101 protein-coding genes, 1 tRNA gene, 3 rRNA genes, 1 pseudogene and 3 riboswitches (1 of these 109 running past the window's edge) are annotated in these 115,343 nt (G+C 54.6%); of the genes and pseudogenes, 18 read left to right on the top strand and 88 right to left on the bottom strand.

Features of this window, described 5'->3' with window-relative positions; all coding sequences use genetic code 11:
- Positions 1-372 carry the 5' portion of a DNA-directed RNA polymerase subunit delta gene (gene rpoE, locus NYE69_RS03670; protein ID WP_328269554.1) on the bottom strand. It extends 204 nt beyond the left edge of the window, so the window shows 372 of its 576 coding nt (coding positions 1-372); it begins with the start codon at positions 370-372; its stop codon lies beyond the left edge, outside the window.
- A gap of 465 nt (positions 373-837) precedes the next feature.
- On the opposite strand from rpoE, the gene NYE69_RS03665 reads away from it, so the two are divergent.
- Positions 838-1,983: a S8 family peptidase gene (locus NYE69_RS03665; protein WP_124333526.1), complete on the top strand. Its 1,146-nt coding sequence runs from the start codon at positions 838-840 to the stop codon at positions 1,981-1,983.
- Between the two features lie 148 nt (positions 1,984-2,131).
- Here the strand turns inward: NYE69_RS03665 and argS are convergent, their stop codons facing one another.
- The 4 genes from argS to speE form a co-directional block, all read right to left on the bottom strand.
- Positions 2,132-3,811, bottom strand: coding sequence for an arginine--tRNA ligase (argS, locus tag NYE69_RS03660; protein ID WP_340924062.1), 1,680 nt, complete (start codon positions 3,809-3,811; stop codon positions 2,132-2,134).
- Between the two features lies 1 nt (position 3,812).
- Positions 3,813-4,232, bottom strand: a complete 420-nt coding sequence (locus NYE69_RS03655; protein ID WP_340924059.1) for a DUF1934 domain-containing protein — start codon at positions 4,230-4,232, stop codon at positions 3,813-3,815.
- A 161-nt stretch (positions 4,233-4,393) separates the two neighbouring features.
- Entirely contained in the window at positions 4,394-5,365 is a 972-nt protein-coding gene (locus tag NYE69_RS03650; RefSeq protein ID WP_340924056.1) for a hypothetical protein, read from the bottom strand.
- A 247-nt stretch (positions 5,366-5,612) separates the two neighbouring features.
- Positions 5,613-6,440, bottom strand: coding sequence for a polyamine aminopropyltransferase (gene speE / locus NYE69_RS03645; protein ID WP_340924053.1), 828 nt, complete (start codon positions 6,438-6,440; stop codon positions 5,613-5,615).
- Between the two features lie 285 nt (positions 6,441-6,725).
- Between speE and NYE69_RS03640 the strand changes: the two genes are divergently transcribed.
- The 3 genes and pseudogenes from NYE69_RS03640 to NYE69_RS03630 all read left to right on the top strand — a co-directional run.
- Positions 6,726-8,798, top strand: a complete 2,073-nt coding sequence (locus NYE69_RS03640; RefSeq protein WP_445744744.1) for a transglycosylase domain-containing protein — start codon at positions 6,726-6,728, stop codon at positions 8,796-8,798.
- A 133-nt stretch (positions 8,799-8,931) separates the two neighbouring features.
- Positions 8,932-9,597: a DNA-3-methyladenine glycosylase gene (locus NYE69_RS03635; protein WP_340924051.1), complete on the top strand. Its 666-nt coding sequence runs from the start codon at positions 8,932-8,934 to the stop codon at positions 9,595-9,597.
- A gap of 789 nt (positions 9,598-10,386) precedes the next feature.
- Positions 10,387-10,737: pseudogene (locus NYE69_RS03630) on the top strand (transposase); the annotation flags it as partial.
- 677 nt (positions 10,738-11,414) lie between these two features.
- Here the strand turns inward: NYE69_RS03630 and NYE69_RS03625 are convergent.
- A complete protein-coding gene (locus NYE69_RS03625) occupies positions 11,415-11,927 on the bottom strand; it encodes a YwhD family protein (RefSeq protein WP_340924044.1) in 513 nt (170 codons plus the stop codon).
- Positions 11,928-12,046: 119 nt separating this feature from the next.
- Between NYE69_RS03625 and NYE69_RS03620 the strand changes: the two genes are divergently transcribed.
- The 6 genes from NYE69_RS03620 (at position 12,047) to NYE69_RS03595 (ending at position 17,940) form a co-directional block, all read left to right on the top strand.
- Positions 12,047-14,047, top strand: a complete 2,001-nt coding sequence (locus NYE69_RS03620; protein ID WP_340924041.1) for a M1 family metallopeptidase — start codon at positions 12,047-12,049, stop codon at positions 14,045-14,047.
- A gap of 93 nt (positions 14,048-14,140) precedes the next feature.
- Positions 14,141-14,971: a hypothetical protein gene (locus tag NYE69_RS03615; RefSeq protein ID WP_340924038.1), complete on the top strand. Its 831-nt coding sequence runs from the start codon at positions 14,141-14,143 to the stop codon at positions 14,969-14,971.
- 221 nt (positions 14,972-15,192) lie between these two features.
- Positions 15,193-15,329, top strand: a riboswitch (cyclic di-AMP (ydaO/yuaA leader).
- 3 nt (positions 15,330-15,332) lie between these two features.
- Positions 15,333-15,803 (top strand): C40 family peptidase, encoded by a 471-nt coding sequence (locus tag NYE69_RS03610; RefSeq protein ID WP_036618032.1) that lies wholly within the window; start codon positions 15,333-15,335, stop codon positions 15,801-15,803.
- 244 nt (positions 15,804-16,047) lie between these two features.
- Positions 16,048-16,189, top strand: a riboswitch (cyclic di-AMP (ydaO/yuaA leader).
- A 4-nt stretch (positions 16,190-16,193) separates the two neighbouring features.
- The gene (locus NYE69_RS03605; RefSeq protein WP_340924035.1) at positions 16,194-16,676 is read left to right on the top strand and encodes a C40 family peptidase; all 483 of its coding nucleotides are present in this window, start codon (positions 16,194-16,196) and stop codon (positions 16,674-16,676) included.
- 242 nt (positions 16,677-16,918) lie between these two features.
- The gene (locus tag NYE69_RS03600) at positions 16,919-17,422 is read left to right on the top strand and encodes a GNAT family N-acetyltransferase (protein WP_326045270.1); all 504 of its coding nucleotides are present in this window, start codon (positions 16,919-16,921) and stop codon (positions 17,420-17,422) included.
- Positions 17,423-17,580: 158 nt separating this feature from the next.
- Positions 17,581-17,940: a c-type cytochrome gene (locus NYE69_RS03595; RefSeq protein ID WP_036618037.1), complete on the top strand. Its 360-nt coding sequence runs from the start codon at positions 17,581-17,583 to the stop codon at positions 17,938-17,940.
- A gap of 75 nt (positions 17,941-18,015) precedes the next feature.
- Here NYE69_RS03595 and NYE69_RS03590 read toward each other — a convergent pair whose 3' ends face one another.
- Both NYE69_RS03590 and NYE69_RS03585 read right to left on the bottom strand, forming a co-directional pair.
- The gene (locus tag NYE69_RS03590; RefSeq protein WP_036618039.1) at positions 18,016-18,315 is read right to left on the bottom strand and encodes a 4a-hydroxytetrahydrobiopterin dehydratase; all 300 of its coding nucleotides are present in this window, start codon (positions 18,313-18,315) and stop codon (positions 18,016-18,018) included.
- A gap of 176 nt (positions 18,316-18,491) precedes the next feature.
- The gene (locus NYE69_RS03585; RefSeq protein WP_036618040.1) at positions 18,492-18,785 is read right to left on the bottom strand and encodes a hypothetical protein; all 294 of its coding nucleotides are present in this window, start codon (positions 18,783-18,785) and stop codon (positions 18,492-18,494) included.
- Positions 18,786-18,974: 189 nt separating this feature from the next.
- Here NYE69_RS03585 and motA point away from each other — a divergent pair, with 189 nt between their 5' ends.
- Positions 18,975-19,778 carry a flagellar motor stator protein MotA gene (gene motA / locus NYE69_RS03580; protein ID WP_036618041.1) on the top strand — a complete coding sequence of 268 codons (804 nt, stop codon included), beginning with the start codon at positions 18,975-18,977 and terminating at the stop codon, positions 19,776-19,778.
- Positions 19,756-20,559: a flagellar motor protein MotB gene (motB, locus tag NYE69_RS03575; RefSeq protein WP_155621386.1), complete on the top strand. Its 804-nt coding sequence runs from the start codon at positions 19,756-19,758 to the stop codon at positions 20,557-20,559. The genes motA and motB overlap by 23 nt, the downstream gene beginning before the upstream one ends.
- Before the next feature lie 77 nt (positions 20,560-20,636).
- Here motB and rluF read toward each other — a convergent pair whose 3' ends face one another.
- Together rluF and NYE69_RS03565 are read right to left on the bottom strand one after the other, a co-directional pair.
- The gene (gene rluF / locus NYE69_RS03570) at positions 20,637-21,341 is read right to left on the bottom strand and encodes a 23S rRNA pseudouridine(2604) synthase RluF (RefSeq protein ID WP_328271957.1); all 705 of its coding nucleotides are present in this window, start codon (positions 21,339-21,341) and stop codon (positions 20,637-20,639) included.
- 51 nt (positions 21,342-21,392) lie between these two features.
- Complete coding sequence (locus NYE69_RS03565) at positions 21,393-23,297, bottom strand: ATP-binding protein (RefSeq protein ID WP_328271956.1); 1,905 nt, start codon at positions 23,295-23,297, stop codon at positions 21,393-21,395.
- Positions 23,298-23,668: 371 nt separating this feature from the next.
- Here NYE69_RS03565 and tadA point away from each other — a divergent pair, with 371 nt between their 5' ends.
- A complete protein-coding gene (tadA, locus tag NYE69_RS03560) occupies positions 23,669-24,130 on the top strand; it encodes a tRNA adenosine(34) deaminase TadA (protein ID WP_082207595.1) in 462 nt (153 codons plus the stop codon).
- An 81-nt stretch (positions 24,131-24,211) separates the two neighbouring features.
- On the opposite strand, the gene NYE69_RS03555 is transcribed toward tadA, so the two are convergent.
- From NYE69_RS03555 to spoIIE, 42 genes are all read right to left on the bottom strand, one after another.
- Positions 24,212-25,174: a hypothetical protein gene (locus NYE69_RS03555; protein WP_340924016.1), complete on the bottom strand. Its 963-nt coding sequence runs from the start codon at positions 25,172-25,174 to the stop codon at positions 24,212-24,214.
- 82 nt (positions 25,175-25,256) lie between these two features.
- Complete coding sequence (locus tag NYE69_RS03550; protein ID WP_412761722.1) at positions 25,257-26,072, bottom strand: YitT family protein; 816 nt, start codon at positions 26,070-26,072, stop codon at positions 25,257-25,259.
- Between the two features lie 607 nt (positions 26,073-26,679).
- Positions 26,680-26,832 (bottom strand): small acid-soluble spore protein P, encoded by a 153-nt coding sequence (locus NYE69_RS03545; RefSeq protein ID WP_340924013.1) that lies wholly within the window; start codon positions 26,830-26,832, stop codon positions 26,680-26,682.
- Between the two features lie 108 nt (positions 26,833-26,940).
- Positions 26,941-27,029, bottom strand: a tRNA-Ser gene (locus NYE69_RS03540).
- Positions 27,030-27,095: 66 nt separating this feature from the next.
- Positions 27,096-28,379: a serine--tRNA ligase gene (serS, locus tag NYE69_RS03535; RefSeq protein WP_340924010.1), complete on the bottom strand. Its 1,284-nt coding sequence runs from the start codon at positions 28,377-28,379 to the stop codon at positions 27,096-27,098.
- 158 nt (positions 28,380-28,537) lie between these two features.
- Positions 28,538-29,116: a pyridoxal 5'-phosphate synthase glutaminase subunit PdxT gene (gene pdxT, locus NYE69_RS03530; RefSeq protein WP_340924005.1), complete on the bottom strand. Its 579-nt coding sequence runs from the start codon at positions 29,114-29,116 to the stop codon at positions 28,538-28,540.
- 105 nt (positions 29,117-29,221) lie between these two features.
- Complete coding sequence (gene pdxS / locus NYE69_RS03525) at positions 29,222-30,103, bottom strand: pyridoxal 5'-phosphate synthase lyase subunit PdxS (protein ID WP_340924002.1); 882 nt, start codon at positions 30,101-30,103, stop codon at positions 29,222-29,224.
- Between the two features lie 83 nt (positions 30,104-30,186).
- Positions 30,187-31,614, bottom strand: a complete 1,428-nt coding sequence (locus NYE69_RS03520; RefSeq protein WP_340930257.1) for a D-alanyl-D-alanine carboxypeptidase family protein — start codon at positions 31,612-31,614, stop codon at positions 30,187-30,189.
- 119 nt (positions 31,615-31,733) lie between these two features.
- Positions 31,734-33,191, bottom strand: a complete 1,458-nt coding sequence (guaB, locus tag NYE69_RS03515) for an IMP dehydrogenase (RefSeq protein WP_036618052.1) — start codon at positions 33,189-33,191, stop codon at positions 31,734-31,736.
- A gap of 441 nt (positions 33,192-33,632) precedes the next feature.
- Positions 33,633-34,229 (bottom strand): ATP-dependent Clp endopeptidase proteolytic subunit ClpP, encoded by a 597-nt coding sequence (gene clpP / locus NYE69_RS03510; protein WP_036618054.1) that lies wholly within the window; start codon positions 34,227-34,229, stop codon positions 33,633-33,635.
- A gap of 21 nt (positions 34,230-34,250) precedes the next feature.
- Positions 34,251-35,078 carry an RNA polymerase sigma factor gene (locus tag NYE69_RS03505; protein WP_328272958.1) on the bottom strand — a complete coding sequence of 276 codons (828 nt, stop codon included), beginning with the start codon at positions 35,076-35,078 and terminating at the stop codon, positions 34,251-34,253.
- A 969-nt stretch (positions 35,079-36,047) separates the two neighbouring features.
- Positions 36,048-36,164: ribosomal RNA gene (gene rrf, locus NYE69_RS03500) — 5S ribosomal RNA — on the bottom strand.
- An 81-nt stretch (positions 36,165-36,245) separates the two neighbouring features.
- Positions 36,246-39,177, bottom strand: a 23S ribosomal RNA gene (locus NYE69_RS03495).
- A 222-nt stretch (positions 39,178-39,399) separates the two neighbouring features.
- Positions 39,400-40,953, bottom strand: a 16S ribosomal RNA gene (locus NYE69_RS03490).
- The 16S, 23S and 5S rRNA genes sit together here, the layout of an rRNA operon.
- A 348-nt stretch (positions 40,954-41,301) precedes the next feature.
- Complete coding sequence (gene lysS / locus NYE69_RS03485) at positions 41,302-42,810, bottom strand: lysine--tRNA ligase (protein ID WP_328269720.1); 1,509 nt, start codon at positions 42,808-42,810, stop codon at positions 41,302-41,304.
- A 105-nt stretch (positions 42,811-42,915) separates the two neighbouring features.
- Positions 42,916-43,392 carry a transcription elongation factor GreA gene (greA, locus tag NYE69_RS03480; RefSeq protein ID WP_036618060.1) on the bottom strand — a complete coding sequence of 159 codons (477 nt, stop codon included), beginning with the start codon at positions 43,390-43,392 and terminating at the stop codon, positions 42,916-42,918.
- A gap of 302 nt (positions 43,393-43,694) precedes the next feature.
- Positions 43,695-44,696, bottom strand: a complete 1,002-nt coding sequence (dusB, locus tag NYE69_RS03475) for a tRNA dihydrouridine synthase DusB (protein WP_328269722.1) — start codon at positions 44,694-44,696, stop codon at positions 43,695-43,697.
- A 42-nt stretch (positions 44,697-44,738) separates the two neighbouring features.
- Positions 44,739-44,945 carry a helix-turn-helix domain-containing protein gene (locus tag NYE69_RS03470; protein WP_082207598.1) on the bottom strand — a complete coding sequence of 69 codons (207 nt, stop codon included), beginning with the start codon at positions 44,943-44,945 and terminating at the stop codon, positions 44,739-44,741.
- On the bottom strand, positions 44,897-45,445 hold the full coding sequence (gene folK, locus NYE69_RS03465) for a 2-amino-4-hydroxy-6-hydroxymethyldihydropteridine diphosphokinase (RefSeq protein WP_036618067.1): 549 nt from the start codon (positions 45,443-45,445) through the stop codon (positions 44,897-44,899). The genes NYE69_RS03470 and folK overlap by 49 nt, the downstream gene beginning before the upstream one ends.
- Before the next feature lie 10 nt (positions 45,446-45,455).
- The gene (gene folB / locus NYE69_RS03460) at positions 45,456-45,818 is read right to left on the bottom strand and encodes a dihydroneopterin aldolase (protein WP_328269723.1); all 363 of its coding nucleotides are present in this window, start codon (positions 45,816-45,818) and stop codon (positions 45,456-45,458) included.
- A 61-nt stretch (positions 45,819-45,879) separates the two neighbouring features.
- Positions 45,880-46,716 (bottom strand): dihydropteroate synthase, encoded by an 837-nt coding sequence (gene folP / locus NYE69_RS03455; RefSeq protein ID WP_328269724.1) that lies wholly within the window; start codon positions 46,714-46,716, stop codon positions 45,880-45,882.
- Positions 46,713-47,642: an aminotransferase class IV gene (locus tag NYE69_RS03450; protein ID WP_340923985.1), complete on the bottom strand. Its 930-nt coding sequence runs from the start codon at positions 47,640-47,642 to the stop codon at positions 46,713-46,715. Before NYE69_RS03450 ends, folP begins: the two co-directional genes overlap by 4 nt.
- Positions 47,639-48,220, bottom strand: a complete 582-nt coding sequence (gene pabA / locus NYE69_RS03445) for an aminodeoxychorismate/anthranilate synthase component II (protein WP_328273698.1) — start codon at positions 48,218-48,220, stop codon at positions 47,639-47,641. The genes NYE69_RS03450 and pabA overlap by 4 nt, the downstream gene beginning before the upstream one ends.
- Positions 48,221-48,228: 8 nt before the next feature.
- On the bottom strand, positions 48,229-50,292 hold the full coding sequence (locus tag NYE69_RS03440; protein WP_340923979.1) for a chorismate-binding protein: 2,064 nt from the start codon (positions 50,290-50,292) through the stop codon (positions 48,229-48,231).
- 533 nt (positions 50,293-50,825) lie between these two features.
- On the bottom strand, positions 50,826-51,764 hold the full coding sequence (gene cysK, locus NYE69_RS03435) for a cysteine synthase A (protein WP_340923976.1): 939 nt from the start codon (positions 51,762-51,764) through the stop codon (positions 50,826-50,828).
- Positions 51,765-52,112: 348 nt separating this feature from the next.
- The gene (gene hslO / locus NYE69_RS03430) at positions 52,113-53,003 is read right to left on the bottom strand and encodes an Hsp33 family molecular chaperone HslO (protein WP_124333521.1); all 891 of its coding nucleotides are present in this window, start codon (positions 53,001-53,003) and stop codon (positions 52,113-52,115) included.
- A 42-nt stretch (positions 53,004-53,045) separates the two neighbouring features.
- Positions 53,046-53,810 (bottom strand): type III pantothenate kinase, encoded by a 765-nt coding sequence (locus NYE69_RS03425; protein WP_326045481.1) that lies wholly within the window; start codon positions 53,808-53,810, stop codon positions 53,046-53,048.
- A 4-nt stretch (positions 53,811-53,814) separates the two neighbouring features.
- Positions 53,815-54,681, bottom strand: coding sequence for a carboxylating nicotinate-nucleotide diphosphorylase (gene nadC, locus NYE69_RS03420; RefSeq protein WP_340923967.1), 867 nt, complete (start codon positions 54,679-54,681; stop codon positions 53,815-53,817).
- Entirely contained in the window at positions 54,671-56,287 is a 1,617-nt protein-coding gene (nadB, locus tag NYE69_RS03415; protein WP_340923965.1) for an L-aspartate oxidase, read from the bottom strand. Before nadB ends, nadC begins: the two co-directional genes overlap by 11 nt.
- Before the next feature lie 36 nt (positions 56,288-56,323).
- Positions 56,324-57,262, bottom strand: coding sequence for a quinolinate synthase NadA (gene nadA, locus NYE69_RS03410; RefSeq protein ID WP_340923962.1), 939 nt, complete (start codon positions 57,260-57,262; stop codon positions 56,324-56,326).
- Between the two features lie 319 nt (positions 57,263-57,581).
- A complete protein-coding gene (gene ftsH, locus NYE69_RS03405; protein ID WP_340923959.1) occupies positions 57,582-59,711 on the bottom strand; it encodes an ATP-dependent zinc metalloprotease FtsH in 2,130 nt (709 codons plus the stop codon).
- 101 nt (positions 59,712-59,812) lie between these two features.
- Positions 59,813-60,352, bottom strand: a complete 540-nt coding sequence (gene hpt / locus NYE69_RS03400) for a hypoxanthine phosphoribosyltransferase (protein WP_036618088.1) — start codon at positions 60,350-60,352, stop codon at positions 59,813-59,815.
- A 76-nt stretch (positions 60,353-60,428) separates the two neighbouring features.
- A complete protein-coding gene (gene tilS / locus NYE69_RS03395; RefSeq protein ID WP_340923951.1) occupies positions 60,429-61,856 on the bottom strand; it encodes a tRNA lysidine(34) synthetase TilS in 1,428 nt (475 codons plus the stop codon).
- Positions 61,857-61,873: 17 nt separating this feature from the next.
- Positions 61,874-62,827, bottom strand: coding sequence for a serine/threonine protein kinase (locus NYE69_RS03390; protein ID WP_340923949.1), 954 nt, complete (start codon positions 62,825-62,827; stop codon positions 61,874-61,876).
- Positions 62,799-63,542 carry a hypothetical protein gene (locus NYE69_RS03385; protein WP_340923947.1) on the bottom strand — a complete coding sequence of 248 codons (744 nt, stop codon included), beginning with the start codon at positions 63,540-63,542 and terminating at the stop codon, positions 62,799-62,801. The genes NYE69_RS03390 and NYE69_RS03385 overlap by 29 nt, the downstream gene beginning before the upstream one ends.
- An 816-nt stretch (positions 63,543-64,358) precedes the next feature.
- Positions 64,359-65,324 (bottom strand): ABC transporter ATP-binding protein, encoded by a 966-nt coding sequence (locus tag NYE69_RS03380; RefSeq protein ID WP_340923944.1) that lies wholly within the window; start codon positions 65,322-65,324, stop codon positions 64,359-64,361.
- Complete coding sequence (locus NYE69_RS03375) at positions 65,317-66,297, bottom strand: ABC transporter ATP-binding protein (protein ID WP_340923941.1); 981 nt, start codon at positions 66,295-66,297, stop codon at positions 65,317-65,319. The genes NYE69_RS03380 and NYE69_RS03375 overlap by 8 nt, the downstream gene beginning before the upstream one ends.
- A gap of 11 nt (positions 66,298-66,308) precedes the next feature.
- A complete protein-coding gene (gene opp4C / locus NYE69_RS03370) occupies positions 66,309-67,244 on the bottom strand; it encodes an oligopeptide ABC transporter permease (RefSeq protein ID WP_340923939.1) in 936 nt (311 codons plus the stop codon).
- 15 nt (positions 67,245-67,259) lie between these two features.
- Positions 67,260-68,216 carry an ABC transporter permease gene (locus NYE69_RS03365; protein ID WP_340923936.1) on the bottom strand — a complete coding sequence of 319 codons (957 nt, stop codon included), beginning with the start codon at positions 68,214-68,216 and terminating at the stop codon, positions 67,260-67,262.
- Positions 68,217-68,221: 5 nt separating this feature from the next.
- Complete coding sequence (locus tag NYE69_RS03360) at positions 68,222-69,973, bottom strand: ABC transporter substrate-binding protein (RefSeq protein ID WP_445744816.1); 1,752 nt, start codon at positions 69,971-69,973, stop codon at positions 68,222-68,224.
- Between the two features lie 880 nt (positions 69,974-70,853).
- Positions 70,854-71,774: an ArsR/SmtB family transcription factor gene (locus NYE69_RS03355; protein WP_340923933.1), complete on the bottom strand. Its 921-nt coding sequence runs from the start codon at positions 71,772-71,774 to the stop codon at positions 70,854-70,856.
- Positions 71,775-71,893: 119 nt separating this feature from the next.
- Positions 71,894-74,401, bottom strand: a complete 2,508-nt coding sequence (gene spoIIE / locus NYE69_RS03350) for a stage II sporulation protein E (protein ID WP_082207599.1) — start codon at positions 74,399-74,401, stop codon at positions 71,894-71,896.
- A gap of 64 nt (positions 74,402-74,465) precedes the next feature.
- Between spoIIE and NYE69_RS03345 the strand changes: the two genes are divergently transcribed.
- Positions 74,466-74,621 carry a hypothetical protein gene (locus NYE69_RS03345; RefSeq protein WP_155621562.1) on the top strand — a complete coding sequence of 52 codons (156 nt, stop codon included), beginning with the start codon at positions 74,466-74,468 and terminating at the stop codon, positions 74,619-74,621.
- 171 nt (positions 74,622-74,792) lie between these two features.
- On the opposite strand, the gene NYE69_RS03340 is transcribed toward NYE69_RS03345, so the two are convergent.
- The 4 genes from NYE69_RS03340 to yabP form a co-directional block, all read right to left on the bottom strand.
- Positions 74,793-75,269 carry a S1 domain-containing RNA-binding protein gene (locus NYE69_RS03340; protein WP_340923923.1) on the bottom strand — a complete coding sequence of 159 codons (477 nt, stop codon included), beginning with the start codon at positions 75,267-75,269 and terminating at the stop codon, positions 74,793-74,795.
- A 117-nt stretch (positions 75,270-75,386) separates the two neighbouring features.
- Positions 75,387-75,746, bottom strand: a complete 360-nt coding sequence (locus tag NYE69_RS03335) for an FtsB family cell division protein (RefSeq protein WP_340923920.1) — start codon at positions 75,744-75,746, stop codon at positions 75,387-75,389.
- A 21-nt stretch (positions 75,747-75,767) separates the two neighbouring features.
- A complete protein-coding gene (gene yabQ, locus NYE69_RS03330) occupies positions 75,768-76,355 on the bottom strand; it encodes a spore cortex biosynthesis protein YabQ (RefSeq protein ID WP_340923917.1) in 588 nt (195 codons plus the stop codon).
- On the bottom strand, positions 76,352-76,633 hold the full coding sequence (yabP, locus tag NYE69_RS03325; protein WP_128630918.1) for a sporulation protein YabP: 282 nt from the start codon (positions 76,631-76,633) through the stop codon (positions 76,352-76,354). Before yabP ends, yabQ begins: the two co-directional genes overlap by 4 nt.
- Before the next feature lie 182 nt (positions 76,634-76,815).
- On the opposite strand from yabP, the gene NYE69_RS03320 reads away from it, so the two are divergent.
- Together NYE69_RS03320 and hydF are read left to right on the top strand one after the other, a co-directional pair.
- Positions 76,816-78,270 (top strand): aspartate ammonia-lyase, encoded by a 1,455-nt coding sequence (locus NYE69_RS03320; protein ID WP_340923912.1) that lies wholly within the window; start codon positions 76,816-76,818, stop codon positions 78,268-78,270.
- Positions 78,267-79,520, top strand: a complete 1,254-nt coding sequence (hydF, locus tag NYE69_RS03315) for a [FeFe] hydrogenase H-cluster maturation GTPase HydF (RefSeq protein ID WP_340923909.1) — start codon at positions 78,267-78,269, stop codon at positions 79,518-79,520. The genes NYE69_RS03320 and hydF overlap by 4 nt, the downstream gene beginning before the upstream one ends.
- Positions 79,521-80,322: 802 nt before the next feature.
- On the opposite strand, the gene NYE69_RS03310 is transcribed toward hydF, so the two are convergent.
- The 22 genes from NYE69_RS03310 to NYE69_RS03205 form a co-directional block, all read right to left on the bottom strand.
- Positions 80,323-80,604, bottom strand: a complete 282-nt coding sequence (locus NYE69_RS03310; protein WP_128630914.1) for an RNA-binding S4 domain-containing protein — start codon at positions 80,602-80,604, stop codon at positions 80,323-80,325.
- The gene (locus NYE69_RS03305) at positions 80,604-80,876 is read right to left on the bottom strand and encodes an HU family DNA-binding protein (protein ID WP_036618112.1); all 273 of its coding nucleotides are present in this window, start codon (positions 80,874-80,876) and stop codon (positions 80,604-80,606) included. Before NYE69_RS03305 ends, NYE69_RS03310 begins: the two co-directional genes overlap by 1 nt.
- A gap of 184 nt (positions 80,877-81,060) precedes the next feature.
- Positions 81,061-82,557 (bottom strand): nucleoside triphosphate pyrophosphohydrolase, encoded by a 1,497-nt coding sequence (gene mazG / locus NYE69_RS03300; protein ID WP_340923901.1) that lies wholly within the window; start codon positions 82,555-82,557, stop codon positions 81,061-81,063.
- Positions 82,558-83,692: 1,135 nt separating this feature from the next.
- Positions 83,693-85,327 (bottom strand): polysaccharide biosynthesis protein, encoded by a 1,635-nt coding sequence (locus NYE69_RS03295; protein ID WP_124333641.1) that lies wholly within the window; start codon positions 85,325-85,327, stop codon positions 83,693-83,695.
- 195 nt (positions 85,328-85,522) lie between these two features.
- Positions 85,523-86,065, bottom strand: a complete 543-nt coding sequence (gene spoVT, locus NYE69_RS03290) for a stage V sporulation protein T (RefSeq protein ID WP_326047818.1) — start codon at positions 86,063-86,065, stop codon at positions 85,523-85,525.
- 611 nt (positions 86,066-86,676) lie between these two features.
- The gene (locus NYE69_RS03285; protein WP_124333642.1) at positions 86,677-87,828 is read right to left on the bottom strand and encodes a peptidylprolyl isomerase; all 1,152 of its coding nucleotides are present in this window, start codon (positions 87,826-87,828) and stop codon (positions 86,677-86,679) included.
- The gene (mfd, locus tag NYE69_RS03280; protein WP_340923893.1) at positions 87,815-91,342 is read right to left on the bottom strand and encodes a transcription-repair coupling factor; all 3,528 of its coding nucleotides are present in this window, start codon (positions 91,340-91,342) and stop codon (positions 87,815-87,817) included. The genes NYE69_RS03285 and mfd overlap by 14 nt, the downstream gene beginning before the upstream one ends.
- A gap of 156 nt (positions 91,343-91,498) precedes the next feature.
- Positions 91,499-91,729 (bottom strand): anti-sigma-F factor Fin family protein, encoded by a 231-nt coding sequence (locus NYE69_RS03275; RefSeq protein ID WP_036618126.1) that lies wholly within the window; start codon positions 91,727-91,729, stop codon positions 91,499-91,501.
- A 140-nt stretch (positions 91,730-91,869) separates the two neighbouring features.
- A complete protein-coding gene (gene pth, locus NYE69_RS03270) occupies positions 91,870-92,430 on the bottom strand; it encodes an aminoacyl-tRNA hydrolase (RefSeq protein ID WP_340923890.1) in 561 nt (186 codons plus the stop codon).
- Positions 92,431-92,857: 427 nt separating this feature from the next.
- Positions 92,858-93,811, bottom strand: coding sequence for a ribose-phosphate diphosphokinase (locus tag NYE69_RS03265; protein WP_036618130.1), 954 nt, complete (start codon positions 93,809-93,811; stop codon positions 92,858-92,860).
- A gap of 152 nt (positions 93,812-93,963) precedes the next feature.
- Positions 93,964-95,364, bottom strand: coding sequence for a bifunctional UDP-N-acetylglucosamine diphosphorylase/glucosamine-1-phosphate N-acetyltransferase GlmU (glmU, locus tag NYE69_RS03260; RefSeq protein ID WP_036618133.1), 1,401 nt, complete (start codon positions 95,362-95,364; stop codon positions 93,964-93,966).
- A gap of 170 nt (positions 95,365-95,534) precedes the next feature.
- The gene (spoVG, locus tag NYE69_RS03255) at positions 95,535-95,819 is read right to left on the bottom strand and encodes a septation regulator SpoVG (protein ID WP_036618134.1); all 285 of its coding nucleotides are present in this window, start codon (positions 95,817-95,819) and stop codon (positions 95,535-95,537) included.
- A 179-nt stretch (positions 95,820-95,998) separates the two neighbouring features.
- The gene (gene purR / locus NYE69_RS03250; protein WP_036618135.1) at positions 95,999-96,832 is read right to left on the bottom strand and encodes a pur operon repressor; all 834 of its coding nucleotides are present in this window, start codon (positions 96,830-96,832) and stop codon (positions 95,999-96,001) included.
- Between the two features lie 130 nt (positions 96,833-96,962).
- Positions 96,963-97,817 carry a 4-(cytidine 5'-diphospho)-2-C-methyl-D-erythritol kinase gene (ispE, locus tag NYE69_RS03245; RefSeq protein ID WP_340923882.1) on the bottom strand — a complete coding sequence of 285 codons (855 nt, stop codon included), beginning with the start codon at positions 97,815-97,817 and terminating at the stop codon, positions 96,963-96,965.
- Positions 97,818-97,983: 166 nt separating this feature from the next.
- The gene (locus tag NYE69_RS03240) at positions 97,984-98,166 is read right to left on the bottom strand and encodes a small, acid-soluble spore protein, alpha/beta type (protein ID WP_036618137.1); all 183 of its coding nucleotides are present in this window, start codon (positions 98,164-98,166) and stop codon (positions 97,984-97,986) included.
- A 245-nt stretch (positions 98,167-98,411) separates the two neighbouring features.
- Complete coding sequence (gene veg / locus NYE69_RS03235; RefSeq protein WP_036618138.1) at positions 98,412-98,687, bottom strand: biofilm formation stimulator Veg; 276 nt, start codon at positions 98,685-98,687, stop codon at positions 98,412-98,414.
- A gap of 408 nt (positions 98,688-99,095) precedes the next feature.
- The gene (gene yabG, locus NYE69_RS03230) at positions 99,096-99,992 is read right to left on the bottom strand and encodes a sporulation peptidase YabG (RefSeq protein ID WP_036618140.1); all 897 of its coding nucleotides are present in this window, start codon (positions 99,990-99,992) and stop codon (positions 99,096-99,098) included.
- 61 nt (positions 99,993-100,053) lie between these two features.
- Entirely contained in the window at positions 100,054-100,944 is an 891-nt protein-coding gene (rsmA, locus tag NYE69_RS03225) for a 16S rRNA (adenine(1518)-N(6)/adenine(1519)-N(6))-dimethyltransferase RsmA (RefSeq protein ID WP_316561660.1), read from the bottom strand.
- Positions 100,941-101,495 (bottom strand): ribonuclease M5, encoded by a 555-nt coding sequence (rnmV, locus tag NYE69_RS03220; protein WP_036618143.1) that lies wholly within the window; start codon positions 101,493-101,495, stop codon positions 100,941-100,943. Before rnmV ends, rsmA begins: the two co-directional genes overlap by 4 nt.
- A gap of 178 nt (positions 101,496-101,673) precedes the next feature.
- Positions 101,674-102,810 (bottom strand): 3D domain-containing protein, encoded by a 1,137-nt coding sequence (locus NYE69_RS03215; protein ID WP_340923870.1) that lies wholly within the window; start codon positions 102,808-102,810, stop codon positions 101,674-101,676.
- A 511-nt stretch (positions 102,811-103,321) separates the two neighbouring features.
- A riboswitch (cyclic di-AMP (ydaO/yuaA leader) is annotated at positions 103,322-103,532 on the bottom strand.
- Positions 103,533-103,726: 194 nt separating this feature from the next.
- Complete coding sequence (locus NYE69_RS03210; protein WP_340923867.1) at positions 103,727-104,515, bottom strand: TatD family hydrolase; 789 nt, start codon at positions 104,513-104,515, stop codon at positions 103,727-103,729.
- A gap of 16 nt (positions 104,516-104,531) precedes the next feature.
- Positions 104,532-105,821, bottom strand: coding sequence for an HD domain-containing protein (locus NYE69_RS03205; protein ID WP_036618146.1), 1,290 nt, complete (start codon positions 105,819-105,821; stop codon positions 104,532-104,534).
- A 321-nt stretch (positions 105,822-106,142) separates the two neighbouring features.
- On the opposite strand from NYE69_RS03205, the gene NYE69_RS03200 reads away from it, so the two are divergent.
- Positions 106,143-106,397, top strand: coding sequence for an AbrB/MazE/SpoVT family DNA-binding domain-containing protein (locus NYE69_RS03200; protein ID WP_009226360.1), 255 nt, complete (start codon positions 106,143-106,145; stop codon positions 106,395-106,397).
- A gap of 153 nt (positions 106,398-106,550) precedes the next feature.
- Here NYE69_RS03200 and rsmI read toward each other — a convergent pair whose 3' ends face one another.
- The 10 genes from rsmI to NYE69_RS03150 form a co-directional block, all read right to left on the bottom strand.
- Positions 106,551-107,444: a 16S rRNA (cytidine(1402)-2'-O)-methyltransferase gene (rsmI, locus tag NYE69_RS03195; protein WP_340923848.1), complete on the bottom strand. Its 894-nt coding sequence runs from the start codon at positions 107,442-107,444 to the stop codon at positions 106,551-106,553.
- A complete protein-coding gene (locus NYE69_RS03190) occupies positions 107,441-108,196 on the bottom strand; it encodes a tRNA1(Val) (adenine(37)-N6)-methyltransferase (RefSeq protein WP_340923845.1) in 756 nt (251 codons plus the stop codon). Before NYE69_RS03190 ends, rsmI begins: the two co-directional genes overlap by 4 nt.
- A gap of 67 nt (positions 108,197-108,263) precedes the next feature.
- Positions 108,264-108,635: an initiation-control protein YabA gene (locus tag NYE69_RS03185; RefSeq protein ID WP_340923842.1), complete on the bottom strand. Its 372-nt coding sequence runs from the start codon at positions 108,633-108,635 to the stop codon at positions 108,264-108,266.
- A gap of 45 nt (positions 108,636-108,680) precedes the next feature.
- A complete protein-coding gene (locus tag NYE69_RS03180) occupies positions 108,681-109,481 on the bottom strand; it encodes a PSP1 domain-containing protein (RefSeq protein WP_036618153.1) in 801 nt (266 codons plus the stop codon).
- A 154-nt stretch (positions 109,482-109,635) separates the two neighbouring features.
- Positions 109,636-110,616: a DNA polymerase III subunit delta' gene (gene holB, locus NYE69_RS03175; RefSeq protein ID WP_340923839.1), complete on the bottom strand. Its 981-nt coding sequence runs from the start codon at positions 110,614-110,616 to the stop codon at positions 109,636-109,638.
- A gap of 29 nt (positions 110,617-110,645) precedes the next feature.
- Entirely contained in the window at positions 110,646-111,089 is a 444-nt protein-coding gene (locus tag NYE69_RS03170) for a YaaR family protein (RefSeq protein WP_036618156.1), read from the bottom strand.
- Between the two features lie 76 nt (positions 111,090-111,165).
- Positions 111,166-111,495, bottom strand: a complete 330-nt coding sequence (locus NYE69_RS03165; protein WP_036618158.1) for a cyclic-di-AMP receptor — start codon at positions 111,493-111,495, stop codon at positions 111,166-111,168.
- 67 nt (positions 111,496-111,562) lie between these two features.
- Positions 111,563-112,213 (bottom strand): dTMP kinase, encoded by a 651-nt coding sequence (gene tmk / locus NYE69_RS03160; protein ID WP_340923836.1) that lies wholly within the window; start codon positions 112,211-112,213, stop codon positions 111,563-111,565.
- Positions 112,203-113,987 carry an aminotransferase class I/II-fold pyridoxal phosphate-dependent enzyme gene (locus NYE69_RS03155; RefSeq protein ID WP_340923833.1) on the bottom strand — a complete coding sequence of 595 codons (1,785 nt, stop codon included), beginning with the start codon at positions 113,985-113,987 and terminating at the stop codon, positions 112,203-112,205. Before NYE69_RS03155 ends, tmk begins: the two co-directional genes overlap by 11 nt.
- 152 nt (positions 113,988-114,139) lie before the next feature.
- Positions 114,140-114,325 carry a sigma factor G inhibitor Gin gene (locus NYE69_RS03150; protein ID WP_036618164.1) on the bottom strand — a complete coding sequence of 62 codons (186 nt, stop codon included), beginning with the start codon at positions 114,323-114,325 and terminating at the stop codon, positions 114,140-114,142.
- 367 nt (positions 114,326-114,692) lie between these two features.
- Here NYE69_RS03150 and NYE69_RS03145 point away from each other — a divergent pair, with 367 nt between their 5' ends.
- Entirely contained in the window at positions 114,693-115,217 is a 525-nt protein-coding gene (locus tag NYE69_RS03145) for a hypothetical protein (protein WP_445744815.1), read from the top strand.
- The last annotated feature ends 126 nt before the right edge of the window (positions 115,218-115,343 follow it).

Raw genomic sequence — 115,343 nt, 5'->3', positions numbered from 1 at the left:
GGAGATGTATCCGTCTTCTTCCTCCACGAAATCCTCGTCTTCCAGATCGTCGTCGTCATCGTTAATGATGCGCGGACGTTTGGAGCTGGCCACCGGATCCTCCGAGCGGTCGATCGGGTACCAGCGCTTAAGGCCCCACAGATTGGTGCCTACGCAAGCAAACCGTCCGTCGATATTAATTTCCGTATAGAGTTGAGCAATCGCTTCGTTGATTTGTTCCTCGGTCATACCGCGGAGCTTGGCAACCTCGTTCATCAGGTCGCGGTAGTAATACGGCGTGTTCGCCGCTTTCAGAATCATAAAGGCCAAGTCGACCATAGGGATTTCCTGAACCTTCTCCGGGTCGATGTTCAAATTGAGCGGGGTACTCACGTTACGGACACTTCCTCTCACGCAAATAGTTCACTATAAAGCAAAGGCGAAACCGTCCCTCGCGGATCGTTTTCCTTCACTAACATATCCATATCACACATTAGTAAAACCTATTTGCCACTAAATTGCAAGTTTTAAAAACAGGACCGGAAGCACGTCCGCCATGTTGCCCGCCCCCCGGGGCGTCTTGGCCCCAAAATGGAAGGAGGCGAAGAACCCGCGGTTCTTCGCCCCTTGACTGTACCCTCCCCTAAAGAAGGCTTGGCGGCCCTCCCAAGGTTGGCGAAAGCCGCCAAAACGGCCTTCCCTTCATCCTATGTCCAGATTCCCGCTTTGACACGCCATGTTGCAGCCTAACTTCCGTCAGAGGCCCATTTCCCGCAAAACAGGACTCTTCCCCACTCGCTGGAGAGAGGATTGTCATACTATACTGCAACACGCTTCGTCAGGAGGGGCTACTTGAATATGGACTATTCCGGATTTCTGCGTTATTTGAACGAACATGTCGACACCTCCGGAAAAAGCGGACGCTACATCATCCGCTTCCCGCATCCGGCCGAATACGCCGAATGCGTACGTCAGTTGTTTCAGCATAAGCGAAAGCATCCGGCGCTGCGGCAAATCCGAACCTCGCCGCTGCTGCAGGCCCTGATTTGTCCCCTTGGCTTGCGAGGGGAAGCGGCCCGCTCCCGATTCGGCCTTTCCGTCGAGGAGGATTCCCGAGTCAGCGTTCATAGTCCCGCTCCCTCCGGCAAAGGGCAAAATTCCGGGATTCCCTGGGGAGTAAAGCGCATCGGCGCGCCGGAAACGTGGTCCGTCTCGACCGGATACCGGATTCGCATCGGCGTGATCGACACGGGGGCCGACTTCGCCCATCCCGACCTGCGCCACTCTTTGGCAAGGGGGATCAATTTGCTGAATCGGATTAGCCTTCCTTACGACGACAACGGCCACGGCACGCATATTGCCGGCACCATCGCCGCTTCGGGCGGATCGCAAGGCATGATGGGCGTGGCCCCCCGCTCGCTGATTTTTCCTGTTAAAGCGTTTGATCATAACGGATCCGCGTACGTTTCCGATATTATTTTGGGGATCGACTGGTGCGTCCGCAACCGGATGCACATTGTGAATATGAGTTTCGGAATGAAAAGCAACAGCGAAGCCCTGCAGAACATCATTCGCAAAGCCCATAACGCAGGGATCGTTGTCGTGGCCTCCTCCGGAAACGACAAAAAAGGCCGGAGCGCCGATTACCCCGCCCGGTATCCTCTGACCATTTCGGTCGGGGCTACCGGGCGGGACGGCCGCATCGCCTCCTTCAGCAATTACGGCCCGTACATCGACATTTACGCCCCCGGCGAAAAAATAACGTCCTCGTGGCTGGGCGGAGGGTACCGCGAGATGAGCGGCACTTCCATGGCCACCTCCCACGTCAGCGGAGCCGTGGCCCTGCTGCTGGCGCTGAAGCCCGACCTGAAGCCGGGCGAGATCAAGCGCCGCCTGCGCCGTACCGCGCGCCCGCTCCCTTCCGCCAGCAGCGCCAAGGCAAAGGGCGCCGGCGAGGTCAGCGCGGCCCGCCTGCTGCGCGCCAAGCCCCGGCGGCGGAGCTAGGCCCGGCGCCGGGAGGCCGGCGCAGCGGCACGGGCATGGCCCGGCAGAGCGGACAGGCGCGGCCGCGCGCCAAAAAGCCGCCTCCCCCGTATCCGCGGGGAGGCGGCTTGTTTGTTCCGTCCGGGCCTTAGGGCACGGCCGGCAACGGCTACATCTTTTCCGGCGCGGACACGCCGATCAAGCCAAGCACGTTGGCGAGCGCCGTCCGCACGCCGCCAAGCAGCACGAGCCGCGCCGCGGTCTGCTCCGCGTCGTCGGTGATGACGCGCTCTGCCCGGTAGTAGCTGTGGAACAGCGAAGCCAGGTCATACACGTAGCGCACCAGCCGGTGCGGCGCGTAGTTGGCGGCCGCGACGCCGATTTCCTCCGGCAGCTCGCCGATTTTCCGCAGCAGATCGAATTCATGCTCCGCCGTCAGCTTGGTCAGGTCGGCGTTTTCCGGCGCCGGTACGCTGATGCCCTGCTCTTCGGCCTGGCGGAAAATGCTGCAGATCCGCGCATACGCATACTGCACGTAGTAGACCGGATTTTCGTTCGAAGTCGAAACGGCCAGATCCATATCGAAATCAAGATGCGAGTCCATGCTGCGCATCGTAAAGAAATAGCGAATCGGGTCGACGCCCACTTCGTCCATCAGGTCCACCATCGTAACCGCTTTGCCGGTCCGTTTGGACATTTTCACCTTCTCGCCGTCCTGGAACAGGCTGACCATCTGGGCGATCAGCACGATCAGCTTCTCCGGATCCTTGCCGATCGCCTGCATCGCCGCCTTGACGCGCGGAATATAGCCGTGGTGGTCGGCGCCCCAAATGTTGATGATGCGGTCGAACCCGCGGTCGTATTTGTTCCGGTGATAAGCGATATCCGGGGTCAAATAAGTGTAGGTGCCGTCGTTTTTCACCAGCACGCGGTCTTTGTCGTCGCCGTAATCCGTCGTTTTGAGCCAAGTTGCCCCTTCTTGCTCGTAGGTTTGGCCTTTCTCGCGCAGTTCGGCGAGCGAAGCTTCCACCTGCCCGTCCTCGTAAAGGGAAGTTTCGCTGAACCATACGTCAAAGCGGACCCGGAAACGTTCAAGGTCGCGTTTGATTTTCGCCAGTTCCTTCTCCAGCCCGTATTTGCGCAGAAAAGCCGCACGCGCCTCCGGCTCCATCGACAGCAGCTTATCGCCTTGTTCCGCCACCAGTTCCCGGGCGAAGCCTTTAATGTCTTCGCCGTGATACCCGTCCTCCGGCATTTCCGCGTCCTGTCCAAGCTCCTGCAGGTATCTGGCTTCGATCGATTTGCTCAGGTTGGCGATCTGGTTCCCGGCGTCGTTGATGTAATATTCCCGCGTTACCTCGTATCCGGCGAAATCCAGCAAGTTGCAAAGCGCGTCGCCGACCGCCGCGCCGCGCGCATGGCCCAAATGCAGGCTGCCCGTCGGATTGGCGCTGACGAATTCGACCTGGGCCTTTTGCCCATTGCCTTGCTGGATGCGGCCGTAGTTTTCCCCCGCGCGGTAAACCTCCAGCAGGATCGGGTACAGATACCCTTTGCCCAGCGTAAAATTGATGAACCCGGGACCGGCGATTTCCGCCTTTTCGATCCCGGCTTTCGAATAATCCAGCTTGGCCAAAATTTCTTCGGCGATTTGACGCGGGTTTTTCTTCGCGATGCGCGTCAGCTGCATGGCCGCATTGGTGGCGAAGTCGCCGTGCGCCTTGTCCTTCGGCACTTCCAGCACGATGGCCGGGATTTCCTCAGGCTGCGCCAGCCCGGCGGCGGCGATCGCCTCCAGAATCGCTTCCTTTAACGCCTGGTTCATTAGTTCCAACGGATTGTGTGGCATATCAAACTTCCTCCTGTATATGTAAACTGATTGCAAAATGTCCCGATAACTCCTCATATACGTACAAATCGTATTCCCAGGTGACCAGGCCGGCCACGCCATTCAGACGGGAATCCATTTTTACGGTATCGGTAGACAAGTTAAAACGGGTAAATGGGGAGCGGTAAAAACCCGGCAGCCGTTGTCCGGCGCGGAACGTTTGCTCCGCCTCCACGTCCCCGTGCCGCATGATCTTCAGTTCTCCACCGGTAATTTTAACCATCGTTCGCGTTATCCCGCCGGCCGGCTCCGTCACCGGCTCATTATAACGGATGTAGACCGCTCCGTCCCGAATCATCGCATTTCCTGTCAGGGACTGCACCGTCTCGTCTTGTCCCTGCCGGCTCGTCAACACAAGCTTGACCGGGCTCATCTCCGGCATACGCATCAAACCCTCATTCCGTACTCTATATATTACATCGTTTCTTACTGTACTACTATATCCAGTTCGTCCCGGCAATTCAATATGCACAGTATGCCCGCGTTTGGCGCCCGTCCTTCTTACAACTAAAAAAAGCCGCTTCATCAGCGGCTCGTCCTGCCTTACAAAGGCTGGCTTAACACGACGTATTTTACTTTTCGGTCCTGGAAGTACACATGGAACCGATAATAATCCCCGACCTTGTAACTCCAGCGGCTTGCCAGCTTAAGCGCCTGGGGCCCCAGCTTGTCCATCACGTCGTCCTCTCCGATGCCGGCTTTGACTCCGTCCGCGGTTTGATGGTCCGCCGCCGTGAAAACGATGATCCGGTTCAGCGCCAGCACGCCATCCTTATACAGTCTGGCCTGTTTTACCCGCCCCGCGCTGTCATCGTAAAACGGCTTTTCCCACAGGACATTCTCCGCCGGTTCCTCCGCAAGCCGCCGCTCCCAGCCATCGAAGTCCAGCCCGTCCACTTCGGCCCGGGTGGCTTCCAGCGCCTGAGGCTCCGCGGCGCCGGCCTGTTCCTGCTCTACTCGCGCCTGCTCCAGCAGCGCATCGAGCGAAGCCAGTTGCCCGTTTTCGCGGAAAAGCCCCTGCATCAGCAGCAGCACTTGATCATCGGCGTAATAGGCGTGTCCGTCATATTGAAAAGCATTCAGCGCCAGGTCATAGGTTAGCTCGTAGCTTGAATTTTTTAACGCAAATTGCAAGACTACCGGCTTCCGCTCGGCCTCCGGGCTCTCCTTCACCGCTGCCCCCTGCATATCGGTAAGCCGCAGCGATTGCAGCAGCGCCGCCTGCCGCTCCGCGGGAACCTGGACGCTGCCGCTGTCCGACTTGGCCGTAACCGCGGTGACATCCTCTTCCTTAAAAGGAAGATGATCCAGCAAATAAGGAGATTCGGCCGCGGCCGGCTGCTTCACCGCGGAATCCGCCGGGTCGGCCGGCATTTCCGCCGCCTGATCCCCCCTTTGTCCGTTGTCGGAGGAGTGCGATTTATTCCCAGGCAGTCCGTAAAATAACCATCCGGCAACGAGAACCACCAATATCATCATCGCGTATGCCATTGCGTTTCGTGGAGTTCTGTTCATTTGATTACCATCCCGCCTTAATTCAACAAATAATGACATAATTCATACTATCATACTCAGGTTGCATTGCTCATGGTCCGAATGGCATGTTTTCCCAACCCCCGACCTATTCAAAAAGTCCCACGCCAACAAAAAAAGCATCCGCCGCCCAAGGCAGGAGGAACGGATGCTTTCATTGTCCGCTTCACAAAAGCTGCAAATGAACACGTTGCCGAGATTGGCAAGAGATCGGTTTCATGCGGCGTCCCTATTTCACAAGGTCTTCCACGAATTTCGGCAGCACAAACGCGGCCTTGTGAATCCGCGGCGTGTAGTATTTGGTATCCAGCTCGGGGATTTTCGATTCTTTCGCTTCCAGAGGGTCATGCACCTTACTGCCCATTGTGAACGTCCATAATCCGCTCGGGTAGGTGGGAATGTTGGCTCCATATACGCGGACGATCGGAAAAATCTCCTTGACGTTCTTGTTCACTTTTTGGATCAAATCCGCCTTAAACCAAGGGTTGTCCGTCTGGGCAACGAAGATGCCGTCGTCCTTCAACGCTTCGTAAATACCTTGGTAGAATCCTCGCTCGAACAAAGGCGCCGCAGGTCCCACCGGTTCGGTAGAATCAACCATGATGACGTCGTACTTATTTTTGCTTTCTATAATATGCATGTAGCCGTCGGCCACCTGAACTTCAACCCGGGGGTTGTCCAGCGCGCCGGCGATTTCCGGCAAATATTTTTTCGAATATTCGATGACCTTGCCATCGATCTCCACCAGCACCGCCTTTTCTACTTCCGGATGCTTGATCGTTTCGCGGATCACTCCGCCGTCGCCGCCGCCAACCACAAGCACATGCTTCGGGTTTGGATGGGTGCAGAGCGCCGGATGGGCCATCATTTCATGGTAAACGAACTCGTCTTTGACCGTCGTCATCACCATGCCGTCCAGCACCAGCATCCGCCCGAATTCCTCGGTATCGATCATCGCCAGGTCCTGAAATTCCGTTTTTTCCGTGACCAGCGTTTCGCGTATTTTCGCCGTTATGCCAAAGACCGGCGTCTGCTTCTCCGTAAACCACAATTCCATCGTACCAACCTTCTTTCCGCCAGAATAGTGTTCGGCCGGGGCCGTTTTCCAGTTCGCGCTGCAGTAAAGCTCACTTCCTATATTGTACCAAACAAAAAGATAATAACACACGATCCGCCTAAGCGCTTCAAGCCAACTCGGATATTAGCCCGTTTGGCATTGACTAGCGTATTGGATCGGCTCCCATGAATGATCTCTCCCAAACTTTCCCATACTAAAAAGAAACGGTTCGGGAACACCGCAGCAACGGTTCAGTATAGAGCTTTGAAAGGAGAGAGCCCTTCCGTGCAGAAACTCGCTCGCAGTGACAAATACCACCAGCGCAAGCCCCGCCGGGCTTGGCGGCTGCTGTTCAAGCTTACGCTCGGCGCCGGACTGCTGGGCGTATGCGCCGCCGGCATCCTGCTGCTATACCTGTATCAGGCCGATCTGCCCCTGGCGGATTCCGACCGGAACTCGCAGTTGATCGACAGCAAGGGGAACGCGATCGCCGTTTTTTCGGACGGCGGCAAAAACCGCGAAAGCGTGGATCTCCCGGAGATTTCACCTTGGCTGATCAAGGCGACGCTGGCAACCGAAGACCGGCATTTTTACGATCATTTCGGTTTTGACTTGAAAGGCATGGCCCGTGCGGCCCTTGTAAATCTAAAGGAGATGGGCAATGTTCAAGGGGCCAGCACGTTGACGCAGCAGCTCGCCCGCAATCTGTTTCTCAGCCATGAACGGACCTGGTCGCGAAAAATTAAAGAGGCTTTATACACGGCCCAGTTGGAAATGAAATACGACAAGGACGACATCCTCCGCATGTATTTGAACGAAATTTACTACGGCCACGGCGCTTACGGAATCGAGGCCGCCGCGCGAATGTACTTCGGCAAGCCCGCCAAAGACCTGAGCCTGGCCGAAAGCGCCATGCTGGCCGGAGTGCCCAAGGGGCCCACGTATTATTCGCCTTTTAATCATATGAAAAACGCCAAAGACCGGCAGCGTACCGTACTCTCGGCCATGGTCGCCACCGGGGACATTTCCCGGGAGGAGGCGGATCGCGCCTATGACGAGATGCTGGCCTTTCAGTCGCCGAAGCAGCAAAATCCCGTAGACAAAGCTCCTTACTTCCGCGATTACATCCGCAGCGTCGTGGTGGATGAACTGGGGTTCGATGAAACGCTGCTGGAGCATGGCGGGCTGAACATTTACACGACGCTCGATCCGGACGCCCAGCAGGCGGCGGAGGCAGCCGTGGCCTCGGAGCTGGGCAACACGCCGGAGCTGGAAGCCGCCCTGATTTCCATCGATCCGCGCAACGGATACGTCAAGGCGCTCGTCGGCGGGGCCAACTACAAGCAGAGCCAATACAACCATGTCTTTGCCACGACCCGCCAGCCGGGTTCCAGCTTTAAGCCGATCATGTACTTGTCCGCGCTGGCCTCCGGCAAAATGACGAGCGCCAGCAAGTTCAGCAGCCAGCCCACGCTGTTTCATTATGACGACAACCGCAAAACCTACAGTCCGAAAAATTTTGGGGACAAATATTTGGGAGAAATCGACATGCGCCAGGCGATCGCCCACTCGGACAACATTTACGCCGTCAACACGATTTTGACCGTCGGCGCCGAACAGGTGATCGAGCTGGGCCGGAAAATGGGTATCACCAGCCCGCTGCAGCCGGTGCCGTCGCTAGCGCTGGGCACTTCCCCGGTCAGCCCGTTCGAAATGGCCACCGCTTTTGCGGTGATCGGCAATCAGGGCCGGAGCGTCAAACCGGTGGCCGTGCTGAAAATCACCGACTCCAGCGGGCGCGTACTGTACGAGGCCAAAACGCCCAAGCCGGAGCAAATCGTCGATCCGGCGGCGGCTTACGTGCTAACCAGCCTAATGGAGAGCGTATTTGAAACCGGGGGCACCGGGAACCGGGTGGCGGGCGAAATCAAGCGCCCGGTGGCGGGCAAAACCGGCACGACCGGCACGGACGCCTGGCTCGTCGGCTTTACGCCGGAGCTGTCCACCGCCGTCTGGGTCGGGTACGACAAGGGCAAAACGCTCGGCACCGCGGAATCGCGCAAGGCTGCGCCGATTTTTGCCAAATATACGGAAAAAGCGTTGGAGAAAGTGCCGCCGAAAATTTTTCCGATTCCCGACGGCGTCGTCAGCGTCTATATCGACCCGGAGACCGGCAAGCTGGCGACGACGGACTGCCCCGACAAGAAGCTGGAGGTGTTCATCCAGGGAACCGAACCGACGGAATACTGCGAAGCGCACGGGGAAGGAAAGCCGGAGCCGCTCCCGGAACCGGCCCAGACGGAGAAGCGGAAAACCCATTCCTGGTGGAACGATTTGAAGCGCTGGTGGATGGACTGAAGCGGGTAGGCGGAACTCTCATGATGTGTGGACGAAACGCGCCCGGTTCTATACCATAAAAAGGAGTTTAGTTTGTAACTGCAAAGCTTAAAATGCAACTTCAAACACCTCTTTAAAGGAGACTCCCTTGGATATGAACCAAATCGCGAAAAAAATCATCCCCGGCCGCCCGCTGCCTCCGGAGTTTTACCGGCTCACCGCCCTGAAAGCCGGCCCTCTGCTTCTGGGGCACACGCTGGTCCGCCGGACGGAGGATGGCGACATCCGCTGCCGCATCGTGGAAACCGAGAGCTACGGAGGCGTGGAGGATAAAGGCAGCCACGCCTTCGGCGGGCGCCGCACCACACGCACCGAGGTGATGTTCGGCGAGGGGGGCATCGCCTATATTTACCTGATTTACGGCATGTACAACTGCCTAAACGTGGTTACCGGCGTGCCGGACGATCCGCAGGCGGTGCTGATCCGCGCCGTGGAACCGCTGTCCCCGGCCGATGAAGCGCTGATGCGCCAGCGCCGCGGCACGAACGCACGCCGTCCGGTCGACTTGTCGGGAGGACCGGGCAGGCTGTGCCGTGCCCTGGACATCGACAAGTCGCTGAACGGCGTGCCGCTCCGCGAGCCCGGGACGGCGCTGTGGCTGGAAGCCGGAGACGGCGCGCCCGGCGGCGCCGTTATGCAGGCGCCGCGGATCAATATCGCTTACGCCGCGGAATATGCCGAAAAGCCATGGCGATTTTATCTCCGCGGTAACCCGTACGTTTCGGTCGTTGATAAGCAGGCCGTTGTTTGGACGAATTAGGATTAGGACTAGGATTCCATTTTATCCCACAACTTTGGCATGTTTCATCCGTTTAATTCTACGTATCTACTTATTCAGTAGGAGGATCTACTGGACCTTATTTGGCTCTAAATTAGTTCATCCAGGACGATTTGAGTTAAATAAGGTCTTCTGTGTCCGTGCATTTTGCAAACCTCCGTTTTTCCTCAGATAGCGGCTCTGGTGTCCCATAGCCCCCAGTTTCCTCTTCTCTTCCCCTCTCTACCTGCCCATCGCCCCCTACTATGCCCGAAATTTTATAATTCAACTTTCGCAGCAAAAAAACGGCAGACAAGCCTTGATGTAGCTGGGTAAAGCAGCAATCCATTGCCGGAGTTGACGTTGAATCATTGGCGGACAGTGTCTTCACAGCTTTTTGGGCTACTTCGTTGAGGAAGCGTCAACGATGTAGGGGCGTCACGATCCAGCGGGGTCAGCGTATCAATCTTTTGCACCATGGCTGTTTTCGAGCAGTGTCACAAATCGACGCCAGGGGAGGGGGATGTCTAAAGGGACTGTTTAAGGCGTTCGTGTCGTGGTGTTGTCCCTGCCTGCTGCCTGCCTTTGCACGATTATCCCTTTCGTTCATGGAGCAAGGGGTTGGGGGGAGAGAGCAAGGGTTCCGAAAAAGAGAGGAGAAAAAACAAAAAAGATGAGGAAAAAATGAGGCGGTTCAGGTGAGATTTTCGGCTTGATAAAGGAACGTGTGTTTTATATAATGAAATAAATGGAACTTGCGTTCGTGAATTTTTGATTCGGGGGCGGGCAAACATGGAGATCAATGCGGGAACGGAACTTCAGCCATTCAGCAGCCGTTTTAACAGCGAGCAGGACTGCATGGAGGCGCTAATCGCGATGAAGTGGCCAAACGGCTTCGTCTGCCCGCGCTGCGCTTACGCCCGGTGCAGCCGCCTGACTTCCAGGCATATCCCCTTGTTCGAGTGCGGAAATTGCAAGCATCAAACATCGCCTTTGGTCGGTACGATTTTTGAAGGAACGCATCTACCCTTGCTCAAGTGGTTCAAGGCCCTGGATTTATTCCTGCCCCCGGGCGGCATCTCGGCGCTGCGGCTGAGTAAGGTGGTCCGGGTCACCTACAAAACCACCTGGTCGATGCTGCACAGTGCGCCACGAGGCGCTTTATGTTGATACATTTCAATTTAACCGGCTACCTCAACCCGGTTAGGCTAGGAAGGCATGCGTCGGCTTCGAGCAAAGCCGGGGTCTGAAGCCCTTCCGACAATGTAGCCGTAAGGGAAATCCATCTTCCCAAGAGGCGGCGCTAGCCTCGATGACCTGCTATGGTCAGCGCAAGCAAAGTCACGTCTGAAGCGCGGTCATTCGAAATATCCGAAACCGATGGACGACACGGGTTCACGGAGTCGGTCTTGTCTTGATCTCCTGTCTTGATTCCTCTCTTGATTCCTCTCTTGATCTCCTGTCTTGATCTCTTGTCCGGTCTGTTTCACCCCTCTAAACCTGATTTCTTCTCCTAAGCCCGTCTAAATTATCTCGAACCTATCTGCTTCTCCACCAAATATTTCTTCTCCCGAGCTTGTCTGTTTCTCTCCTACCTGATAAAACGGGATAATCGTGCAAAGTCTCGGGACAGGGAGTGTTGATCTGCCGTCCCCACCCCCACTTCCCTATCCTCAAGCTTTCAACGCAGGGACTCAAGTTGATTTTTGCTCGGCGAAAGTTGAGGTCATAGGTTCTATAATGCCGAAAAAAACAGTGAACCCTTGCCGCAGCCTGGACGGCAAGGGTTCACTGTTTTTTTATTTGCATCTCACGGACTTTTAAGCTTCCAATGCGCTCTTCAGCTCTTCCGGCGTGCGCTCCCACCACTCGGCGTTGGTATCGATCAGCAGGTTTTTAAGCGCCGCTTTTTGCACCGCCGTCAATCCCTCCAGGATGACCCGCCGCTTCAGGGCGTAGTCCATTTTATTGACGTGGTCGGCAAGGATTTTCCAGCCGCGCCGCGCCTCTGTATCGATCCACATCTCGCAGGCGGTCATCCCGCCGTAAAATTGCCCTTCCGGTCCGCGATCGACCGCGACCCAGACGATCCAAACCTGCCGGCCGTTCGGGACATCCTCCCGGTTCATCGAAAATTTGATGCCTTTTTCCACCTTACTTTTGGCGTGCATCGCCCCGACATCGATGTACGCTTCATCGCCGTCGATGATGACCGGCGACATACTGTTCAAATCGATGGAGCCTGCGCCAAAACCTTTATGCTTGCTTTTCTCGTCGTTGCTGATGATATTCAGGGCGAAAATTTTTTTACCCGTTTTTGGTGATTGATCCATAATGTCCTCCATTATTCGCGAATCTGGGGCCTTATTGATTAATTCAATTTTAGCTAATAATCTGCCAAAAGCAAACATATACATGCTGTAGATGCTTGTCAACGGGAGGTATCCATTGTATGACCCGACGTACTAAGATCTATGGCATTTCCATCCTTGCATTGTGTTTAATTTTCGGAACGGCTGGGTATGCCCTCCACGCGGGCCCGGAAATTGCGGCTTCGTTCGCCCCGGAAAAGGGCAAGCCCAAGGTCGTCCAAAAAACCGGACAAACCCCGGCCGCACCGCAGGCCGAAAGCATTCAACAGCCGAAGGCGGAGGTGCTCAGCAACCGGGTCGCCGAATACCACATCGACGTTGCGCTTAATGAACGGGACGGAACGCTTACCGGCACAGAGACGTTGACATGGACCCATCCCGGCAAAAAAACGGTCAACGAAATTTATCTGCACTTGTACCCTAACGCCTTCTCCTCACCGGACACCACGTTTATGAAAGAATCGGGCGGCAAGCTGCGCGGAGATATCATGCCTAAGGACGGCTGGGGCTCCATGGAAATCACCGAGCTGCGGACGACGGACGGCATTTCCCTGCTCCACCGGCTGCAGTATGTGCAGCCGGATGACGGCAACGCGAAAGACAAAACTTTGGCCAAAGTCCGTCTGCCCGTAGCGGTTCAAGGCGGGGAAAGCCTTACGTTGAAGATGAAGTTCACCGTCAAGCTGCCGAAGGTTTTTGCGCGGATGGGGACGGCGGGGAATTTCGTGATGGCCGGGCAGTGGTTTCCGAAAATCAGCGTGTATGAGCCTGCGGGCACCCGGGGGCGCGCGGCGGAAGGTTGGAATCTCCATCAATACCACGGAAATTCCGAATTTTATGCCGATTTTGGCATATACAGCGTGAGAATTAATGTGCCTGAAGCCTATACCGTTGCCGCTACCGGATTTCAGACGAAAAAAGCCGCCGTCAAAGGCGGACGGAAAACGGTGCAGTTTTACGCCGACGATGTTCATGACTTCGCCTGGGCGGCTTCCCCCGATTTCATTTACGCGGAAGAGCCGTTTTCCTCCTCCGAGGTGCCGGGCGTGCGGATCAAGCTTTACCTGGACCCCGCCCATCAGGATTTGAAAGAGCGCTACTTCTATGCAGCCAAATCGGCTTTGTCCAATTTCAGCAGGTGGTACGGACGGTATCCTTATTCCACCCTGTCCATCGTGGTCCCCCCCGCGGACGGAAACGGGGCCGGCGGGATGGAATACCCGACGCTTGTGACCGCTTTTGGCGCTAGCGGCGACTCTCCCGGTTACGATGAGCTGGAGCGGACGGTCATTCATGAAATCGCGCACCAGTTTTTTTACGGCATGATCGCAAGCAATGAATTTGAAGAGGCTTGGCTGGATGAAGGCTTCGCTTCCTATGCGGAGGATAAATTAATGGAGCAGGAGTTCGGCATCACCCCGGCGCTTCCGATCCAGGCCGCCCTGATTTCCTCACCGGCTCCGCTGACCCTGAACGCCTGGAAGTACGGATCCAGCGACGGCTATACCAAAAATGTCTATTACCGCGGCAAGCTTATTTTGCTCGATATTGAACGCCAGGTGGGAAGCAAAACGATGAAGCGCATTTTGACGGTATATGCCCACAAGTACCGCTTTAAACATCCAACGACGGCCGATTTCCAGCGGGTGGTCGAACAGGTCACCGGGCGCAGCTGGAAAAACTATTTTTCGCAGTATGTATACGATGGAAAAATGGCCGACTTCTCCGTCGACAAGATCACGGTGAATCCGCTCCTCCAGGACGGGACCGCCGTTTACGAATCCACCGTCGTCATCTCCCGCAAAGGGGCGACCTATCCGAAGGTTCCTCTGCAGTTCACGTTCAAGGACGGCCATACGGTGCGAAAACAATGGAGAGGCGAGGACAGCCGCGTCGAGCTTAAACTGCAATACAAGGAACCGCTTGCTTGGGTGCAAATCGATCCCGACTATTCGCTGGTGGTCGAAAACAAACACATCAACAATTATTTGAAGACGGAAGTACCCGAGCCCCTCCTTTCGCGCTCCAATATGAGCGTGACCAAGCTGCTGGAAGCCCTGCTCGGAACACTTATATGGTAAACGCCGGCAGAACTCAGTTTATGCTTCTGAAGTAGTTTTGCTCGAAGCATATCGAGTAAAGCAACGCTCGCAAAACTTTTAGGAGGTGAAAATATGACTTATGTGCGTCAGGGGTGGAGCCTGCTGAAAAGCCAGTTTCCCTCCGTCATCATTTTGTTCCTGTATCAGCTGCTGTGGGGGTTGTTTTTGTACCGCCTGGTCGATACCGCCGTTACCGCGCTACTGCAAAGGTATCCGGATCCGCCGCCCACGCAACTCAGCCGAATTCTGTTCCTGCTGGAAGGGCGTATCCATTTGGGGAGCAATCCGGACGTCCGCCTCTATTTAGGATTGCTGATCGGCATGGCGGTCCTGCGCCTCCTGCTCACGCCTCTTATTCAAGCGGGAATTCTATACGGGCTTGTCCCCTCCGAGAGCCGTGGACACGGGCTGCCGCTGTTCCGCGGAATGAAAGAATTCTGGAAGCCGGTTGTCCTGTTTTATGCCATTGAACTTATTTTAATCATTATCCCGGCCTTCTGGGTTATTCCCAAGCTCCTTGTTTTATGGCCGCATCTGCTGGGGGCCGGAGGACAGATGGCCCCGCTGCTGAAGGGTCTCATCTACATCCTGGGCTGGTTCGTTTACGGCTGGCTGGTAAGACAATGCATTCTCTACGTACAATTTGGGTACTTGTTCAAATCAAGCGTCTGGGGTTCCCTCCTCGTCTGCTTCCGGCACCTTCTGCAGGGCATCGGGATCTCCTGCATACTGGGCGCATTCGGGCTGGGCATGTTCCTGCTGTTCGGAACGGTCTCCTGGATCTGGACCGGAATGCTGGCGTTGATCCTCCAGCAAACCTATCCTCTCTGTCGCAGCGCTTTTAAAATTTGGCAGGTCACCTCGCAATATCGCCTCTGGCAGACAAAAACCGAGAAAAGTTAAAATTTTTTCATCTCTCCGAAACCTTTACGGCACAAGGCCTCCGCGACTTTGCGAAGGCCTTGTGTCAGGTTTTCCCCTCTTAGTCTCGCGAATTAACCATTGCCAAATGGTCCCTGTCTTTGTTAAAATAACAGCAACACAATTTCAGTAACAGTTTTGTAATTATTTTTGTCATCTTTGGCAGGAAAATAGCAAGTTACGTCGAATAAGTCTTATCAGGTGAGAAATCAAAGCCGAATTCCCTGCGCCGGGGAAACGGGGGAACCACTTTGGGTGAATTGATCTCGTAAGCGAGGGATCATAGGGAACCTTCAACCGAATCCTTAAGCTAACCTCGTAGGCATTGGAAGGAGCATAATTCTTGAAAAAGCGTTTGACCGTAACAGCAGTAAGTTTTGCATTGCTTTTCACGATCGGAACCGGCAGCGTTTTCGCGGATTCCAAACTGGACAGCGCCATTGAAGAAGGCCTCGGATCTCCTTACTCCGCAGGCGGAACAACAACGTCCGGTTTTGATTGCTCCGGATTTACGATGTATGTATTTAACAAGCTCGGCATCGATCTTCCTCATCAATCGGGCTCCCAATTTGAGATGGGAACAAGCGTTTCCAAGGATGAATTAATCGCAGGCGATCTGGTGTTCTTCAACACTTCCGGCGATGGCATATCTCATGTTGGTATTTATGTCGGCGACGGCAAATTTGCGCATGCCTCTTCTTCCAAAGGAGTTGTCATCAGCAAACTGAGCGAAAGTTACTACGAGAAGCGGTATGTTGGAGCTAAGCGCATTATGAGCTCCGAGAAATTTGAAGCTGTGACAGCCGAACAGTAAGTCGCAATCCATAACGAATTCGACAAACCCGCAGGGATGATTGGGATATCACGTCTCCTGCGGGTTTTTCCTGTCTACCGATCCCCCTTAGGAATCAATACCCAGATCACTCCGCTCCTCACACAGGCCAAAAGCATCCTTTTTGGCGGGAAACTTGCCAATGTTGGCCCACTTTGGTAAAATGACCAACAGAAATAGTAACAACTTTGTAATTTTTGTTGTGACGTCGTTTTTGGGTGCATACTACATGAAGCTGCCGAATTCCCCGCACCCGGGAAACGGGGGAACCACATCAGTCAGGGTGAATTGATCCCGCTTCAAAAGGATCATAGGGAACCTTCAACCGAATCCTTAAGCTAACCTCGCAGGCCTTGGAAGGAGTTAGACATCTTGAGAAAGACTTTAGCAGCAGCGGTAACGAGTTTGGCTCTATGTTTCAGTCTGGGAACGGGAAGCGCCTTTGCGGACGAGCAGGAAACGTCGCTCTCCAACATCGTCAATTCCGTGTACGGCACGCCCTACAAATACGGCGGCACCAGTACGGCCGGATTTGATTGCTCCGGGTTTACGCGGTATGTGTTCGAACAAATGGGCGTTACGCTTCCTCGCGTATCCACGGCCCAATACAAGGTAGGAACACCGGTATCAAAAAGCGAACTGCAAGCCGGCGATCTTGTCTTCTTTAATACCCTGGGTGGCGGAAAAGTATCGCATGTGGGCGTCTACGTTGGCGACGGAGAATTTGCCCATGCCTCTTCATCCAAAGGAATCCGGATCGACAAATTGAGCAACAGTTATTACCAAAACCGCTTCGTTGGCGCGAAGCGGGTGCTCAGCAAATACGGTTATTCCGTATACGCCGCGGAATCCTGAACCTCCGCCGGCGCTTAATTTCGCTCCGCATGACCTGCCCGCCGTAAGCTTATTCTTTGGGAATTGGCTTGCGGTTTTTTTCATCCCTATCTATATAACGAAGCGACCCGCCAAAAGGTTACCGAATTTTTGTTGATTTCCATAAATCCACAGGTGTCCGAGAGACGGCAGAACCTTTACAAGTCAAGTAAATCCCGTTAGAGTGAGGGTAATAGGAATGCCGTTTTTAAAGGAGGATCCCAATGGATAAACCGATTGTTCAGTTTCGCATCGTCCCCATGGAAGAGAGCCACGGCGCAGAAATTTGCACCTGGCGGTACGATTCTCCCTATGACGTTTACAGCTGGCTTCCTTGGGAACAAATGAAAGCGCTCGATGTCGAATTCGGCAACCCGGCGATCAGAGCGGAGCAATACGTGTCCGTGCTGGACGAGAACGGAGAACTCGCCGGATTTGCCCAATATTTCCCGTTGGAAAGGGTTACGCGGCTCGGTATCGGCATGAAACCGGAATTGTGCGGACAAGGGCTCGGCAAACGGTTTGTAACGGCGATCGTCGAGGAGGCGCTGCGGCGGAAACCGGGCCATGAGATCGATTTGGAAGTGCTGACGTGGAACACCCGGGCGATTCGCGCTTATCAAAAGGCCGGCTTCACCATCACGGACCTTTACGACAAAATGACCCCTGGCGGCATCTCCAAGCCTTTTTATTGCATGGTGTATCGAGGGCCTCACCCCTCATCCTGAAATGCTCCTGATCCATTAGAACGGACTTGCTATGAAGTTTGTTACAAATTTTACCGCAATCACGACGGAATTGTTCCTATTTTTGACACAAAGACTATGATCGAGCGGCATGTTCCGTTATAATGGAAAAGGTAGCTTACATAGGAGGGGCGATTGGAATGCAAAAGTGGATCATGAGCGGATTGTTCTTCGTGGCTTGCGCTATGGCCATCGTATTGATGTTCACCCTGCCGAGCCGGGAGCAGGCCGCCAAGGAAGCCAAACCGCAATTGCCTGAAATTACGATGAATGCGGCACAAGCCGAAGCCACCGTAAAAGCAAACTGCATCACCTGCCACGGCGATCAGTTGCAAGGGGGCGCGGGACCGAATCTGCAAAAGATCGGCGCCGAACTAACGGCTGACCAGCTTTACGGCATTATCACCAAAGGCAAAGGCGGAATGATGCCTTCCTTCAAGGATCGGCTCAAGGATGAGGAAATTGCCAACGTCGCGATGTGGCTCGCGGAGAAAAAATAACGGCAAAAATAACGGCATATGAAAAGCACGCCCGCCGGAAACTTAAGCGTTTCCGGCGGGCGTTTTTTGCCTGGCCTAATCCGCGGCGCGCATTTTCTCGAACGCCTCGTTATATTGCTGCGCTTCTTTAATATCCACTGCCGTAATTCCGCCTTCTTCCCATGAGGTCAGCCGAAGGGTCACGGTTTTATAGTCGATCGTAATAAACGGATGATGATTAAACGCTTCCGAAATCGCAGCTACCTCATCCACGAAAGCAATGCCTTTCATAAAATTGGAGAACGTATATTTGCGGAAGATCCATCGTCCTTCCTCAAGTTCCCAGCCTTCCAGCTTTTCCAAATGCGCTTGTACTTCTTGCGGTGTAAACGGCATCATTTATCCTCCCCGTTCTCTTCAAGAACTCCTAGTTATGTAAGTATCCTCTGGCGCATCGGGACCTAAGCTTCCGGCCCCGTCCTCAACTATTTTATTCCACATACAACCTGAACATGCGTAATGCTTCCTGACTAACTATTTTACCACGGAATCCCGCGCCAAACCAAATCTCTCTAGATCAAAGCCACGGAAGTAAGCTCTTCGTCCCCGATCAGAAAATTGATGCGGTGCCCCTCAGGATCATAAATAACGATCGCGCTCCCCACCTCAAGAACGGGCTCCGCTCCTAACGCAAAAAACAGGTCTTCAGCCAGCGCTTCCTGCACTTCGGCCCGCTCCTCGTCCGCCAATCCCGCCCACTCCGACGATTCCATATCAAAGAAAAGGTAGCTATCGGAAATCCGGCCCACCGCTTTCGTCAGGTCGGCCAAAATATATTCATAATCTCTTCCGTGCTTTACTCCCACCGTGATATCCTCCCTTGATAGCCCTGGTATTCAGGCTATGATCTTATTATACCTGAAAAAACCACTTAAAAAAAAAGGGAAAACTGTCGATAAAATAGATAAATCTTTTTTTAGGCAGCAGTAACGTCTTTTCCGCAAGGATGCGGAAAGAAAGAAAGGATTCAATTTAACTCAAGGACGAGGTGTACAATGGAAATTTCATCGATTATCGGACTTATTCTTGGATTCGTTGCGCTCATTGTAGGGATGTTTCTAAAAGGTGCGCCTATTGGAAGCTTGGTCTCCAACCCAGCGGCCTTCGTCATCATATTCGTCGGAACCGCGGCGTCGCTGTTCATGGCCTTCCCTATGGCGGATATGAAAAAATTCCCCAAGCTGCTTAAATTGATCGTCTCTCAACCGAAGATGATCACCAAAGCTGAATTGATTACGTTGTTTACGGAGTGGGCCACGATTACCCGGCGCGAAGGACTCCTGGCCTTGGAAGCGAAAGTCGAAGAAATCGATGACGACTTCCTGCGCGGAGGCATGCGCATGATCATCGACGGCAACGACCAGGAATTCGTTCAGGACGTGCTTACGGAAGACATTGCGGCTACCGAAGAACGGCATAAAGTCGGGGCGCAGATCTTTGCCCAGGCTGGGATGTATGCGCCGACCCTCGGCGTTCTCGGCGCCGTCGTCGGTTTGATTGCGGCCCTTTCGGATATGAGTGATATCGAAAAATTGTCCCACGCGATTTCCGGCGCTTTTATCGCCACCGTATTTGGTATTTTTACCGGTTATGTGCTGTGGCATCCGATCGCCAATAAATTGAAACGTCTCTCCAAAAAAGAGATGGAAGTGAAATTAATGATGGTGGAGGGACTGCTGTCGATTCAATCCGGCGTATCCACCATCGCTATTCAACAGAAGCTGGCCGTGTTCTTAACCCCTGCCGAACGTGCGGAAATTTTAGAAAAGGGGGTAAATGAAGGTGAGCAAAAAGAATAAACACCAGGATCACGAGGAACATGCCGACGAAAGCTGGCTGCTTCCTTATTCCGACTTAATGACGCTGCTGCTGGCGCTGTTCATCGTCTTGTTCGGCATGAGTACGATCGACGCCAAGAAATTTGAAGAAATGAGCCAGGCGTTCAATAGTATCCTTACCGGAAGCGTCAGCATTTTGGACCAAACGTCCATGACCGAAAAACAGGATTCGTCCAACGGACTGGACAAGCAGCCGGAATCCTCTTCCATGATCAAGAACAACAGCGAGCTGATGCGCAAGGAACAGGAAAGCCTGGAGGCCCTGAAGCGGCAGCTGGACAATTATATTAAACAAAACGGGCTGACCGACGATCTCGATACAAAGCTCAACCAATCGCAGTTAATGATCACCATTAGCGACAAAGCGTTGTTCGCTTCGGGTAAAGCCGAAGTCAAGCCGGAATCCCGTCAGCTCGCCAAAGCGATCTCGACGATGCTGCAGGAGTTTCCGGACTATGAGGTGATCGTTTCCGGGCATACGGACAACGTCCCGATCTCCACCTATGAATTCCCGTCCAACTGGGATTTGAGCGCGGAGCGCGCCTTGAACTTCATGAAGATCCTGTTGTTGAACTCCAACCTGGATCCGAAGAAATTCAGCGCGATCGGCTACGGCGAATATCACCCCGTCGCCGGCAACGATACGGCAGCAGGAAGAGCCCAGAACCGCCGGGTCGAGGTCTCGATCATCCGCAAATATGTGGACAGGAATCAACAGCTTGGCGTTACTGCGGCGCATTAAGCGGCGGCATACGCGCAAACCACGAAGGCAGACCCTCACGTCAGAGGGTCTGCCTTCGTTCGCTCTTGATTGGTTTTTTAGGTCAGCGTATAGTTCAGCGCTTCGCCGAGCTCCCGCTTCTCCCGCTCGGTCAGGTCCCGCCAAGTGCCGGTCTTTTGCCCGCCCAGGTGGATATTCATAATCCGGATCCGCTGCAGCTTGCGCACCTCATAACCTAGCGCGCTGCACATCCTGCGGATTTGCCGGTTTTTCCCCTCCGTTAAAATAATCCGAAACATCCTGTCCGAAACCCGGGTCACTTTACAGGGCAAGGTCATCTGGCCTAAAATCTTCACGCCTTCGCTCATCGCCTTCAAGAAGCCGGGTGTCATCGGACGGTCCACCGTCACAATATATTCCTTCTCATGTTTGCCTTCGGCCCGCAAAATTTTGTTAACGATATCCCCGTCGTTCGTCAGCAAAATCAGCCCCTCAGAGTCTTTATCGAGGCGGCCGATCGGGAAGATCCGCTCCGGATGTCCGACAAAATCGACGATATTGCCTTTAACATGACTCTCCGTCGTACTCGTAATCCCTACCGGCTTATTCAACGCGATATAGACGTGTTTGGTCGGCTTAGGCGCAACCGGCCTTCCCTCGACTCGTACATCGTCTCCCGCTTCGGCCTGGCTGCCCAGCACGGCGGTGACGCCGTTAATCGTCACTTTCCCCGACTCCACCAGCTTGTCCGCTTCGCGCCGGGAGCAATATCCTGTCTCACTGATAAATTTGTTGATTCTCATGTTGTTATCTTATCCACCCGCCTCTGTAAATTCAAGCCGCCTTGCCTGCGGCTAATCGGCCAAATCCGTCATTTCTCCGGAGTCCGCAGCTTCCTCCGCGGAAGCCAGCGGCAGCGTAATCGTGACGACCGTCCCCTTGCCCAACTCGCTTTCGATCAGCATTGTTCCGCGATGGCTCTCGATAATCCGCTGGCTTACCATCAGACCGAGACCGGTTCCTTTCTCCTTGTTCGTGTAGAAGGGTTCACCCAGCTTGTGCAGCCGCTCCTTCGCGATGCCTTCGCCCTCGTCAATCACCCGCAGCACCGCTTGGCCGCCTTGGCCCGCCTCCAGCTGAAGGGCGATTTTCCCGCCTTTCGGCATGGCTTCCATGGCATTTTTCAGCACATTGATAAACACTTGTTTAAGCTGATTTTCCTCACAATGGACAAAAACGGGCTGCTGCGAGAAAAGAACCTGAAATTCGATATTATGTAAATGTGCCTCACTGTCCAATAAAGAGACGACGTCCCCCACTGTAAAACGGACATCCTTCGTTTGAAATTGCACGGCTTGCGGCTTCGCCAGGATCAAAAATTCACTGACGATCAGATTAATCCGGTCCAGCTCGGCCAGCATGACATCCGTATGCATCGTATTGATCGTTTTGGTCTGCTGCTGCATTTGCAGAAACCCCCGCAGCGTTGTCAGCGGGTTCCGGATTTCATGGGCGACCCCTGCCGCCAACTGGCCGACCGTGGTCAGCTTTTCCGATCGGCGCAGCAGTTCATCCATCTTATTGTGTTCCGTCATGTCCCGGGAAATGCTGATAAACGCCGTGATTTTTCCTTCCTGATCATAAATCGGCGATACGCTGATGCCGACCTCGACACAGCTGCCATCCTTCCGCAGCCGTACCGTTTCCGTTACGACGGAGACCGTTTTGCCGTAGGCCTCTTCTTCCTGGCGCCAGGCCAACCTGTTGTCCTCTTCCTCAAAGGGAGGAATAAAATCAAGGTGCGAACCGATGATCTCTTCGCTCTTCCACCCATACAAGCTCTCAAAAGCGGGGTTTACCAGCAGCACCCGCCCCTCGATATCCGTAATATGAATCGCGTCGGCGGTCTGGCTGATGATCGATTCCAAATATTCTTTCATGGAGCGGTTTTCTTCGTTTTTCTGCGTTAATTCCCTGGTGTAGTTGCCCAAGCTGTCGGCCATCGCGTTGATTTTGTTAGCCAGCAGGCCCAGCTCATCCTTCCGGTCGACCTGCAGCCGGGCTTCAAACTGCCCGACGGACAGCTCATTGACCTGGTCGAGAATATTCCGCAGCGGCTGGATCAATCGCCCCGCCATCCAATAGCTTGCCAAAATCATTAAAAGGAGTAAACTAAAGGAAACCGTGAACTGGCCGATCACCTGCCTCGAAATAGCGTTCGCGATCGGTTCATAGCTGGAGATGATCCGAATCACGTAAGGCGCCTGTTTGTTCGGGAGAATCGGAACATAGCTCACCAGAACATGCTTGTTATTGATCACCGTGTCGTACAACAGGCTTTTCTTTTGGCTGATCGTTTCCCGGACGGCCCTTTCCACCATGTCGTCATTTTTGTATTCATAGGTTCCGAATAACAGATGATCCTGATTGATTTGCTCTGGATTAAAGCCGCTGATTTCCAGCAGGCTTTGATTGGTGCCGAGAGATTCCCGCACGATCCTTTCCGGGCTGGTCATATAAAGAATCCCGTCCACCATTCCGCTGCTCATTTTGTCCCCGAGGGACATCTTTACATAGTTATACATCGAGCGACTTTGTTCGACAGCTAGGGCGATATGCTTAGCCGTCAGCATCATGTTCGCTTCCCGGTCTCTGCGCAGATTGTCCCGGGTCGAGAAGTAGCTTAGCACGATATTCAAGGACAAGATAATCATGGCAAAACATGAGATGATCAAAGCAAGTTTGGTTTTTATAGTCAAAGTTTCACCCCACTTCTGAAGCCATAGTATGGGTTTTTATGGTAATCGTTAATTTCTACTTTCATCATACCTTTTACGACAAGTTTTGCAAAGACGTTGAAATTCCCAGATCGTTTCCCTACAATAAGTAAAAATGCCTACACAGTTGGTTCTTTGGTTGTATCGAGCTATTAGCAGTGGACAAAACACCAACTTATCCACATCCTATTAACATATCAACAGGACCAAAGTATAATATGTGTATAATAATGGGGATATTACCCTACTTATACACAGTGTTATGCACAATATGTTAACAACGAATGCTTGTTCGTTGGACAAACCTTGGACAAACCTGGGGATGAACACCTTAGAAGGAGTTGAACGGATTATTGATATCTTATCCGCATGAACACTGGATGAAGGAGGCGATTCGCGAAGCGAAAAAGGCGGAAGCGATCGGAGAGGTCCCTATCGGAGCGGTAATCGTGCTGGGTGACGAAATTGTCGGCCGCGGCCACAACTTGCGGGAAAGTTCACGGGACGGGACAGCCCATGCCGAAATGATTGCGATCCGGGAGGCCAGCGTACATTTGGACGCTTGGAGGCTGCTCGATTGCCGGCTCTACGTCACGCTAGAGCCTTGCCCGATGTGCGCGGGCGCGATCGTGCAGTGCCGGGTTCCCCACGTCGTTTACGGGGCCCCCGATCCAAAGGCCGGCTGCGCGGGAACGCTGATGAACCTGCTGCAGGAGCCCCGTTTCAATCACCGGACCGAAGTTACCGCCGGAGTGCTGCAAGAGGAATGCGCTTCTTTGCTGACTTCGTTTTTTCGCCGATTGCGCCAAAAATAAAGGTCCCTAAAGTAAAACCTCCAGCCCTGTGAATAAATAAGGGGTTCTGGAGGTTTCTTCGTTTATATGATTCCATCAATATCAATAGCCGAAGCTTCGCATCTCTTCCTTAAACTTATCCAGCGTCATCGTCTCGGCCGGGATGCCGATTTCGAACTCCGGCTTTTCATTGATATGGCTATAGGTGCTGGTCGACTGTAGCGCCATTTTTACGTTGTCATTCGTTTGTGCATCGTTGAATTCCACGTCGGCAATAAGCGTCTGATAAACGGGAAAGTTATTCCCATCGATCGCCGTATCCACGGTAAACCGGTGAATTTGCAGATGATCGAAGACTTTAGGCAGCACATTGTGGATAACTTTTGCGGCCGCCTCCGCATCCGTATCGTTCGTTGCTTCAAACCGAACGACCTGTTTTGCTTTGATGCCTTCCGGCAGCTCCGCTTCCTCGGGCTTCATCGTTTTAAAATATTTGTCCGGCTCAAACTGCCCAAGTACCGCCGTCATCAAATCCGCGCCAAGCTTCTGCGTCTTCTCCGGATCGAGCAGATCCGGGCCGAACCCATCGCCGCTCTGCTTCGCCAGCTCTTTCCAATCCAGCTCGACGAATTGCCCCGTAACGGACTTCGGCATCGGCAAAAACGGAACGCTTGGAACTTGCAAATACAGCTTCTCCTTCGTCATCACGAACGGAACGGTAATGGTTGCGGCCGCTTTACCGGCCAGTTTGATTTCCAGCTGTCCTTCGGTTTGCATCGGGTCTTTGCGGTAAATCTGCCGTATGTTGATTTCAGCGTCGGAAAGCGCCGAGAGGATCGCAACGAGATTCGGATTCAAAGATGGGGCGTTAACGGACAGACCCGAAATTTTAATGCGGTTCTCCAGGACGAAAGAATCCATGCCGAGCGCCTGCAGAGCCGCCCTGCTTAACGCTTCCTTCGGCTCCTTCTCCGCGGTGGCGGTGCATCCGGACAATATGGCAACTACCGGCAGTATGACCAGCAGTACAGACAGTACAGACACGTAAAACCGTTTTTGAAACATACAATCTCCCCGTCCAACCTTATTCTCAATTCCTCACACATCATATCCCATTTGGACCCGAATCGGAAGTTTTTTTGCCAAATTAATGGATGGCCTTTTTCTTGAAACGTCCGCCCTTCACGTCATGGATATTCCCGACCGCCAAAAAGGCGTTTTCATCGTAATGATTTACGATTTCCTTCAACTTGGCTTCCTCCAAGCGGGTAATCACGCAAAAGATGACCTTTTTCGGATCCCCGGAAAATCCGCCTTCGCCCGATAAATACGTCACGCCCCGGCCCAGGCGGCTCAAAATGGCGTCCCCGATTTCGTCAATCTGGTCGCTGATGATCCAAACCGATTTCGATTCGTTTAAGCCGTCCACGACGATATCGATCGTTTTATAAGCAATATAATAGGCCAGCAATGAGAATAAAGCCCGTTCCCAGCCGAATACAAATCCGGCGCTTAGCAAAATGAAGAAGTTGAAAAACATGATGACTTCGCCTACGGAAAAAGGAGTTTTGCGGGAGATTAATATAGCGACAATTTCGGTTCCGTCCAAGGATCCGCCAAAACGGATCACGATCCCGGTTCCGAGGCCGAGCAAAATGCCGCCGAACACGAATGCCAGCAGAGTATCGCTCACAAATGCTTGAACGGGATGCAGCAGCGCCGTTCCGGCCGACATGACGGAGATCCCGATCAGCGTGGATATGGCGAACGTTTTGCCGATCTGCTTATAGCCGATAATGAGAAAGGGGAGGTTAAAGAGGAATAGAAAAATACCCAGCGGGAAACCCGATAAATATGAAGACATGACGGAGATGCCCGTAATTCCGCCGTCCGTGATCTTGTTGGGCACCAGGAACAGCTCAAGCGCTACGGAAACGATAATCGCTCCGATCACAATGAACATGGTCCGGAACAGTATACTTTTGACCGTTCTCTGTTTATGCTGCCGCATTTGCTGCGGCAAGCCCGAGGAAGTCATATTGCTTGGGTTTATGGCGTTCAATCGCATCACGATCCTTTCGGTAAAAATATCTTTTCTTTCATCTCCACTCCTAATTGATCCATTTCTTGAAACCGGACGGACACCCTATCTTTATTATTGCATGTTTTTATGCTTCATGTCTTGCTTTTCATGCAATTTTAAATTTGAAAAACCTCACCGCTGGCGAGGTCCTTTGCCGTGCAAACCCATACGCTCAGTGCAAAGGGAGGGGTGGGTATGGGGTGGCTCAAGACCAAAATCAGTGCTTGACAAAATAAATGATGACGTAGATGGGGGAGGGTGTCTCTCCAAGCCACTTTGCACAATCATCCCTTTGGTTCAGGAAGCCAAGTCACCTGGTCAAACGGGATAATCGTGCAAAGCCTCCGGATAGCGAGTCTCGCTCCAGGCCACGGTCTGTTGTAGGCTTGACTATCAAGCACTGATGATTAGGTTGAACCAATATAATGTTTAAAAAACCTCAGCCTTGGGCTGAGGTCGTGATGTTTCCGGGTCAGGCTTATCCTACTTATCCTTCAGGATTGTTATGGCTGACGTGGTTCTGTGTCTTTACTTTCTTGGACCCGGACAGCGGCTCCGGTCCCCCCGTTTTCCGCTCGCGGCGCGGGTTGTCTTCCGGTCCGTTGCCGGCCGAAGTTTGATACGTTTGCGGTTTTGTCATCGCAAGTCCTTCCCTTCATTATCGATGTAGGGTTAATTTGTGATGAAACCCTCTGCATTATGCAAAAAAGAGAGCATCGCTGCTCTCTTGCAAACCGCATGGTATGTATGGCGGAGAGGATGGGATTCGAACCCATGTGAGCTTGCACTCTAACGGTTTTCAAGACCGCCCCGTTATGACCGCTTCGGTACCTCTCCGTAAAGGTGAATCCGATTTGGGTAACAAATCAGATTCTACCACATTGCCTGCCGATTCGCAAGCCGTTAACGCTTGGTAATCTTCTCAATGTTACCCATGTAAGGCCGCAGCACTTCCGGGATTTCCACGCTGCCGTCCGCTTGCTGGTAGTTTTCCAGAATCGCGGCAACGGTGCGTCCTACCGCCAGCCCCGAGCCGTTCAGGGTATGCACGAATTCGGGTTTGGCCTTCGGCTCCGGGCGGAACCGGATATTGGCGCGGCGAGCCTGAAAATCCTCGACATTGGAGCAGGAGGAAATTTCGCGGTACATGCCGCTCTCCGGCAGCCACACTTCGAGATCGTACGTTTTGGCGGCCGTAAAGCCAAGATCGCCCGTACACAGCGCCAGCACGCGATAAGGTAATTTAAGCAGCTGCAGCACGCGCTCCGCGTTGGCGGTCATCTTCTCCAACTCATCGTAGGACGTATCCGGATGCACGATTTTGATCATTTCCACTTTGTTGAACTGGTGCTGGCGAATCAATCCGCGCGTATCCCGGCCCGCCGCGCCTGCCTCCGAACGAAAACAGGAACTGTAGGCCACATAGTTGCGCGGAAGGTCTTCCGCATTCAAAATCTCATCGCGATGATAGTTTGTCACAGGCACTTCCGCCGTAGGGATAAGATAGTAATCGCTGGTCCCCTGCAGCTTGAACAGGTCCTCTTCGAACTTCGGAAGCTGCCCCGTTCCGTACAAACTGTCGCGGTTTACGATGTACGGCGGCAGCATTTCCTCATAGCCATGTTCATTGCTGTGCAAATCCATCATGAAGCTGATCAGCGCCCGCTCCAGGCGCGCCCCGAGGCCCTTGTAAAAAGCAAACCGCGATCCAGTGACCTTGGCCGCCGCTTCAAAATCGAGAATGCCGAGCCCGGCCGCCACGTCCCAATGGGCTTTCGGAGCAAAATCAAAAACCCGCGGCTCGCTCCAACGGCGAACCTCGACGTTTTCCTCCTCCGAAGCGCCTACGGGCACGCTCGCGTGCGGAATGTTCGGAATCGCCAACATCAATTCATCGATCTGCGCCTCGAGCGTCCGAATCTCCTCGTCCAGCTCCTTGATCCGGTCCCCGACCTCGCGCATTTCCGCGATCAACTCGTCGGCATTCTCCTTGTTCTTCTTCCGCTGCGCCACTTCGGCGGACACCGTATTGCGGCGGTTCTTCAGCGATTCGCTCTCCTGAAGCAGCTCCCGGCGTTTCTCGTCCAGCGGCTGAAAACCGGAGATGAGCTCCAGCGATTTCCCCCGGTTTTTCAAGGCTTCTGCAACCCGTGCATAATCGTTTCGCATTATTTTTACATCCAACATGAGTAGTCCCTCCTAGATTCATCCCTTTGCAGGCCTGCCTACCTCAAGAATCATCCGTCGAAGGGAGGCTGCTATGGATAGATGGAAACGCCGGCCGGCGGTTTTTGTGATCCCAAACAGATAAAACCTCGACCCATCAAAGGAGTCAAGGTCCCTGTCTACGGCCGCTTCGTCTGCTTGATCATTTCAACAAAATAAGCATGGAGCGAGAAATCATCGGTCAGCTCCGGGTGAAAGGACGAAACGAGCAAATGCCCCTGACGGGCCGTGACGATCTCGTCCTTGTACGTCGACAATACTTCAACGCCCGGTCCTGCTGCGGTGATCAGCGGTGCGCGAATAAATACGGCCCGCAGCGGAGCATCAAGACCCTTAACCTCCAAATCCGTCTCAAAGCTCTCCCGCTGGCGTCCGAAAGCGTTCCGCGATACCTTGATATCCATTAAACCGAGGTGGGATTCTTCCCCGCCTTCGATTTCCTTGGCCATCACGATCAGACCGGCGCAGGTGCCAAACAGAGGTTTGCCTTCCCGGGAAAAGTCTTGGATCGCTTCAATAAATCCGTATTTCCGCATCAGTTTGCCGATCGTCGTGCTTTCGCCCCCCGGAATGATGAGTCCGTCCAGTTCGCTCAGCTGCTCAGTCCGCTTCACGGCCGTCCCGCTGGCCCCGGCGCTTTCCAAGCTCCGAATATGCTCCGCTACGGCGCCCTGCAGCGCCAACACTCCTACCTTCATGGCAATCCTTCTTTCTTTCCGCAGCCAAAACTATGTACACCCCGGCCATCAAATGGATTGGCCGGGGTAGGTGAGGACCGCTTCCTTCGCTATTTCCGGACCCTATTACCAGCCGCGTTCCGACATCCGTTCCGCAGCGGACAATTTGGAAATCTCAATTCCTTTCATCGGCGTACCCAAGTTTTTGGATACTTCGGCAATCAACTTATAATCCGTGTAATGCGTCGTCGCCTCGACGATCGCGCGGGCGAACTTCTCCGGGTTGTCCGATTTGAAAATACCCGAACCGACGAACACCCCGTCCGCGCCCAGATGCATCATCAGCGCGGCGTCGGCCGGGGTCGCCACGCCGCCGGCGGCGAAGTTCACGACCGGCAGCCTGCCGTTTTCATGAACCTCCAGGAGCAAATCGTACGATACGCCCAGGTTTTTGGCCTCCGCGTACAGTTCGTCTTTGGACATGTTTTGAACTTTACGGATTTGGCTGTTGATCAGACGCATATGACGAACCGCTTCCACGATATTTCCGGTTCCGGGTTCACCTTTCGTACGGATCATCGACGCGCCTTCACTGATTCGGCGCAGCGCTTCGCCAAGGTCTTTCGCGCCGCAAACGAACGGTACGGTGAAATCCCGTTTATCGATATGAAACACTTCGTCCGCCGGGGTCAACACTTCGCTCTCGTCCAGATAGTCTACCCCCAGCGATTCAAGAACTTTCGCTTCTACGTAGTGGCCGATCCGGGCTTTCGCCATGACCGGAATGGAAACGACCTTCATTACTTCTTCGATAATCGTCGGGTCCGCCATCCGGGCGACGCCGCCGGCTGCCCGAATATCCGAAGGAACCCGCTCCAGCGCCATGACGGCGGTAGCCCCGGCCGCTTCGGCGATCTTGGCTTGCTCGGCGTTCATAACGTCCATGATGACGCCGCCTTTTTGCATCTCGGCCATGCCTCTCTTAACACGCGATGTTCCTGTTTCCATGTCCAACCCTCCGATAATAATCTAACTTGATATTTTACAATATTCCCTTTAAATATACAACTCGCTTACTCGGAATTTCGGGTCTAGAACAGATTCTTGATCCCATTGAACAGATCGCTGAAGAAATCGCCGATCGCCCGCATCATCAAGGTGAACCAGCCGGCCTTCTCCGTGTCCTGGGCCGTAATCAGGTTGACGGTTTTTTCCAACGTTTGCTCCATCCCCGGAGCTTTAAAGGAATAAGTAACCGTCCCCACCTTTGTCCCCTGCTTCAGCGGAGCGGTCAGGCTGGCGGCATCGTCCAGCGTCACTTTCGCTTGAACGGCGCTTGTATCCGCCCCTTTCGGCACTACAAAGCTGACGGCTTGATCGGTTACCACAGGTACTTTCGTGTTTTTCGCTTTGTTTATGGTTACCGTCTCCGTACCGGCCACAGTCGCTTTCGGAGGAACGATCTGTTTGGTCTCGAAGTTATTGAAACCGTAATCCAGCACTTTGCGGGTTTCGACGAAACGCGCGGACTCCGATTTGGCGTCTGCGCCCATGACGACGCTGATTAACCGCATGCCGTTCCGCACAGCTGTTCCCGTAAAGCAATTGCCGGCTTTGGAGGTATGGCCGGTTTTCAGGCCGTCCATACCCTCATAAGCATATTTTCTTAAGTACACGTTATCTTTGTTCGCTTCCAGCATCCAGTTCAGGTTCACCATCGGCGCGGTGTCGCGGGCCCGGAACTTTTTGCTTTGAATGGTGGTAAAACGGTTGAAATCCGGGTGGTCGGTCACGATATACTTGGCCAGGATCGCCGCATCCATAGCGGACATGACGGTTTCCTTGCCGTCGGTCGGCTGAAACTCCTCGGGCATATCTTTAATGTCAAGGCCGGTGGCGTTGGCGAAATGGGTATGGGTCATGCCCATCCGTTTGGCTTCGTCGTTCATCATTTTAACGAATGCCTGCTCGGAACCGGCAACGTGCTCGGCGAGCGCCACCGTAGCGTCATTCGCCGATGCGATGGCCATGGCGGTATACAGCTCTTCTATCGTATGCTGATCTCCCTCGGCCAGGAAAATCCGCGAACCGATCGTGTTTGCGGCATTTTTTCTTACCGTTACCACTTCGTCCCATTTGAATTTGCCCTGTTTTACGAGGTCAGCAACAATGTATTCGGTCATCATTTTGGTCATGCTGGCCGGCGGCAACGCCTCATCGCCGTTGACACTCAGCAGCACTTGCCCGGATACGGGCTCCAATAAAACGGCAGATCTTACTTTAAGGTCTAAGGATTCCACGGAAGGAATTGAGGTGGTCGCAGATGGCACTGCCGCAGGTTTGGTAGAAGTTGCTTCCGTTTGTTCTCCTTCCGCCAGCGCCATGGCCGGCACCAAAGAGAAGCACAGTGCGTTCAGCAGCAATACAGACGCTACGCTTTTGCGCAGGAAACGCCGTTTGGATGATGTTGTCTTACGTTTTGATTGTTTGTGTTTCAATGCCCTTAAAGCTCCCCTCATATTCTCTTTCATTTACTTTTTCTATTCTATCACAGGGGATATCGCAAAAAAAGACAAGCCCCGGCGAAATTGCCTGGCTTGCCTTGGTAGATTGTGGAATAGTGATAGAGCCGATAGATTTATAGCGAGTAGTTCGGCGCTTCCTTCGTGATTTGCACATCGTGCGGATGGCTTTCGCGGAGGCCGGCTCCCGTAATCCGGATAAATTGCGTATCGTTCCGCAGCTCGTCCAGATTTTTAGTGCCGCAGTAGCCCATGCCGGAACGCAGCCCGCCGATCAGCTGATGGATCGTGTCGGACAGCGGACCTTTGTAGGCAACCCGTCCCTCGATGCCTTCCGGAACAAGCTTCTTGTCGTCATCCTGGAAGTAGCGGTCTTTGCTGCCCTGCTTCATCGCGCCCATCGAACCCATGCCTCTGTACACCTTATAGCGGCGCCCTTGATAAATTTCCGAATCGCCGGGGCTCTCTTCCGTTCCCGCAAACAAGCTGCCCAGCATCACGGCATGCGCGCCCGCGGCGATCGCCTTCGTGATTTCGCCGGAATATTTGATGCCGCCGTCAGCGATGATCGGCACACCGTACTCGCGGGCTACCGTTGCGCAATCGTATACGGCCGTGATCTGCGGCACGCCGATGCCGGCGATGACCCGGGTCGTACAGATGGACCCCGGACCGATCCCGACTTTCACCACCGATGCCCCCGCTTCAATCAGGGCTCTGGTGGCATCTCCGGTCGCAACGTTCCCGGCGATGATCGTCAGGTCCGGATAACGTTTGCGGAGCTCTTTGACCGCATCGATGATGTTGATATGGTGGCCGTGCGCCGAATCGACCGTAATGACGTCAACGCCGGCATTGACCAACGCATCGGTCCGCTCGAACGTATCTTTGGAAATGCCCACCGCCGCGCCGACAAGCAGGCGCCCCTGAGCGTCTTTGGCCGCGTTCGGGAACTGGATCGCTTTTTCGATATCCTTAATGGTAATGAGGCCTTTCAGTACATTGTTCTCATCGACCAAAGGCAGCTTCTCAATCTTATGCTTCTGCAGGATCACTTCAGCCTCCTGCAGCGTTGTTCCGACCGGAGCGGTAACCAGATTTTCGCGGGTCATAACCTCGCTGATTTTGATATTGTAATCATGCACAAACCGCAAGTCCCGGTTCGTCAAAATCCCGATCAGCTTATGCTCATCATCGACGATCGGCACCCCGGAAATCCGGAATTTCCCCATAACCGCTTCCGCATCGGATACAAGATGGTTTGCCGTAAGCGAAAAAGGATTGGTGATTACGCCGCTTTCGGAGCGTTTAACCCGATCCACTTCCTCTGCCTGCTGCTCGATCGGCATATTTTTGTGAATGATCCCGATGCCGCCTTCCCGCGCGATCGCAATCGCCAGCGCACTTTCCGTCACCGTGTCCATCCCTGCGCTGATCAGCGGAATGTTCAGCTTCACCTTGTCGCTCAGCTTCGTGGATACGTCGACCTCTTTAGGCAGTACCTCCGATTTGCGCGGAACCAAAAGCACATCGTCGAACGTTAAGCCTTCCTTATCAAATTTACTTTCCCACACCTTAAAGATCCTCCTTTAATGATTTTGTATGATGGCCGATTTCCTAAGTAAGCCCGGTTAAAGACGGCTGCGTGTACCCTTACCTAAAACAAGAACCGCCTGAAGCGGTATCTCGTGCTTGGGATCACCCTTATATATCAAGACCGGAAAGCCCCTTACGAAAATATATTATTGCAATCTTAGCAAAGGCCCTATAGGCTGTCAAGGAAAAGCAGAGCCAAATCTCCAAAGGGCTCCCGTGGGGAAACAATTGTCTTTGGGACACGAACACGGCCAAAAAACGCAGCTTCCGTCCACTGTATTTCTGCCCTAAACCGGGGATTCCGATTCTTCCGGCTTCAAAACAAAAGAACGGGGCCGTATCGGCTCCGTCCTTTGTTCTTTATTCGGTCTAAGTTCGGCCCGCCCGCACATGGCCAGGTACAGCGCCTGTCCGGCCGCTTACGGTTTGCGGTTCTCGCTGTATATCACCTGGTCGATAATCCCGTAGGCCTTGGCCTCTTCCGCGGTCATAAAATAATCCCGGTCCATATCCTTCTCGATCTTCTCCAGAGGCTGGCCTGTGCAATCGGCGGCAATGGTATTCAATCTCTCGCGGATACGCAAAATCCGCCGCGCGCTGATCTCAATGTCGCTCGCCTGCCCCTTTACGCCGCCATGCGGCTGGTGGATCATGATTTCGCTATTCGGCAAGGCGAAGCGTTTTCCTTTGGCTCCGGCCAATAGCAGAATCGCCGCGAAGGAAGCGGCAAAACCGGCGCAAATGGTCTGGACGTCCGGCTTCACGTACTGCATCGCATCGTAAATCGCAAAACCCGCTGAAGTCGAACCGCCCGGGCTATTGATATAAAAATGGATGTCCTTCTCCGGATCCTCAGCCGCCAAAAACAACATCTGCGCCGTAATGCTGTTGGCCACCTGATCGTCAATCTCCGAACCGAGGAAAATAATCCGGTCCTTTAGGAGACGCGAATAAATGTCGTAAGAACGCTCTCCGCGATCCGTCTGTTCAATGACATATGGAATTACCGAGCTCATAGGGTTACCTCCTTAATTGGGTCAAGCCGCAGCTGTCATCATCCATTGGCTCTTAACCGGCTTCGCCGTCCGCGTGTCCGGTTGGGCTGCCGCGTTACGTCGATATGACTGCAACGTTAAGGTTGGAACAAGGTTTTCAGGACGAGGCTCGTTGAACAACATGGCCAATGCAGAGGCATCCTGACGGCGAAATGCGTCCAAATAGGCATACACCACCGCTTCATGCGCTCCTGCATCGTTTTGCCGTTCCGAAAAAGCGCGCGCTTTTCCTTGCTCTTCTCCTTCCCGCGATTGAAGCAGACCGTTGCGCAGCTTCGTACGGGCCCGATGCAGCGCCGCCTTGACGGCCCCTTCCGTTGACTGAATCAACTGGGCCGCTTCCGCTGCCGTATACTGCAAAACATCCACCAACAGCAACGCGGTCCGTTGATTCGGCGGAAGCTGGCTGACCAAAGTCTCCATCGCCGCCCAAACGCTGGTCTCATCCAACTGCCGCTGTGGCAGTTCCTCCACGAGCATCGGCTGTGCCGGGAGCATTTTTTTGCGACCGCGGTCAATCCAGGTATTTCTGGCCGCTTTGTATAAATAAGCGCGTGTGAGCCGAATGCGATCCCCTTGATTCCGCAAGGAGGACCAAATCTTCAGCCACGTATCCTGTGCCAGATCATCGCCTTCCCATGCCGATCCTGCTAAAGCTCGGCAATAGCTGCGCAAGGCCTTTTGATGAGCGTCGATCCACTCTGGAAAATCGGGCCCTTCTCCGGCTTTCTCGGCTTTCCCGTTTCCTTCGGGAACCCCGGCAGTCCTGGCCGTTTTGCGATCCTCCCGCTCTGCAGCATCTTTACGCATGTTAGAACACCTCCTGCCCATACATCGCCCTAAAACCTTCCGACAGTTGACCAATCTATATTTTTTGATTTTGCTGTTCACCGTTATAAACGAAAAATGAGCGGTAATCGATACGGTCTCATGCAAAATATTTTAACTGATTTTTCGTATCCGTTCTAATTTAGTGGCGGTACTGCCGTGGTATAGATATGGTATGCACGAAAATCGTAAGCAGCGGCCAGCAAATATAAAAGCACAGCCGACGGATTCGGCCGTGCTCTCTTCTCTGGGGCTGTGCGGCATTCTTATCGCAAACTGTCCTTTTTCGCGCATGTTATAAACTCTAACGGACCGTAAAGGACCGTAAAGACCCTATCTCCCCATTTCCCGAGTATTTCCACTGGCGTTGCATTAACTTTTGCTCAAGCTGTCCCGTAAAAGCTATCCGAAATCTAACGGTTGTAGCAGCGGCTATTTACCGAAAAAAGCCCTTTTCTAAATTCTAACGGTTGCGAGCGCCGTTATTTGCCTGAATCCAAGTAAAAATTACCGGTTTTCAGCGAAATAAGCACCATGGCAACCGTTAGAATTTGAAATCAACGGTATTGGAACAAATAGCGCTTGTGGCAACCGTTAGAATATTGGTGTGCCCAGAAAATGTAACTTGTCAGATTTAAATGCAAACGCTTGTAGGGTATTTCCCGTTCTAACGGACCCAGATGACGCTATCGGGCTAAAAATAACGCCATTCACGCTAAGCTGAGGGAAATAAGGTCCGCTCGGTCCGTTAAAATTTTTAGTCCTTCACTTTGGAGCAAATAACGCGCTCAGGTCCGTAGCCTCGTTTGCTACGTCTCCTCTCCATCGCAACCCATCGCTAGTGACCATCCCCCGGTGTCCGCTGTACAACGTTCTATCCATCTCATCCCGCAGCGGCATTCCGACAATGCAAAAAAACACCGCCGATCACTCGGCGGTGCTCTTCTTCATGCTTGGCGGCGTCCTACTCTCCCAGGACCCTTCGGTCCAAGTACCATCGGCGCTGGAGGGCTTAACGGTCGTGTTCGGGATGGGTACGCGTGGAACCCCTCCGCCATCGCCACCAAACGATTCAAGGTTAATCCTTGAAAACTGGATACGAAACAAATTTGCTGTTTTAGTTCCCCTACTCCATTTCGGGGTATTTGTTTGGATAAGCCCTCGACCGATTAGTACCTGTCAGCTCCATGCATTGCTGCACTTCCACCTCAGGCCTATCAACCTCGTCGTCTTCAAGGGGTCTTACTAATTGGGAAATCTCATCTTGAGGGGGGCTTCACGCTTAGATGCTTTCAGCGCTTATCCCGTCCGCACTTAGCTACCCAGCTGTGCTCCTGGCGGAACAACTGGTACACCAGCGGTGCGTCCATCCCGGTCCTCTCGTACTAAGGACAGCTCCTCTCAAATTTCCTGCGCCCACGACAGATAGGGACCGAACTGTCTCACGACGTTCTGAACCCAGCTCGCGTACCGCTTTAATGGGCGAACAGCCCAACCCTTGGGACCTACTTCAGCCCCAGGATGCGATGAGCCGACATCGAGGTGCCAAACCTCCCCGTCGATGTGGACTCTTGGGGGAGATAAGCCTGTTATCCCCAGGGTAGCTTTTATCCGTTGAGCGATGGCCCTTCCATGCGGTACCACCGGATCACTAAGCCCGACTTTCGTCCCTGCTCGACTTGTCAGTCTCGCAGTCAAGCTCCCTTTTGCCTTTGCACTCTACGAATGATTTCCAACCATTCTGAGGGAACCTTGGGGCGCCTCCGTTACTCTTTAGGAGGCGACCGCCCCAGTCAAACTGCCCGCCTGACACGGTCCCCGTACCGGCTTACGGTACTGGGTTAGAACTCCGATACGATCAGGGTGGTATCCCAACGTCGCCTCCATGGAAGCTTGCGCTCCCACTTCCTAGGCTCCCACCTATCCTGTACAAATCGTATCAAAGTCCAATATCAAGCTGCAGTAAAGCTCCATGGGGTCTTTCCGTCTTGTCGCGGGTAACCTGCATCTTCACAGGTATTAAAATTTCACCGGATCTCTCGTTGAGACAGCGCCCAAGTCGTTACGCCATTCGTGCGGGTCAGAATTTACCTGACAAGGAATTTCGCTACCTTAGGACCGTTATAGTTACGGCCGCCGTTTACTGGGGCTTCGGTTCACAGCTTCGGGTTTAACCCCTAACCGCTCCCCTTAACCTTCCAGCACCGGGCAGGCGTCAGCCCGTATACTTCGCCTTGCGGCTTCGCACAGACCTGTGTTTTTGCTAAACAGTCGCTTGGGCCTTTTCACTGCGGCCCCCTCGAGCTATTCACTCTACCGGGGCACCCCTTCTCCCGAAGTTACGGGGTCATTTTGCCGAGTTCCTTAACGAGAGTTCTTCCGCGCGCCTTAGAATTCTCTTCTCGCCTACCTGTGTCGGTTTGCGGTACGGGCACCTTCTCCTGGCTAGAGGCTTTTCTCGGCAGTGTGAGATCATGACCTTCGGTACTGTAAATTTTCCCTCCCCATCACAGCCCAGCCTTACGGTGTGCGGATTTGCCTACACACCAGCCTCACTGCTTGGACGGGGCATTCCATCGCCCCGCGTCACTACCCTCCTGCGTCACCCCATCGCTCGTAACGGATTACGGTGGTACAGGAATTTCAACCTGTTGTCCTTCGACTACGCCTTTCGGCCTCGCCTTAGGTCCCGACTTACCCTGAGCGGACGAACCTTCCTCAGGAACCCTTAGGCTTTCGGCGGATCAGATTCTCACTGATCTTTTCGTTACTCATACCGGCATTCTCACTTGTATGAAGTCCAGCGCTCCTTCCGGTACACCTTCAACCCTCATACAACGCTCCCCTACCCCTGATACTAAAGTATCAAGCCATAGCTTCGGTGGTGTGTTTAGCCCCGTTACATTTTCGGCGCAGAGTCACTCGACCAGTGAGCTATTACGCACTCTTTAAATGGTGGCTGCTTCTAAGCCAACATCCTGGTTGTCTGTGCAACTCCACATCCTTTCCCACTTAACACACACTTGGGGACCTTAGCTGATGGTCTGGGCTGTTTCCCTTTTGACAATGGATCTTAGCACTCACTGTCTGACTCCCGGTGAATCAGTCTATGGCATTCGGAGTTTGACTGAGCTTGGTAACCCTTGCGGGCCCCGCACCCAATCAGTGCTCTACCTCCACGACTGTCACACCGAGGCTAGCCCTAAAGCTATTTCGGGGAGAACCAGCTATCTCCGAGTTCGATTGGAATTTCTCCGCTACCCCCACCTCATCCCCGCACTTTTCAACGTACGTGGGTTCGGGCCTCCAGTGCGTGTTACCGCACCTTCACCCTGGACAGGGGTAGATCACACGGTTTCGGGTCTACGCCTGCAAACTAAATCGCCCTATTCAGACTCGCTTTCGCTGCGGCTCCGGCTTCTCGCCTTAACCTTGCTTGCAAACGTAACTCGCCGGTTCATTCTACAAAAGGCACGCCATCACCCATAGAGAGGGCTCTGACTTCTTGTAAGCACACGGTTTCAGGATCTGTTTCACTCCCCTTCCGGGGTGCTTTTCACCTTTCCCTCACGGTACTGCTTCACTATCGGTCGCTAGGGAGTATTTAGCCTTACCAGATGGTCCTGGCAGATTCATACGGGGTTTCACGTGCCCCGCACTACTCGGGATCCGTCTCGGAGGGCGAAGACTTTCGATTACAGGGCTTTTACCTTCTCTGGCCGGCCTTTCCAGACCTGTTCGTCTAACCTCTGCCTTTGTAACTCCATGTGAGACGTCCCACAACCCCGAAGAGCAAGCTCTTCGGTTTAGGCTAATCCGCGTTCGCTCGCCGCTACTGACGGAATCACTATTGTTTTCTCTTCCTCAGGGTACTTAGATGTTTCAGTTCCCCTGGTATGCCTCTTCACCACCTATGGATTCAGTGATGAGTGACTAGGTATTACCCCAGCCGGGTTTCCCCATTCGGACATCCCCGGATCGATGCTTGCTTACAGCTCCCCGAGGCAGTTTCGTTGTTCGCCACGTCCTTCTTCGGCTCCTAGCGCCTAGGCATCCTCCGTGTGCTCTTAGTAGCTTAACCATGATTTTTCCCGAAGGAAAAATATCAAACCACTAATATCTTCACTTGTTTTGACACAAGTTCAGCTAAAAGGATTGTTCTAAAACGCAAATTTCGTTTCGTTATCCAGTTTTCAAGGATCAAATTGAGAGTTGAACTCTCAAAACTGACCAACGAGTGAGTAAGTTCGCTAACCGAGTTAGCTATTTGAATGCTTCCATCGCAGGAAGCGATTCTCCATAGAAAGGAGGTGATCCAGCCGCACCTTCCGATACGGCTACCTTGTTACGACTTCACCCCAATCATCTACCCCACCTTCGGCGGCTGGCTCCTTGCGGTTACCTCACCGACTTCGGGTGTTGTAAACTCTCGTGGTGTGACGGGCGGTGTGTACAAGACCCGGGAACGTATTCACCGCGGCATGCTGATCCGCGATTACTAGCAATTCCGACTTCATGCAGGCGAGTTGCAGCCTGCAATCCGAACTGAGACCGGCTTTTCTAGGATTCGCTCCAGATCGCTCCTTCGCTTCCCGTTGTACCGGCCATTGTAGTACGTGTGTAGCCCAGGTCATAAGGGGCATGATGATTTGACGTCATCCCCACCTTCCTCCGGTTTGTCACCGGCAGTCACTCTAGAGTGCCCAACTTCACTTGCTGGCAACTAAAGTCAAGGGTTGCGCTCGTTGCGGGACTTAACCCAACATCTCACGACACGAGCTGACGACAACCATGCACCACCTGTCTCCTCTGTCCCGAAGGAAAGCCATATCTCTACAGCGGTCAGAGGGATGTCAAGACCTGGTAAGGTTCTTCGCGTTGCTTCGAATTAAACCACATACTCCACTGCTTGTGCGGGTCCCCGTCAATTCCTTTGAGTTTCAGCCTTGCGGCCGTACTCCCCAGGCGGAGTGCTTAATGTGTTTACTTCGGCACCAAGGGTATCGAAACCCCTAACACCTAGCACTCATCGTTTACGGCGTGGACTACCAGGGTATCTAATCCTGTTTGCTCCCCACGCTTTCGCGCCTCAGCGTCAGTTACAGCCCAGAGAGTCGCCTTCGCCACTGGTGTTCCTCCACATCTCTACGCATTTCACCGCTACACGTGGAATTCCACTCTCCTCTTCTGCACTCAAGCCGTCCAGTTTCCAGTGCGACCCGGGGTTGAGCCCCAGGATTAAACACCAGACTTAAACAGCCGCCTGCGCGCGCTTTACGCCCAATAATTCCGGACAACGCTTGCCCCCTACGTATTACCGCGGCTGCTGGCACGTAGTTAGCCGGGGCTTTCTTCTCAGGTACCGTCACTCCTGTAGCAGTTACTCTACAGGACGTTCTTCCCTGGCAACAGAGCTTTACGATCCGAAAACCTTCATCACTCACGCGGCGTTGCTCCGTCAGACTTTCGTCCATTGCGGAAGATTCCCTACTGCTGCCTCCCGTAGGAGTCTGGGCCGTGTCTCAGTCCCAGTGTGGCCGTTCACCCTCTCAGGTCGGCTACGCATCGTCGCCTTGGTGAGCCGTTACCCCACCAACTAGCTAATGCGCCGCAGGCCCATCCGTAAGTGACAGATTGCTCCGCCTTTCCCAAGCCTCCCATGCGAGAGACTTGATTATCCGGTATTAGCTACCGTTTCCGGTAGTTATCCCGGTCTTACGGGCAGGTTGCCTACGTGTTACTCACCCGTCCGCCGCTAACCATCAGGAGTGCAAGCACTCCATCAGGTCCGCTCGACTTGCATGTATTAGGCACGCCGCCAGCGTTCGTCCTGAGCCAGGATCAAACTCTCCAATAAAGGTTGTTTGACTTGCTCATTTGGAAAAACTGACGAGAATTTTAATTCTCATTTATACTCACTCGTTGTTCAGTTTTCAAAGATCAACTTCTCGCTATCAACCAATCTCTCGGCGACAACTCTTATACTATATCATGTCCGGCGTTATCTTGCAAGCATTATTTTTTTCTGCAATTTCTTAGCTGACTGTCATAATGCCTACGAATAACGACCGGATTTATAATATACCACCTTTTCCGGGATGGCGCAACCTATTTTAGTGCTTTTCATTCATGCAAATATATCCATACGCCATCACCTCAAAAAAAGCCCGGCTACAGCCGGGCTCTTAGTCAAAACCAAAATCGATTAAACCTCAGAACGCATATGCGGGAACAGCAGCACGTCGCGGATGGAAGCCGAATCGGTAAGCAGCATAACAAGGCGGTCCACCCCGATGCCAAGCCCGCCGGTTGGCGGCATTCCGTATTCCAATGCACGAATAAAGTCTTCGTCCATTTCATGAGCCTCGTCGTTCCCTTTTTCCCGTTCCAGCAATTGAGCCTCAAAGCGCTGACGCTGGTCGATCGGATCGTTCAGCTCGGTGAACGCATTGGCATGCTCGCGCGCAACGATAAATAATTCAAAACGGTCGGTAAAGCGCGGATCCTGCTCGTTTTTCTTGGCCAGCGGGGAGATTTCCACCGGATGCCCGTAAACAAACGTAGGCTGGATCAACGTTTCCTCGACAAATTGCTCAAAGAAAGCATTCAAAATATGACCAAACGTCATATGCGGCTCGACTGGAACTTTATGCTCCTTGGCCAAACGATGCGCCTCTTCATTGCTCATTTGCACGCCGAAGTCAACGCCGGTAACCTCCTTGACCGCATCGACCATCGAAACGCGGCGCCATTGCGGCGCCAAATTGACCTCATGCCCCTGGTAGTGAACCACTTGCGTTCCCAACACTTCCTGGGCGATATGCGCGATCATATTTTCGGTCAGGGCCATAATATCCTTGTAGTCGGCATAAGCCTCATACAATTCGATCATTGTAAATTCAGGGTTGTGGCGTGTCGAAACCCCTTCATTGCGGTATACGCGGCCGATTTCATACACCTTTTCCAAACCGCCGACAATAAGCCGCTTGAGATGAAGCTCGATGGCGATCCGCATGTACAGCTGCATATCCAGGGCGTTATGATGCGTAATAAACGGCCGGGCCGCGGCTCCACCGGCAATGTTGTGAAGGGTTGGCGTTTCCACTTCCAGATAGCCGAGCGAATCCAGATAACGCCGCATCGATTGGATGATCCGCGAACGTTTAATGAAGGTTTGCTGTACTTCCGGGTTTACGATCAAATCGACGTAACGCTGGCGGTAACGCAGCTCGACGTCCTTCAAGCCATGATACTTATCCGGCAGCGGGTAAAGCGATTTGGACAGTACCTCCAAGTCTTTTACCTTGATCGTTGTCTCTCCGGTTTTGGTTTTAAATACTTCCCCGGTTACCCCGACGATATCGCCCAGGTCGAGAATATTAAACGCCGCATATTTGTCTTCAGGTACGCTGTCCTGACGCACGTAAATCTGAATTTTGCCGGACAGGTCCTGAATATGCGCAAAGCTGGCTTTCCCCATAACGCGTTTTGCCATAATCCGGCCGGCGACCGACACCTCTACGTTCTTTTCCTCCAGCTCTTCCTTGGAAAGCCCGTCATAGTCCCGGATAATGTCTCCGGCCATCGCGGTGCGTTCGTATTTTTTGCCAAAAGGATCGATTCCGAGTCCGCGCAGCTCGTCCAATTTATCGCGGCGAATCTGCAGCAGTTCACTAACCTCTACGGTTTCCTGATTGTTGAGTTCCTCGCTCATGCCTATCGCTCCACTCCTTAAAAGAAACTTATATTTGGTAACGGCCAGAGGAAACAGTGAAAGAAGCTTCCGCGGGGGAAGCTTCTTTCGTCGCTAATTCCGGCTTTATTTCTTGATATCCACAATTTTGTATTGAATCACGCCCGCCGGGACGTTGACGTCGACGATTGCGCCCTTTTTCTTCCCGAGAATCGCTTTGCCCACAGGGCTTTCGTTGGAAATTTTGTTTTGCATCGGATCGGATTCCGCCGTCCCGACGATCGTATATTCCATTGTGTCGCCGAACTCCAGATCCTCTACCGTTACGATCGAACCGATGCTGACCGTATCCGTATCAATTTCATCATTATTGATAATCCGAGCGTTGCGCAGCATTTTCTCCAAGGTAATAATACGCCCTTCGATAAAGGCCTGCTCGTTTTTGGCGTCTTCGTACTCCGAGTTCTCACTGATATCCCCGTACCCGATCGCAACCTTGATCCGCTCCGCCACTTCGCGGCGTTTTACGGACTTCAGGTTTTCCAATTCTTCTTCCAGTCTCTTAAGACCATCTTGGGTAAGAATTACTTCTTTATCACTCATCTCAACCGATTCTCCTGTCATGGAAATAATTTTTGCACCTGGCGTAAGGCGCCCTGCCTCTTCCGTTCTGGCAACATCCATGTGCGTGCAAGCATCATCCGAGTATATCTTATGCGATCTTATGGAATGGTCAGACCACCACATTTTGCACGTTGTGGCAGTTAACTCCTGAGGCGAATTTTATATTGTGAAATTATAGGTGAACGATTCCCAAATGTCAATGACACCAGGTTTTACAAATGTAAACGTTTTAAAAACGTTCGCTTCACATGTTCGCCAATTCAGCCCCGGAAAGCATAAGTTTAAGCCGAAACCTCTTCACGGGACGCGGCCTCGGACAATTCGGCGACAAAATTCTCAAGAATCCGGACCATTTCATCACGCCGGGTTTCTTCCATGATGAGATCTTTGATGCGGGCCGAACCTTTGAGCCCTTTCAAATACCAGGCCAAATGCTTGCGCATTTCGCGAACGGCCACATGCTCGCCTTTCAGCGCGGCCAAACGGTCCATATGCAGGATGGCGATCCGGATTTTTTCATGAGCGTCCGGCTCCGGAAGCAGTACGCCCGTTTTGAGATATTCTATCGTACGGTACAACATCCACGGATTGCCGAGCGCTCCGCGTCCGATCATCACCCCGTCGCAGCCGGTTTCGTCCAGCATGCGTTTGGCATCCTCCGGCGTGACCACGTCGCCGTTCCCGATGACAGGGATCGACACGGCTTCCTTGACCTGCCGGATGTAGCTCCAGTCCGCCTTACCGGTATACAGCTGCTCCCGCGTCCGGCCGTGCACGCTGACCGCTTTGCCGCCCGCCGCCTCCACCGCTTTGGCATTGTCAATCACATAAATATGATCACTATCCCAGCCAATCCGCATTTTTACCGTAACCGGCTTGCTGACGGCCGCCACCACCGCGGACACCATCTCAAAAATTTTATTCGGGTCCAGCAGCCAGCGCGCACCCGCATCGCATTTCGTCACTTTCGGCACCGGACAGCCCATGTTGATATCGATGATATCGGCATTAGTATCCTGGTCGACGACCTTGGCCGCCTCCACGAGGGACTCGCGGTCGCCGCCAAAAATCTGCAGGCTCAGCGGCTTTTCGCGCTCATCGACAAACAGCATTTCCTGCGTGCGCTTGTTGCCGTGTATGATCGCTTTATCGCTAACCATCTCCGCGCAGACAAGCCCTGTTCCAAATTCCTTGGCAATCAGCCGGAAAGCCGGATTGCACACGCCTGCCATTGGGGCGAGCACGACTTGGTTTTTCATTTCAATATCGCCGATCTTCAGCAAGAGGGTTCCCTCCTATACCTAATAATGTTGGTTAACTTCAATCTATCCTTCCGCCGTCAGCTCAGCCAACTCAACGTTCAGGGCATCGGCAATTTTTTGTAAAATTTGCTCATCCGGCCGGCGGTTGCCCCGTTCGACAGCCCCAAGGACCGCGAGAGACACGCCAGTTTTCTCGGCAAGCTGCTGTTGCGTCAAGCCTTTCAGTTTTCGGAAAGCGCGGATGCGCTGTGCCAGGTGTAGGTTTTCCAAAATCGGACGCCTTCCTTTCCATCTATGGTGTCCAAGGCTGCCTGCATGCGCTCATAAAGCCCGGAGGATTCCCCTTTTGGGACGATATCGGCAAGGGGAATCAGCACAAATGCCCTTTCCATCATCCGCGGATGCGGCAAAGTAAGCAGCGGCGTATTCATTTCCCTGCCTTCGACCCACAGTAAATCAAGATCCACCGTGCGCGGACCAAACCGGACTTTGCGCTCCCGTCCGAGCCGGAGCTCGATGTCCAGCATTTCCGAGAGCAGCTGTTCCGGGTCCAGCGTCGTTTTCAGCGCCAGCGCCATGTTCAAAAAACAAGGCTGATCCAAATATCCGACCGGATCGGTCTCGTACAGGTTCGAGCAGCGCAGCACCTCAATCGCGGGATGCTTCTGAAGCTCCGCAATCGCCTGCGTCAAAGTCGCTTCGCGGTCGCCCAGATTAGCCCCCAAAGCAATATAAGCCTCTGAAACGTCAGAGGGAGATGTTGTGTTCATAAACGGCTTCTCACTTTCTGGAACGGTACAACTCCACCGTCACGCCTTCAAAATGAATATCAAACGGAGGGTGCGGTTTCGTCACCTTTACCGTTAAGGCATCTACCATAGTATAAGTGTCCAAAACGGAGGATGCAATATGTTCGGCTAGCGCCTCGATCAATTTAAAGCTTTTTTGCTGGACGATGCCTTGCACGAGCTCATGGACCTCGGCATAATTTACCGTTTTCGCCAAATCGTCGCCGGCTCCCGCCTCCCGCAAATCAAGCTCCAGCTCCAAATCGACGTAAAAACGCTGGCCCAGCTTGCGTTCTTCCGCGAACACCCCGTGATATCCGTAATATTCCATGCCCCGCAGTACCAATTTATCCATTCAGTATACTCCCTTTACTGGAAAATAAGCCACCTTGTATGTGGTATGTTTAAGGTTAGGTTCAAGCATAAACGATCGCATCGCACATTTGCACGGTCCGTTTGATCTCCTTGACGTCGTGAACGCGGACGATCTGGCAGCCCTGCGCGATGCCCAGCGCCACAGTGGCCGCGGTGCCGAAAACCACTTGGTCCACCGGCAAATCCAGGGCCGTGCGGATAAATCTTTTGCGGGAGGTGCCGAGCAGCAGCGGGTACCCCAAGCTGACCAGTTCATCCAGGGCCTGCATCACGCGCAAATTTTCCGAATAATCCTTGGCAAACCCGATTCCCGGATCGAGAATGATCTTGTCATCGCTGATCCCCGCATTACGGGCAAGCTCCACGCATTCCCGCAAATCCGCGGCCACATCCTGCAGCAGATCGCGGTAATTTCGGTCGTGGCGGTTGTGCATCAAAATAACGGGGCAAGCGTATTCCGCCGCCACCTGGGCCATTTGCTGGTCTGCTTTAAAGCCCCAGACATCGTTGATGATATGGGCCCCTGCCTGCAGCGCTTCCCGGGCCACCCGCGCTTTATACGTGTCTATGGAGAGCGGCACCCGCGGCAGTTCGCGGCGCAGCGCTTCAACGACCGGAATGACCCGTTCAAGCTCTTCCCGCTCATCCACCGGTTCGTGCCCCGGACGGGTCGATTCCCCGCCGATGTCGATCAAATCCGCCCCGTCCTCCACCATTTGGCGGGCATGCTCCAGAGCCAGGTCCACGCGATTGTAACGGCCTCCATCGGAAAAAGAATCCGGCGTCACGTTCAAGATGCCCATCACCAGCGTCCGTTCGCCCAGTATAAGCTCCGCGCTTCCCAGCCGGTAGCTCCGATGATGCAACGTAGGCTTCATGTAAAATCCCTCGCTTTCTGTCGATACTTGTCCAGCAGCCTTTGCGTTGCCGGCCCGATTCGTCCATTCCCGACTTTCACCGCGGGTGTTCCAGGACTAACCAGCTCCGTCACCGGGACGATCTCCTGAATGGAGTTGGTCACAAAAACCTCGTCCGCCGCAAGCAGCCTGTCCCACGCGTAATATCCCTCTTCCCGGTCAAGGCCGCATTCCGCAGCCAACTCCAGCACCGCGGCGCGGGTAATCCCCGGCAGAATGCCCGTACCGATATCCGGTGTATATAATTTCCCATTTTGCACAAAAAATAAATTGCTGACGATCCCCTCCGCCAGCCAGCCTTCAGCCGTCAAAAGCAGCCCTTCTCCCGGAACGGCGCTGCGCGGCGCAAAAGCGGAAGCTCCCGCCTCCCGTTCCAGGCGGATAAGTTCGCGCTTGGCCAAGATGTTGTTCATGTAATGCAGCGATTTCAAGCGGACCTCGCCTTCCGGCGTGTTCCGCCGCGTCTCAAGCCGCCAGAGCGGCTTGCCGGCGGTGTACAGCATTGCCGGCGGTCCGGGAAGCGGCTTGACATAGATAATCGTCGCCGGCTCCCCGTAGTCTCCGGCCGGCAGCCCCAGCGGCCCAGCGCCGGCCGTAACCGTAACCCGGATGTATCCTTCGGCCAATCCGTTAAGTTCCAGCAGCTCGGCGATTTGCTCGCGAAAGCGGCCTGGGCCCGCTGTTCCGAAGGCGCTGTCAAAGCGGATTCCCAGCGCCTCGCAGCCCGCCCGCAGCCGCTCCAAATGCCGCTCCAGCAAAAAAGGCCGGCCGCCGTATGTCCGGAACGTCTCGAACAGGCCGATACCGTACATGAAGCCGTGATCCATCACGGATATCACGGCTTCGGCGGCTGGGGTAGGAACTCCGTTTACCCCGATGTAGTTCATGCTTTCGCTTCCGCCTTCCGGCTCAGGAAATTGCGGAGCATCTGATGGCCGTGCTCGGTAATGATCGATTCCGGGTGGAATTGAACCCCTTCAACGGCATATTCCTTGTGGCGCAGCCCCATGATTTCGCCTTCCTCCGTCTCGGCCGTGATCTCCAGGCAATCCGGGAGACTCTCGCGTTCGACGATCAACGAATGGTAACGGGTTGCGGTAAACGGCGACGGCAGCCCGGCAAACACCGACTCCCCGCGGTGATAAATCGGGGAAGTCTTCCCATGCATCAGCCGCTCGGCGCGGATCACCTTCCCGCCGAAAGCCTGGCCGATCGCCTGATGGCCCAGGCAAACGCCGAAAATCGGGATCACGCCTTTGAAGCGTTCGATCAACTCGAGCGTAATTCCGGCTTCATTGGGCGTGCAGGGCCCCGGTGAAATCAATATATGATCCGGCTGCAAAGCCTCGATACCCGCAAGATCGATCTCGTCGTTGCGGCGGACAGTCACTTCCTCGCCAAGCTCGCCTAAATACTGTACTAGGTTATACGTAAAAGAATCATAGTTGTCGATAACCAATATCATGTCTCGTCTCATCTCCTGTCCCCAGCTTTGCCCGGACGGTTCTCGCTGTTGCGAACCGCCAAAGCGACCGCTTTGGCTTTATTATGGCATTCCCTAAACTCGCGATACGGAACCGAATCGATTACGATACCGGCTCCTGCCTGAATATAACCTACGCCGTCCTTTACGACCAGCGTACGTATAATAATATTTAATTCCATATTCCCGTTATAGTCAATCCATCCCATGGCTCCGGTGTAAGGACCGCGGGTGACCGGCTCGAGCTCCTCGATAATCTCCATCGTCCGCACCTTGGGAGCCCCGGTGATCGTCCCCCCGGGAAAAACGGCGGCAATCACGTCATAAACCGTCTTGCCGGGGGCAAGCCGTGCCTCCACCTCGGATACAAGATGCATCACGTGCGAATAACGCTCGATGGTGAACAGCTCGCTGGCCCGCACCGAACCGTAATCGGCTATACGCCCCAAATCGTTGCGCAGCAGATCGACGAGCATGATATGCTCGGCCTGTTCTTTTTCGTTCGTGCGCAGTTCTTGCTCCATTTTCCGGTCTTCTTCCGGGGTTCGCCCGCGCCGCCTCGTTCCGGCAATCGGCCGGGTGCTGGCCTTCCCTTGCTCGACCTTGACCAGCAGCTCCGGGGAAGCGGACACGAGCTGAAAATCCGGAAACCGGAGCATCCCCATATACGGGGAAGGGTTCACACGCCGCAGCTGCTCATACACCTGCTCTGGCGTCCCCTGCATGGGGAACGCATGGCGGAGGGACAAATTCACCTGAAACACGTCGCCCGCCGCGATATAATCCTGCACTCGCATCACGGCGACCTCGAAGGACTCCTGCGTCATCGACGCGCCGGCAGCCCCCAAATCGGCCTCGAGCGGGTCCGGACCGGGCGGCACGGTAACGGGCCGGATGCTGCTGCCCGGTTGGGCGCCCCCGCACCGAGCACTGTCGGGTTGTACGCAGCTTAACCAGGCATTACCGGGTTGCGTGATTACGGAAGTTACACTGCCGTGGGTTATACTGCCGGTGGTTACGCTGCCGGTGGTTGCACTGCCGGCGGTTGCACTGCCGGTGGGTACGCTGTCGGCGGTTACACTGCCGGCGGTTGCACTGCCGGTGGGTACGCTGTCGGCGGTTACACTGCCGGCGGTTGCACTGCCGCGTCCTTCGCTTATGGAGTGTCCACTATTGCTTTGCCCCCCTGCAGGTTTGCCGCCCGGCTGACCGCCCCTCCGCTCCGCGTCCGCAGCCTCTGCGCCAAGCCGGACAATCTCCGCCCAACGCCGCTCCATTTGCTCCGCTTGCCGCTTCGCCCCCTCATACAGAACCGCCAGTTCTACAGGATCTCCGGCTCTCCCGGCCTCGCCGTCTGTTTGCGCCGCCCCCCGTTCTCTCGGCAGATTTTCAATCCCCGGACACGCACGATGAACGACACAGTATACGTCCCCCAACTCCTGATCGATGACCCAAAGCTCCTCCACACGCATCCAGACATAATCATCCAGGCCCAAATCATCCTTAGCCAGCTGTGGCAGCCGCTCCAATGAACGGACAACATCGTAGGCCAGAAAACCGACGGCCCCGCCGCAGAACTTGGGCAGCCCGGGCAGCGCCGGCGACCGGTATGGGGCCATCCAGGCCTGCAGCAGCTCCAGCGGCTTGCCCTGAAGCTTCAACTCAGCCGTTCCCGAAGCGATAGACCCGGATAAGGTAGGTCTGGATGCTGTAGATTCAGATTCTGTAGATTCAGATGCCGTAGGCCCGGATTCCGCAGATCCAGATGCCGTAGGCCCGGATGCGGTAGATCCGAAAGCCATATCAAGAACGACGGCCTCCTCTCCTTTGCCACGAATCACCGAAACCGGCTCCAGTCCGAGAAACGTGTACCGCCCTCCCTTGCCGCTCTCCAGCACAAACGAATACGGATGCGCCCGCTTCCAGGCCTCCGCCCAATCCTCCGGCAGCAGCGCCGCGCCCGCTTTGACCTTCCCGGCGTACGGCAGCAGCGTCCACGTCCCTTCCGCGGCCCAAGCCCGCCACTGCTCCCATGTCGTCATCGTCTCTATCATCAGCCGCCAATTCCTCCAGAACAAATTGCGTTTATTGGTAGCTAGTATACTAAAGAACCGCTGCAATTTTAAATATATTTGCAAAAATAATCGTTTTGCCCAGGGAACGCCGATCAACTCTAAACAGGAACCCGCCGATCAAGCCGGTGGTTCTTCTGGAATTGCGCCGAGAAAACCTTGATACGGTCTGAGAATTTCTTCCGAAAAAACATAAGTACAAAAAATGACGTTATTCCAGCGAGATCGCCCATTGAAAAAGAAATAGAGGCATTTTGTGCCGCTAATCTCTTGGATTGCAAGGAAATGCCCCTCAATCCACACTATCACCAGGAAATAAGTACAAAAAATGCTCCTAATGGGGATGAACAACCTCAAATCCGGATAATAAGATCATAAAGTGCCGCTATTTTTGAAGCATGGGTTCAGACAGACGACGGTTAGTTGATCCAGCGGCCGCCGGCCATCCCCAAAAAAACAACCCCGCCCCATCCCTTCAAGGACGGCGGCGGGGCCTTATGCGCTCCAGACGAGCTTTATGCTTCAAAGTTGTAAAGCGGCGTACTAAGATAACGTTCCCCGTTGCTTGGAACGATGGCGACGACGCGTTTGCCTTTGCCCAGCTGTTTGGCCACTTTCAGCGCGGCGAATACCGCTGCACCCGACGAAATACCGGACAGGATGCCTTCCTCCTTCGCCACAATGCGCGCTTGCTCGAACGCTTCCTCGTTTTCGACATGAATGATTTCATCATAAATTTCCCGGTTCAAAATTTCCGGAATGAAGTTGGCACCCAGCCCTTGAATTTTGTGAGGGCCCGGTTTGCCGCCCGATAAAATCGGGGAGGCCGCCGGCTCCACCGCGTAAATTTTGATGTCGGGGAAGCGTTGCTTCAGCACTTCGCCGGCGCCGCTGATCGTCCCGCCCGTGCCGATCCCGGCTACGAACGCGTCCAGACGGCCGTCCAGCGATTCGATCGCTTCGACGATTTCCGGACCGGTCGTTTCACGGTGGATTTTCACGTTCGCCTGATTTCTGAATTGATCCGCCAGGTAATAATCCGGATTGGCCGCCAGCAGCTCCTCGGCTTTCTTCACCGCCCCGTTCATCCCTTCGGCTCCCGGCGTGAGCACCAGCTCGGCGCCATAAGCGCGCAGCAGATTGCGGCGTTCAAGGCTCATCGTTTCCGGCATTACGATAACGGCCTTATATCCTTTAGCGGCGGCCACCATCGCCAGTCCGATCCCGGTGTTGCCGCTCGTCGCTTCAATAATCGTACCGCCCGGCTTCAGCTTGCCCGCCTTTTCCGCTTCCTCCACAATGCTAAGCGCGATCCGGTCTTTAACGCTGGAGCCCGGGTTTTGGTATTCCAGCTTCACATAGATCTCCGCGCTGTCTTCCGGAACGACCCGGTTCAACCGGACCAGCGGTGTATCGCCAATCAGTTCCGTTACATTGTTTACGATCTTTGCCATATTCAATATCCTCCCTTTTGGATAAAAAAATAACCCTGATCATGCCCTGATGCGATCCACCCGATGCCATGATATTGCTCGTTGTCATGATAGCCTGATATCATGATATCGCCTGATGTCATGATATTGCCCAATGTCATACTGTGCCGAATGAAAGCCAATCCGAAACTATAGGATATGCCGATCCATCCGCTTTCATTTATTTCCGAGTAAATAAGTTGGTTTTATAACTATTATCTTAACAATCCCGACCGGTGTTGTCAAGAAAGTCACAAAAAATACTTTGCTTCCCGGGCATTTTGACCCAGTCCGCAAAGTATTCCAACGTATGATTACAGGATATACCGTTTATTTCTCCGTTTGAGCGATCAGATTCTCAAGATCCTGCGGAGTGAAATTATACACCTCGTTGCAAAAATCGCAGACGACCTCGGCATCCTTCCCTTCGTCCCGCAGCTCCGTCAATTCGTTTTTGCCCAAGCTGATCAGCGTGCTCTCCACTCTTTCCCGGGAGCAGCTGCAGGAGAACACGATATCCATCTCCTCCAGCACCTTGAAATCGGGAACAAGCCGAAGCAGCATCTCCTCCAGCTCCAGCCCTTCATCCAGCAGCGTCGTCACCGGAGGAAGCTGGCCGACGGCCTGCTCGATCGCATCGATTTCCTGATCGCTTAAGCCCGGGAGCAGTTGAATGATAAAACCACCCGCCACAATGACGGAATTGTCGACGTCGACCAGAACCCCCAGACCGACGGCGGAAGGCGTTTGCTCCGATACGGCAAAATAATATGTAAAATCCTCGCCGAGCTCGCCGGAAATCAAAGGCGCGCTTCCTCTGTACGGCTCTTTGAGCCCCAAGTCCTTCGTCACGTTGATAAAGCCGGTCGTGCCGACCGCTCCTCGTACATCAAGCTTGCCGAGGCTGTTGCTGGGCAAATGCACGTGCGGGTTTTTCACGTAGCCGCGAACTTCCCCCTTGGCGTTGGCATCGACCACGATCGGTCCGATCGGCCCGTCGCCCTTGACCTGAATGGTCAGCTTCTCCTCGCCTTTCAGCATGGCGCCCATCATCGCCCCCGCCGTTAGCGTACGTCCAAAGGCCGCCGTCGCCGTCGGATACGTATCGTGCCGGCGGCGCAGCTCCTCCACCAGCCGGGTCGTCCGCACGGCAAACGCGCGGACTTTGCCGTCCAAGGCGATGCCGCGGATTAACCGGTCTTGCTTCTCATTTTGATCCATTTTACGAAAGCCCCCTTTCGACTAAGTATACCCACTGCGGGCTTATTGATTTCGCTCATATATAATCCGCAGCCCCTCCAGGGTCAGCCTTGGATTGACCTCTTCAATCGAGCGCGTCTCGCTGGCGATCAATTCGGCCAGACCGCCGGTCGCAACGACCTTCGGTTTGGCGCCCATCTCCGCCGCGATCCGTTCCACGATGCCGTCCACTTGGCCGGCGTAGCCAAAAATAATTCCCGCCTGCATCGCGTTTACCGTGTTGCGGCCGATCACTTTTTTCGGCTTCTCCAGCTCGATGCGCGGCAGCTTGGACGCCCGCTGATACAGCGCCTCGGTCGAAATGCCGATGCCCGGCACGATCGCGCCGCCCAGATAATTGCCTTGGGCGTCGATGCAGTCGAACGTTGTGGCCGTGCCGAAGTCGACAACGACGAGCGGCCCCCCGTAGTGCTCGATCGCGGCCACCGCATTGACGATCCGGTCCGCGCCGACCTCGCGCGGATTTTCGTAGCGCAGGTTGAGGCCGGTTTTGATTCCAGGCCCGACGACCAGCGGTTTGCGCCGCAAATATTTCTCGCAAAGCGCCTCCAGCACATGCATTAAAGGCGGCACCACCGAAGAAATGATCACCCCTTCGATGTCTTGCACCTGGATATGGGACATTTGAAACAGGTTGTAAATCAGCACACCGTACTCGTCCACCGTCGCCTGCCGGTTTGTGCCGATCCGGAAATGATGGAGCAGCTCCCGTTCCTTATAAATCCCGAGTACGATATTTGTATTGCCCACGTCGACGACAAGGAACATTCGCTTACCCCTCCTTTTTCCCGTTCAAGTCCAGACTGATGTCCAGGCTCTCAAAAGAATACGTCAACCGCCCGACGGAAATGATATCTACTCCGCTCTCGGCGATGCCGCTGATCGTCTCCAGCGACACGTTGCCCGAAGCTTCCGTCTTCACGTGCGGCGACTGCGCTTTAATCCGCTTCACCGCTTCCTTCATCAGCTCCGGCGGCATATTGTCGAGCATGATGATATCCGCTCCGGCCCGCAGCGCTTCTTCCACCTGCTCCAGACTTTCCGTTTCCACCTCGATCGTCATCGTATGCGGAATCGCTGCGCGGGCACGGCTGACCGCCTGGGCGATGCCGCCTGCCCCCTTGATGTGATTATCCTTGATCATGACGGCGTCGTACAGCCCGAAACGGTGGTTCGATCCGCCGCCGACGCGGACGGCGTACTTTTCCAGCATCCGATGACCCGGCGTCGTCTTCCGCGTATCCACCAGCCGGGCCGGCAGCCCCTCAAGCGCATCGACGAACGTTTTCGTCCGCGTCGCGATGCCCGACAAACGCTGCAGCAAATTCAAAGCAAGCCGCTCCCCGGTCAAAACGCTGTGCGTGCCGCCCTCCACTTCGGCCAAAATGGTTCCTTTGGCCACAAACTGCCCGTCTTGGACATGCGCCGTAAATTTAAGGCCCGGATCAACCAACTCGAACACGAGCCGAGCCACCGGCAGCCCGGCGATCACGCCAGCCTGTTTGGCATGGATGATCCCTTTGGATTCATGCCCGGGCGGAATCGTCACGGCGGTCGTCACGTCCCCCGACCCGACATCTTCCCTTAGCCAGCCGCGGATCGCATCGATCAACTCTTCGTTATATCCGTTAAACATCATCGTTTGCTTCCTCCAACATTCCTTTTTCCCGCTGCCACAAAAGATGCTTACGCCATTTCCCGTCGCTGCGCTCCGGAAAATCCTCGCGGTAATGGCCGCCCCGGCTTTCCTCGCGGGCCAGCGCCGAGCGCGTCACCAGGAGCGCGCAGGTCAGCATATTGGCGTATTCCCATTGTTCGCGCGTATCCAGCGCCTGGGTAAAAATCGTCTCTTGGCGCTGCAGCTGCGCGAGCCCTTGCGCCAACCCTGCAGCCGTCCGGCGCAGTCCCGCGCGGCGGACCATCACTTTTTGCAGCTCCAGGCGGCGCTCCGCGATCGAAGGCGCGTCGGCAGCCTGACGCTGCACCCCATGGGCAATGCCTTCCCCGGTTTTGTCCAGCGGCGGCAGCTCCCGAATCCGCTCGATAATCCGCCGGCCGAACACGACCGCTTCGGAAAGCGAGTTGCTGGCGAGGCGGTTTGCGCCGTGAACCCCGGTTGACGACACTTCGCCGCAGGCAAAAAGCCGGTATACGCTCGTTTCGCCGTGATGGCCGGTGCGGACGCCTCCCATCATATAATGCGCAGCAGGCGCAACCGGAATCCAGTCGGCCGTCAGGTCAAGCCCGTAGCCGATGCAGGTTTCGTAGATCGTCGGGAACCGGCGTTTGACCGTTTCCGGATCTTCGTGCGTAATGTCCAGATAGACGATGTTGGCGCCGGCCGCCTCCATTTCGCTGACGATCGCCCGGGCCACGATATCCCGCGGGGCCAGCTCCAGCAGCTCGTGATAGTTGCTCATGAACCGCTCGCCTTTGATGTTCCGCAGCACTGCCCCTTCTCCCCGCACCGCCTCGGAGATCAGAAAGCGGGGAGCTCCCGGGTAGCAAAGAGCCGTCGGGTGAAACTGAATGAATTCCATATCGCGAATGACCGCTCCCGCGCGGTAAGCCATGGCAACGCCGTCCCCCGTAGCGACCTCCGGGTTGGTCGTATACCGGTAAAGCTGTCCGGCCCCGCCCGAGCACAGGATAGTGGCGTTCCCCCGCAGGAAAATCCGCTCGCCGTCCGGGCGCTGAACCAGCGCGCCGAGACATTCGTTGTTTTCGGTAATCAAATCGATCACATAATGATTATCCCATATTTCGAGGTTCGGATGAACCGCGGTTTGCTCCGATAACGCCCGCACAACCTCGTAACCGGTGGCGTCCCCGCCCGCGTGCAAAATCCGGCGGTGGCTATGCGCCCCTTCTTTTGTCAACGCCAGTTCGCCATTCTCGACATCAAACGCCGTCCCAAGCGCCATCAGCTCTTTGACGGCGTCCGGCCCTTCGTTCGCCAAAATGTTCACCGCTTCCGGGGAGCACAGCCCCGCACCGGCCAGCAGCGTATCCTCACGGTGGGAGGCCGGAGAATCGTCTTCGGAAATAACCGCCGCAATCCCGCCTTGCGCGTATCTCGTGTTGCTCTCCAGCAGCGCTTTTTTGGTAATCAGGATTACGCGCGATTTTTCACTTGCCTTGATGGCGGTGAACAGTCCAGCGATGCCCGAACCGATGACGATCACCTCCGTATCGACCACCGGGAGCTTAGCCAGCTCGAAATCAACCAAATATTGTGGTATCACTATCGTCACCTGTCTTGAACAAGAGAGTAGCGCATGCTACTTGACCTGTAGCATGCGCTCTAAAGAAAGCCTCGCTTTGTCGGCAACGACGGGCGGTACGTAAATTTGCGGCTGCATCGTTTCCAGACATTTAACCAGTTTTTTCAGATTATTGACTTTCATATTCGGACAAACGAGAAACTTGGTGGCAAAATGGAACGTTTTGTCCGGGCTGTCCTTGCGCAACTGGTATCCGGTTCCGTCCTCGGTGCCCACGATGAATTCTTTGGCGGACGAGTTTTTGCAGTAGTCCAAAATCGCCGTCGTGCTTCCCACGAAATCGCCCATCGCCACCACTTCCGGACGGCATTCCGGGTGAACGACAAACTCAGCGTTCGGGTATTTGGCCTTCATCTCCACCACGTCTTTCACCGTCAGCATATCGTGCGTGTTGCAGTAACCTTCCCAGATGATCAGCTTCTTGTCGGTATGCTGCTGAACGTAGTGGCCGAGGTTTTTGTCCGGCACCCAGATGATTTCGTCGGCATCGATCGAATTGATGACCTTCACCGCGTTGGACGAAGTACAGCAGATATCGGTCTCCGCCTTGATTTCCGCCGAGGAATTGATGTACGTCACCACTTTGGCGTTCGGGTGCTGCGCCTTCAGCTTTCGCAAGCCGTCGACGTTCACCATATCGGCCATCGGGCATCCCGCCCGTTCGTCGGGGATCAGCACCGTTTTGTCCGGCGCCAAAATCTTCGCGCTTTCGCCCATAAAATGCACCCCGCAGAACACGATCGTCTCCGCGTCGGTTGAAGCCGCCTTTTGGGCCAGCAAAAAGGAATCGCCGCGGAAATCGGCGACCTCTTGGATTTCGTCCCGTTGATAATAATGAGCAAGTATAATTGCGTTTCGTTCCTTCTTGAGCTGGAACAGCCGTTCCTTCAGCTCCCGGTTCATTTCCGCTTTCCGCTCCAGCGCTAAAGCCTCCACCCGATTTCCTCCCCCAACGCGCACCATATTACCTGTAATTAACGCTTCCTCTGGACTATAGCGCGGTTTATCGACGTTTTACTTATGCTCAATCCTGCGTGAAACAGCAAGAACGTATCAAATTTCACACGGTGTTTACCAACTAATTTACACAAGGTGAAAGGCGCTGTCAATGAGGCAGAGCGCCGAGCATAACGCCGAATCCCCGCGATTTACAAGGCAAATTCCCCGTTAAAGGGGAGATTTCTTAAAATTTTAATTTTAAAAAAAGCCCCCGGGAAACCTTCCGTTCCCCAGGGGCTGCATTGCAATGTTAAGTTTACACGGTCGGCGTGTTGCCGCCGTTGTTGTTGTCAGGGCCTTTGTCGGCCTCGCCTTGATCCGATTTGCCCGGCGTATCGCTGACAGTGCCTTGCGGCGCATCGACCACCGGATCGTTGGTGCGATCGTTCGCCGTACCGCTAGGCACATCGTTCGGGATATCCCCGATCGGGCCGGACGGTGCCGGATCCTCGGTTTTCCCTTGGATGCGGACACGAACGTCGCCGATGTTATCGACGGTCGGCTCGCCCGGCTCCGAAGAACCGCTGCCGCCTTCCGCACTGCCGTCGCCGTCAATGCTGCCGGTTTCGATCAAACGCTTGATCTGTTCGAAATCCAGCGTTTCGACTTCGAGCAGCGTCTCGGCCACGAGGCGAACCTCGCGTTCATGCTCGATCAGCAGCTTTTTGCATCGGTCATACGATTCATTGATGAAACGCTGCATTTCCTGATCGATTTCGTAAGCGATTTGATCGCTGTAGTTCTGCTCGTGCCCGATATCGCGGCCCAGGAACACCTGGCCTTGCGAAGTACCGAACTGCATCGGGCCGAGCTTCTCGCTCATCCCGTATTCGACGATCATGCTGCGCACGATGCTGGTCGCTTGCTGGAAGTCACTGTAAGCGCCAGTGCCGATTTCGCCGATGTAGATTTCCTCGGATACGCGTCCGCCAAGCAAACCGGTGACTTTATCCAGCAACTCGTTTTTGGTGACGAGCATCCGGTCTTCCTTCGGCAGCATAATCACGTAACCGCCGGCGCGGCCGCGCGGAACAATCGTAACTTTGTGCACCATGTCGGCATGCTCCAAATAGTAGCCGACGATCGTGTGCCCTGCTTCGTGGTAAGCAACGATCCGCTTCTCGCGCTCGCTGATCACGCGGCTGCGCTTCTCCGTACCGACGATAACGCGGTCGATCGCTTCGTCCACTTCCGTCATGGAAATATCTTTCCGGTTGCGCCGAGCCGCCAGGAGCGCCGCTTCGTTCAGCAGGTTCTCCAAATCGGCCCCGGTAAATCCGGTCGTTCGTTTCGCAATAACATCCAGCTTGACGTCTTTCGTCAGCGGTTTCGTCTTGGCATGTACCCGCAGCACCGCTTCGCGGCCCTTCACATCCGGGCGGTCAACCGTAATCTGCCGGTCAAACCGTCCCGGGCGCAAGAGCGCCGGGTCAAGGATATCGGCGCGGTTCGTCGCCGCGATAATGATAATGCCTTCATTACCGGCAAAACCATCCATTTCGACGAGCAACTGGTTCAACGTTTGCTCGCGTTCGTCATGCCCGCCGCCGAGACCGGCGCCGCGCTGACGGCCCACCGCATCGATTTCGTCGATAAAGATGATGCATGGGGAATTCTTCTTGGCGTTCTCGAACAAGTCGCGTACGCGGGACGCCCCGACGCCAACGAACATTTCCACGAAATCGGAACCGGAAATGCTGAAGAACGGAACCCCGGCTTCGCCCGCTACCGCACGAGCCAACAAGGTTTTACCGGTACCCGGAGGGCCTACCAGCAAAACGCCTTTCGGAATCCGCGCGCCCACGGCGGAAAATTTCCGCGGGTCCTTCAAAAACTCAACGACTTCGACAAGCTCTTGCTTCTCTTCGTCCGCCCCCGCCACGTCCTCGAACGTGACCTTTTTCTTCTCTTCATTATAGAGACGGGCCCGGCTCTTGCCAAAGTTCATCACTTTGCCGCCGCCGCCCTGCGCCTGGTTGAACAGGAAGAAGAACAAAATGAACATGATGGCAAGCGGCACGATGGAGGTCAGGAAGGTGACCCAAATGCTTTCGCCCGGCATCTTCTTCCAAGTTACCTCAAAGCCGTTTTGCTCGCTCAAGTCCGTGATTTCCTTCAAGACGTTTGTGTCGTAAGGAATATAGAGAGAGAAGTTCTTCGTCTTTTCGTTTCCGACGATATCTCTATACTTACCGGTTACCAGATAAGCGTAACCGTCGAATTTACCGGTGATTTCAGCAACGTTGTTATCTTTAAGCTGCTGGCGCAATTCCGTGTAACTAGGGGTGACGGTTGCTTCTTGTCCGCCGTTGAGGAATTGGACGATGCCCACCACGACTAAGAAAAGTATCAAATAAAAACCAGAATTCCGGATGAACCGACTCATCCCCTACCTCCTCTCAGAACCTTAAGTTATTTTACCATAGCCGCACACGCCATTTCAAAAATCAGGCGAGGTGGTCTTTCGTCCGAAACGGGACGACGAAATCAACTGGTGTAAATTTCCGGCTTCAATACTCCGATGTATGGGAGGTTGCGGTATTTCTCGGCATAGTCCAGACCGTATCCGACAACAAAAGCGTCCGGCAGAACAAATCCCGATAAATCGGCTTCCAATTTCACCGTGCGCCGCGCGGGTTTGTCAAACAGCGTGACGATTTTCACGGACTTCACTTTCCGCCGTTCCAGCACATCGATCAAATAACTGAGCGTCAGCCCGCTGTCGATAATATCCTCCACGATCAGGATATCTCGCCCTTCGACGGAGTTATCCAAATCCTTGATGATTTTCACTTCACCGGAAGAACGGGTCGAAGCGCCGTAGCTGGAGACCGCCATAAAATCGAGTTCGATCGGCACGGTAATTTCTTTCACCAGATCCGCCATGAAAATGAAGGCCCCTTTAAGTATACAAATCACAAGGGGATTTCGTCCCTCATACTCTGCGCTAAGCTGTTTTCCCAGCTCCTTGACTTTGGCTTCGATCTGTTCCCGGGTAATTAGTATTTCCTGAATATCGTTCTGCAAAATAAGTAAACCTCCTACGTTATACTATGAATGCCGGTCTTTCGCTAAACCTTAAGGAGCCGCCCGATTTGCCGATTTAATTCCAAACCATGTGCAGCGCCTCGGACGTGTGCCGGCTCACCGCGGCATGCGCGGAACGGCGAACGCCGGGAATCCATAATATCCGGCCGTCGGCATCCGTCACCACCGGGATGCGGGAGCGAAGGGATGGAGGTATTTTCTCGTCGATGAAAATATCTTTTACCTTTTTGCTACCGTTTAGTCCCATGACTTTCATCGCGTCTCCCGGGAGACGGGAACGCACTGTAAGCGGACAGACCAGCTTATCCGCATCAAATATGGCTTCATCGTTGCTTGCTGCCTTTGCCAAGGCGGCTTCCGTACCGCCCGGCAGCCGCGTGATCCGCAAGGTCCGGCCCGCGCCCGGAATCGTCACTTCCGCAGGGAATTGCTCCACTGAATATGTATAGTGAGGAATCTGACTTTCCGCAGCAACGGAGACAAAACGGATCGTGCCGTACTCGCGCATGGCCCGCCAGCCGCCGCCAAGATCCAAGCTCCATGTCGTCGGCCGGTCCTGAACCGCCCCGATACGAACCGCTTCAATCTTGATAAAATCGCTTTCTTCCGTGCTTAAAGGCAGATAATTTAATATTAGTTTAATCAACCTCCGTTGTAAAGCGACATGTAAAGAGGCAAAAGGCGCAATTTTGAACGTTGCCCCTCCTTTGTCCGCACGGACGATTTCGGCGTATGCCTTGGACGTTTCCATGGCCAAAAAATCATCCTCCGCCGAGGCCACCTCGGCCAGCCGGTTCAGCGATACCGCCAACTGATCATTATATTGCCCCAAAAAAGGCAACACATCCAGCCGCAGCGAATTCCGCGTGTATTCCGTAGACAGGTTGCTGCTATCGGTCATATATGGGATGCCGGATTCCTCGCAAGCCCGGAGCAAATCCGTCTTGTATATACGCAGCAGCGGGCGGATGAGTTCCACATTTTTTTCCCGGCGCTTAAATCGCATCCCCGCCAGCCCCGAAAGACCGCTCCCCCGCAGCAAACGCATGAGGACCGTTTCGGCCTGATCGTCGGCATGGTGGCCCAAAGCAATCGAGGCCGCGCCGTACCGCTCGGCGACGCGATACAGGAACTCGTATCTTTTTTCCCGCGCCGCCAGCTCCAGGCCTTTCCCCGATTCCTTCCTATAAGTAAGCACATCGGCATAGCCCAGCTCAAACGGAATAGCGAGCCGCTGCGCCAGCTCCCGGACGAAGTCCGCATCACGGTCCGCTTCGCCCCCGCGGAGGCCGTGGTTCAAGTGGGCGCAAATCAACTCCAGCCCCTCGTCCGCGGCAATTTTTCTCATTATATGTAAAAGAACCGTTGAATCCGCTCCCCCGGACACGGCCACGACGATCCGGTCCCCGCGGGACCACAGCTCTTCCTGCCGCCCGGTGCGCCGGACCAACTCCACCAGGCGATGCAACGTTCGTTCTTTCATATGAACCCCTTCTCCCATCAAAACCGCAGCGTTAAATATAGCGCACAGGCCAGCAAAGTCAACGACACGGCAAACGCGCCCAGAATCCAGCGCGGTGTGGACGGCCTCGCCTTTCGCTTAGGGCTGAAATTTGCCGAAACCAGTTCTTTCCATTGCCGGCACGCCTCCTGTGTATCCGCAAACTCCCCATTAATCGCCTTTTGCAGCCAACCGCGATAAGGGACGAGCTGCGGCGTACTGTTGATGATCGCCAGCAGATCTTGGCGGCTGCGTGTTTGCGGCAGCTGGATAGCCGCTTTTTTGAGCGGCCGTTCGGCCAGCAGGTGGATGCATACGACGGCAAATGAAAACAGGTCGTATCCGGGATCCGCCGACCGGCTCCCCGCATCCCAAAAACCGCGGTCATACCACTCGGTAAACTGCTTGACGCTATGGCCGATGGCGGTCACACCGCCGTAATCGATCAGTTCCACCTCGCCGTAGGCGGCGACGAGGACGTTTTCCGGCTTCAGATCGCCAAACACCCAGCCGGACCCATGCAGCCGCCTTAGCTGCTGCAGCAAATTGTAGCCGGCGACGTCCAGCCACCGGCCTCCCCGGCGGGCCAGAAAAGCGCTAAGCGGTTCCCCCTGCACATACCGCATCACGTAGAACGGAATCTCCCTGCCCCGGTAGGTGAAGTCGTCCACCTCGACCAGATAAGCGAGATCGCGCTCTGCGGCCCCTCTCCGCCGCCGCTGGCGCTGCAGCGCTTTCAGCACATTGATTTCCGATTGGATGTCCAGTGTGTCAAAACCAAGCTTAAGGGCGTACAGTTTCGCGTTTTTCTCCTGCTTCACCAGGTACACGACCCCGTTCGCCCCTTTGCCCAGCAAACGCTGGACCACATAACGGCCGCCCTTCCAACGGCCGCTGATGCGCGTCCCTTGCGGCAGATTCAGTTTAAACGACGTAGTCTCCGAGAATGCCATCGCTTCCATCCGTCTCCTCGCGCCAAGACTTTCCATGTCCATCCAGTGTATCATATCGCATGAAATCCATCACCTTCAAGATGGCCGGACCGGTTGGCGTCGCTCCCCGCATGACGAGACGCTGGAAAATCGACCGCGCCGTCCCCAAATCGCCCGTCCAATCCACGTCAAGAACGGCATCTTCCCCGCTGTGCGCTCCGGGAAAATGAAACACCGCCAGCCGGCTTTCCCCTTTTCTGGCGCCCAGGCTGAGCATCATATCGCGAATCGCCTCTTCCACCGCGCGCAGCTTCGGCTTCATGCTGGCGCTGGCGTCGATCAGCAAAGCGACCTGCAGCGGGCTGCTCTCGCTGAGCTCGTCGATCACCTCGACGACTTGCGAGCGCGTCTCCGGCGGCAAATCGCCCACCGTCTGATCGCCGAGAATCTGACGAATCTCCTTATTGACCGCCTGCTGGATCGTTTGCACCACCGTTTTTCGCGTCATCATCTGCATCGTTTGCGCCAAATTTTCCGTGCCGACAATCCGGCTCATGCCCCCGCCGGCCTTGGCGATTTCGGCGATCTCCACGCTGCCGAGCTCCCCGATCGTCCCGTAATCGACGATCCCGACAACGTTAACGGTGATCCCTTCCTGCTTGGCCAGCGCCGCCGCCATCACCGGACTTTCCCCCACATTGGAACATCCGTCGGTAATCAGCATAATCTGTTTCATTCTATCCCGCCTTCCATTTATAAGTTGAACTATTAATTGTACGGATCAGGGCAGCCGTGTGTTTAGTTCAACTCATATAGATTGATAGTCTCTCTTTCTAGCATTTCCAGAGAGGGTGAAGTATAAACCGGAAGGAGGAGACAGGGATGGCCGCATCTCACAAAAAAAGAAAAACGCCGGACGGCGTCTTTTTATGATTCCGACTTCTACGTCAGAGCGATTAGATAGATTTCGCTCTAAACCAGTTCATCCTGGGCGATTTGAGGTAAATAGGGCACTAGCGTTGTATTAACTTTTGCTAAAGCTTTCCCGTGAAAGCTATCCGAAATCTAACGGTTGTAGCAGCGGCTATTTGCCGAAAAAAGGCCTTTTCTAAATTCTAACGGTTGCGAGCGTCGTTATTTGCCTGAATCTAAGGAGAAATAGCGGGTTTAAGCGAAATAAGCGCCATGGCAACCGTTAGAGTTTGGAATCAACGTTTTTGGAACAAATAGCGCTTGTGGCATCCGTTAGAAAATTTATGTGGCTAGAAAATGCAGCTTGTCAGATTTAATGCAACGCCGGTGTAAATAAGGTCCACTGTGGCCGTACATTTTTCAAAACCTCCGTTTTTCCGCAGATAAGGTCTCTAAGGGTCCCTTTAGTCTTCAGATTTCTCTTCTCTTCTCTTCTCCTCTCTTCCCTAACCGGAGCACGGCCCTATACTCCCCGCTTGTGATTTAATAAACTCTATAATGTATAAATAAACTCAAAGCCGGATGACCCTAAGTTCTGGTTTAGACATAACAGCTTTATCGAGGAATAAGCTCCCCTTCATCAGACCAGGTGACAAGCTACAAAATGTCCCCCGCCCGCATCGCGGAATTCCGGTTCGTGCTCCTTGCATTCGGCGAGGGCAAACGGGCAGCGCGTATGGAATTTGCAGCCGGAAGGCGGATTGGCCGGGCTCGGGATATCTCCTTTCAAGATGATCCGCTCCCGCTTTAGCCTCGGGATGGGCAGCGGCACCGCGGACAGCAGCGCTTTGGTGTACGGGTGCAGCGGATGGCGGAACAATTCGTCCCGCGAGGCCGTTTCGACCAGACCGCCAAGGTACATCACGCCGACCTGTGTGCAGAGATGCTCAACCACGCTCAAATCGTGGGAAATGAACAGATACGTAAGGCCCCGGGTCTCCTGCAGCTTGCGGAACAGATTGATGATCTGCGCCTGGATCGACACGTCCAGCGCGGAAACCGGCTCGTCGGCGATCATCAGCTCGGGGCTCAGGATCAGCGCCCGGGCGATCCCGATCCGCTGGCGCTGCCCGCCCGAGAATTCGTGGGGATAGCGGTCGATATGATAGGAGGACAAGCCGCATGAAGCAAGCACCTCGAGCACGCGGTCGCGGATTTCCGCCTTGGGCAGCAGCCCGTGGTCAAGCAGGGCCTCTCCGATCGCGTCCCCCACCCGGACACGCGGATTCAGCGAGCCGTACGGATCCTGGAAAATCATCTGCAGCTTCGGACGCAGCCGACGCAGTTCGGCGTCAGGCAGGGCGTACAGGTCGGTGCCTTTGAACAGGATCTCGCCGTCCGTTTTCTCCGTCAGGCGGACGATGCTGCGGCCGACCGTGCTTTTGCCGCTGCCCGATTCCCCGACCAGGCCAAACGTTTCCCCGGTCCGGATCGTGATGCTGATGTCGTCCACCGCCTTGATCTGTCCGGTCGTCCGCTGCAGCAGCCCCGTTTTCACCGGAAAATACTTTTTCAAATGCCGCACCTCCAGCAGCGGCTCAGCCATGACGCTCCCCCTCCTCATACAACCAGCAAGCGGCTTTCTGCCCGTCTCCGACCCGCTCTAGCACCGGTTCCTTCGTTCGGCAAACGTCCAGGCAATGGGCGCAGCGGTCGTGAAAATAACACGATGGCGTCAGCTCCAGCAGGTTGGGCACCTGCCCCGGGATCGAGAACAATTCATCCCGGCGCTGTCCCAAAAGCGGCTTGGACTTCAGCAGCCCTTGCGTGTACGGATGTTTGGGTGACGCGAACAGCCGGGTTACCTCGCCTTCCTCGACGATTTTTCCGGCGTACATGACGACGACGTAGTCGGCCATTTCCGCCACAACGCCCAAATCGTGGGTGATCAACAGGATCGCCATGTTCGACTCTTCCTTAATCCGCCGCAGCATGTCGAGGATTTGCGCCTGGATCGTCACGTCGAGCGCCGTCGTCGGCTCATCGGCGATCAGCAGCTTCGGCCCGCAGGAGATCGCCATCGCGATCATAACCCGCTGCAGCATCCCGCCGCTCAGCTCATGCGGATAATTGTTCATGATCTGCTCTGGCCGGGATATGCCAACCTGCTCGATTAGTTCCACGGCGCGGCGGCGGGGCTCCTTCTTGGGCAGCTTCAAGTGCAGGACCATCGGCTCGATCATCTGCTCGCCGATCGTCAGGACCGGATTGAGCGAAGACATCGGCTCCTGGAAGATCATTGCGATCTCATGACCCCGGATCGTTCGCAAATGATGCTTATCGAGGGACAGCAAATCGGTCTCCCCGAATTTGATCCTCCCGCCGATTTCGACGCCGGCACCTTGCAGCAGGCCCATGACCGACATCGCCGTCACGCTTTTGCCGCAGCCGGACTCACCGACGATGCAGACGGTTTCCCCCGGCAATATCCGCAGGCTCACCTCGTCAACCGCCTTGATCCTTCCTTCTTCCGTCGTAAAATGCGCGCTCAAACGCTCTATCTCCAGCAAAGCCGGCATCTGTCGTTCACCTACCTGTTCATTTTGGGGTCCAGCACATCACGCAGGCCGTCGCCGAACAGATTGATGGCGATGACAGTGGCGAAAATCGACAACCCCGGCGGAATCCACAGCCAGGGATGCTGCTGGAAGTCGATCATATTGTTGGCGGCGTCGATCATGTTGCCCCAGGTGGGCGTCGGCGGCATGACGCCAAGCCCGAAGAAGCTCAGCACCGATTCGCTTAAAATCGCCCCGCCGATGTTCAGCGTCGCCATGACGATGATCAGCGGCACGAGATTCGGCAGCAAGTGGTGGATCAGCTTGCGCCGGTCACGGAGCCCCAGCACCACCGCCGCCTGCATGAACTCCCGCTCCCGCAGGCTGAGCATCTGTCCGCGGATCATCCGCGCCAGCCCCGGCCAGTTGACCAGGCTGAGCATCAGCATGACGATGTACATGCGGTATTCGGTCGGCACCTTCCATTCCGACAGCAGCGCGCCGGAGATGAACAGCAGCGGCAGGCCGGGGATCGTCAGCAGCAGGTCGGCCAGCCGCATAATGATTTGGTCGACGATGCCGCGGTAATACCCGGCGATGGCTCCGAGCAGCGTGCCGAGGAACACGGACACCACCATCGAGGCCAAACCGACGGTCAGCGAAATGCGCCCCGCCTGCAGCACCCGGACGAGCACGTCCCGGCCCAACTTGTCGGTGCCCAGCCAATGCTGCCAGCTCGGCGGCTTGTTCATGAGCGCCATGTTGATTTTGTTGTCGGCGTACGGCGAAAACAGCGGCCCTAAGAAACAGGCGATAAACATGAAGGCGACGACAACGAAACCGGACACGGCCAGTTTATTGCGAAGCAGCCGGCGCAGCGACTGCCGCCACAGCGACGGCTTCTTGAACGCGGAAGCAGGCACGGCCGCTTGGCCCGGGTGCGATATTTTTTCTTGGAATAAGGTCATTTTCACCGGCACCCCCTAATGCAATCGGACGCGCGGATCGGCGGCGCGGTACAGCAGATCCGACAGCAGCGTTCCGAGGACGGTCAAAATCGCGATCAGCATCGTAAAGCCCATCAGCAGCGGATAATCCCGAAGCGAAAAAGAGGACATATACAGCTGCCCGATGCCCGGCCAGTTGAAAATCTTCTCGATAATCAGCGAACCGCCGAACAGGGCGGGCAGTTCGAAGCCGACCAGCGTGATCGCCGGCAGCAGCGCGTTGCGCAGGGCGTGGCGGTACAGCACCTTGCTCTCTTTCAGTCCTTTGGCGCGGGCCGTGCGGATGTAATCCTGCTTGATCACGTCGATCATGTTGGTACGGAAATAACGCGTCAGCGAACCGACGCCTAAAATGGTCATAACGATCACCGGCAGTGTCATATGATGGATCACTTCCTTGACATAAGCCAGTCCGGTGGCATTGCTGCCCGTCGTAATCATCCCGCCCGGCGGCAGCCATTTGAAGTCAACGGCGAGGATCTTGATCAGAAACAGACCGATGAAAAACGACGGCAGTGACATCGCGGCAAAAATCAGCACCAGCACCAAGGTATCAAACCAGGAATACTGTTTGTAGGCCGAGACGACGCCGACGACGACCGCAATGAACCAGGTCAGGAACGTCGACACCGCCGCCAGCAGGAACGAATTCCAAATATAGTCGTTGAACAGCGCCAGCACCGGTTTTTGCTGGGCCAGCGAGTAGCCGAAGTCCCCGTGGAAGGCGTTTTTCATCCATATGGCGTACCGCTCCAGCACCGGCCTGTTCAAGCCGTAAATTTCCCGCAGTTCGGCCTTCCGCTCCGGCGACAGCTTGATGTTGCCGCTGATGAAGTCGCCGGGCGTCAGCGCGTACAAGCAGAAGATCAGCAGCGAGGCGGCGAGCAGGATCGCCGCCATGTAAATCAATCGTTTGGCGATATATGAGCTCATTGCTCTTATTGCAGCTTCCAGTTCGGCAGACTGGAGGACAGGCCGGTAAACGGACTGACGGACAGATTTTGAATACGGCCATTATAGGCGTACACGGTCTTTTTGTAGGAAGTGAAAATCACCGGCAGTTCATCGTTGAGCAGTTGGAACAGCTCTTTGTACACCGCTTTGCGCTGTTCGATGTCGCTGGTGGCCAGCGCCTTGTCGTACAGCTCTTTCACTTTCGGGTTATCATAGCCTTTGATTTCCCCGTCCACGAACTGCACCACCCCTTCAGACGGGTCCGTCAGCATCGGCGTGGAGAAGGAGGCGATATCGTAGTCTCCGCCTTCCACTTTGGAGACAAGCGCGTTGAAATCGGCGAACACCTCCGGCTGAAAGTCGACGCCGATAGCGGCGAAGTTTTCCGCGGCGACCGCGATAAAAATGTCGGTCTGGGCGTTTTTGGAGCCGAGGAAATGGATCGTCAGCTTCTTGCCGTTCTTTTCGCGAATGCCGTCCTGGCCCTTGGTCCAGCCCGCTTCATCCAGCAGTTTGTTGGCTTTGTCCGCGTCATAAGCGTAGTCGTTGATGCCTTCCTCCGTGTAAGCCCAGGAAATCGGCGAAGCCGGAATGTTGGCGACTTGCCCTGCACCCTGGTTCGCGTCGACGTAGATGCTTTGGCGGTCGAGTCCGTACATTAGCGCCTGCCGAACCTTTTTGTCCTTCAGCGGTTCATGCTCGAGGTTAAGCTGGAGGTAACCGTAAGTGCTTGGCGTGTACGGCAAAATGTTGACGAAGCCCAAACTTTTCAGCTTGTCGATATTTTCCGTTGTAGCGCTGAAGGAAGCGTAGTCCACTTCTCCGGTCTCCAGGTACTGCCAGGTGTCACCTTCGGATGTTTTATAGATAAACCGCTCCGTTTTGGGCTTGCCGGCATAATAATGTTCGTTGGCGACATAGCGAACCTCTTGCCCCGGAATAAATTTCTCCAGTACGTAAGGTCCGTTGCCGAGCGGTTTCTCGTGCAGCTTCTTGATGTAGTCGAGCTGGCCGAATTTGTAATCCTTGCCGTAGTAGGCTTTGGACAGCACGTCGCCGCCCAGGAGCACCAGCGCCGTGGCATTCGGCTGCTCCAGCTTGGCCGAGACGGTCAGCGGATCTATGACAGTGATGCCGGAGATACTCCCGGCTTTGCCTGCTTTGTAAACTTCGCCGCCTTCAATACGGAGCGCCGGAATTTGCGAGTCTCCGTCGTAAGCTTTATCATGAAGCAGCGTCCAGGTAAAAGCCACGTCATCCGCCGTCAGCGGCGACCCGTCGCTGAACTTCAAATCCTTGCGCAGATGGAACGTATATGTCAGCTGGTCTGCGGAAACGTCCCACCTTTCGGCCAGCCCCGCAGCCGGCAGCCCTTTGTCATCCACCGTCACGAGCGGCGTAAACAACAGGGAAGATACATTGCCGTCATAGCCGCTTTGGTGAAAATAAGGCGTAAACGCCCCGCTCGGATCGGTCAGGCCGACGATGATCGTGTCGGTCCGCTGCTTGGCCACGGCCGGTAATTTGGACAGATCGCCGGCCGGAGTGAACTGCAGCGCGGCCGCCGGAGCAGCATCGCCGTCATTGGCGGCGGCCGCGTTTTGGCCGTTCCCGGCTGCGGCTGTGCTTTGACCGTTCCCGGCGGCCGCCGTCACCGGGCCGCCTTCCTGAGCGGTGCTGCCCCTGGTATTGCCGGTGCAGGCCGACAATACCAGGGCGCCGGTCAGCAAAAACATCATCAGTACGGCTAATCTTGTTCTCTTCATCTTGTTCATCCTTCTCCCTCCCATTTGCCTGTAAACTGATCGCGGCTCATGATACTCTTAAATTCCGATAAGATAACTCCACTATATGCTTTTATCATTATACGAATGACATTTTGTTCTGTAAATAGAGAACTTGTTTATTTTTCTTTATTCGGAGAATTTTGAATTATGACTGCATAACAAAAAAAACAGGCCGATCATGGTGATGTTTGACCATAATCAGCCTGCACGCAAGAGCCGGGCCTTCTTCTTTGGGAACATTAGAGGCCTTTTTAGGGATCACGCCGCGAAAACCTGCTAATCCCAGGCAGCCTAAGAGACTCCTGACTGCGAAAAACATAAGGACAAAAAACGTCGCTATTTCGGTGATATCCGTCCATTTGAGAGCAATAGAGGCAATTTATGTCGTTATATTCTTAGGGTAACCAGGAAATACCCGCGTTCCGGACCATTCTTGGGAAAATAAGTACTAAAAATGCCGCTAATGGGGATGAACATGCTGAGCACCGGATAATAAGTACATAAAGTGCCGCTATTTTGAAGGCGGCGGTCCATCGAATAAATCTAACGGTGTGATCAACGCTATTGGGGTAAAAACGAGCAGATTCAAAATGTAATGGTTGCCAGCGAGCCTATTTTCCGTTTTCCCGGCAGTAATGGGGCGGTTTCGCCTAAATAAGCGCGATGACAACGGTTAAAAAGATATCTCTGTTTTTTCGCTCCAATAAGCGCGATTACATCCGTTAGCGTAGAAAATGTTACGGATAACTTGATCATTCAAGATCATTCGAAATTAACCGTAAGTTAAGCGCCGATTTCCAGAGGTTGAGCCCTTTTTGCCGTTTTGCCGTTACTCCTGTGGCCTAATATAATCAACCAGCTTCCGGTGCATCACGTCCAACATCTCCGCACGCAGGCTGTATTCGGTGACCGTCTCTCCCTCGAAATGGGCCCGGATGAAGCCGCCGCTGCGCAGCTTGGACACGTGATCGTGCGTAATGCCCTTCGATAATTGCAAATGGCGGACGATTTCGGTAAACGTCCGTGGGCCCTCGCTCAAGTAACGCAGGATTTTCAGCCGACTCTGCTCGCCGAGCGCCCGGATCATGCGGTATTCTTGCGGCGGAAAATCCGTCTCGCCGCCGAAGTAGATTCGCGCCGCATAATGGCAAAGCGTTACCTTGCCAAAGTGATAAATAACATTCATCGGCTGAAAATGATACTGCGGCACCAGCACCAACCGCTCCAGCCCCTCCTTCGGCGCGAACGCCAGCCCGTTCGTCGTCCGCTCGACAAACGCCAACGGTTCGGCGGCGGCCAACTCTTCCTTTCGCCGTCCGGCTTCCGCCCGCAGCGCGCCCGGCACCGCCGGATCCAGCCGGCGCAAATACTGCTCGTTCCACATGGACAACACCTCGAGCGTCCGCGAGCGGTAAAGCCCCATATCCTTGGGGAACTGCTGGGTGTATCCGGCGGTCAGCTCATATAAATCGCCCGGCGTCTTGGCCTCCAGCCAAGCGAGGAAGGCTTCCGGCGCCAGTCCGGCCGGACACAAATAGGTTAGCAGGTAAGTGAATTTCCAATCGCTGTCCACTTCCATCTCCTTCAGTATGGCGGCGAACCCGGGCGTCAGACACTGTAAGGTTTCCTTGACCCAGGCCGGGGCAAGGTCGATTTTTTTATGCGATTTACGGCAAATGATCGTATGCAGGCTGCTCAATAGCTCGTACCGGGGTTCAAATGTTACGTGCACGCGGTAATCCAATTCCACACGCCCCTTTCTTTCTCCATTATAGCGTGCTTCCCCCCAATTTCGGGCAAAACATCAAATCAGGAAAACAACCCTTCACGCAAAAAAAAGAACCTGAGGTTCTCACCTCAAGCCCTCTTCTAACTGACCGTACGCGGCCTTTCCAGCCGGCTGATCCCGGGAATATGCAGCGTGGACCACTGCGGCCGCAAGTGATCGACGGTGGCCACGGCGACGGTCATATCATCGTGAATGACGTTTTTCTGATAACGGATGACCGATTCGAGCAGGCAATCGGCGATCTCCTGCGGATCGTCGGCGTTGATTTCCTGGATCAGCCGCTTGATCCACAGCTCTTTGTTCACGGCCGGGCCCGGCGCATCGTAAATGCCGTCGGTCATCATGATCAGCGTATCGCCGGGATACAGCTGCACCGTCACCAGATCGACCTCGATGTCCTGGATAATCCCGATCGGCAGGTTGCTCGCCGAAACCGGGATCACCTCCTTTCCGCGTTTGATAAAGCTTGGGGAAGATCCGATCTTCATAAAGGTTGTGCGCGCCGTATATTGATCGATCAGCGCCATGTCGACCGTGGCGTACACCTCGTCCGGCGAACGCAGCATCAGAACCGAGTTGACCGATTTGATCGCCAGCGTCTCCTCCATGCCCGACTGCAGCAGCTGCTCGAGAATGCTGAGCGCCGTGCTGCTTTCCAAGCGCGCCCGCTCCCCGTTGCCCATGCCGTCGCTGATGGCCACCGCATAAGTGCCGTTGCCCAGCTCCTTGGCGCTAAAGCTGTCGCCGGACAGCAAATCGCCCCCTTTGGCAGTGCCGGCGACCCCGGTCGTAATTTCAAACGCTTTGGCCGACCCGAACGTAACGGTCGCAAGGCCTTCTTTTCCTCCGTGCATCGTCTCGTTCATCACCGCGATATGCTCGCCCAAAATATCCGACAGCAGCGGGGCGATGATTTTCCGGCATTCATCAAACCCGCGCGTGTAAGCATGGACGATTTCGATTTCCACATTGCCGTGATCCAAATTGACGATATCGATGTTGTGGATCGACAAGCCCATTTTTTCCAAAGCCTCGCGGATTTGTTCCTCTTGCCGGTACATGGCTTGTCCTTCGCGCTTGATTTCCCGGGCCAGATCCTCCATTACCTGGGACACCCCGGACAATTGCTCGGCCACCAGCTGCCGGCTGTCGTATATTTGCTGTTTCCAGTGCATATCATGTTGGTAGAGTTCATATTCCCGCTTCATCACATCCAGCACCTGGTCGGTTTTGACGCACAGCTTGCCCCACTTCGGCGGCAGCTCGTCCGGAGAAATGTCCGGCTTCTCTTCGATCGCCGTCATCATCTCCGTCATTAACTTATAAGTCTGATAAAATTTGCCGTCCCAGCACGTGCCGCGGCGGAAACAGGTGGCGCAGGCCCCTTCCGTCACGGCGTTCATGAAATGGTCGATTTCCTCGCCGCGCCTTACGATTTCGCCCGAACTGGAAACTTGGCCAAAACTCCGGGAAAGCTGCTTAAAGACTTGGGAGAACTGCGCCACTCGCTCGGCCGTAATGTCGCGCACCCGCTTGGCATATTCATGCTGCGTTTTCACATGCTCTTGCGTGCCGGGAACATATTTGGCGATCACATTGACCGTTTTTTTCGGAGTCAGAAGGAACAGCAGCACCGCAGCGCAGCTCTCCCAAGTCGAGGACATCACGTCCGCAGGCCCGGCGATGTAAATGGAAAGAATCGAGGAGCCGAGCAGCATGCCGAAGCCGACGGCCCATTTTCGCCCTTCCCGCATCATGCCGGCGAGCATGCCGGAAAAGGCCAATAAGCTCATTTGATAGAGCGCCGACGTGTCGGCCAAGCTTAAAATCAGCCCGGTTATGACGCCGACCGACGCGCCCAGCGGAGCGCCGCCCACGAAAGCAAACAGCAGAATCAGATAGCGGGACAGCACATGCTCGGCGGACAACCCGGAAATTTCCCAGCCGACCGTACCGGTCATGACCGAGGCGAGCAAGATGACAAGACACAAAATCTCTTCACCCCGCAGGTGGTATTGTTTTTTACGGTACGTAAAGATGGGGACCGCCTGGATAAACACCAGGGTGAGCACAAAGCTGAGCAGCGCGTCCATCACGGTCATCGTCAGCGCGTACCAGGTGAGCGACGGCCCGATGACCGCGCCGAACAGTCCGACGAAAAACGTGCTTGTAAACACCATGATCGGCGCATAGGAAATGTCCGCCCGCTCAAACGCTTCCAGCCCTTTTTGCAGCAAATAGAAGATCAGCAGCTCCACCGCAATCTGGGCGGCATGCGCCTGCGCGCCCGGCGTAAACATGGCGCCCGCCACCATCACCGCCGCCGTAACCATAGCGATGTCCCGCCGCATAAATACCATGACGGCAAAAAAGGCTACCGCAAACGGCGCAAGCTCGTCCAATATTGTCGCCCGCCCAAGCAGGAAACTCATCAGGATCAGCAGCCCGTTCCATTTGCTCGCCGCAAAAAAACGCGCGGCCCGCCCCAAAACCGGCAGGTTTAAAATTTCGTTCCACAACGCCTCTTTATTCCATGCCTTTCCCTTTTTCAATCCTGGAAACAGAGTGACATTCCACTTGTTCAACATCCCGGCACCGCCTTTTCCAAATTTGTAAGGTATGTCCCATTATAGGAGCACGGGAGCGGAAAGTTTGTCAGATACCGGAGGAACGCCCAAAGAAATTTCCGACAAATTGAGAGGGGTTTACGAAACGGCGCGAATGCAGGCCCGCCATGACGGCGATTGCCCCGAAGCGTTCCTATGTTCGCATGGACTTTGCCATGCGCCCGCCGCTATAGGAGCGTAATCGTCGTAAAATTGCGTAAGAACCTGTCGGGAAAAGCGAAGAGCCGACAAAACATCCTTTACTCCAGCAAAAGCCACAGAATTGCCATAATTTACCGCAAAAAAGCGCACAAAAAACCGCAGGCGAGCTTATCACCTGCGGTGGGTTTGAAGTTTTCGGTCACTTTAGGGGTTACATTCGTTTGGCACCGCGTCCGCCGCGTTTGCCTTCCGTGTTCTTCTTGAGCGAAGAAATCCGCTCCTCGCTGTCCTTAAGGAAACGAGATACTTTGTCTTCGAAGGAAGATTTGTTGGCTGGGGGCTTGAAAGAGCGTCCTCCACGGTCCCGGTTGAATCCGCCGCCCGGACGGTCTCCGTCTCTTCCGCTTGGCCGATCTGTTCTCGGTGCGCGAGGCGGTCTAGCCTCTACCGGTTTGTCAACAGCCTGTTTGATGGAAAGTCCGATCTTACCGTCCTTATCGACATTGATTACCTTCACGGTAACCGTGTCGCCAATCTTCAGATGATCGTTAACGTCTTTAACGTAATTGTCGGCGATCTCCGAGATGTGAACGAGACCCGTGACACCTCCTGACAGATCCACAAATGCTCCGAAATGCGTGATGCCTGTCACTTTTCCCTCTGACTTGGTGCCCACTTCAATTGCCATAAAATAAAATGATCCTCCCTTAAAAATATACAGCCAGGCCTCGAAATTCATGACTGCGGTGATTTGATTATACCGAATGACTGAAACAAGGTCAACAGACGTATATCCCGCATGGGATCAGTCATTTCCGGCCTCGGATTCCGATACCCTAACCGGAATTTCCCCGGGTTTATACAGCCCGTATTTCTTCATGGCAATTTGTCCGATATATTCGGGATCTTGCAGACGGTTCACTTCATATTTAAGCTGGTTCAAGCTTTCTTCGGTCTGCTTCCCGGAGGCCTGCGTCTTGGCAAGCTGCTGCGACTTCTCGCCGATCTCTTCGGATTGGGAAATATACGTATACGCCGCCCAGCCAAGGAATACGATCATAAAACCGAGCCATAACCGGAGCCGCCGCCGTGCCCCGACGGTCCCGGTTTTTTGAGAATTCCGAGGATTTTTTGACATCTTTGGATTTGTCGTAACCGCACGCATCAGGGACACCTCCTTAAAGCATCACTCTTTGATGAACCAGCGTAACAAACGCACAATACGATTCTTCCAGATATCCAGCCAACTCTTAAATTTGCTTAGCCCTTCCGGAATCCGCAGCCGCTTCCAAATAGGCCTAAAGGCCCATGCGATTAACTTCCATAGCGGCAGCAGCGTGATCCGCCCGAGAAACAGCAGCACGATCCAGACAAAACCGAGCAGAAGCTTGGCTCCTTTGAACAACCAGCGGAGCGGAGCAATGACGAAAAGCTGGATAATCCTTACGATAAACCGGTAAATTTGGTTAGTTATCCATATTAACATTAACACAAATCGTTCCGTTAGAACACTAAGAAGCAAAAAATAAATCCAAATACCTAGAAACAACCCGAGAAAAACATAGAACCTTAGTTCCCCATGATTGCTATGGTATAACACGCGAAATACAAACAAGGCGGCTGCCGCCCAATATACCAGGTCAAGGGCATGGACACTCCAGCGGGGAAAACGGAATTGTCCCGAGACGACGCGATAGCTGTCAAAGACGATCCCCATAATCCCCCCGGAGGCGAACATCCATAGAAGGGTCATCCACTGCGTTTCCAGATTCATCGGAACAGTTTGCCGAGCAATCCCTTGCCGGACGGATGTGAACCCTGCTCCAAATACGACAAGGTGTTAACCAGGCCTTCGATGCTGACAAGCCCTTGCTCGAGGTTCAGGTTTTTAATATGTAAATTTTGTCCGCGGATTGTCAAATGCCCTAATTCGGTCTGAAGCAGAAACTCCTCATTGTCGAAGCTCTCCACATTGAGGACTCCCGAAATTTCCAGCAGCTTGCGATTCATTAAATGCAGCTCCTGGTGTTTTCCTTTCAATTGTTCGACCATGGCATGTACCCCTCCTTCTTACCAATAGCTTATGGACGAATTGTCGGCTTTAGAACCGGATAACTGGCAAGACTTCGCGTGATTTTCATTCTGGTTAAGTGACTTTCTTTACAGGATTTGGCAGCGTGTTTTTTTACGATAATTACGGAAGAAACGCAAGCGGCTTTTGGAGGCGAATCCTGATGGAGCAAGGTAGCAAAAACGGGGCCGGACATGGCGAAAAAAACCGCCGGGAATCCGATTCCCTAGGCAAAATGGCAATTCCCGCGGACGTTTATTATGGGATTCATACGGCGCGGGCCATGGACAATTTTCCGGTTAGCGGAAGGCCGGTCAACCGCCGCCTGATCGCGGCGCTCGTGCTGGTGAAAAAAGCGGCCGCCGCCGTGAACGGCAAGCTGGGACTGATTCCGGCAGAAGTGGCGGAAGCGATTCTTTGGGCGTGCGACGAAATCAACGCGGGCGAGCTGCAGGACCAGTTTATGGTTGACGCGCTGCAGGGCGGGGCGGGCACCTCCACCAACATGAATGTCAACGAGGTCGTGGCCAACCTGGCCATCGAACGGCTTGGCGGGCAAAAAGGCAACTACGGGCTGGTTCATCCGCTGAATCACGTCAACTGCTGCCAGTCGACCAACGATGTGTACCCGACCGCGCTTCGCATCGCCGCGATCCGGCTGCTGCGCCCGCTCAGCGAAGCTTACGCGTCTTTGCAGGAAGCGCTGCAGGAGAAGGAGCGGGAATTCGCGGACACGCTGAAGCTGGGCCGCACGCAGCTGATGGACGCCCTGCCGATGATGGCCGGGCAAGGGTTCGGGGCCTATGCCAAAGCGGCGGCGCGCGACCGGTGGCGGTTATACAAAGCGGAGGAGCGGCTGCGCGAAATTCCGCTCGGCGGCACCGCCATCGGGACGGGGCTTGGGGCCCCGCGGGCATACGGCTGCCAGGTGGTAGAGATGCTGCGGGATTTGACGGGGCTGGGTCTCGCCCAAAGCGAATATCCGCTGGATCCGACGCAAAATTGGGACATCTTCGTCGAGGTGTCCGGCCTGCTGAAGGCGGCGGCCGTCACCCTGCTCAAAATCGCCGGCGATTTGCGCCTCTTGGCGTCCGGACCGGCCGGCGGCATCGGCGAATACACGCTGCCTGCCGTGCAGGCCGGCTCCTCGATCATGCCGGGCAAGGTCAACCCGGTCATGGCCGAGATGGCCGGGCTGACCGCCATGCGCGTCATCGCGAACGATGCGGCGATCACCATGGCCGCCGCCGGGGGCCAGCTCGAACTCAACGCGTTTGGCCCGCTGATCGCCGATTCCCTGTTGGAATCGCTGGAGATTCTGCAGCGGGCCGTGGAGGTGCTGTTCGAGCGGCGCTGCGTGCGCGGGATCGCCGTGAACGAGGCGGTGTGCCGCGCGCATTTGCGGCGCTCCACCGTGTTGGCGACGGCGCTTGTCCCCCATTTGGGGCACGAGCTTGCCGCCGAAATCGCGGGTGCGGCCGCCCGGGAAGGCCAAACCGTGGAGCAGGCCGCCCTGGAGCGCGGGCTGCTGACCGCCGAACAGGCGGCCCGGATCCTGAACCCGCTTGAAGTAACCAAGCCGGGCATTCCCGGCAAATCAGGGAGGAACACGAGATGAGCTTAAACGCTACGCCGCGCGGAGAGCGGACGCATATTACGGTGTTGGGACGGACGAATGCCGGTAAATCCAGCGTGGTTAACGCCTTGACCGGGCAGGATATTTCCGTGGTGTCCCCGGTTCGGGGAACGACGACCGATCCGGTGTATAAAGCGATGGAGCTGCTCCCGCTGGGACCGGTCGTATTGATCGATACCGCCGGGCTTGATGACGAGGGCCTGCTCGGCGGACTGCGCCGGCAGAAAACGCGGGAACTGATGGAGCGCACCGATCTCGCTTTGCTGGTGATCGACGCGGCGGAGGCCTTGCTTACGGGAGCCGATGCTTTTTATCCGGGCCTGCTCGCCGAGTTAAAGGAGAAAAACATCCCCGTGGTCGGGGTGCTCAATAAAATCGACACCATCGATGAGGTCGATACGGCGCGGGCTCGGTTGAAGGCGCGGCTAGGATTGGATTGCCTGCCGTTCAGCGCCGCGGCGGGGACGGGCGTGGCCGAGCTTACGAAAGCGATCACGGGCGCGCTCCCCCACGATGACGACCGTTTCCGGATCGTCGGCGATCTGCTCTCCCCCGGCGATGTCGTTGTGCTGGTCGTGCCGATCGACAAGGCCGCCCCCAAAGGCCGGCTGATTTTGCCGCAGCAGCAGACAATCCGCGATATTTTGGAGAGCGACGCCAGCGCCGTCGTCACCAAGGAACATGAGCTGCGGGCAACGTTGGAGCGATTGAAGGGGAACCCGCGGATGGTCATTACCGACTCGCAGGTTTTTCTCAAAGTGGCCGCCGATACTCCGAAAGAAGTGCCGCTGACCTCGTTTTCCATTTTGTTCGCTCGCCACAAAGGCGATCTGGGCGAGCTGGTCAAAGGCGCCCGGGCCATCGAAAACCTGCGTGACGGCGATCACGTGCTGATCGCGGAAGCCTGCACCCACCATCGGCAGTCCGACGACATCGGCTCCGTCAAAATCCCGCGCTGGCTGCGCCAGATGACGGGGAAACAGCTGCATATCGAGCAATTCTCCGGCCACAGTTACCCGCCGGACCTGACCCGCTATGCGCTGATCGTTCACTGCGGCGCCTGCATGCTGAACCGCCGCGATATGCTGCATCGCCTCGACGAGGCTAAAGCCGCCGGCGTGCCGATCGTCAACTACGGTGTACTGATCGCGTACATCCACGGCGTGTTCCCGCGCGCGATCGAGCTGTTCCCCTCCGCCATGATGGCTTGGGAGGAGTCGGCGGTTTTGTAGCGCGAACCTATACTTATGGCGCGTGTTAGGTGCGTGCGCAGGGAAAGGATGGCAATGGGTGCACACGGGGGAGGGATGGCAATGGGTGCACACGGGGGAGGGATGGACAATGGGCGTACGCGGGGAAACGATGGGCAATAGACGTACGCCTCCGCTGCCGGAAATAGCGGTAATTTGGGGCGTTATTCCGGGAACTTCCCTCTCCCCGCGCAAAATAGCGGAGTTTTTTGGCTCTATTTGGAGATCAAGCCTGGAAAAGGCACCCTTTATCCCCATGTTGCTAAAATAACGCCAAAAAATTCCTCTACTTCTGCTAGACTCCCTTTTTGGCGAGAATAGAGTCCTTTTTTACCGTTATTTTCCGCATTTCCGCACCCGTAATAAGAAAAACGCCTGATGGCGTCCTTTTTATTCTAGCTCTATTAATGGCTCTGACTTCTACTTTGGAGCGATTGGAGGCTCTTCCTAAACTTGGGATGCTGCTCTAACGGACACCAGCGACCTTATCCGCCCATTTCCCGGATATTTCCCAGCCTAACGGACACACGGGACTCTATTTGGCTCAAAACCAGCACATTCGGGCCGATTTGAGGTAAATAAGGTCGTCTGTGTCCGTCATTTTGCAAACCTCCGCTTTTCCTCAAATAACGGCACTGGTGTCCCTTAGCCCCCAGTTTCCTTTTCTCCTCCACTATCTACCTGCAAAAACATCACCCTCTACCATGGCCGCAATTTTGTAAAATTCTATAAGGTTAAAAAACATGCCCCGCCTAAACGGGACATGCTCGTGGCCTGCCGCGAATCAGGTCCAATCCAGACCGTTATCCTTCGCGATCGGCTCTTCCTTAATCAAGGTATACAAGGTCGCAGCTTCATCCTTGCGGGTCGTTTCTGCCAGGCGCTCAACGCGGACGGTCACCAGCTTTTGGCCGAACTGTACCGTGATTTCGTCGCCCACCTTCACCGTACTGCTCGGCTTGGATTCGCGTCCGTTGATGAGAACTCTGCCTTGCTCGGAGACATCTTTTGCAACCGTGCGCCGCTTAATTAACCGTGATACCTTCAGGAATTTATCAAGACGCATTATTTTACAGCTTCTTTAAGTTTGTTGCCCGCTTTGAATGCCGGAACATTGGATGCCGGAATTTCAATCGTTTTGCCCGTTTGCGGGTTGCGGCCGGTGCGGCCGGAACGTTTGCGGGTTTCGAACGTGCCGAAGCCGATCAATTGTACTTTGTCTCCGCCAGCAAGAGCATCCGTGATTTCGCCGAGAAAACCGTTCAATACGGCTTCAACGTCTTTTTTCGTCAAACCGCTTTTGCTGGAAATGTTGTTGATCAGATCTGTTTTGTTCATTAATAATGCCTCCCAATAAATAAAAAGATAGGTGATACCTTGGCACTACAGGCAAAAAGCCTGATTTAAAGCCATTACGATATCTTTGTAACAGTATTCTTGCTTTACGTTTAAAATCCTGCCCGGACCGTAACTTTTTTTTAATTTTTTCGCGAAAAAACCGAATTTTAGGCCTTTTATCCCACTATTCCCGTTCTTTCGACTTAGCTTCCTCCCATAATGCATCCATTTCCGACAAGGAGCTATCGCCCGGCGTTTTCCCCTGGGCTCTCAGCCGTTCCTCCACATAATGAAACCGCCGGGTGAATTTGGCGATCGTCCGCGACAGGGCCTGTTCGGGATCGGCGCCGATATAGCGGGCCGCGTTAACGACCGAGAACAGCACGTCCCCCAGCTCAAGCTCCTGCGCTTCCGGATCATGCTTGTCCTGTACCGCTTGCTTGAGTTCGGTGATCTCTTCCTCCAGCTTGTCCCATACCCCGTCGATTTGCTCCCAATCGAAGCCCGCTTTGGCTGCCTTCTTCTGCAGCTTGTAAGCCTTCATCAAAGCCGGCAAATCGCGCGGCACCCCGCTAAGGGCCGATTGCTGCTCGGGCTTGATGCCTTTGCGCCGTTTTTCTTCGGCTTTCATCGCTTCCCAGTTGTTCAGCGCCGCCTCGGCGTCCTCCGCGCTTAAATTGCCGAATACATGAGGATGGCGGTAGAGCAGCTTTTCGTTCAGTTCGCGGATGACGTCGTATACCGTAAAGGTGCCGAGCTCTTCTTCCATTTGGGAATGGAGCATGATTTGCAGCAGCAGATCGCCCAGTTCCTCGCGCATATGGTCGGGATCATCGTCATCGATCGTTTCGAGCACCTCGTACGTTTCTTCGATGAGATTTTTGCGGATCGACTGATGCGTTTGCTCGCGGTCCCATGGACATCCGCCGGGGCTGCGCAGAATCGTCACGATTTCGTGCAGGCGCTCGAAGCTGCGGATGCGCAAGGCCTCATCTTCACTGGCCGGCACGTAGACGAGCGACAGATTGCCGTACCCATCGATGCGGTCCAGCTCATACAGCGGGATACGCCGGATCTGCTCCTGCCCGGCGACGCCGAGGGCATGTCCGACAACGACGGGATAATCGTCGGGGAATACCTCCATCAGCCCGAGCTTCACCTCCGACGCGGTAAGCTGGTCGTACACCTGGCCGATCAGCGTATGCCGGCGGGGGTCGATCCGTTCCCCATTAACGGCGGTTGCATCAAGCAGCGCAAACCCCTCGATCGGGTCAAACCCGAGGCGGACAAACGCTTCATCCAGGAAACTCTCGCCTCCAGCAATCTCCAGCTCGATTCCGGATTGCGGGCAGCGCTCCCGCAGCAGCTTGACCGTCGCCTCGGCAACCATCGGATGGCCGGGTACGGCATAAACGATTTCCATGCCTGCCGGGCCGTATTCGGCCCGCTTAAGCAGCCGTCCGGCAATTTCCTCATAGACGGAAGGAAAATCCTCCTTCGCTTCGTACACGTCGTCGAACGAAACGAACGAGACCCCCGTCTCCTCCAGCCAGGCCACGACCGGATGGTCTTTCGTCCGCACGTACCGCTCTCCCGCCCCCTGAAGGCGTTTCAGGCTGCCCAAAGTCAGCTTGTCGGGATCGCCCGACCCTAGCCCGACGACCGTTATGCGAGCGCTCATGCTCTCTTCCTCCCTCTGCTTCAGTCCGTTTCTGCATGTACCTAATATACCACTGCCGGAGCAAAATATGAAATCGGGCAGGGCAAGCAAAACCGCGATGCGGACAACGCCGCACACTAACGGCCTGAGAAGACGCTAAAAATACGTGTTCAAAAAGTCAAGTTTTCAGCACCAAAGCTTATGCTTACGATGTGTGTTTCTTCAAAACGCTTTAGGTCGGGAAGCTAGGGACGAAGCAGCGGAGCTAAACGCGCTTGGAGAAAACGGCTTCCGAAGCATAAGTTCTTGGAAGGTATGTGAGCAACTGAAATGTTTCCGTAGGAAACATGCCTCGGAAGCATCCGCCCACCCGGCTGAATTCAAGATTCGACGTCGAATTTGTTTCGTGATCTGCTTCGTGACCCGCTTCGTGACCCGCTTAATGGTCAAAAAATGACTTTTTGAATTGCCTCTAGAAGCAATTTTCGCATCATTCCCCAGCTAACGGACACAAGAGACGCTATTGCCGGAAAATTCCGCTGGCGTTGCATTAACGCCTGCACAAAATCTGCGGTACACCTTGCCCGCTATTCCATTTGAGATCACGCCAGAAATCTAACGGTTGTATTAGTCGCTATTTTGCCAAAAAAGATCCTTTCTAAATTTTAACGGTTGTGAGCGCGGTTATCTGCTCTAATCTGAGCCCAAATCGCTGGGTTTTAGCTAAATAAGCGCTATGGCAACCGTTAAAATATGAAAATGGCGATATTGGAGCAAATAGCGGCTGTGGCAACCGTTAGAATGTGGTGGCGAGAAATTGTATCATGTCTGATTTGATGCAACGCTACTGGGAAAATTAGCTGTTTTGGCAGCCATTTGGACTAATTAACGTCTCACCTGTCCGTTAGAGCGGAATCAGGCGGGAAATTAGGCGCTTAGGAGCTCTGGTGTCCGTAAGCCTGGGGGCCAGGGACGCTCGTGCTTCAGTGGTCTGCAGCGAGCGGCTGCCACCATGGCCTGAGGCAATGATCGCGGTTAGGCCTCGGCTAGGCCTCTGGCGGGCGGCACCGGCCGCGGCGGCGAGCGTATATATCGGCCTGTGCTACGGCAAACACAGCTTCCGAAGCCGCGGCAGCGAGCGTCTGCGCCGAACGTGCTACGGCAGCAGACGCAGCTTCCGAAGCCGCGCCAGCAGCTTCGGGCCGATCCGCGGCAGGGCGCTAAGCTCTGCCGCGCTGAGCAGCCGCGCGCGCAGCACCGCGGCGGCAAACACGGCTGCGCCGAGCAGCACGCCGAGCAGGCTCTCCGCCGCGGCCGCCGTACGGCCGGGCGGCAGCAGCTCGGCGACGGCGAGGCGCAGCGCCGTCACGGCGGCGGCCATCGCCAGGAGGGCCGCCGCCGGGCGCAGCAGCGCGTCCCGCAGGCGCGGACGCAGCCCCGCGCGGCGCAGCAGCAGCGCAGCGTTCAGCGCGGCGGCCGCGCCATAGGCGGCGATGCCGGCGATGGCCGCGCCGGTGATGCCGAGCCGCGGCACCAGCAGCGCGTTCAGCGCCGCCTTGAGCAGCGCCGCCGCGAGCAGGTGCAGCGCCGGAGCGCGCTGGGCGCCGAGGCCCTGCAGCAGCGCGCTGGTCACGACCATCAGCGCGCCGGGTGCGGCCGTCCAGGCGATCCAGGCAAACGTGGCGCTGCCGGCCGCGTCCTCATAGAGCATCACATTGATCGGCTCCGCGAGCAGCGCCAGCCCCAGGGACGCCGCCAGCCCGATCAGCCAAAACCAGCGGAGCGCGGTTTGCGTTTGCCTGCGTATGGCGGCGGTGTCGGATTTCATCCGCAGTTCGGCCATCGCCGGGATAAACAGCACCGACAAAGAAGTGGCCAGCATGGTCACGAGCTGAACGAGCGGGATGCCCCGGTTGTATATCCCTACCTGCCCCATAACGCGTATCTCGTCCCCATGGACATTCAGCAGGCGCGGCAGCGAGAACGTGTCCACCAGGCTGATCAACGGGACCGCCAAAGCGGCCAGGCTGATCGGAATCGCGTATTTCAAGAGCGCCGGAAAAAGCTCCCGTCTCCCCTTTGACGGCGGAAAATTACGTTGCCGTGCAGGTTCTTCGGGCGACGATTCCAAGGGTCCCCTTTTCGCAAACCGCCAATACAGCAGCATGATCAGCAGGCTGGCGGCCGCTCCCGCGGATGAGCCGGCCAGCGCGCCGCCGGCCAGCGCGGGGTCGCCCGCCGACATCCGGCTCAAATAGAGCAGCAGCACGATCATGACGGTGACCCGCACCGCTTGTTCGGTGACCTGCGATACGGCTGTCGGCAGCATATTTTGCAGGCCTTGATAATACCCCCGCAGCGCGGCGCTGACCGGGTAAAACAGCAGCGCCGGCGCGGCCGCCTGCAAGGCCGGGACGATCAGGCTGCTGCCGATCAAACGCGCCAGCAGCGGAGCTCCAAAGTACAGCAGGATTGCGCCCGCCGCGCCGAACACCATCATCATGGCCGCCGCCAGCCGCAGAACCTCGCGTTGTTCCGGTACGTTGCCTACGGCATGGCGTTCCGCCACAAATTTAGACACGGCGGCTTGAAAACCCGATGTGGTCAGCGTAATGAGCAGCGTATAAAAAGGATACACCGTATTGTAAATGCCAAAAACCCCGTCGCCTCCGATATTCTGCAGCGGTATTTTCTGCAGAGTGCCCAGCAGCTTGGTCAAAATCGCCGCCAAACTTAGGATCGCCGCTCCCTTCAGGAGCTTGGAAGCCAGGGTAACGCCAGGTTCTTTCATGGTTTCCCTTTCTTTGCACCTTTAGATAATGGACATGCCAAAGCTTGCAGGTTCCATTATATGACGAAACCATGGGTTGCGGCCAATTTTCGGCGGTTTAACGCAAAAAACTTACACATCCGCTCCGAACGGCCGGCCGCCGCGTAAATCGGGGGTGTGTAAGCTTGAGAATGACACAGGTGAAAGGAGTCTCGTTTACTGCTCCATTTGCTTGGCCAGAAAGCCTGCGGCCGTTTCCGCCATTTTCGACTCCAACTCCGACATCTTCACGGAACTGTCTTTCGTTAGCAAAACGACGGTCCCGATCGGATCGCCTCCGGCAATAATCGGCGCAATGACGAAAGACGAAATGTTCTCCGGATGGTCCTTCGTAATTTCGAATTCGCTCGCTTCCGTTTCCATTAGGATTTTGCGCCCATCCATGCTGTTTTCCAGCAGCGTACTGATCGGCTTGTCCAAATATTCCTTTTTCGACGCCCCCGCCACCGCAATCAGCGTATCCCGGTCAGAGATCAGCGTAACATGTCCCGTGCTTTCGTACAACGACTCGGCATACTCCTTGGCAAAATCGCCCAATTCGCCGATCGGCGAATATTTTTTCAAAATGACTTCTCCATCGCGGTCCACAAAAATCTCCAGCGGATCTCCTTCACGAATCCGCAAAGTCCGGCGAATTTCCTTAGGGATGACGACGCGGCCCAAATCATCAATACGGCGTACAATACCAGTAGCTTTCATGTCACATGTTGCCCCGCTTTCTTAGAAGTTTTGAACTACTGCTTCTCGGATATAGCCTAAACAAAAACCAGTTCTATATACGATCTCTTATGCAAAAATCTGCCGGACGCAGACAAAAGTGCGATCCAAGCTTGCGAAATGCCGCTGACCGATGCCTGAGGCGGGTAGGGATTTGGTGTACCTGTGATTCTGTCCTTAGTATTCATCCCTAAAGTGCACCTTATTCATCATATTGAACCATCATTTTTAAAAATAGCCCCCCCTCCCCGTAAATGTCTGGTTAAGAAAAACCGTCGGAGAAATTCACTCCGGCGGTTAGTTTGATGCGCTGCGTGGGAAGGGGGGATAAGGAGGCAACCTTCTGTTAGCGGAAACAGCGGTAATTTATGTCGCTATTTTGAGATTTTATCCATTCTGGGTTAAATAGCGGAACTTTTTTCCCTTATTTGGGGAGCCAGCTTGAAAAAAAGCATCTTTTTTCCTCATCCCTCTATAATAGCGGTAAAAAAACCTTTATTTCTGGTATGTCCCTCTTTTTGACGAAAATAAGGCCCTTTTTTACCGCTAAGTCAGCGACCGCTCAGCAGCTGCCCTCCTCAAGCCATCGTCGTTTATTTTCCGGCATTGCCGCTGCCGGTTCCCGCGCCGGAATTGTTGGCGGCCCCGCCGCCGCTGTTCCCCGACGCCCCGGCGTTTCCGGCTCCATCGGTTCCCGCGTTTGTGCCCGTACCTGCGCCTGCATTCGTACCGGTACCGGCCCCGCTTCCGGCGCCTGCGCCGTTATTCGCCGCGTTGCCGCTGTTGTTCTTCGGGGTTTCCGTTTTCGGAAGATTAATTTTCTTGATGATCTTCTTCTCGAGATCCCCAGCCATGAACTCGTCCACTTTTTGGGATGCAACGGACATTTTTAGCTGGTCTTTTTCATCCTGCGTCAAATCCTCGTATTTTTTCTCGTTACGCGATTCGACGCGGATAATATGGTACCCGTAGCTTGTTTTGACCGGATCGCCGATTTCGTTGATCGGCTGGGTCAAGGCAGCCTGCTTAAACTCCTCAACCCATCCGCTGACGTTGGCATTTTCATACAATCCGCCGTTGTCCTTGGAACCCGGATCCTCGGAGTATTTTTGGGCCAGGGTGGCGAAATCCTCGCCCTTGTCCAATCTGGCCTTGACGTCTTTGGCTAATTTGAGCGTTTCTTCTTCGGAGCGTTGCTTGCCGTTTGGATCAGTAAACCCGATCAGGATATGGCGGACCGAAGCCGTCGTGAAGTTTTCCTTCGCCGCTTCGAATTCCTTTTTCATATCTTCTTCCGTAACCTTGTTCTCCTCGTTTTCCATAGCGATGTAAAGGCGGTTGAAATAATCTTTGACTTCCGCCTCGGACACTTTCTGGGCGTCCAGCATTTTTTTGAACGCATCGGCGCCGCCGTAGGAGGCCTTCATCATTTCGAGCTGCTGCTCCGCCTTTTTCTTCCCGGCTTCCGCCGTCTTGTCATCGGCTTTCGCCGCCAAATACTTGTACGCAATTTCCTGTTTGAGTAGATACTCGCGGAATTCGTCCATCTGCAGCAGTTGTGCCGCCTGCGGCGAAACCGCCAGCAAGATGCGCTGGTCCAAATCAAATTCCTTCGCCGTGATCTCCCCGCCCTCGTAAGTGGCGACAACATCCTTCTTCCCGCATCCCGCCATGATGGTAAAGGCAAGCACCGCCACAAGGGCAATCAGCAGCGTTCGCCAGGAACGCCTTTTACTTTGAAACATCCTGTAGTTCCCCTTTCGCTTTGAACGCATCCTTCAGGGCATTCAGAAATTGCTCCAACAAGCCCATCAACGCTTTGTCGTCCATTCCTTTGATATTGATCCGGATCAGCATCACGGACCCTTGAATAAATTGTACACGTCTTCCGAAGAGATTTCCAATTTCCGCGAGCCTGCCGGGCACGATCGACTGTTCCCGGCCTTCGTAGAACTTGACGGTAACTTCTTCTCCACGCAATGCGATCGATTCGATGCCGTACTTCTTGCCGTACAACTTCACCCTGGCTACGGACAGCAGGTTCTGCACCGCTTCCGGCAATTCCCCGAAACGGTCAAGCAGCTCGTCCTCCAGCTCCGCCACGTCCTCAAACGAGGTTGCGGAAGCCGTTTTCTTGTAAATTTCAATTTTTTGCATGCTATCGTAAATATAATCCGAGGGCAGATAAGCGTCGATGCCGAGATCGATCGTCGTATTCCAATGCGTTTCCGCAGGTTCGGCTTCTCCGAGCATGGTCACTTTGCGTTTCTGGATTTCTTCGGCCAGCATCTGCGAATACAGGTCAAAGCCGACGGAGGCGATGAAGCCGTGCTGCTCCGCCCCCAGCAAATTGCCCGCGCCGCGGATGGCCAGGTCGCGCATGGCAATTTTGAAGCCGGAGCCGAGCTCGGTAAACTCCTTGATCGACTGCAGGCGCTTTTCGGCCACTTCGGTCAACGATTTGTCCTTCTGATAGGTGAAGTAAGCATAGGCGATCCGGTTGGACCGGCCAACCCGGCCCCGCAGCTGGTACAGCTGCGACAAGCCCATTTTGTCGGCATCGTGCACGATCAGCGTGTTGACGTTCGGAATGTCGACGCCGGTCTCGATAATGCTGGTGCTGACCAGCACGTCGTATTCCCCGTCGAGGAAGTCGAGAATCGTCTTCTCCAGCTCCTGCTCGGACATCTGCCCGTGGCCAACGCCTACGCGGGCATCCGGGACGAGCGCCGAGATTTGCGCCGCCATCTCATGAATTCCCTGTACGCGATTGTACAGGTAGTAGATTTGCCCGCCCCGGGCCATTTCGCGTTCGATCGCTTCGCGCACCAGCGCCTGGCTGTATTCGACCACGTAGGTTTGCACCGGGAACCGGTTTTCCGGCGGCGTTTCGATGACCGACAAATCCCGTACGCCGAGCATCGACATATGCAGCGTTCTCGGGATCGGCGTCGCCGTCAGGGTAAGCACGTCCACATTCGTTTTCAGCTTCTTCAGCTTCTCTTTATGCGTTACGCCAAACCGCTGCTCTTCATCGACGATCAGCAAGCCCAAATCTTTGAACACCAGATCCTGGGACAAAATCCGATGGGTCCCGATCACGATGTCCACCGTGCCCTGCCGGAGCCCCTTGATCGTCTCATTCTGCTCCTTGCGGCTGCGGAACCGGCTCAGCGTCTGGATATTGATCGGATAGCCGGCAAAACGCTCGCGGAACGTTTCGTAATGCTGCTGCGCCAAAATCGTGGTCGGCACCAGCACCGCGACCTGTTTGCCCTCGATCGCCGCTTTGAAGGCAGCCCGGATCGCCACCTCCGTTTTCCCGTAACCCACGTCGCCGCAGAGCAGGCGGTCCATCGGCCGGTTCTTTTCCATGTCCTTCTTGATTTCTTCGATGGCCCGAAGCTGGTCAGGGGTCTCATCATAGGGGAACATCGCTTCGAATTCCTGCTGCTCCGGCGAGTCCTTCTCGAAGGCAAACCCCGGCGCCGCCTGCCGTTCGGCATACAGCTTGATCAGATCGTCGGCGATGTCCTGCACGGAGGAGCGGACCTTGTTTTTCACCCGCTGCCATTCATTGCCGCCGAGCTTGTAGACCTTCGGCTCTTTGTCTTCGGAACCGACGTATTTCTGAATCATGTCGATCTGTTCGATCGGAACGGACAGCTTGTCGCCGCCGGCATACATGATGTGCATGTAGTCTTTGTGGATCCCGCCGACCTCGAGCGTACCGATCCCCATATATTTGCCGATCCCGTGGTTTTGGTGAACGACGTAATCGCCGACCTTCAGCTCGGTATAGCTTTTGATCCGTTCGGCGTTGTCCATGCTTTTGCTGGCGACGCGGCGCGCTTTGCGCTGCTTCTGGGAGAACATCTCCCCTTCGGTGATGACGACCAGATGCACGGAAGGCAGCTCAAAGCCCGACTGCAGATTGCCCTTCAGCAGCGTCGGCTCCTCGATCCCGTAATCCTGCAGCACCCGCCGCATCCGGTCCATGCGTTCCTCGCCGCTGGCCAGCATGATGACGTTGGCGCCGCTTTTTTTCCAGCGTTCCATTTCCGCCTTCAACACGTTCATTTGCCCATGGAAGTCCTGCATCGTCCGGCTGACGAAGTTGAGAATGTTCTGCGGTTGAGAGTGCGGAACCTGGCGCAGGAACAAGGACAGGAACAGCGTTTGAAACGGACGGTGGTACAGCACACGGTCGGTCTCCACCGCCAGCGGCAGCTCCGGAAGGCTTTTGCCGTTTTGCAGCAAATGCAGATTCCACTCCGATTCATCGCGCTCCAGCTGCTTGGCCGTCTCCAGCAGGCGCGCCGGTTCGTCCAGGATGAGCAGCGTGTCGCTCGGCATATAGTTATACAACGTTTTTCTTTCAGGGTAAATCAAAGAAATATATTTATAGATTTCCGGAAAATACACATGCTCCCGCAGCAGCTCGATCTCCTTGGAGATTTCCTCCTGCAGCTTGTTTTTCGCCTGGCGGTCGGCCATTTTTTCAAGCTGCCGATCCAGGCGTTCTGACGCGGCTTGAGCCGCCGCCGCCAGCCGGTCCGGGGAAGCGATCAATTCCTTGCAAGGGGGAACGAACACTTCCTTGACCTGGTCCACCGAACGCTGGTCGGACGGATCGAAGGTGCGGATGGAATCGACTTCGTCATCGAACAATTCCACCCGGTAAGCCATCGCCGAGGTCAGCGGGTAAAAGTCGATGATTCCTCCGCGCAGGCTCATTTCCCCGCGGGATTCAACCCGTTCTACACGCTCGTAGCCAAGCTCGATCATTTTGTTCAGGAAGCCGCCATGCTGAATCGTCCCTCCGAGGGTAATCGTAAGTCCGGCCTCCGCCATTGTTTCCGGCGTGGGAATAAACCGGCGGATGCCGGAATAAGGCACCACCACAACGCCCCGAAAGCCGCGGGAGCATTGCAGCAGCACCTCGATCCGCTGCGCCAGCGTTTCCGGGCTGGATACGGCCGATTCGGCGGCGACCAGCTCGTTGGCGGGATAAAGCAGCACTTCGTCCGGTGAGAGCGCTTCCTGTAAATCTTCATAAATTTTTTGGGCGGCGAACATATTGTGGGTCACGACAAGGAGCGGTCGCTTCACCTCCTGGTGCAGCGCGGCCAGCATCACCTGTCTCGTCGAACCGGATAACCCCGAGATCAATTGCTCCTTCATACCGGAGTTGACGCCGGCGACCATCGAAGCAAAGTCGGTATCCCGGAAAAAAGCTTCTATTAGCGCTTGTAGCAAGTGTGGCACCTCTCTTACTGCTTATTCAATCTATTGACCTGACCGGGCAGGACAATGTGTTTACACGAACCAAAAAGGAGCCTCAGCAAACGTGCCAAGGCTCTATAACCGCTTTAACCGGTAAATTGTTCATTCTTCATCGGCCTTCGCCCCCGCTCATTGCAAGGGACTCACGAGCAGCATCAGCTCCGGGTTCTGCTCCAGCGCTTCCCTGCAGTAATCGCAGATCACCCGAACCGTCATTTCGCCGTTCGAATCATACGCTATTATATCTCGCCGTTCCTCGGGGGTCAAGGAATGAAAGCCTAGTTGGGCTTCCGTGACCTGGGGGGCCTCTATTCTACCAATCACCGTCCGGCAGTGCCGGCAGACGTAATTTATAGCCATCTATATGCCTCCTGAAGATTCATTATGTCTCCAGTATGCCCCAAACTGGCTCCTTTTAGCCCTGACCTTGAACGGCAGCAAAACGCGGATTAGGCTTCCGGCCGACTTCCCGTCGGCCGCGCTGGTCCATAACCCGGCATTTATACGTTGAACTTGGCCATGGTCTGCTCAAACGTGTGGTCCAAGCTGTACTCCAGCGCATCGCACGCCGCTTCGATCGATTGCTGCAGCAGCGGCTGATCTTTTTTGGCAAACCCGGAAAGCACGTAGTCCACCACCGCATAGCCGGGCTCCGGGCGGGAAATGCCCATTCGTATGCGGTTGAACACCTGTGTTCCGGTGTGCTGGATAATCGATTTAATCCCGTTATGGCCGCCCGAACTGCCTTGATAACGCAGCCGGTTGCGCCCCAGCTCGGTATCGAGGTCGTCGTATACGACGATCATATCCTCCAGGGACGCCTTGTAATAATCCATATAGGCCCGGACCGCCTCGCCGGACAAGTTCATGAACGTCATCGGCTTGATCAATACGACCTTGCCGCCCGGCAGCACCCCTTCGCCGATCAAAGCCTTGCATTTGCTCTGTTTGATCTCGATGCCGTGCCGCCGCGCCAGTTCATCCACGGCCATAAAACCGATATTGTGCCTCGTTTTCTCGTATTGTTTCCCCGGGTTTCCGAGGCCTACGATCCATTTCATTTGTTCCCTATACCTCCTACGTTTGTGGCAGCTGGCAGCAACTCAAGGCTCTTTCTGGCACCCCTCATTGAAAAGAATTCCAATAGATTGAAGGGAACCGGCCACCATTTTGAGCTCCCATTGGAAATATCCAATAGATTTCGCCCAAATCGCCCATTTTACGCCCAAACGAGCCTTATCTATTGGAAATATCCAATCTAACTGCTGCATTTACCTCTAAATCCCCAATTCTATTGGATATTTCCAATCAGAACGTTGCGTCAGTCCGCGGTTACCTGCCGAAGACCAACTCCGTACGCGCGGGGAACCTTCCGCTTCAGCAGTATCCCCTGCAGCGGCGGCTTCGCCCCTTACCCCCGGCAAACACACCGATAGGGGTTACACCCTCCGGCGGGAGGATGCAACCCCTGTGTGCAGTAGCCTTTCCTTATTCGATCTCGAACAGCTTGCTGATCGACAGCTCTTCGTGCACGCGAATAATCGCTTCGCCCATAAGCGGAGCGACGGAGAGCACCTTCAGCTTGCTCGTCGGATTAGGATGCGTAATCGGAATCGTATCGGTTACAATAACTTCCTTCAACGGAGAATTCTCCAGCCGTTCCATCGCCGGGCCGGACAACACGGGGTGCGTACAGCAGGCGTAAACCTCTTCCACGCCGCCCTCCTTCAGCGCATTCGCGCCAAGCACGATCGTTCCGGCGGTGTCGATGATATCATCGACGAGAATCGCCGTCTTGCCTTCGATGTTCCCGATAATGTTCATGACTTCGCTGACGTTGGGCTCCGGACGGCGTTTATCGATGATCGCCAGCGGGGCGTTCAGGAAATCCGCCAGCTTGCGGGCGCGCACCACCCCGCCGTGGTCCGGAGATACGACGACCGGATTCGGGATATGTTTGGACCGGAAATACTGGGCCAAAATCGGCACCCCGAGCATATGATCCACCGGGATATCGAAGAAGCCTTGAATCTGCATGGCGTGCAGGTCCATCGTAATGACGCGGTGAGCGCCGGCCTTCTCGATCAAATTGGCAACCAGCTTAGCCGTAATCGGATCGCGCGAACGGGCCTTCCGGTCTTGGCGGGCATAGCCGTAATACGGGATAACCACGTTGATGCTTTTGGCCGAAGCTCTTTTTAAGGCATCCACCATAACGAGCAGCTCCATCAGATTGTCGTTGACGGGAGCGCACGTCGACTGTACGACATAGACGTGGCAGCCCCGGACACTCTCCGACAGCTTGACCTGAATTTCGCCGTCGCTAAAACTGGTCGTTTCCGAATCGCCCATCGGAATTCCGATATAATCCGCGATTTGATGAGCCAGCTTAGGATTGGAGTTACAGGTGAATATCTTTAATTTGGAATCACAATAAGTCATAAAATTAAAACCCTCCGTGCTGTGTAGATAGCGAAAGGGAATCAAACCGCTGAACCCGCCTTCCAGCTACCCCGTCATTAGAAATGGTCACTGCATCCTCATTCCGAAAAATTCATTCCGACAATTGCTACTACATCCTATGATAAAACGGCTTAAGAGTCCTGCTTATTTTGTTTTTTGGCTTTTGCGCGGCCGCGGATTTTCTCGGCGTAACCCGGCTTGTTCTCCTGCCGCTGTCTCGCGATGGCCAGATCGCCTTCGGGAACGGAATGCGTAATGGTCGAACCGGCGACCACATAAGCGCCTTTCCCGACCTTCACCGGCGCGATCAGATTAACATTGCTGCCGATAAAGGCTTCGTCCTCAATCTCCGTAATGGATTTATTATAACCATCGTAATTGACGGTAATCGCGCCGCAGCCGATATTTACGTTTTTGCCGACTTTGGCGTCGCCGATATAACTCAGATGCGAGACTTTCGCTCCGTCGTCCAAGGTCGCGTTCTTGATCTCGACGAAATCGCCCACTTTGACGTTGGCGCCAAGTTTGGCCCCCGGACGCAAATAAGCGAACGGCCCCACCGTCGTTTCTTTGCCGACTTCCGCCTGGCTCAGAACCGAATGCTTCACCTTCGCGCCGTCATGAATCACGCTATCCTCGATTTGAGACGCCGGCCCAATCACGCAATCCTCGCCGATGACCGTCCGCCCCGCAAGCACGGTTCCCGGATAAATCACCGTATCCGAACCGATCGCCACATCGGCCCCGATATAAGTCGACGCCGGATCGATCACCGTGACGCCGCCCAGCATATGTCGCCGAACGATCCGTTCGCGCATCACTGCCTCGGCTTCAGCCAGCGCAACGCGGTCATTGACGCCGATCGACTCCCGGTGGTCCTGCGCCGCATAACCTTCCACGATTTCGCCGGCTTGTACCAAAATGCCGATGACATCGGTCAGGTAATATTCCTGCTGCGCGTTGTTATTGGTCACTTTCTCCAAAGCGGCAAACAATTTCGCATTATCAAAACAATAAGTGCCTGTGTTGATTTCCTGTACCGCTGCCTCTTCCGGCGAGCAGTCCTTCTGCTCGACGATGCGCTCGACCGTACCGTTCTCTCCACGGATCACCCGGCCATACCCTTGAGGATTGTCCATTTTGGCCGTGAGCACGGTAGCCGCTGCACCCTTGCGGGTATGAAGTTCGACCAGCGCTTCAAGCGTCTCCGCGGTCACCAGAGGGGTATCGCCGCAAATCACGACGGTCGTGCCTTCCTCTCCGGCAAGCAGCGGACCCGCCTGCTTCACCGCATGACCGGTTCCCAGCTGCTGCTCCTGCAGCACGTACTCCGCCGACGATCCAAGGTACGATTTAACCGCTTCGGCACCATGGCCGACAACGACGATGGTTCGTTCGCAGCCGGCTTGCTGTACCGCGCTTAAAACATGCCCTACCATCGGTTTGCCGCACACAGGATGGAGCACTTTATAAAGCTTGGACTTCATGCGTTTCCCCTGACCTGCGGCAAGAACAATCGCTAATTTTTTCAAGGCCCCGGCCTCCTTCTCTCTTAAGCTTCGGTGCTGAAAACCTGATTTTTTGAACTCTCACTTAAACTCATTACTGAATATATCTCATTTACCGCAAAAAGAAAAGGGAGCCATGTACTCATGGCTCCCTTTTCCTCGAACCCCAATTGGTCAAGAATTAAAAATGCGACTTACGCCCCTTCTTCAATAGCTTCCTCCTGGTCGGCCGCACGTTCGTATTCAGCCAAAACAGCGGCTTGAATCTTCTCGCGGGTACCGGAGGAAATCGGATGCGCGATATCCCGGAACTCCCCGTCCGGTGTGCGCTTGCTCGGCATAGCTACAAACATTCCATTGTTCCCGTCGATGACGCGGATGTCGTGAACGACAAACTCGTTATCGATGGTAATGGATGCTATGGCCTTCATTCTGCCTTCAGAGCTGACTCGGCGGAGTCTTACATCCGTAATTTGCATATGTGTTCACCACCTTTTTCCATCAGAGACTTGGTGTAATATTCCACATAGCAAACGGAAATCCTTTTTTTTTCAAGAACAAAATGCCTTAAATTCTCGATTTTTTTTGATATGACGGGGTTTTCGACACATTTCGTCGCAAAATTTTCAGTTTTGCGGTTTTATCGACAAGTTTCTGCTTACCCGAATTTGGAAAAATAATTTCCAGGCTCCACGGAGATTTCCTTGCCTTTGGCATCCACCGCCCGGAGCGTCGCCAGCGACACATAATCGCGCAGAAGCCGCTGCTCGGAATCCACTTCCCCCGATTCCACCAACACGCCGACCCCCGCAACCTTCGCGTTGAATTCGTCCAGCAGGTCGACCATCCCTTGAATGGTGCCGCCGGCCTTCATGAAATCGTCAACGATCAGCACACGCGAATGTTCTTTGAGCGCCCGGCGGGACAACGTCATCGTATGCAGGCTTTTGTGCGATCCGGACACATAATTGATGCTTACGGCCGACCCCTCCGTAACCTGGTGGTCTCTTCGCACCAGGACGACCGGCAGATTCAGCTCGGCGCCCGTAGCGTAAGCGAGCGGGATCCCTTTTGTTTCCACGGTCATGATGCAGTCGATCTCCAGATCGCCGAAGGCGGTGGCGAACAGTTTGCCCGCCTCATTCATCAAACCCGGCTGCCCGAGCAGGTCGGACATATACAAATAACCGCCCGGCAAAATGCGATCCGGCTGCGAGAGCTTGTCGCACAGCTCGCGGATAAAGACAAGCGCCTGCTCGCGGCCCACTCTCGGAACATATTTAACGCCGCCGGCGGCTCCGGCCAGCGTTAGCAAGTCGCCGATCCCCTCTTCTTCAAAAACCTCTTTAATAATGCCCAAATCCTCGCTAATGGACGATTTCGCGGCCCCGTACCGCTGGGCAAAGGTCGTCAGCGGGATCAGATGATGCGGCCGGGCCAACAAATAGTGGGTCATCTCCACTAAACGAGCGCTTCTTTTCAATTTTTTCACGAAGTACCCCTCGCTAAAATCCGAATATTTTATTGAAACTATAACATTTTTGTACGGATTTGTCCAAGCTTGTTCTTCATTTTCATGTGGGGTGAGCCGCTTCGTGCTTAAGAATGAAAACGCTCTTCGGTCAGGTAAGAAGACGCACCGCGTAAACCTCTTTGCAAAACCCGCGCAGCCCGTTGTAAATCCGGGACACTTTCGCTTCTTTGGAGACGAGCCCGAACACCGTCGGACCGCTTCCCGACATCAGCACACCGTCAGCGCCCAAGCGCAGCATCGTCTCTTTCAAATGGGCGACCTCGGGATGCATGTGCAGCGTCACGCTCTCCAGAACGTTGCCCAGTTCCCGGCACACTCCCGGAAAAGACCGGCTCTCCAGAGCCGCCCGCATCCGCTCGGCCGAGGGGTGCTTTTCGATCCGTTCGTTGCGATACCGTCCGTACACCTCGGCCGTAGATACGTTAATCGGCAGCTTTGCCAGAACGACCCAACATTGCGGCGGATTCGGCAAAGGCGTCAGCACCTCGCCGCGTCCCGTGGCCAGCGCCGTCCCGCCCGTTACGCAAAAGGGCACGTCCGACCCCAGCTCCGCCCCGAGTTTCTTCAGCTCTTCCTCGGAGATGTTCAGTCCCCAAAGCCGGTTAAGTCCCCTCAGCGTCGCCGCCGCGTCGCTGCTTCCGCCGGCCAGACCGGCCGCGACCGGAATCTTCTTGTCGAGATGGATATACACCCCGCTGCGCACGTTGTACCGTTCCTTGATCAGCTTCGCGGCCTGGAAGGCCAGGTTCTTCTCATCAAGCGGAATATATCCGGCCTGGCTCGATATAATAATCGTATCCCGCGGGAGGGCGCTCATTTCCAACCGGTCGGCGAGATCAACCATCGTCATGATCATCTCGACTTCGTGGTAGCCGTCCGGACGTTTATGTATTACGTCGAGCATCAAGTTGATTTTTGCCGGCGCTTTCTCGTAAATTTTCAAGGCCCTCACCTACCTTCAGCAATCCTTACCGTTCCTTTATTTTAAAAAATACTCCGCAGTCCGTCTATGCGCGAAAGATCACCATTCATCTTACACTATCTTACTTCATCCGGGCAAAAAAACGAAGCTCCCCCAGGGAAGCTTCGTCCGCCAAATTTGATAGCCGCTATTGCTGCTGCTTTGCCGCAGCCTGTTCGGCGAGCTGGATCGCCCGCTTTACCATATTTCCCGCATCCTTCGCTTTGATGCCGCCCCAGCCTTCCTGCTTCACGGTATCGTAAAATCCCAGATCCTTGGCTAATTCGACCTTCAGGTCCTCCGACATTACGCTTCGTCTTCTGCGCGACATGGTCAGTCCTCCTTTGGGGTCTGGATATGGAACAATGGTTAGTATGCGTGGACCCGCACCCGTTCATACGGTGACAGCGGCAATCCCGTCCGCCCAAAAAAAGCCTGCCGCCCCGCGCCGGCTGGTCCTTCCGAGTACATCAGCTTCGCGTCAGCGCCGGATAAGCGTCCGCCCTGCCCGGCAGAGAAGTAAAAAAACGGCCCCGCCGATGGCGGAAGCCGTTTGCTTGTAATTCATCATGATGTTCACGGTTTAATATACGAAATCCGCACCTCGTTGTTGTCGTCGCAAATCATGACCTCAACGGATTCGGTTAGTATATCGGCATAACTGTAAGACACACGCTTAAATGTCTGATGCTCCTGGTCCAGCTTCACGATAAAGACCGAAGGATAGGTTTCCTCCAATACTCCGGTGCGTTCGATGGTCTTTCGGCGACCTCCGTTTGCCCGAAGCATAATTTTTTGTCCAACGTGGGCGTCGAGACTATGCTTGATTTCCGACAGCGCATTTTTAGCCATTACCTGTGACCACCTTCTTTCTTAAACCATTATACAGGAAAGGAGAAACTTTGTCAAATCAAAATAAATAATTATATCAGCATGGAAAAACTCATGTCAATGAATTTTTTTCGACATGACCTGACGCGGCCTTTCCGAATAAATAAAGCTGCCGGAATGAGCGACCGCCGGCCTATATAATAACGGCATTTCATGTACTTATGTTCCTATGAATGCCCCAGAACACGGGTATTTCCTTGGGACGGAGGAAAATAACCACATAAATGTCCTCTATTTCACTCGAATAAACGGATACCAGAGCGCCCTTATTGCCTGAAAACGGCCAAAATTATGTTTGGAATAGCCCATTTTTGCATAAAAAACCGGAAGCCCCAAAGAAAAACTTGGGAACTTCCGGTTAACATGCTCTCACATGGAAGGCACAACTTTAAGCGTGGACAAATCCTTCAGCCTGGGCAGGCCGATCCGGTAGCTGCCGCGCGTTTCGATCCCTCCGACGCCCTGCGTGCCGCTGATCGTATGGTTCAGGACATCCGTAATTTGAATCGTATCGCGTATGGACGTCAGTGAGGCCTTGGCGGCGATATACACCGGGTCCAGAGCGTGGATCAGCACGCGGCCCGGGGAACTGGCGAAATTGGCCCCCGCCTGCAATAACGCTTCAAAATGCGACTGGCAGGCGCCGGCCACGATCGTCAACGAATCGAAATTGCGTTCGTATTGTCTGGCCGTCTGAATGGCCTCCACGAAGTGCTTGGAATTTTTATAGCTGGTCAAATTGTACAGGTCGCCGGTAGGCCGATGCTTCAAAACGCCGTCATGACCGGTCAGCACCACGATATCCGGGCGGACCGTCGGCAGCAGACGGTACAGCGCGCTGGCCATCTGCGACTCCGTAACATAGAAGCCTTGCGCGGGCACCCGCAGCTTTTCGTACAAGCTCAGGCTTTTTTGCAAATATCTTTGATCCCCGTCCAGATGAAGCACTTTGCCCGGCACTTCAAAATACGCCGGCTCCCCCATCGGGTACCATTCCCCGCCGATGGTCATCCGGTTCCGCTCCGCCAGCTGCTTCCGGTCCAGGGTCAACCGCTTCAGCGACTCCGTCGCCTTGATGCGCGCGCGCTGCGTTGTTTCTCCGGGGGTGTCCCGGTCTATACGGATCAAATCGCTTAAAGGCGCATCCGCCAGCAGCCGGAATTCTGTTCCCTTGATGACCGCTTCGCTCCGCACGATGCTTGCTACCCGGAACGTAACATCCCCGCCGTAAGATTTGCGGACGACCAAGTCTCCCAAATTCGTCAAGTCAATCACCTCTATCCCATGGTATGGGCAAATGGAGGGATTGGTTACTGCGGCGGGCCCGTTACGGCCGCTTTAATCCTGCCTGCAGCAAGGTGTTGCTCAGCCCCGCGAACTCCGCCAAATCGAGCGTTTCGGCGCGGCGCGACGGGACGATTTCGGCCGCCTCCAGCAGCCGCTCCAGCCGTTCCCGGCCTTCGCCCGGGAAAAACCGGCTTTTCAGATTGTTGGAAATCGTCTTCCGCCGCTGGGCGAAGGCGGCCTGCACCACCTCGAAGAAAAACGCCTCATCGTCCACCGCCACCGGCGGCTCTTTGCGTACCGACAGGCGGATGACGGCGGATTCCACATTCGGCTGCGGAATGAACACGCTGTGCGGCACCGTGCAAACCAGCTCCGGCTCGCTGTAGTACTGAACCGCGATGCTGAGGCTGCCGTAGTCTTTGCCGCCCGGCGAGGCCGCCATGCGCTCCGCCACTTCCTTCTGGATCATCACGACGATATGCTCCAGCGGCAGCTTCTCCTCGAGCAGCTTCATTAGGATCGGCGTCGTCACGTAATACGGCAGATTGGCGACGACGCTAACGCCGCTGACGCCGGAAAATTCGGCGGCAAACAGCGCCTTAAGGTCCAGCTTCAGCACGTCGCCGTGAATGACGCGAACGTGCGGATACGGCTCCAGCACCTCCTGCAGGATCGGCAGCAGGCGCTGGTCGATTTCCACAGCCGCGACCTTGCCCGCTTCCTGCGCCAGCTTCTCTGTCAGCGCGCCGATCCCCGGACCGATTTCGAGCGCTCCTTTAGTGGCGTCGAGACCGGCGGCAGCGACGATTTTGCCAAGGATGTTCTGATCGATCAAAAAGTTCTGTCCCAAGCTTTTCTTAAACGAAAATCCGTACCGCTGTATGATCTCCTTCGTCCGCCGCGGCGTGGACACGTCTTCCCTTATGCTCATGGCCTCTGCACCCCTTCATTCTCCAACTTGGCGAGCGCATCCGCAAACTCCTCGCGGCTGATCCGGAACACCGTCAAACGCTTGTACAGCTGTTTGCCGTTGCAGTATCCGATCCCGAGCAGTTCCCCCAGCACCTTGCGCCGGGCCGCCGCCTCCGGATGCACGATCAGCCCCGCCGTCATCAAGTCTTCCCAATCGATCTGGCCCTCTACTCCCGGCGCCTCGCTGCGCACGCGCGACAAAGCCTCGCGGATCGCTTCCGGGGAGGCGTTTTCGATCCCGATATCGCCCCGCTTCGTCGCATCCGCTTCCCGCAGAAACGCATGCTTGCAGCCGGGCACCCGGTTGGCGATGATCTTACGGATCCGTTCCCCGGCATGGTCGGGATCGGTAAATATGATTACCCCGCGCCGCTCCTGCGCCAGGGCGATTTTCCGCAGCGTCGTCTCATTGATCGCGGAGCCGCCAGTTTCGATCGTATCCGCCTCCACGGCCCGCTTGACGGCCACGGTGTCATCCCGGCCCTCCACCACAATGACCTCTTTGATCATGTGTCTTCTTCCCTTCCGTTTACAACAAAAAGAAGAGGAACGTATCCTCTTCTTATCCAAGTGTCTTATTCATCATCATAATAGAGGTTGTTCAAAAAGTCATCTTTTTATCACGATGAAGCCCTTTTGAACACGCTCAAAGTATCTCGTTCCCCGGATAAAGCGATAGCGGGGCCAATTAATTCAATTCCGGTTTTGTCGGACCGATCACGTAAACCGTGCGGCCCTTCTTGCGGCCAAAATTATTAGCCGTCTTTAAGCTGTCGTAATACACGTCGATCTTGTGGCCCTCGATCGCTCCGCCGGTATCCTCCGCTTTCCGGAAGCCGATGCCTTCGATATAGACCCACCAGCCCAGCGGCACGACATCATTGTCCACGGCGATCGTTCGCCCCTCGGTAACGCGAGTGCCGGAGGCCGTGCGCGTACCAATACCGTCCTCCTCGGAGGAATAAGCGGTGAGCGTGACGTTTTTAAGTATTTTTTTATATTTGAATGAGACTCCGCCTTTTGTTGTCAATCCGCTGACGCTGACCCCGTCCGAGCTGCGGGTCATGCTGGCGGACAACACCGCGGTCGGCTGCTTGGTGCCGACGGCAATGACCTTCGGCTGCGCAGTCTTGGAGACCTCTTTGCCGAGCCATCGCTTCGTCACGAATTTGCCGTCCTCGTAAGTTTTCTCCACGGTGTGGACAACCAACCCTTTTCTGCCTTGCTGAACGACCTTGGTTTCACCTTTCAGCAAACTGTCATCGGCCGTTTTGACAACGGTAAACGGTACGGCTTCTTCCTGCTTGACGGTGTGTTTATTAACGCGAACAATTTTGATGTTCATGTTAGTGGAAATTTTGCTGTCCAAAGCGGGCGTTACTTTATCGTCCTGCTTCAGGGTGACGCCCAGTTCGGAAATGGCGCCCCTTACGGTGTTTTTTGTCGTAAAGTCAACTTTGGCCGTTCCATCCACGATGACTTTCACCGGAACCGCCCGTTCGATCACGATGCGGTCTCCGTCCGAAAGCAGGCTCTCGAGCGGACGCGATACGGTGTCTTGCGGCGCAAGCTTAATGGATTGTTCCTCCAGCAGGTGCGCCACCTTCGATTCCGTCGTTTCCACCGACCGAACCTTTCCATCGATGACCAGAGATACTTGTTTACGCTCCTGACCAAACGCCCCAATCAGGATGATGATGATTACTGCGATGCTCAGTACGCCGACAAGCGTAATCTGACGAAAATTCTCATGCTTCCATCGCAATGCGTAAGACATGCTGGATGAGCGTGATTCATGGGTCTCCCCGTTTCGGAAAATGCCCATTTCTTCCGTCCTCCTTCATAGTCCCGCCGTAAGGTCGATGCATGATACGGTTGACGCGACTACAGTTCTTGTTTACGAAACGCGCTTAGAGGTTGTTCAAAAGATATGTTGATCACGAAGCAGATTCGACATCGAATCTTGAATTCAGCCGGGCCAAGCATATGCTTTCGAAGCATGTTTCCTGCGGAAACATTTCAGGTGCTCACGTACCCAAAACGTACGCTCCGCTCCTTACGTCCCTAGCTTCATCCGACCTAAAGCGTTTTGAAAAAACGCACATCGGAAGCATAATCTTCGGTGCTGAAAACCTGACTTTTGAACTCTTATCCCATAATTAAAAACTAGCCGCTGTTTCGCATCCTTCCCCAGTCTTATCGGCATTTGTCACCTCCTGTTTATCAACAGTATGACGACCCTATTACTTTTATTCAAAACAAAAGAAGCCCAAAGAAAGAGTTAGAGGAACTCCCTTCGTGGCTTCCTGATTGTCTAGGTGTAATAGGCTGCACGAGTTACCTCTCTTGGTACGCTTACGAGGTTAGCTGTCGGGTTCGGACGAAAGAGAGCCGCCCTTTCTCGGTTCGTTCGCTCATGGCGCAACGACCTCGAATTCACCCCTAAGACCCTGAAAAGGAATCATTTGCAAACCTGGCCGGCATCAACCGATCCATGTTTGCGCCGGTTCCCCCGTTCTCCATGCGGAGACTCAGCGAGACTGGTTCACGGAACCAAGTTATCGACCGGCTCGTCAAGCTGAAAAATGAGCCGCAGCGATTACTGAAAAAATTCTATCCTGTTTGGATGCATGTTGTAAAGAACCAATCAACCACGTTTTTTTTAAAAAATGGTTAAAAAAATGTAATAAACATGCTGTTTTGAGTTAAAAAGCATTAATCTTTCGTTTATCCTCATTTTTTCAGCGGTTTTTCTCCGTTATGCTCGGAATTCCAAATCGTTCCAGTGCATTTCGGGTGGTAATTTCGGCGATTTCCTCAAAAGAGACCCCCTTCAGCTCGGCCGCCATTTCGGCTACCAAACGCACATGGGCCGACTCGTTCCGCTTACCACGAAATGGATGAGGAGTTAAATAAGGGGAATCGGTTTCGATCAGCAAACGGTCCAGCGGCGTCTTGGTCAGGACCTCTTTGGGCTGTTTTGCATTTTTAAACGTAATCGGCCCGCCAAACGACAAATGAAATCCCAGATTTAGACACAATTTAGCAATTTCCCAGCTGCCGGAGAAGGAGTGCATCACCCCTCCGACTTCATTCGCCTTTTCCTCGCGCAAAATCCGCACGACATCCTCATGTGCGTCGCGGTTATGAATGGAGATCGGCATCCCCAAACTGCGGGCCAACCCGATCTGCTTGCGGAACACCTCGTGCTGCACGTCTTTGGGCGACGTGTCCCAATAATAATCAAGCCCGATTTCGCCGATAGCCACCACTTTTTCGTGCTTGCAGAGCTCGGCGATCCAGTCCAAATCGCCTTCCTTCATCGTGATCGCATCCTGCGGGTGCCAGCCGACGGCGGCGTAAATGAAATCATACGTTTCCGCCAGCTTCATCGTCGACGGGATCGTTTCGCGGTTAAAGCCGATGTTGATCATGCGCGTAACCCCCTGCTCCACCGCGCGCTGAATCACTTCCTCCCGGTCCTCGTCAAACTGCGGGGCGTCCAAATGCGTATGTGTGTCGAATAACATGGTCGTATCGTTCCTCCTAACGTGCTTGTTCGAATATTTGGGCGATGTCCGGCGGCAATTGATCCCGCACTGCGTGCAATTTATTATCCGGATAATACAAATGGTATTTGCCAAGCTGCAGCCCGCTGATCGAGCGGACGATGTCCGACACTTCGGAAATTTCCCGCAGCCGTTCCTGCCGGTCCAGCAGCAAAATCTGCTTCCCCGCGGCGGCTTCGTCCGGACGGAACACATCATACGGCAGATCGGTCGGAAAATCAATTTCCAGGTCATATTCGGGATGAAGACCGGCCTGTTCAAACGCCTGGCGGATCTGTTCGACCATTTCCAGTTCGCCTGTCTCCAGTTCTACATATTTATACAATTTCCGGTCCAAAAAACGGCCGCAAAGATCGCTTAGCAAAGCATCCGGCTCGCTTTTCCACTGCATGAAGGCGGTCTGCATCAGCGCTTCGTCAAGCAGTAAATAATCGCGCACGCCGATCTCCCCCTGAAACAGACAAGGAAGCGGGTGAGGCAAAAATGAAAAAGTATAGCCGCCCCGGTATAATTCCTTGGCCCGCCGCAAAATCTGCCGCAAAATGATATCCGAGCTGCGGGTAACCGGGTGAAAATACACCTGCCAATACATTTGATAACGGGACATCAAATAGTCTTCCACCGCGTGCATGCCCGATTCCTTGACGACCACCCGGCCGTTGTAAGGGCGCAGCATCCGCAAAATCCGGTCCACGTCGATCGTACCGTAATTGACGCCGGTAAAATAAGCGTCCCGCAGCAAATAATCCATCCGGTCGGCATCCAGCGGGCTGGTGACGAGATTAACGACGATCGGGTTGTGGTAATCTTTACGGATCACCGCCGCGACCTTGTCCGGAAAATCCGGCTCTACCGTGCGCAGCACTTCCCCAACCTCGGTATCTCCAAGCAGAATTTTACAGGTCCAATCCTCGTGATGCATTTGGAAGGCCTCCTCGATCGAATGCGAAAACGGACCATGACCCAGGTCATGCAGCAGCGCGGCGCACAAGGCGACCATCCTTTCTTCGCTTGGCCAATCGGCGTAGCCCCCGCGCTCAAACTGCGAAATGATCCGGCGCGTAATTTCATAGACACCCAGGGAATGGGAAAAACGGCTGTGCTCTGCGCCATGAAACGTCAAATAAGACGTTCCCAGCTGACGGATGCGGCGAAGACGCTGAAACTCCGGGGTATTAATCAAGGACCAGATCACTTCGTCCTGTACATGAATATAATTATGTACGGGATCTTTAAACACCTTTTCCTCGGAAAGCGGACGATGCATGGCTAACACTCCTTTTTTGTCAAAATAGTTTTTTGAAAAATAAAGGGGGAACTTGGCCGATATTAGCAAGTTATGTCGAATCATGTCGTATTAAGTCAAATCTCTGTTTTCCAAAATGTCGAATTGGCTCATCCCTTGAATTTCCTAGGTAAATAAGTAGTTCTTGAAGCTATGTAAGATATTTTTTTAGAAATTATGCTGAACTCTGCCATAAATAGGTTGACTATTCTGGCAATGGTTGGTATTATAAAAAGCAGAAAAGATAGAACAATGTCGAAAAATGACATTAATAAATTATAGCGAGAGGGGCACTTATCAGTTATGATGAAATCAACAGGTATTGTAAGAAAAGTCGACGAGTTGGGACGTGTCGTTATCCCGATCGAATTACGCCGCACACTCGGCATCGGCGAGAAGGATGCGCTTGAAATTTATGTGGACGGCGAGCGGATTATGCTGAAGAAATACGAGCCCGCCTGCATTTTCTGCGGCAATGCCGAGAACGTCACTTACTTCAAAGGCAAAATTGTTTGCCATGAATGCATCACTGAACTTCCTACCCCTGTGACAAATTAAGAATTATAGTATATAATAGATTTACTGAAACTGTTAATTCTAACCTTTTTCATATCTCCTTGGCGCCTTCTCTTGGCTTGAACCCGGCCTAGTGAAGGCCCCTTTTTTTGGCCATACAACATTTTTTGGATATTCTGGTGGGTTTATGGACTACTAGAGCAATGAATTGTAAATATCCCGTTTAGATACCCCGCGGTCGGCGGCGGTTTTTTTCATCGCGTCTTTCCGCGTCAGTCCCTCCTCCTGTTCGTAATGCGCCACATGTTCCTCTATTTTTAAATTTTTCCACCAGGCTTCTCTTTTCTCCTTCACCCGATCCGGATTCGCTCCTTCTACCACCAGACAGTATTCTCCGAGCGGCGGATGTTCCTCCAGCCACCCCAGGCAAGCCTTCAACGAACCCCTGGCCATCTCCTCATAACGTTTGGTCAATTCGCGCGCCAGCACGATGTTCCGGTCACCGAACACCTCAAGCAAGGACTGAAGCGTTTTGTTTAACCGGTGGGGCGATTCATACATCAGCATGGTGCTTTCCTCATCCTCCAGCGATGTCAGCAGCTTCTCCCGCTGTTTCGGGTCCCGCGGCAAAAAGCCCAAAAACATAAACCGCTCCGTGGGCAATCCCGAAACGATCAGCGCGGACAACGCCGCGTTGGCCCCCGGAATCGGAATGACGGAAATGCCCGCGTTAAGCGCCAGCCTCACCAGGTCGCTCCCGGGGTCGGAAATGGCCGGCAGACCGGCATCGCTGACCAGCGCCAAATTTTTTCCTTCCATTATATACCGGACCAGTTCAGGTCCGCTCGCCGCCTTATTGTGCTCATGATAGCTCAGCAGCTTGCCCGGCGATATTTCAAAATGGGTCAGCAGCTTCCGCGTCTGCCGCGTATCTTCGGCCGCAATGATGTCCGCTTCACGGAGCGTCCGCACGGCGCGAAAGGTCATGTCCTCCAAATTGCCGATCGGCGTGCCGACCAGGTACAGCTTGCCGTAATCCGCCCGTTCTCCGGGTGCGGCTTCAAAGCTTTTTTGCACGTTTACGTTCATGGTCTACCCTCTTTTGGTCCATAATAAATGTCCATGATTTCCGGGCAATATTGCCCGTCCTCTCCATATACGATCAGCGGCGGAAGTATCCTTACATCGGGTTTGCCGTCCCGCAGCGCCTCGATCAGCACCATGTTGGCCTCGGCCCCAGCCCGCGGATGCACAAACCGGACGAGCTTCGGCTCCATCCGGTGCTGCCGCAGTACCGTAATAATCTCCGCCAAACGCTGCGGCTTATGCACCATCGATACTTTGCCTCCCGGCCGCACCAGGCGCATCGCCGCGACGGCCACATCCTCCAGGCTGCAATGAATTTCATGCCTTGCGATGGCCTGATACTTATTGAGCTTTAAGTCGCCCCCGGTCAGCGGCATATAAGGCGGATTCACCGTAACCGCGTCATACACTCCATGGCCGGTGATTTTGACCAGCTCGCGCAGATCCCCTTCGCGGATGAAAATCCGCTCCGTAAGACCGTTCATTTCCACGCTGCGGCGGGCCATATCGGCCACTCGCGGCTGAATTTCAATGCCTTCGATCGCCGCTTTCGTCCGTGTCGACAAAAGCAGCGGGATCACTCCGTTGCCGCTGCAGAGGTCCAATACTTTTCCGTATTTCGGAACCGCGGCGAACCTTGCCAGCAGCACGGCATCCATCGAGAAGCTGAACACCTCGTCGCTTTGAATGATGCGCAAATCATGGGTGAGCAAATCGTCGACCCGCTCGTTGCCATAAATCGGTACGTTGTTCATGATTTTATCCTTCTTTACGGTCATTGAAAAAAAACCGTAGGGCCGATCCCCACGGTTTATTATTCTTTTATTTATTCAAAAATGACAAGCAAAACAAGCAATCGCCTTCCGTACGAAGATGTCCATAATAAACATTGCAAATATGGAAACCTTCATGATAAAGACGCGCCAAATTATCATACCCTTCGCCCACGACATCGATCGCTTCTTTACCGGCCAATACCGGGTCCGCAACCTTGCCGGCGGGCGTTAACGGCACGCGGCTTTCCGCGCTTTCCCGCTTCAATATTTTGCGCAGCTGCTCATTCTCCAGCAAGAGCCGCTGGTTTTCTTCCACCAGCTTCTTCACTTCAAGCATGAGGCTGCCCAATTCGCCGTGAACTTTGCCCATTTGTGATTCCAGCGCCTGCATATGGTTGAAAATGTCCTTGTTCTCCAAGTTCCCACCCCAGCGTCATCTCTAAAGTCTTGAAAAAGCCTTTTCTTATTTAAGGACAACGTCGTCCAGCGGAAGCTCCTTCACCTTGCCGATTTCGAACAGCTGTACGTGCACGGTGCGCGATCCGGCGTTGATTCCGACCACCTTCCCGTCGCCCAAAGAAGTAATGACCATTTTGCCTACGGACGGAAGCTCCTCCTTCACACTTTCGTAGTTATCATGCTCAAACTTCAGGCAGCACATTAACCGTCCGCACAAACCGGAAATTTTCGTTGGGTTTAGCGACAGGCTCTGATCCTTGGCCATTTTAATGGAAACCGGCTCAAAGTCGCCCAGCCAGGAAGAACAGCAGAGCACGCGTCCGCAAGGACCGATTCCGCCAAGCATCTTGGCTTCGTCTCTGACGCCGATTTGCCTCAGCTCGATCCGGGTGCGGAAGATGCTGGCCAAATCCTTCACCAATTCGCGAAAATCCACCCTTCCCTCGGCCGTGAAGTAAAAAATGATCTTGTTGCGGTCGAACGTAAATTCCACATCGACCAGCTTCATCTTCAGGTCATGGTCCCTGATTTTATTTAAACATGTGGCAAAAGCGTTTTTTGCCGCAAGCTTGTTCTCCTCGACTACACGGGCGTCGGCTTCGTCGGCGATCCGGATGACCTTCTTCAGCGGAAGGACGACATCCGTTTCTCCCACCTGCTTCTTGCCGACCACCACTTTACCGTATTCGATCCCGCGCGCCGTTTCGACAATCACGTTCTGATCCTTCTCAACGGGAAGGTCCAGCGGATCGAAATAATATATTTTGCCCGCTTTTTTAAAACGGACGCCCACTACAGTGTACAAAAACTAACCCCCTCGTATACCTATAAAACCCCCATAAATGGTGATACGCCAAAAAAGCATCGCTCGAACCAGCTTTCCTTCTCATTCCCTGCTCTTTCACGGGAGAAAGTTTCTAAAGTGCCTGAGTGCTGCCTGTGCGGGCAGAACAAACGTTCTACCTCTGCCCGTCTACCGCGATGAGGAACTGCTCAACGCAAAGCTGGGCATTCATATGCTGCCGCAGTTTCTTTTTGCTTTCCGCAGCCAGTGCCATCGCTTCAATCCACTGCTGCGGACTGCGCGAAGAGGCATGTCTGGAAATAAACTCCAACTCATCTATGAAAACGACTTGATCATGCTTATGATAGAGCGCGTGGATCATATCTTTAAACCACAAATGGAAAAGACTGAACAACATGTCCAGGTGGTCGGTTAAACCGGCCTTGAACAAGCTTTGCTGCGCTGTAATTAAAGGAGAGCCGCCACGGCCTGCGATCTCCCTCCCTAATTGTAACACTACGTTTCTAATTTCTGCAAACCAATTCTGCTGGATAAGTTCGCGGCACGGCCCCAGTCCTGCCGCGAGATGAACGGCGCTTCGGGCCAAAGTTGCCGGATATCCCTCATCCGCCAAAATTTGGAGCATCCGCTCCGGGTTCAGCGGCAAAAACGGCACCCACTGCGCCCGCGATTGGATCGTCGGCAGCAAAGCCCGTCCATTGTCGGACAGCAAAATAGCGACCGCCGGCGACGGGGGCTCCTCCAAAAATTTCAACAGGCTGTTGGCGGCCTGAACCGTCATTTTTTCCGCCTCATCTATAATATAGGCTTTCGGATTGCCGCTCTCCGAACGGTAAGAGAAAATCCGCTGCAAATCGCGGATTTGGTCGATTTTGATCGTTGCCCCATCGGGTTTGACGGTAAAAAGATCCGGGTGATTGCCATGCAGCACCTTGCGGCATTCCAGGCATTCCCCGCAGGCGTCGTCCCCGCCCCGGGTGCAGAACAACGCCTGGACGAAGGCCATGGCCATTTCCATTTGCCCGCTTCCAGGCGGTCCGCTAAAAATATAGGCATGCGATATTTCGTTTCTCCGCAGGCCGCCCTGCAGCAGCTGCTTGGCGGTATCCTGGCCGATGATATCCTGAAATGACACGTGGTTTCCTCCATTTGATACTCGCACTTTTAGAAACACAAGTTGATCAGCATGCCGCGGATTTCGCCGATTTTTTGCAGCAGCTCGATTTTGCCCTGCTCGGTTTCCAGCAGTTCATCGGCCATGGCAAGCAAAGCGGCGTCAACTTCGTCCAGCAGCTTGTAACGTTTTCCCCGGCCGCGGCGATCCCATCCTTTGACATCCTTAATGAGGACGCCCCGGCGGACCGTATCTTCGAGAAATCTTTTGACCATAAGCCGGTATGCTTTCAGCTCCCGGATCGTCATGGAACGGGCCAGCCGATCCCCCTGCATTTGAATTTCCTTAAACCGCCGGGTCAGCTCTTCCTGCGACGCCCGCTCCCCATGCTGCTGCATGACATCGGCGAAGCTCTTGGACTGCACCGGCTTCGCGGGGCCGTCAGTCACCCCCAAGCCGCTTTGGAGCGGCCGGAATCCCGGATCAATTTTCATCTTCGATCACCGCCTACCTTTTGGAAATTACTCAGCTGACTGAACGTGACGCGTATTTCTATCTAATCGTATTTTCTCAGAAATGTTCAAACCGGTCTACCGGCAGTACAAATACGGTGGCTCCGCCGACCTGCACTTCCACGGGGAGCGGCAAATACGAATCGGTGGTCCCGCTCATCGGCGTTACCGGGGTTACCAATTGCTCGCGAACTTTACAACTGTTGCGGATGACATTCAGCACCGCGTCCACCTGGTGGTCGTCGACACCGATCATAAACGTCGTGTTCCCCGCCCGAAGAAACCCTCCGGTACTGGCCAGCTTGGTTGCCCGGTAATTTTCCTTGACGAGCGCGCTGGACAGCCGGTTGCTGTCTTTATCCTGGATAATCGCAACAATCAGTTTCATTTGCAGTCCCTCCTCGTTATATTAAACTCGTTATACTAAAAATGTACCACACCTTATTATTTGACAGCTAGGCCTTCATTTCCTTTAAAAATGCCGAAAGTTGGCTGCGAATGTCGGCGGCCACCTCGTCTTGGCCCTGCGAGGCGTCGATCCGCCTAATCCGCTCCGGGTACATCCCGGCAATCCGCAAATAACCTTCCCGAACCTTCCGGTGGAACTGGGTGCTTTCCATATCCAGACGGTCGACCTTTCGCCCCTTGCCTGCGGCGATGCGGGCCAAGCCGGCCTCCGGTTCGATATCGAGGTAAAAGGTAAGGTCCGGAAAACGCCCTTGCGTCGCAAACATGTTGATGTTCAGCACCTCTTGAATGCCGAGTCCCCGCGCATACCCCTGATAAGCCAGGCTGCTGTCGATGAACCGGTCGCACAGCACGCTGACGCCCCGCGCCAAGGCAGGCTCCACTTTCTCGGCCAAATGCTGGCGCCGCGACGCCGCGTAGAGCAGCGCTTCGGTACGGGCGTCCATCGCTGTGTGCTGCGGGTTTAAAATGATGTCGCGGATTTTCTCGGCGATTTCTATCCCCCCCGGCTCACGGGTCGTCATATAGGAAACGCCGTGTTGTTCAAGAACTTGGGCCACTTCGGCCATCACCGTCGTTTTGCCCGAACCGTCACCGCCTTCCAGCGTAATAAATAGTCCTCTCTCTTTACCGTTCATGTGGTTCATTCCCTGCTTTCTTGATTAGCTTCTTTACTTGGATGGTGAGCAGCAAAGGATCGGCCGCCCCCTGGCATTTCGCCCCGGAATGCCGCAGGCGGATCAGCCGGCTTCTCGTCTCTTCCGTGATCGTCTCTCCCGAATACAGAAGCGGGATGCCCGGAGGATAAGGGATGATCATCTCCGCGGCCTGCCGGCCGGCGCTGTCCTCCACGGGAATCGCTTCAATCTCCCCTTGGGATAGGGGAGCCAGGGAAAACGCCACAGGCTCGGAGATACCGGGAAGAACGTCGGCCTGTTCTGCATCTATGCCCGATCCGCAATCGGCAGGTTCCGCGTCTGTAAGCGTACCGGTCACTTGCACAACAATACCGGCATCGGCTTGAGACCGGACTTCAGCATTTCTTATTGCGGCATCTGCCGGTTTCGGGTCCGGCGAAATGTTCCACGTGGAAAGTTCCGAAAATGGATCGCTTTCGGCTCCGGAACAATCCTGTTCCGCTTCCCTTTTCTCCGCCACTTTCGCTGCCGCCTGTACTGCCGTTGCTGTCGCCTTCTCTTCCGCTTTCTCCGGCGCACCCTTCGCCGCTTCCGCTGCCGCTGCAATGCGCTCCAGCGCCTGCAGCAGCCGCTCGGCGTCCCGCTCCGTCGTCCCCGGTCCGAACGCCAGCACCACGTACCGCTCATCGCTCATTTCCGGCACGCAGCCCTCGGCCTCAAGCCGCTGCTGCAGCTCGTAGCCGCTCCACCTGTTTGTTGTGTCGTATATTACAAGCTTAAACGGGTCTTGAATAGTATATGCAGCGGCCCCTCCGCTCGCGCCCGGCGGCTTGACGAAGCCGAAGCGCGGCAGTTTATCGAGGCCGCTGCGCGCCGCGGCGGCCGCGGCCAGCCCGCCTGCGAACAGGGCGGGCCCCTGGGCCGCCAGCAGGCTTCGGCTCACGTCGAGCGAAGCCATGATGGGATAGGACGGGCTGGAGCTCTGCAGCATCGCCAGCCGCTGGCGCAGCAGCGCGCGGTCGATCAGCCCGCCCTGCACATGCAGCATCGCGCCCATCGTGAGCGCGGTGAGCATCTTGTGCGTCGACTGCACGACGCCATCGGCGCCTTGGGCCAGCGCGCTCTCCGGCAGCGCCGGATGCTGGCCGAAGTGGGCGCCGTGCGCCTCGTCGACGAGCAGCGGCACGCTGTGCGCGCGGCAGAGCTCGGCCAGCGGCCGCAGCGATGCGCCCATCCCGTAGTAGCTCGGGTGCGTGACGAGCAGCCCTTTAGCGCCGGGGTACCGGCGCAGGGCTTCACGCACCGTCTCCGCAGGCGGGATGGTCGCCAGGCCGCTCGGCGCGTCGAGCCGCGGCGCCAAAAACACCGCGTGCGCGCCCGCCAGCATCAATCCGTGGATGACGGATTTATGCACGTTCCGCTGCACGAGCAGCACATCGCCCGGAGCGGTGCACACGCTCAGGATCAGCGCCAAATTGCCGGCTGTGCTGCCGCCGACAAGAAAAAACGTCTCCTCCGCCCCAAATTGGGCGGCGGCCAGCCGCTGCGCCTCACGGATCACTCCCTCCGGATGATGCAGATCATCCGTGCCGGTAATTTCCGTGGCGTCGAATTCCATCACCCGGGACAGCAGATCCTGCTCCGGGGGCATTTCGCCGCGCAGGGCTTGTCCGTTTTTATGTCCGGGCACATGAAAGGAAACATCGTTTTTTTTCATATATTGCATCAAAGCTTCATATAACGGAGCCCGATTGGCTTGTGCTTGTTCCGGCATCTCTATCTTAATCCTTCCGGCAGTGGTCCTGCTTTGCTGAAAATATCATTGCTTCATTTTACCGCTTCTTTCCCTGAATGGGCAATATCGCATATAGAAAAGGACCCGTTCTCTCGAAGAACAGGCCCTGTCACCTCATCGATTTATGCGTATTATGCATTCTTTTGCACCCAAATTTGCTTCATTTGATGAATAAAGAAATGGTATTTTTCCTCCTGCACATCGGTATGCACCATTTCAGCCTCGCACGCATCGCATATAAATTCCGATACGATATGAATGCCTTCGGTTTTTGGCTCCCCGCAAATAATGCAAGTTCTTTCGGTCCGCTCATCCATGCCCAAATCCCACCTTGTCTGTTTTACTATCAGTATGACACAGATTCTATTATTTTAAACCTTTTCATAGTCCCTTACCTGTTTTATCTTATGCCGCATGGCCCGCGGCTGTGTTTGTACGCCGCATCTTTAATTATCGGCGGCTTGCTCCGATATAATAATATAGGCATGTCCGAGTTTTAAAGAGGTAGTTCTACGCTTCCGAAGCCGTTTTCTCCGAAAACGTTTAGCTCCGCTACTTTCGTCCCTAGCTTCATCCGACCTTAAGCGTTTTGAAAAAACGCACAGCGGAAGCATAAGCTTCGGTGCTGAAAAGCCAACTTTTTGAACACGTACTAAATGTGATTTCTAGGAGGGTTGATGGGTGATATCCGCTGATCCTGAAACAAACGCGACGTTTTACCATTACCGGCTGCTGAAAAAGGTCGTGTTGCCCAAAGCCTTGATCTATGGCTTCGCTACGCTTCCTTTTCTTTGGCTTGCCGCAGAGATGATTTTTCTATCCTGGACCAGCCTTTTTTTCTTTCTGATTGCCGCACCCATTGCGTTATGGATTCAATTCGTCATTTCCCGGTCCGTCCTGATCATCTTAAGCCATTCCTACCGCAAGCGCTGGCGTTTTTCCCGGCTGCTGCCCTGGATCGGTTATATGCCCGAACAATATGTGGCTTACTCCGTATTTCGCAAAGTTCACCTGCATGCCGCCTGGATCGGTTGCTGTATCATCGCGGTCCTCATTCCGTGGTCCCCGGTTTCTTTTGTGCTGTCCTTGTTTTTCTGGCACTTCTGGCTGATTGCACCGCGTTTGCTCGCCCTTGCCTGTGTACGGGGCCAACGTAAAGACGGCATGCTGAAAATCACCGGTCCCGATATTTCCTATTACTTGCAGTGAGTACATTCAAAGAAAACAAACCGCGTTTAGCGGTTGTTTTTTCTTGCGATAGGAGGATGCCGAGGCGCCGCCTAAGATTTTACTCTCTGACGTATATAATGGTAATTTACGTTGCTATTTTTAAGA

The sequence above is a fragment of the Paenibacillus sp. FSL R5-0527 genome (assembly GCF_038008055.1).
Lineage (GTDB): Bacteria > Bacillota > Bacilli > Paenibacillales > Paenibacillaceae > Fontibacillus > Fontibacillus macerans.
Note: the sequence above shows the minus strand (reverse complement) of the source record. Positions and strands in the feature narration are given on the sequence as shown.

Bases quoted from the DNA above. Each gene is read 5' to 3' on its own strand.
- NYE69_RS03665 (WP_124333526.1), top strand. From the start codon at position 838: ATGGACTATTCCGGATTTCTGCGTTATTTGAACGAACATGTCGACACC.
- argS (WP_340924062.1), bottom strand. From the start codon at position 3,811: ATGCCACACAATCCGTTGGAACTAATGAACCAGGCGTTAAAGGAAGCG.
- NYE69_RS03655 (WP_340924059.1), bottom strand. From the start codon at position 4,232: ATGCCGGAGATGAGCCCGGTCAAGCTTGTGTTGACGAGCCGGCAGGGA.
- NYE69_RS03650 (WP_340924056.1), bottom strand. From the start codon at position 5,365: ATGAACAGAACTCCACGAAACGCAATGGCATACGCGATGATGATATTG.
- speE (WP_340924053.1), bottom strand. From the start codon at position 6,440: ATGGAATTGTGGTTTACGGAGAAGCAGACGCCGGTCTTTGGCATAACG.
- NYE69_RS03635 (WP_340924051.1), top strand. From the start codon at position 8,932: ATGAACCAAATCGCGAAAAAAATCATCCCCGGCCGCCCGCTGCCTCCG.
- NYE69_RS03625 (WP_340924044.1), bottom strand. From the start codon at position 11,927: ATGGATCAATCACCAAAAACGGGTAAAAAAATTTTCGCCCTGAATATC.
- NYE69_RS03620 (WP_340924041.1), top strand. From the start codon at position 12,047: ATGACCCGACGTACTAAGATCTATGGCATTTCCATCCTTGCATTGTGT.
- NYE69_RS03615 (WP_340924038.1), top strand. From the start codon at position 14,141: ATGACTTATGTGCGTCAGGGGTGGAGCCTGCTGAAAAGCCAGTTTCCC.
- NYE69_RS03600 (WP_326045270.1), top strand. From the start codon at position 16,919: ATGGATAAACCGATTGTTCAGTTTCGCATCGTCCCCATGGAAGAGAGC.
- NYE69_RS03595 (WP_036618037.1), top strand. From the start codon at position 17,581: ATGCAAAAGTGGATCATGAGCGGATTGTTCTTCGTGGCTTGCGCTATG.
- NYE69_RS03590 (WP_036618039.1), bottom strand. From the start codon at position 18,315: ATGCCGTTTACACCGCAAGAAGTACAAGCGCATTTGGAAAAGCTGGAA.
- motA (WP_036618041.1), top strand. From the start codon at position 18,975: ATGGAAATTTCATCGATTATCGGACTTATTCTTGGATTCGTTGCGCTC.
- motB (WP_155621386.1), top strand. From the start codon at position 19,756: ATGAAGGTGAGCAAAAAGAATAAACACCAGGATCACGAGGAACATGCC.
- rluF (WP_328271957.1), bottom strand. From the start codon at position 21,341: ATGAGAATCAACAAATTTATCAGTGAGACAGGATATTGCTCCCGGCGC.
- NYE69_RS03555 (WP_340924016.1), bottom strand. From the start codon at position 25,174: ATGTTTCAAAAACGGTTTTACGTGTCTGTACTGTCTGTACTGCTGGTC.
- NYE69_RS03550 (WP_412761722.1), bottom strand. From the start codon at position 26,072: ATGTTCATTGTGATCGGAGCGATTATCGTTTCCGTAGCGCTTGAGCTG.
- NYE69_RS03545 (WP_340924013.1), bottom strand. From the start codon at position 26,832: ATGACAAAACCGCAAACGTATCAAACTTCGGCCGGCAACGGACCGGAA.
- serS (WP_340924010.1), bottom strand. From the start codon at position 28,379: ATGTTGGATGTAAAAATAATGCGAAACGATTATGCACGGGTTGCAGAA.
- pdxT (WP_340924005.1), bottom strand. From the start codon at position 29,116: ATGAAGGTAGGAGTGTTGGCGCTGCAGGGCGCCGTAGCGGAGCATATT.
- pdxS (WP_340924002.1), bottom strand. From the start codon at position 30,103: ATGGAAACAGGAACATCGCGTGTTAAGAGAGGCATGGCCGAGATGCAA.
- NYE69_RS03520 (WP_340930257.1), bottom strand. From the start codon at position 31,614: ATGAGGGGAGCTTTAAGGGCATTGAAACACAAACAATCAAAACGTAAG.
- clpP (WP_036618054.1), bottom strand. From the start codon at position 34,229: ATGAGCTCGGTAATTCCATATGTCATTGAACAGACGGATCGCGGAGAG.
- NYE69_RS03505 (WP_328272958.1), bottom strand. From the start codon at position 35,078: ATGCGTAAAGATGCTGCAGAGCGGGAGGATCGCAAAACGGCCAGGACT.
- lysS (WP_328269720.1), bottom strand. From the start codon at position 42,810: ATGAGCGAGGAACTCAACAATCAGGAAACCGTAGAGGTTAGTGAACTG.
- greA (WP_036618060.1), bottom strand. From the start codon at position 43,392: ATGAGTGATAAAGAAGTAATTCTTACCCAAGATGGTCTTAAGAGACTG.
- folK (WP_036618067.1), bottom strand. From the start codon at position 45,445: ATGAACACAACATCTCCCTCTGACGTTTCAGAGGCTTATATTGCTTTG.
- folB (WP_328269723.1), bottom strand. From the start codon at position 45,818: ATGGATAAATTGGTACTGCGGGGCATGGAATATTACGGATATCACGGG.
- folP (WP_328269724.1), bottom strand. From the start codon at position 46,716: ATGAAGCCTACGTTGCATCATCGGAGCTACCGGCTGGGAAGCGCGGAG.
- NYE69_RS03450 (WP_340923985.1), bottom strand. From the start codon at position 47,642: ATGAACTACATCGGGGTAAACGGAGTTCCTACCCCAGCCGCCGAAGCC.
- pabA (WP_328273698.1), bottom strand. From the start codon at position 48,220: ATGATATTGGTTATCGACAACTATGATTCTTTTACGTATAACCTAGTA.
- NYE69_RS03440 (WP_340923979.1), bottom strand. From the start codon at position 50,292: ATGATAGAGACGATGACGACATGGGAGCAGTGGCGGGCTTGGGCCGCG.
- cysK (WP_340923976.1), bottom strand. From the start codon at position 51,764: ATGGCAAAGATCGTAAACAATGTAACGGAACTGATTGGCGATACACCG.
- hslO (WP_124333521.1), bottom strand. From the start codon at position 53,003: ATGGATCAAAATGAGAAGCAAGACCGGTTAATCCGCGGCATCGCCTTG.
- NYE69_RS03425 (WP_326045481.1), bottom strand. From the start codon at position 53,810: ATGTTCCTTGTCGTCGACGTGGGCAATACAAATATCGTACTCGGGATT.
- nadC (WP_340923967.1), bottom strand. From the start codon at position 54,681: ATGATGTTTAACGGATATAACGAAGAGTTGATCGATGCGATCCGCGGC.
- ftsH (WP_340923959.1), bottom strand. From the start codon at position 59,711: ATGAGTCGGTTCATCCGGAATTCTGGTTTTTATTTGATACTTTTCTTA.
- tilS (WP_340923951.1), bottom strand. From the start codon at position 61,856: ATGAAAGAACGAACGTTGCATCGCCTGGTGGAGTTGGTCCGGCGCACC.
- NYE69_RS03390 (WP_340923949.1), bottom strand. From the start codon at position 62,827: ATGGCATTCTCGGAGACTACGTCGTTTAAACTGAATCTGCCGCAAGGG.
- NYE69_RS03385 (WP_340923947.1), bottom strand. From the start codon at position 63,542: ATGAAACAGATTATGCTGATTACCGACGGATGTTCCAATGTGGGGGAA.
- NYE69_RS03380 (WP_340923944.1), bottom strand. From the start codon at position 65,324: ATGGCTGAGCCGCTGCTGGAGGTGCGGCATTTGAAAAAGTATTTTCCG.
- NYE69_RS03375 (WP_340923941.1), bottom strand. From the start codon at position 66,297: ATGCCGGCTTTGCTGGAGATAGAGCGTTTGAGCGCGCATTTTACGACG.
- opp4C (WP_340923939.1), bottom strand. From the start codon at position 67,244: ATGACCTTATTCCAAGAAAAAATATCGCACCCGGGCCAAGCGGCCGTG.
- NYE69_RS03365 (WP_340923936.1), bottom strand. From the start codon at position 68,216: ATGAGCTCATATATCGCCAAACGATTGATTTACATGGCGGCGATCCTG.
- NYE69_RS03360 (WP_445744816.1), bottom strand. From the start codon at position 69,973: ATGTTTTTGCTGACCGGCGCCCTGGTATTGTCGGCCTGCACCGGCAAT.
- spoIIE (WP_082207599.1), bottom strand. From the start codon at position 74,401: ATGTTGAACAAGTGGAATGTCACTCTGTTTCCAGGATTGAAAAAGGGA.
- NYE69_RS03340 (WP_340923923.1), bottom strand. From the start codon at position 75,269: ATGGCAATTGAAGTGGGCACCAAGTCAGAGGGAAAAGTGACAGGCATC.
- NYE69_RS03335 (WP_340923920.1), bottom strand. From the start codon at position 75,746: ATGCGTGCGGTTACGACAAATCCAAAGATGTCAAAAAATCCTCGGAAT.
- yabQ (WP_340923917.1), bottom strand. From the start codon at position 76,355: ATGAATCTGGAAACGCAGTGGATGACCCTTCTATGGATGTTCGCCTCC.
- yabP (WP_128630918.1), bottom strand. From the start codon at position 76,633: ATGGTCGAACAATTGAAAGGAAAACACCAGGAGCTGCATTTAATGAAT.
- NYE69_RS03320 (WP_340923912.1), top strand. From the start codon at position 76,816: ATGGAGCAAGGTAGCAAAAACGGGGCCGGACATGGCGAAAAAAACCGC.
- hydF (WP_340923909.1), top strand. From the start codon at position 78,267: ATGAGCTTAAACGCTACGCCGCGCGGAGAGCGGACGCATATTACGGTG.
- NYE69_RS03310 (WP_128630914.1), bottom strand. From the start codon at position 80,604: ATGCGTCTTGATAAATTCCTGAAGGTATCACGGTTAATTAAGCGGCGC.
- NYE69_RS03305 (WP_036618112.1), bottom strand. From the start codon at position 80,876: ATGAACAAAACAGATCTGATCAACAACATTTCCAGCAAAAGCGGTTTG.
- mazG (WP_340923901.1), bottom strand. From the start codon at position 82,557: ATGAGCGCTCGCATAACGGTCGTCGGGCTAGGGTCGGGCGATCCCGAC.
- NYE69_RS03295 (WP_124333641.1), bottom strand. From the start codon at position 85,327: ATGAAAGAACCTGGCGTTACCCTGGCTTCCAAGCTCCTGAAGGGAGCG.
- spoVT (WP_326047818.1), bottom strand. From the start codon at position 86,065: ATGAAAGCTACTGGTATTGTACGCCGTATTGATGATTTGGGCCGCGTC.
- NYE69_RS03285 (WP_124333642.1), bottom strand. From the start codon at position 87,828: ATGTTTCAAAGTAAAAGGCGTTCCTGGCGAACGCTGCTGATTGCCCTT.
- NYE69_RS03275 (WP_036618126.1), bottom strand. From the start codon at position 91,729: ATGGCTATAAATTACGTCTGCCGGCACTGCCGGACGGTGATTGGTAGA.
- pth (WP_340923890.1), bottom strand. From the start codon at position 92,430: ATGAAATGGATCGTAGGCCTCGGAAACCCGGGGAAACAATACGAGAAA.
- NYE69_RS03265 (WP_036618130.1), bottom strand. From the start codon at position 93,811: ATGACTTATTGTGATTCCAAATTAAAGATATTCACCTGTAACTCCAAT.
- spoVG (WP_036618134.1), bottom strand. From the start codon at position 95,819: ATGCAAATTACGGATGTAAGACTCCGCCGAGTCAGCTCTGAAGGCAGA.
- NYE69_RS03240 (WP_036618137.1), bottom strand. From the start codon at position 98,166: ATGTCGCGCAGAAGACGAAGCGTAATGTCGGAGGACCTGAAGGTCGAA.
- veg (WP_036618138.1), bottom strand. From the start codon at position 98,687: ATGGCTAAAAATGCGCTGTCGGAAATCAAGCATAGTCTCGACGCCCAC.
- rsmA (WP_316561660.1), bottom strand. From the start codon at position 100,944: ATGAGCATAAGGGAAGACGTGTCCACGCCGCGGCGGACGAAGGAGATC.
- rnmV (WP_036618143.1), bottom strand. From the start codon at position 101,495: ATGATCAAAGAGGTCATTGTGGTGGAGGGCCGGGATGACACCGTGGCC.
- NYE69_RS03215 (WP_340923870.1), bottom strand. From the start codon at position 102,810: ATGGGCATTTTCCGAAACGGGGAGACCCATGAATCACGCTCATCCAGC.
- NYE69_RS03210 (WP_340923867.1), bottom strand. From the start codon at position 104,515: ATGTTATTCGACACACATACGCATTTGGACGCCCCGCAGTTTGACGAG.
- NYE69_RS03205 (WP_036618146.1), bottom strand. From the start codon at position 105,821: ATGCATCGTCCGCTTTCCGAGGAAAAGGTGTTTAAAGATCCCGTACAT.
- NYE69_RS03200 (WP_009226360.1), top strand. From the start codon at position 106,143: ATGATGAAATCAACAGGTATTGTAAGAAAAGTCGACGAGTTGGGACGT.
- rsmI (WP_340923848.1), bottom strand. From the start codon at position 107,444: ATGAACGTAAACGTGCAAAAAAGCTTTGAAGCCGCACCCGGAGAACGG.
- NYE69_RS03190 (WP_340923845.1), bottom strand. From the start codon at position 108,196: ATGAACAACGTACCGATTTATGGCAACGAGCGGGTCGACGATTTGCTC.
- NYE69_RS03170 (WP_036618156.1), bottom strand. From the start codon at position 111,089: ATGAAAATTGATCCGGGATTCCGGCCGCTCCAAAGCGGCTTGGGGGTG.
- NYE69_RS03165 (WP_036618158.1), bottom strand. From the start codon at position 111,495: ATGAAACTGATTGTTGCGATTATCCAGGATAAAGACAGCAACCGGCTG.
- tmk (WP_340923836.1), bottom strand. From the start codon at position 112,213: ATGAACGGTAAAGAGAGAGGACTATTTATTACGCTGGAAGGCGGTGAC.
- NYE69_RS03155 (WP_340923833.1), bottom strand. From the start codon at position 113,987: ATGCCGGAACAAGCACAAGCCAATCGGGCTCCGTTATATGAAGCTTTG.
- NYE69_RS03150 (WP_036618164.1), bottom strand. From the start codon at position 114,325: ATGGATGAGCGGACCGAAAGAACTTGCATTATTTGCGGGGAGCCAAAA.